Source organism: Paenibacillus sp. FSL F4-0100, assembly GCF_037993005.1.
Taxonomy (GTDB): Bacteria; Bacillota; Bacilli; order Paenibacillales; family Paenibacillaceae; genus Paenibacillus_AQ.
The window spans coordinates 6,335,526-6,450,868 of sequence record NZ_CP150303.1; the positions used below are offsets into that span (position 1 = coordinate 6,335,526).

Below are 115,343 nucleotides of genomic sequence, written 5' to 3' on the forward strand. Positions count from 1 at the left end.
CCGTGCGTACCGCCATGGCCGCCTTTACCTTGTTTGTTCGGGCTGCCATAACCAATGACGGTCTTCACTTCGATCAGCGTCGGACGGTTCGTATCGGCTTTCGCTTCCTCGATCGCTTTCTCGATCGCAGGCAAATCGTTGCCGTCTTCTACGCGCAGCACTTGCCAGCCATAAGCATCGAAGCGCTTCGCTACGTTCTCGGAGAATGCCAGGTTAAGCTCGCCGTCAAGGGAGATATCGTTGGAATCGTACAACATGATCAATTTGCCAAGCTTCAAATGACCTGCCAGGGAAGCTGCCTCGGAAGCCACGCCCTCCATCATGTCACCGTCGCCGCAAATCGCATACGTATAGTGATCAACCACATTGAAGCTGTCTTTATTGTAAGTCGCGCCCAAATGAGCTTCAGCCATTGCCATACCTACAGCCATAGCCACGCCTTGTCCAAGCGGACCTGTCGTTGCATCAACGCCGGCCGTGTGGCCGAATTCCGGGTGACCCGGGGTTTTGCTTCCCCATTGACGGAACTGCTTCAGATCCTCAATGGACAAGTCATAACCGCTCAGGTGAATCAGACTGTAGAGCAGCATGGAGCCATGTCCTGCAGACAAGACAAAACGGTCGCGGTTAATCCACGCCGGCTGGTCCGGGTTATGGTTCATCGTCTTCGCGAACAGTTGGTAGCCCATAGGTGCAGACCCCATCGGCATGCCCGGATGACCGGAATTGGCTTTTTCGATCGCGTCGATCGCCAATGTCCGGATCGTTGCGATGGACAGATTGTCGATCGTTTGGTTATGTTCAGTTGTCATGATTCGTCCTCCTCAAATCTTTTCCATAGTAAGCTTCGAAAATGAAGGCTTCTTACGTCCCTCCAACCCCAATCCATATGGTATCAGAGCAGTTAGGATTGTTGAGAATATCATTTTGACTCTTATTGTATCACCACACGTCTTTCATTTCCATAACGTAATTGTCAAAGTTGTGTAAAGACCGTCAGGGAGAGCGACATCCCCCTTGCATTATTTCCCTTAATAGTCCGGTTATAACCGGATTCGACATCCGTTAAACGATTTTATGGACTTCGGCGGTATGGAAAAAGTTACTTCACTCGACAAATGAAAAAGCTTCGGCCTAAGCTGTACATTAGACAGCTTAGGCCGAAGCTTGAGGCGGCACATCAGCGCGTGCCGCGTTTTTTGGCTTTGAGGAGGCGATCCATGGAGGAGCCTCCTTCCGGAGCCGGCCCGGTTCCCTCGGGACGGCCTTGGCCGTCCCCCTGCGCCTGCGGCGGCGGGGGAGGCGGCGGGGGCGCGCTTCCCTTGCGCGCGCCCTGGCTTGCGGCCGGCTTCGCCTGAGACGGCCGCTCTTCCCGCAGCGGGGCATCCGCCCGCTGCGAATCGCGCGCCTCCGGCGGGGCCTTGCGGCCCCCAGCCGGAGCTGCGCCGGGTGCCGGGGCGGGGTTCCCGCCCCCGGCACCGTGGCCCGCGGCGCTGCGCTCGCGCGCGGGCGGGGCCTGCGGCGGCGGCTTCGCGGAGCTGCCGCCGTAGAAATCGGCGGCGCGGGCTTTGCGCGCCGCCAGCCGCTCGAGGCCGGCGTCACGCGCGGCCTCGCCGGCAGGTTCCGGCCGCCTGCGGAGCAGGGCGGCCAGCCTTGCGCCGATGGCGCCCCATGGCAGAGCCAGGCGCCGCACGGCGATGTCCGCGACCCACAGCAGCAGGGCCGCCGCCAGCAGCGGATAGCTCCAATCATGGAGATTCATCCGCGAGGTTGCCTGCCGGTCAAACACTTCGGCCGGATTATCCCAGGATAACACGCGGCCTCCGGTCGCCTCGGCCAGCCGCTTCATGGCTTCCTCGCCGCTGCCGGAGGACAACCGGTATTCCGGAGAATACGGAACCACAAAACCGGTGCCTGGCGCCGCCTGCAGCGCTTCTTCCCCGCTGGCATCCTCAAGAGACAGGAGGAATGCCCCGGGCTTCGTGACATTGACGAGCCCGGTATAACGGCCGGGAGCCTCCTGGATAAGCTCCACCGTCTGCTCGCCGGCTTCATCGTCCCCGATCACCGCATTCAGCTTCTCCGGCGGATTCTCGCCCTCAGCCATAACCTGGAGCTTGACTTGGTTGCCGGCCGTTTCGGTAGTCACTTCATAGGGCGACGACGTAAACTGCGGGAACGTCCACTTCACGATTTCGGTCAACGTGTTGGCAAAGCCGGACCACGATACCCATTCCTTGGACCACTTTCCGCTTAAATCGCTCGTCCACGCCACCGTTCGCCCGGATCCGTATTGCCAGCGCGACAGGATCGGGTCCGGCTCCGGACTGGACAGAACCGTCTGGGCGGAAGACTTCGGCGTTGTCGCTACATAACCATATAGCCCCGGTACGCCCTGCTGGAATAGACTCGCCCAATCGCCCGCATTCTGAACGGCCGGGATAAAGGGTTTATCCACGATATAGGATTTGGCCAGCATCACGGCCTCCCGGCTGAATACCGCCGGCAGTGTCGTTTCATCCTCAACGAAGTAATAACGGCCTTTAGCCGCATCCGCCAAGGATTGAAGAAGGTTCGTATCGGCATCCATCCCGACCGCCACCGAAGACATCGTAATTTTGTTCTCCACCATCGTATCGGTCAGATCCTGATAACCGGAATTCATGGCCGATTGTCCGTCGGTCATCAGAATGATATGTCTGCGCTGGGCGTTAATCTTCAGCATTTCTTCAAGTGCGGAGGAAACGGCAGGATAGATGTTGGTTCCTCCGGCGCTCGGAATCGACTGGATGCTGCTGAGTACCTCTTCCTTGTCCCCGAGCTTCTGCGGCGGAACAACCCACCACGGCTGATCGTCAAAGGCGACGACGCCGACCGTATCCTTGGCTCTCAACAATTCCACCGTGCGCATCGCCGATTCTTTGGCCAATTCGATCTTATTGCCATCCATGCTCCCCGAACGGTCAATGACGAGGATGAGACCAAGCGATGGAATCTCCCGTTTGCCTTCCAGCTCCATCGAGACCGGCAGTGCTTTTTCAATTGGGGTTTTAAAATATCCGCCCATCCCAAAGCTGTCCTCGCCGCCCGCCATCATAAACCCGATGCCGAAGCTTCGGACCGCCTGCTCGATCAGCTCCATCTGCTTGCCGCCGACGTCACTGCCCGAGACGTTATTAAAGATGATGCTGTCGTACACGGCATACTTGGCCGCTTCCAGCGGAAGCAGCTCCGGCGGAATCACTTCGGTGCCGATCATTCCGGACTCCAGTGCTGCCGTGATATTACCTGACGTTCCCGGGGTTCCTTCAACGATCAGTACGTTCGGCGGACCTTCCACCCGGGTAAAATCAAACGCTGCATTATTGGCGGATGCCTCATCCCCATCCATGAAGATTTCGGCACGGTAACGGTGAAGTCCCGGGCTCTTAGCCAGGCCTTTTACGGCATACCGGTTCTCGCCCGGGGTTACGTCGACGCGTTCCCGGCCGATCTCACGGTTGTCCTCGTAAATGCGCAATTCACCGGAGGTCTTAAACGTGCTGCGGATCATAACCTCCACATAGAAAGACTCCGCTTGATACAGCTTATCCGGTACCTTTAGTTCCTCCACCGCAACGTCACGGATAGCCTGCTTCGGAGTTGGAAGCACATCAACCGCAATGCCCCGGTCCTTCAGCAGCCTTCCGGCCGCTGCCATGCTGCCCACATTCTCTTCCCCGTCCGAGATCAACACAATTCTGGAATCGCTGTTGCCCTCGAACAGGCTCCCTGCGAGCTGAAGACCGGACTCCAGCCCCGTAAACTGCTGCTCCAGCAGCGCATTTAAAGAGGCTCCTGCATTCTCCGTAGAGGATAATCGCCGTTCCACAGCGCCCTCAAGACCTGTAGAAACAACAGCGGTGCCATCCTTCTCGCCTTTTGCCCCAAGGGAATCGTTAATCCAATTCGTGATCCGGGCCGAATCCCCCATACTGTCGGAACGGTCCGCCAAGTACACCACCTGTTTATCTCGCAAGACGGTATAACCGTGCAGACCCGAAATCATAAGAATCAATAACAGAATGACGCAGGTTCTAAAGAATAAGGCCAATTTCTTGCGAAAACCGCTGAGCCGAAAATCCGATTTGTATGCGTAATAGAGAAAGACTCCTGCCGGGATCAACAGCAGCAACAACCATGGTTGGCTAAATTGAACGCCCACGCTGGTACACCCCCCATTCCGCTGCGATCACAGCCAGTGCCAAGGCCGCCAGCCATGGCATTAACGAACCGGCATCGCTTGCCGTCTCGCTGTGCCCAGACGTCCCGGCACGTTCACCAGCTGCCGTATCCGAGTTCGGTGACGTTTGACTCACGACCGGGCCCTGATCGTTGCTCCAATCTGCCTCGTACGGGTCTGCCGTTACGGCCAGCCAAAACTTAAGCTTCTCACCCGCTTCATTCTGCTGTTCAAAAGCGTACAGCCCTGGATATTCCGGCACGATCTGTACCAGTGATATCCCTTGCTCATTCCGGAGGGCCTCCGCTGCAGGGATGCCGTCAGCAAGAGCAAGACCGCTCTTAGGTACCCACTTTGCCGCTACCGTATCCGCTGCAATCGGAATATCTGCTTGCGCGCCGGCCATATAGCGGCCAAGGCCGCTTCCCTTGCCCGAGGTCATCCACTCTAGTGCATTGCTGACCATGACCGGGAATTCCGGCGATAACGGAAGATCGCTATCCTGAAGCAGGAAATTAAACGACAATCGCGGTCGCCCGTTTTCGCTTCCCGCATAGACGATGGGTTGATCCCCCAGCTTGACCACAGGTTCGCCCCAAGCAGGGGCCTGATCCACCAGCGTACCGAAATAGACGCCCGATAAGGTTACATAGGCGGTCACCGGATGCTTCGCAAGCACAGCGCGTCCTCCTTGGCTTCCGACTTTGGTGCCTTCTCCGCCGATCGTCCATAGCGGCGTTTTGGCGGCCAGCTCCGCCCACTTCCCTTGCTTGAACCCTTCCGGCATGCTCCCGTCTATGACGAGCAGATCAAATTCGCCATCAGGTAAGGGCGGTACATCCGATGCTGCGCCCTTATCCGTATTTTGATCCGTGCCTGGATCCTCACCCTTCTTGTCTTCGGAGCCATCCCAGGCAACCCGGGTGACTTCGGCTCCGCTTAGCTGCAAGGCCTTCTCCAGGAACAAATTGCCTGAAGTCAGCAGAAGTACGCGCGAGGATCCGTGACCCAAACCGAATGCAAAGGAATAATTGTCTGCCGCATACCCGTCATCCTGGGATAACTCAAGCCGATACACCTCCGCAAACGGGAGATCGACAAAGGATTCGGTTAATCTCTTCCCCGGCTCCAATTCAAGTACCTTGCTGGTCAGCAGTTGTTCATCTCCGTAAAGATTCACTTCGGCCGACATCGATTCCTTGGCATTCGTGCTGAGGACGGCGACCGCCGCATAGGATGAACCTGTTTCACCTTTGAGTGAAATGCCGAATTGGTCGATGGAAACGTTAAGAGGGTGCTCCCCCTGTACCTTTTCTACGGATACTGGAACCTGAAACGATATGGGAGCCGTATCCTGCTTCCAGTAGCTATCTGTAAAAATAACGACTTCTGCATCATGTTCTTCCCGTGTCAGAGCGGAGGCGAGCGATAAGGTTTCCCTGTAGGATGCCTGGCCGTAATAGGGCCGCAACCCATCCACGGCCTTATCGATGGCGGCGCGGTCGCTTTCATGGGAGACCAGCGTCATGGGACTTGCTCCCACGGACAGGAGGGTAATCTCGCTCCGTCTCCCTTGGTCCTTTACGTACTCTTTAATTCGCTCCTGCATCATTTGCAGCCTGGATGCGGCTTCGCCTTCTGCCGAAGGCTGAATCTGCGCGCTCATGCTGCCCGAGGTATCGGCAACGATGACCACATGGGCGCTGCCTCCGCCAGACACCTGCATAAAGGGCTGCATCAGCGCGAAGACCATCAGCGCAGCAGCAAACAGCTGGAGCCACAGCAGAAGCCGGTTCTGCAGCTTCTGCCACGGCCTGTTAGCCTCCAGGTTCCGAAGCACCCGCTCCCACAGCAAGTGGCTGGGAACGGTTGTATCCACATATTTTCGTTTGAACATATACATAAGCACGATAGCCGGCAGCGTTAAACCGAACCATAGGCTCAGCCAAGATTGAATCCCCAACGTGTCCCCTCCTTACTCCCGTGGACCCTTACTAACACGACTTGGATGTTTTCTCAAAGCATCGGATGAAGGCTCGTCCATCTTTTCCTATTTGAATGAGTTCTCTTCTTATTTGTTCTAAAGATCACAGACAGATGCTCGTGAAGCCTTCATTTCATAGCGTGTCTATTTACCGGTGTTACCCTGTCTACAAGCTTCCCAAAGCGTATGAAGTCCGGCAGATGCTTGGAACACTGCGTCCTGTATGAGGCTTGCCTTATCCAGTAACCAGACCTGCTCCTGCCAGTACCCCGAACATCGCGTCCGTAAGCGGCATGTCCGCCGGAATGAGCACGTAAGACATTCCCCGCTCCGCGCACACGCGGGACAGCATCGTCCGATACCGCTCCAGCTCCTCTTTGTAAGCATCGAGTACTTTACCCGTCAACGCCACTTCCTTGCCGCTCATCGTTTCGCTGTCGACCAATCGCAAATCGCCGGTCAATTTAGGCTCTAGTTCTTCCCTCGACAAAACATGCACCAGCACCACTTCCTGCCCGGTGCCGGACAAAAGGGATAGCGCCCTGAACAATTCCTCCTCGCCGCCCGCCAGCCAAAAATCCGAGAACACCCAGGTCATCCCCGGCTGCCGAGGGAGTGCGCCAGGAACCGCAAGCGCGGCGCCCAAACTTCCCTCACCTCCCGTTTCTGCCCCTTGCAGGAACGAAAACAGGCGATGGGCCGAGCCCTTTCCTCTCATGATCGGAAGACGAGCATTAATCGAACGGCTGTAACAGGCGACCTGCAGCCTGTCGTAGGAGGACAATGCCATGTAGCCGATGCTTGCGGCGAGTTGACGTGCGAGCAGCCATTTCGGGCTTCCCTTCGTTCCTGCCGGATCCGCAGCGGATAGTTCGGATGACGATGACATGACAGCCCCCATCGATGCCGAGCAATCCACGAATAGGCTGACCGTCAGCTCCTGCTCGTCCATGAATTGACGCACGAACGCTTTTCCCGTACGAGAATAGACGCCCCAGTCAAACCTGCGGACATCATCCCCGGGCGAATATACTCGGTAATCGGCGAACTCGAGGGATGAACCAAGCCTGCGGGATCGTCTCTTTCCCTGCAGCATTCCGGCAACCCGTCGCTTGGCATCGAGACTCAATCGCTCCAGGCGCGGAAGCCATTCCGGAGGAAGCAGGTGCCCGCCCCCGCTCACGCGGATGCCTCCAGCGCTTGCAGAACCTCCTGAATGACATGGTCTGTCGTAATGCCAAGCGCCTGACCTTCGAAATTCAGGAACAAACGGTGACGCAGCGCAGATAAAGCCACGGCGCGAATATCCCCTGTCGATACATGCATCCGCCCGCTGCACAATGCCCGGACCTTGCTCACTGATATGATGGACTGAATGCCCCGCGGTCCGGAACCGAACTGGACGTATTTTCGTACCGGCTCCGGGGCCGCAGCCTCTTGCGGATGCGTCATCATGAGAAGACGAACCGCATAATCCAAAATCTCCTCGGCAACCAGCACTTCCCGGGCTCCGCGCTGGATTTCCAGCAGCTCGTCTCCGGTCATTTGTCGTTCCACCTGGAATTCGTGGGAGGACGTCGTCCGCTTCACGATTTCCTTCAGTTCATCCGCGCTCGGATACGACACTTCGATCTTCAGCAGAAAGCGGTCAAGCTGCGCCTCCGGCAATGGATACGTTCCCTCGTTTTCCAGCGGGTTTTGCGTCGCGAGAACAAAGAAAGGTTTTGGCAGCTGATGGGTTACCCCACCCACCGTGACGGTCTTTTCCTGCATGGCCTCCAGCAAGGCGCTCTGGGTTTTGGGCGTAGCCCGGTTAATCTCATCAGCAAGCACAATGCTGCTGAACAGCGGACCCTTTTGAAAGGTCATTCCGGTGTCTCCATGCTGCCCGAACGACAAGATGTTGGTGCCCGTTATATCGCTCGGCATCAAATCCGGCGTGAACTGAATACGGGAAAAGGACAATTCCAACGCTTCCGACACCGTGCGAACGAGCATCGTTTTACCGAGACCCGGAATCCCCTCCAGGAGGGCGTGCCCTCCCGCAAAGATACACCAGAGCATCTGCTCCACAACATCCTGCTGCCCGACAATCACCTTGCCGATATGTTCCCGCAGGCCTGATATTTTCTCCATCCATTCCTGTGGTCTCACTGCAATATCCGACATGGACGAAACCTCCATCTTCTTGGTAAAGTTCAAGTTCTCATTCTATATAACGTGAACTAAAGATTCTTAGCCTGAGCATCACTACGAATGCGGATTATTCTTCCGATCGCTGTTGCCCCCAGATTTCTTCTTCTATTCATCCATATCATTGTTGAAATCCGGGGGCAAAGGCGACCTCTTCGTTTCTCCAGAATAATTCCGCCTTCTCCGTTGAAGTTCTTCTTTTTCTTTAGTCCAATCTATATAGCTTCCGTTATTTCTCTTCCATCCCCTACGGATTCGGATTGATCTGTATGAAATATTCCTCAACCAATCCTTGCATTTGGTCCGGCAGTTGATTGCGGTTTAATGATTTGCGCGCTTCGGTCTCATAATCGCGGTACACTTCCTCATAAGGCCTGGACATGCCCGGAACGGTCGGCGAAACGCCGCCCTTCTGAATATCACCGCCACTGCCCTTGATCTCGCCGGAATCGTTCTGCACATTGCCGCTGCCCTTGTAATCCCGAGGGATCGTCACAAGCTCGCGACCGCCAGAGCCAAAGCCGGCTCCGCTGCCGGTCCCGCTTCCCGATCCTCCGCTGCCACCTGAGCCGGAGCCTGCTCCTGATCCGGAGCCGCTCCCCGAACCGGACCCACTGCCGGCGCCTTGACCTTGACCGGCCCCGGAGCCGCCTTCCCCGGAGCTTCCCTCCGAGCCTTCGCCTTCTTCTCCCGAGTCTCCCCCGGATCCCGCCTGCGCCAACGCCTCGGCACTGCCGCCGTTACTCCAGGCATCGGATACCGACATCCCGGCAGCCGTCATCTGATCGGCCAAGCTCAGTCCTTGCGAAGCAAGGGAGGACGCCAGCGAAGCGGCGGATTGCGACTGACTATCCGACGCGGCTTTGGCTTGCGCCGCTTTAGCCAGCTCCTCGGCCAGCTGCTGGAGCGCTTCTTCCAGCTCCTTCGGCAGCTGGCCTTCCTTCAGCAAGTCGGCTGCTTTCTTGAGCTCTTGCTCCAGCTTCCCGTCCTCCAGCTGCTTGGCAGCTTCCTCAGCCAACTTTTTCAAAGCATCGGACAGCTCATTCTTCTCTTCTTGGGACATCTTTTTCACCTGCTCGGTGAGTTTCTTCATTTCCTGCTTGAGCTCATCGGCCATGCCTTCGGCAAGCTTTTTCCCCACCTGGGACAACGCCTTCTGCTGCTGCATTTTTTGGGCAAGCTCAGACAGTGCCTTCGCTTTTTCCTCCTGCTGTTTCGCCATTTTTTCAAGCTCTTTCATCGCTTCTTCCAGCTTCTCCAGCGCTTGCTCGGGATGTTTCTCACGGTCCAGCGCTTTCTTCAGGGCATCCAGCTTCTCCTGCAGCTTCTTCCTGTCGGCAGGATCGATCGTTTTTTTCTGGAGTTCCTCCGCAAGCTTTTCGGTTTTGGCTGCCTGCTCCTTCATCCAGCTCTGCACCTCTTTTGCCGCTTCCACCTTCTTGTCCATCGGGTTCGGAACAAAAACAAGGATGAGCACGGCAGCCAGCGAAGCACCACAGATCAAGAGATGTCTTTTACGACTAGGGTAAGGAAGACGCTCCGGCAATTGCTCCGCAAAACGTGCACCATAGCGTTCCGCCTGCTCACGCTGCCATTTAGCGGCCTGCGATTCCTGTTCTTTGAAGGATAGTGCCGTGACCATCATGTCGCTTCGCTCCGCTCCGTCCGGAACATGATCCATCGCTGAAGCGGCCTCTTCGATCGGAACCCGGTGCAGCCATCCCCATAACAAGCCTACGAAGCCTGCTCCGACAGGAACGGCCACGGATGCGACGGGAAGCCAGGCAATGGGTACGAATCTCCCCAGCACCAGGAGCAGCAGCAGCGCGGCAAACCCTGCCATCAGTCCGTATAAAACATACGTTATGACGCGAAATCGCTGCAGCCGCCGTCTGACAGCTTCGATAAAACGCATGATGTTGTCCATTGCTCTTCCTCCTTACCGTACTCTTATGCTTTAAGGTTACGCTTCATCCCGCGTCATTTCCGGTACTTGCGGGAGCTGTGCCTCGTCCTTATCCTTACGTTTCCGCCTTGCGATAGGACGTATTTTCCGTATGGCAACCCACAGGGCAAGAACAATCACAACCGAATACACGATGAAGAATTCCAGCCACAATTCAATGGGGGCCTTACTGTTCAAACTTCCGCCGTGCAGCAGGAACACTTCCTTGGAGAACGACGGGTTGAACAAACTCATCATCGCTCCGCCGGGATTCAGACCCAGCAAATACCCGACCCATGAATAACTGCCCGGTGTAGGCGTTATCCCGCTTTGATACATATTCCGCTGTTCAATCCCCATGAAGAACAGATACAGCAGGCCTGTGACAAGGAATATAATAAGTCCCGCACCGTAGGCGACAATAATCGCGACGATGGTTCTTTTGAATAAAGTCGAGAACATCACGCCAAGCGAACCGAGCAACAGCATCACGAATAAATAAAAAACAAAAACGGATATGAGCTGTTTCGGCGAAATCCCTCCATACAGGAAAACAATGCTGTATATCGGCAGGGTGGCCAGCACGATCAGTGTCATGAAGCTGAGTGCCGACACCAGCTTGCTCAGCACAATCGTGGCCGAGCTCTGCTGCGTCGTCAGCAGCATGCTCAGCGTTTGCTTCTCCCGCTCGCTGCTGATGACGCCGGCGGTAAGAGCAGGTGCCATGAACGCGATGAGGACAAGCTGAGCAAAACTCAGCACATAGAACATCATTTGGCTCATCTGCGGATCGAATCGCTGAGGTCCCCGCTGTCCCAAATATAAGAAGAGGTAAATGAAGCCCATCGCAACAGCTCCGAGCGCCAACACATAAAATAACACCGACAGCATAGAACGCGTAGAACGCATCCGCAGCCGAAATTCCTTGTCAATGACCGGATTAATTAACTTTCTGCTCCAATTCATTCGCGGGGTCCCCCTTTGGTAATTTCGAGGAATACATCCTCCAGATTGCTCTGTGCTTCCTGAAACGAGACAATCGGAATTTCCCAGGAGACCACCTGCCGCAGCAGAGCGCTTTGCTGCGCATCATCCCCGCCGTAATGAACATGGACACCGGTGTTATCCGTTAATACCGACGAGACAAAGGGTTCGTCCCGCAGCTTCTCGGCCAGTTCCTCTTCACGCTCGAGCGTGCGGATATGGATGACTTTTTTCACGCGGAGACGGCTCTGAATATCAGCCACCTTACCTTGGGCAACCATCTCGCCGTGTTCAATCACGCCGATTTCATCCACCATCTCCGCCAGCTCAGGCAAAATATGCGACGAAATGATGATCGTCTTGCCCATAAGCTTCAATTCCTTCAAGATTTCACGCATCTCGATCCGCGCCCGCGGATCCAGCCCCGAAGCCGGCTCATCCAGAATCAATACATCCGGATCATGCACCAGACACCGGGCAAGGCATAAACGCTGCTTCATGCCGCGCGAGAGACTGTCGACGTACGTATCCGCTTTGTCGCTCAGGTTGACGAGCTCCAGGAGCTGCGGAATGAGCTGCTCCCGCTCGGCGCGCGGAATGCCGTAACTTGCCCCGTAAAAATGCAAATATTCGGTAGATTTCAACTGGTCATACACGCCAAAGAAATCGGGCATGTAGCCGATCCGCTTGCGGACCTCTTTGGGATGCTGGGTCACGTCAAAGCCGCCGACTTTGGCAACGCCCGAGGTTGGCAGCATCAGGGTGGCCAATATGGACATCGTCGTGGATTTGCCTGCTCCGTTCGGGCCGACAAATCCAAATACCGTCCCTTTTTCGATATGAAGACTGATGTCCTTCAACGCATGGAACGTTCCGTATTTTTTACTCAGGTTTCTAATCTCGATCATGGAGTGGCCTCCCCCTTCACAGACAGCTCCGGCATCATAAAGTTGGTCTGATCCTTGGCGGTGATCATGAAACGGATCCGATTTCCCACGATATACTGCTCCGGATTTTTGGTAATGGTATGCACATTGTTCACGTCTGTAACAGGCTCCCATTCGCTCTTCTTCGAGTTCCAGATCTCCATCATAACGTTGTTGTTGAATTTGGTGCCTCTCATGGACAATTCCGAATACTTCACGTTGCCTTCCGATATTAATGGGAATTCGGCGATCAAGCTGCCCTGTCCCATTTCGACCCCATGAGGGTAAACCCCATACATCGGCGCATTCACCTGCGATATCTCGGGAGACAGGAACCCGTAAGGAATGTTGATCTCCCCGTTCAGTCCCCAATCCATCTCCACGGGCTGTATCCAGAAATTGAGCTGATCACTCTCCACCTCAGCGCCTTTCAGCGTATAATTCGTCAAATGATCCTTGCTCCATCCCAAAATGTAAGCATCTCTGTTGACCATTCTGTTGGAATATCCGTATTGGGACAAAATATCGCGCTCACGCTGTTTCGGATCATTCTGCGAATAAGGGTACAGCATCCCGGACAAGTCACCGCCCGTAAACTTGATGATTTGTTTCGGGTCCTGAGGAACGGCAGCCGTCTCTCCCTTCTTGATATCTCCCAGCTTATAAGCTTTGCCTCCAATAACCAGTGCAACCTCGGTCAAATCGTTAATCGTGTCATTGGTGACCTTACCGTTTAATTCTCCTTTGGCATCCAGCTTCAAATCCATGCCGAGGCGCCCCATCTCCTCGGTTCCTTGACGGTCCACCCATACCTTGGCTAATGACCATTGGGACATGTCGCGAAGCTCCAGCGTCGTGGACGCCTGCTCCATTCGGACAAAATTTTTATTCTCGCCCATTCCCCCAAACGTGTTCCGGGACTGCCCCGTTCTCAAATACGTATTCTCCGGAAATTCCAAGGCATAGTTCCCGCTTCGAGGCGTGAAGAATGCGGAAGCCGTCGATTTAACCGCATCCCCCTGACCGTTTAGTTCAATCAAGTTGATGGTGTGTGCGAGTTCCCGCGTCTTGTCCGATGAACCGGCCACGTAAACGGAACCGCTCGCGATGACGGCAATGATCGGGATCAAGAACCAAGCCCATTCCCGTTTGTCCGCCTTTTTCAAGATGTAGTAGAGCAGCGGCGCAACGACGACCGCATAAATAATGAGCATCCACAACAGCAGCGTGAAGGAAGGCATCTTCAGTGATGGAAAATACTCCAGAACGTAATTCAAATTGTCCATAAGCGAATTGTAATACATACCATTCTGCGCACCCATCATGGGAAGGTTATTACGCAGTATCGATGCCCAAGCATCCGGATGGCCTGCCCATGAGCTCACAGGTTCCATAGCCAGATCATAGGCCGCATATTGAACACTTCCTTGGCCATAGGTCTTCGAAGCAAACAAAGGTTGTCCATCCGCTTCAATCCCGATTTGGGCGCCTTCCACCGCTTTCGCTGTAGAAATGGTAAATGCCCCATCCAGTTTCAGCGGTTTCCCGCCAAGCTTCTCCAGCTCCGCCAGCGAGTTAACGGTGGTGGTGCCATTCGCAACAACCGGCGTTATGTCGGCAAACGGTGCCGCTGTTTTGGTATATCCCGCGCCTCCGGCCAGAATCAGGGTGCCGCCGCCATTTACCCAATCCGTAATCGCCTTGCGCTGAGGCTCTGACAGCGTATCAGAAGCAAAATTGTTAATAACGATAACGTCCAGTCCGTTCAGCAGCATTCCATCCGATGGAACGCTGGCGTTCTTAAGCGGGAACACGTTCACGCTGTTGCCTTTGCCGTTAAGGACATTCATGAAATTCATCGTATCCGGATCATCCGATAACACGGCAATAAGTGCGCCTTGATAAGGAGAAGCCTGCACGTAGTTTTTACCTGTGGCAAACGGAATCTGCTTCCCCTTGGTATAAGATCCTTCATAGAAGAGGATCTGGTTATTATCTTTATTCAGCATGGCCCCTGGAATGCCGATCACGACTTCCTTCGGCGTATCCTTCGGCAGGTCCACCTGCTGGACGTAGGAAGTTTGATACCCGAAGCCATTGTAGTTCTGAATCTGCACGACCACGTCACCGGATATATCCCGGTCACTGGTTAAGGTCAGTTTGAGCGGATTCCATTTATCATGTTTAATCTTGCCTTGATAACCCATTTCGGATTGAATGCCAATCTTCGCTCCGTCGGCGTACACGTTTCCGGCCGGAATCGACAAGGATAACGTGGCAACAATCAGCAGCGCCACCATCGGCAGCAACATCCACGTTTTTTTTGTATAAAACGACAACTGATGATTCCCCTCTCCACATATAAATTGCTTTCACATGAAAAATGACACATATGTTCTGAAGACGTATGTAAAGGTTCTCTTCACAAGTTCAACTATATTGACGAGTCGAATTCATGAAAAGTTTGACGTTTCCTTCCATAAAGAGATATATTGGCCTGTATTTTCAGCACCCCAGAGGGTTTTGGTGTTTTTTACCAAGTCGGCTATAAATAAAAATCCCACTCCAATAAGAGGAGCGGGATCAAGGGGTAATCCATTGCAGCGTTAAAGTGTTGGGCTGCTCCATTGTACTATCTATGATGAATCGTCCAAACACAGCCTCATATTCTTACTTGCACTCAGTACACAGACTGTCTTCCTGTCTGATTATACGTACACTTGCACACCGTTAGTTGAATACAACCGTTTTATTGTTATGCACCAGAATCCGATCCTCGACATGCCATTTGACGGCTCTTGCAAGCACCACGCGTTCGATGGTACGGCCAATACGCTTCAACTCGTTGACATCGTCCCGGTGGCTAACGCGCTGCACATCCTGCTCAATAATCGGTCCGCCATCCAGCTCTTCGGTTACATAATGGGCGGTTGCTCCGATAATTTTCACCCCGCGGTTATAAGCTTGCGCATAAGGCTTGCCGCCGACAAAGGCCGGAAGGAAGGAATGGTGAATGTTGATAATCCGGTTCCGGTAATGTTCGATAAAGGTTGGCGAAATAATCTGCATGTAACGCGCAAGGATAATCACGTCGATATCGTCGCCGATCACATCCAGCTGACGTTGCTCCGCTTGAGGCTTCGTATCCGCCGTAACCGGAATGTGGTGATACGGGATACCGAACGATTCTACGTACTCCTTCATATCCAGATGGTTGCTTACCACCAGTGCGATATCCGCATCCAGATCGCCAGCCTGCCATTGCCACAACAGCTCTACAAGACAGTGATCTTCTTTTGAAACAAAAATCGCCAGCCGTTTCTTACGGGCTGCATGGTAGATATTCCATTCCATACGGAATTGATCGGCAACATCCCGGAAGGACTCCTCCAGCTTGGGAAGCTTCGTATTCAAATCCTCCAGATCAAACTCAACCCGCATAAAAAACATGCCGCCGGCCGGATCCATTGTATATTGATCAGACTGGACAATGTTGGCGCCATGCTGGTACAGAAACTGGGAGACCGCCGCCACAATTCCCGGTCCATCCGGACAGGAGATCAGCATGCGGGCACGATTAGGGTACTGACCTGCCGCAGATGGCAGATCCTTCTTGATGTGAATTTCCATGAGACTCGGTGATCCTCCTTATAAATCTGCAATTAACGGCCTCTCAGGAAAACATGCCGCGACATGCGGACGTTATCCTGAGAATGCCATAAAATTCTGAACATAAAGCCATTTAATGAAGCTTATGAAGTCAGGGTAACACCGGACAACCAAGCAATCAGGCGCTGATTGATCTGCTCCTCCGAAAGGTCGGACAGCAGGCCTGCTGCCATGACCATATCATACAGGCGCTCCATCGGTTCGCGAGGATCCGCCTTTTTGGCTTTGGCATCATTCTTCAGAAGCGTCCAGGTATCCAGCACGAACGAACGGGATTCAATGCCTTCCTTCGCAAAGAAAGCACCCAGTTCTTCTACTTGCTGAGCAAAAGTTGGCCCGAAACGGCCTTCCACATCCCCACGCAGAAGCGCAATCTCGATCTCATACATCGGACGCTGCGTCTTCGGATCTTTACCGATCCACGGCGTCTCCAGAATGAACGGTCTGCCCTGGAGCTTCTCATGATGAACCACTCTTTGAATGGCTTCGTAACCGATCCATCCGGTTCCAATCGGCGTATGACGGTCTTTACCCGCTCCACGCGGATTCTTGCTGTCGTTCACGTGCACAACCGTTAACCGGTCGAGTCCGATCAGCTTGTCGAACTGCTCCAGCACGCCGTCCAGATCATTTACGATATCATAACCCGCATCATGAATATGACAGGTGTCGAGGCAGATGGCCAAACGGTCATTGTACTTCACCTTATCAATAATGGAAGCAATTTCTTCAAAACTGCGTCCCATCTCAGTGCCTTTGCCGGCCATCGTCTCCAGCGCAATCTTCACTTCGGTCTCATCCGTACCGCCGAGCACTTCATTGAGGCCTTCGGCAATTCGGTCGATGCCGTATTCCGCGTCCTTATCGGTATATGCACCCGGATGGAGAACGATATTCTTCACGCCGACCGCATGCGTGCGGCGAATCTCCTCTTGCAGAAAGCTCACCGCCAGCTCAAACGTGTTGGGCTTGTACGATCCAAGGTTGATAATGTATGGCGCATGGACCACAATCTCATCAATCCCACTTTCCTGCATAGCGGCTCTGCCTTCTTCGATAAACATGGAATCGATCGGCTTGCGGCGCGTGTTTTGCGGTGCGCCGGTATATATCATGAACGAGCTTGAGCCATATGATGTAGCTTCAGCCGTCGCAGTCAGCAATCCCTTGTCCGAAAACGACACGTGGGAACCAATTTTCAACATGCTGTATCCCCCTTTTTTAACACACAATTACACCTATTTTAGCTTGTATATCGAAATAAATCTAGAAATGCGTTATAATTCTCATGAAAGTGTCATGTGACAATAATCATTGAGGTGATATACAAATGAAGAGCACAGGGGCCGTCATGGGCTATTTGTCGTCCAGTGCGCCGCCGTCATGGTTCATGAACTCCATTGCCTTCTGGGGATGGGTCATGCTTGGGCTGATGGGCATCGGCGGATTTTTCATGTTCCGCAAGTTTCTGAAAGTGCTTCCCAAAGCCGACGGCAAATCGAAGCTCGATTGGCAAAATTACTGGGTAGAGCGAAGCCGCCCGCTGTGGACGGATGAATCCAAAGCATTTCTGGACGAACTGGTGCAGCCTGTTCCCGGACCGTTCCGGGATATCGCCAAACACTCCATTGCAGCCGAAATCGGTAAAATTGCCGTCGAATCCGGCGCAACCGAAGTAACCCGGGATCACTGCATCAAAGGTTACATCGTGGCAACGCCGAAGCGAGATTACAAATTCCTGATGAATTTCCTCCAGAAGAAGGAAATCGACTACAAGCCATATCAGCATTTAATCAATAAGTAATAACACAAACTTAAATGGAACGACGGTACCTGCCCCATTCAAATGCTCGGACAAACCGTTGGGTCCGGAAGATAATTCCCCCTAGTCCTCATACAAAGGATCAGGGGGATTCGTTTTTTAATTTCGTTAAATAGAAGGGATCCGAATGCACTTGGCCTGTTTTTCGCTTCAAGAAAATCATGGAAATAAATCATAGATCACGTATAATAGATTGTTATAAGAAATCTAATCCGATAGTCCTAGGAGGAAAGAATGGCGTGAAGTTGAAATTAGCAATTATTATAGTTTTACTATTTACATGTATCGTACCGACCGCAGGAGCGGCGCCAGCCAATATCGTCAATGTGGATGGCGTTAAAGTAGGGCTGCGACAAGCCCCTATTTTGCGAGACGGGGTGACCCTGGTACAATTCGCTCCGATATTCAAAAGCTTGGGCCTCTCTGTAAAGTGGGATCCCGCTAAACAGCAGATTACAGGGACTAAAAAAGGGATCAACCTTGTGCTGACTGTAGGCAACAAAAACGCCTATGTGAACGGCTCGCGAATGCTGCTCGAATCTCCTCCGGTATCCTTGAACGGAAACATTTTCGTTCCGCTTCGCTTCATCAGCGAGGCCACTGGAGCAACCCTCGCCGTAAATGGAAACACCATCAACATTACCAGTTACAAGGGGACAGAGCCCTTTGTTCCTAAGCCTACACCGATTCCACCGGTAAAAACAAAAGCCGTAAAAATCCAAGAGGAGTTGGAATCCAAATACTCGAATCTCTCTTTCGGAAAATTGCACCTAAATAACTTAACTTATGGCGTAACCGACGATTCGGATACACTTTCCATTGCCGTAGAAATTTCGGATGAACAAACGATGCAGAACATTATCGACACCTTTGACAGCAAACCTTCAACGGGGCATCAGCTGACCAAAAATATTGCCAATCATGTACATAAAAAATATGGCTACAAAAAAGTCAACATATTTATCATTACATTCTTTGCGAGTTCCTCTTATCCAAGCGGATATGATGCCCAATATAATATTTTCGTTCCCGAATACAATGTATATGTTACACGCTGGCCCTTATACGGAGGATCTTATAATTACTCAAAAAAGGTAGCTTACTGGTATTTTGACCCAACCGGCGATACGGAGTACATGATTTATTCAAGCTCGTTATAAAAAATTCGTACTCACACTTCAATAAAAATAAAAAAAGAACCCTGGGTATTATGTTAAGGCAGAACGCTGCCTTTCAAACCCGGGGTTCTTTATGTACTATAAAATATTATCCCTTACGCAAGGTAAACGACCATCCGGCAATAATAAAAACATCCCCCTCCATCAAAGGATGTTCTTTATAAGACACCATGGACTCCCCCTTCAACATCGTACCATTTCTCGAACCTAGACCCTTCAGGACGTAACCTCCGCCTTCACGCGGTAGTTCGACCCTTGAGGTCCCCTCGCCCTGGGATCTTAGCCAGTTAAATTAAATAGATACACCATTATCCCTACAAGCAAAGGTCCTATCACTAAAAACCCGAAAATCAGGGCAATAACTTTTAGAGTTCCTGATATTCCTTTTGACGAGTTCAAGGTGTCTAGTTTATTATTGATTTCTTTTAGCTCTTTCAATATTTCTCTATTTAGATCTTCAGACACATCAAAGTCCTCCTTATACACATGAAATCAAAAAACACAAGATGTTTTTTCAATTAATCGTTAACATATACAAACTTAGTTATATAGTTAATCGGTATATTTTACCATAATCATCATACCAGATGTTTCTATATATCTAGTAAAAATAAAAAAACCAAAAGCCCCTCAAAAAATTAGGGTACACCTTTGGTTTTCTGCAATAATCCGAATTTTCTCTAAGCTTCATAGAATAATAGCTTCGCAAATCCTACTTCTACAATAATTATCCCGTATTAATATAAACCCCTGCGCAAGGTAAACGACCATCCAGCAATAATAAAGACATCCCCTTCCATCAGAGGATATTCTTTATAAGGCACCATGGACTCCCCCTTCAACACCGTGCCATTTCTCGAACCCAGATCCTTCAAGACGTAACCTCCGCCTTCACGCGAAAGTTCGACATGCGCCCTTGAAGTCCCCACTCCCTGTGCAACGAATTGGGCTACGTCAGGGGACCGGCCGATAATGAAATGGGGCTGATGCAGTTCAATCCGCTGGGGGGCGGCTGCATTCGGTTCATTTAGCTCGAGGTAAGCACCTGCTGAATGTTGCACGCCTGGACGGGCTGCGGCATCCGGACTTAGCTGCACGGTAGCCCCCCCGCCTCCAGGGAACGAAAGCACCTCCGTCCGTTGGGACAACTGGGCATAATAATCCCCCTCCTCCCCATATGGATCCGCAGTCGCAGCTGCTGCCTCAGATGAACGCGAATAAGCATGGCCCTGCGGAGACTGTGCAGGATATCCCGCTGAATGGTGATCTCTCTCGGAGTTAACTGGAGATTTAGGGACCCGCCATCTCCAGTTCTCTTTTCCCTCCTCAAGCTCTGCTTCTGCTTTTCCAGCGTCTGTTTCCCGGCTATCCCCAAGAAGACCCGATAAAGGGTCCGCCTGAAAACGTGGGACAGACTTCCACTTGGAGTCCTGCGGACTAAGCTCTGTTGACTCGAACATGGGCAAGGAACCGGACCAATCGCCGGATCTCCCTGAGAGCAGCTTGAGTTTACCTGTCCAGCCAAGCCAGGTTACTGCAGCAAGCAGAATCGTAATCCCTATCGACAACCCCAGCATCAGTGAAGTAGGCTGATTCATGTAAAGTAATCTCCAAGCTCCCGCTGTAGCGAGCAAACATCCTAACAAAATATAGGTGCGAACCGGCGAGGCTTTGCCATTGTCCGAAGCTTCTGAATTTGTATCATCTGTATCAGGGAGCCACGCAGGATTAGAGCTCAAGGGGCTTCGATCCACGTGAGAATTCATTTCCTCGCTCTTGCCCCTCTTCCCAAACATCTCATTCGTACGTTCCGCCAGACCTCGGATTAAACTCTGTTTATCCGTGTGGGTGTCACTCTCCGTCTGCGGCACTGCTGTCCGCCCGCGAGCCGGTTCTGTAAATGCGAATGCAGGCTTGGAGCCCATGTTGCTTGATTGACTACAGGTATAGAGCGATCCTTGATTCAAACCTGAAGACACTGCTGCATTTGCTTGAGTTACAGCACGATGGTCTTCACCCTCTCCTGCTAACAGGTCGACCACAAGCTTCTTAAGTCCCGGCAGATTAAAGCTCTGTTCACTGCAGAACGACATCAGTGCCTGTATCCCTCCCCCTTTTAGCTCCGTCACCGATGCGAGCAACCTTGTCATTAGCTCCTTGAGCATAACCGGAAGACGAGTGCCGCTTGCTTCGGTAACTGCAACGGGAACATACGTTAAATATAAAGTGCCAAGATCCAGGGAACCTTCAATAAACAGATAATCCTCATGAAGTATGTAATTCTCCGGCTGAAGCATATACAGCTTGCTGTCCTCCAGAGCGGTGACGATTTGCAGCAGCAATCCAAAATATTCGGTCAGCGTCATTCGCTCGCTCTTTAACGCTTGAGACAGCATTTTTTTGCCGGTGATATCATACTCCAGCGTTACCTTATAATCGACTTCTTTCATATGCAGCTTCAAGAAATGAGGGATTCTCGAAGAACGGATCATTCCCAGCTGTACATGATTAAGTTCTGATGATTGGATTCCTTCAGCCCGGTCCAGCACCATAATGGTTCCACCATTCTGCATAAAATCCGCCTTTAATCCGAGCATAAGCTCCCCCCTCCTACAAGTGCAGTACCACATACGTGCTGATTACGCCAGGAAGGACAGCAATCATAAAGGGGAATCGCAAGTGTTCCTCCTGGCTATTGCGCCATGGCAACCAGCTCTTCATAACAAAAACGCCGGCGATACTGCCAACGACATTGCGTATTCGCTTCATCATTTCCCGCCGCCAGAGCAGGATGAGCAAACCGATGACACCGGCAAAAATTACAGAATACATGATGCCTTGCAAGGTAAACCATAAGCCGGTCCAGGCACCAATCCCCCCAAACAGCTTAACGTCACCCGCTCCCACAGCCCCTATAAAATACATGATCAACAAGATAAGAAACCCTGCTCCAAGACCCTGCAAAGAAAAGAACAGCCCCTCCCACCCGTCCAGAACGCCGTAATAGACAGGACCGGAGAGCATAGCAGAAACGGTTAAAACATTCGGTATTTTCATGGAACGAAGATCTGTAATGAATGCCGCGATCAGATAAACGGCACAAACACCAAAAGCAACGGCCATACTACATCAAAACTCCCTTGCTTAAACTATTCACTGGAATAGCCTTGATAAGATTTTAACTATGGATGAACAACGAATGCTTCTTTAGAATGACTCTCTTAAAAACTTATTTGAAACACTTCTCTGAAACGCTTCTTAGGGAACACTTCATTTCGGACTCTTGCTATCAAGCCTCAAGAACCTGACCGTGCCACCACCGTAAACGGAACCTCAATTCGCTGTCCGTCTGCTGTCTCAACGACAAACAGCCACGTTCCAGGCGTTGTATTAAAGCCTACGTTCCATTCCCACTCGATATAGCCGTTACCGTCCGCGGTCTCCCAGCCCAAATATTTAGCCGTGCTCTGACCGCTCTTATAATAGACTGACAGTTGGGCACTGCTTCCCGGCTCTACTTTTACTTTTACCTTAGCCTGCTTGCTAGCAACGGCCGGATTCGGCTTCTCCAACAGCTCGATAGCCCCGTTCGTCCCCGATCCATCCCCTGAACCCGTCCCTCCTTCGCCGGTGTCGCCAATCCATAATCTCTCCTGAGCCTTTGCCTGCAGCACGATGCGTTTGTTCAAGAAAGGAACCCGGATCGGAAGCGCGTAATTCACCTCAATGCCGAAATAGGGACTCGCCCCGCTCTTCAAATTCGGAATGTGAACATTGGACACATGGATTCGATCATAGTCCAGAAGATTATCAGGCATAAATGGCTTCAGCATCGGCTTGACCACGGGATCGAGTACGGCTTCCACGGTTTGGTTCTTAAGCTGCTGCAGCGGCTCCTCGCCTGACGCTACAGCTTGCGTTATCCATTCATTAACAGGAGAAGGAAGAGAGTCGCTGTAATTCGAAACCCAATCAGAAAGTGACAATTTGGGAATCTCCCAATGGGATGTGCTTGGTGAGCCTTCTCCTGTTCCACTACCATCGGCATTGGCCTGCACGGCTAGCGAGACGGGATACATATGAGCCGCTACGGTTTTGACCGAATCCGAAACGGTACTCTGGAGTGCTGTCGATATCAACGTCATTTGCACGATATAAATGAGAAAAATGACAAAAAACATAAACATCGGCAGCACAAGTGCAGCTTCCACCACCATGCTTCCTTGTTCCGATGACGCTTTACCTTTATGGAGAGGTTTCTGTATTACCGATAATCGTTTCATTCAAGTACCCCTAATCCTAATAGGAAAAATCCGCCTTGCGCTTTACCATGTAACGACTTCCCTGAACTTCGTCCCCATCGCTTCCAAATACAACGCCGATCGCTTTCGTCACCCCTGGAAGAAACCATAAACGCATGGCCGTCTTGACCTCTCCTGATGCGTAGGTAAATCGCTCCGCAGGATTAGTGCCGGTGTTCAATCGAATCAACGCCAACATGCGCGATAGCTTCTTCTCGTTATTGCTGTGAATAAACAGAAATATTCGCAAATGATCCCTGTAAGTCAGCTCAATGGGGACATACTTGGATAGCTGAACGCTCCCCTTCTGACACAACTGGATCATATCCTCAATGGCCTTCTCAATCCCATACAGAATGGCTGCCGCCAAAATCGCCAACGGATTTCCCAATTTACTATTCACAATAAATCCTTCCATCGTCCGGATCGCGAGTCTGGAACCAAAAATCTCTGCATAGGCCGCTGATATATTCCCGGCGGGGTTATGAAATCCGTATAGAATGTACTCCACTTCCTGGTTCCCAATGGCGAATTCCTGGATGACATCCCCGCCCGTGTTGGAACCATCAACCATTCCGGTTAATTTCCCAATATCAAAATGCTGATAATAATGAACGGCGTACTCATTTTGAAACAGTTCATCCCTGACACCGCCCAGCACGTTCCCCATAAATCCAAACATACCGTCCATATTATCCATTGCTTGTTTACCGGCATCATACGGATCATCGTCCATAGGCTTTCCCTTATTCATGTTGTCCGCTTCGGTATTAAATTGAAGGCTTTCGTCATAGTACTGCTGGAGTTCACGGAACTCATCCATAATAGCCTGATGTTGTCCATTCAACCCGTTAATCGCCTCAATGACCTTGGATGCCTGCTTCAGCTTCTGACTGGCCTGCTTCTCCATCGCCTTCCGTTCCTTATCGGATGTGCGGAACTGTTCCAATGACGCCTGCTGCCGATCTATAATATTCCCACTGCCTGATACTCCATAATTAGACATATAACTTTGTAATGTGCGACTGGCTTCAAGCACCGTCCCCTTCATTCCCTCTCCCCCCAGCGAAGACTGAAGAGTAGTGACCGCTCGTACAACCTGTTGGTATCGACTCTCCTGGCTATCAATCTCTTGCTGGAAGCCGTTCAAGAATTCATCGCTGTGAATTAATTTGTCAGCTTGCTTCCGTATGGATTGAATCATCTCCGCTTCTGCCCCGGATGAATCGTTAGACCCTGGTGTTACATCATTCGTGACCTGATCATATCCCCTATTAGATGAACGGTTCTCGGAATCCTTGATGACCTGCTTCATCTCTTCATTCAGATTCCTTGCTTCCTCCCATAATTGATGCGCATCCGAGAGCAGCTTGTCATTCTCCTTCTGAACTCGGCTGGCCACCCTCGAAATCTGTGAGCCAATGGAAGAAATTCCGCTCCGGTAAGCCATGAGCAGCAGCGTATACTGTTGTTCCTTAGGAGGCCTGTCCGCATCTTCCTGTTGTTTAGCCTTATAATCCTCGTATTGCGATGCCACATCAGCGGCGGTATACATACTGCCCCCCAGCGAAGTGTCGGAGATCGATTGTCCCGGCGGATCCATAACAAGCTTCGAAAGCCGGATTGCATGCTCCCCTGCTTTTCGCTGCTTTGCCAGCATTTCATCCAGCGCCGCTTCCCGCTTGTCATACAATTTGCGAAGCTTCTTAAGGACATCTACCGTATTGGAAGCTTCCTTCATGGACTGCGATAACGGTTTGAACTTGCCCACTAATTCCAAAGTGAAATCAATCGGCGCTTTATACTTCATATCCTCGATAATCTGCCGGTTGAATATGTCATAAGTCCCCAGCGGACGCTGCAGCTCAAGACCCGAACTATCGAGCTCCATTGCCATTAACCGGAATGCATCGCTACGTTCTCCCGGATTCATGCTGTCATTCAGCACATTGCCCATAATGAGATCGCCGCTGGTGTCTCCAAGGGCATATAATCCATATTCCTTCTGCAGCTGCGGATCATAGGAGGACATCACGGAGCGTACGGCTGCTCTTGTCAGCCTCTCACTTTGCACCTTCATGGCCGCGATACGCGAGAAATCAATGAATATGGCTACGAACATAAATACGGCTGCCAGGGCGATAATCAAAAAAACAGATACAGATCCATCGGACGATCGGCCCACCTCTCTCCTTTTCCGACTAGACCGTGCTTTCCCATGCTTCGTCATGACTATCGCGAACCTCCGAACTTTTGTAGAACTTCTCCTGCGGCAGCCTTATCCGTTCCATTTCTCCCGCCTTGAAACTTCGATCCGTAATATCGCATTAGATCCACCGTGCGAATAAATTCAACAGGATCCACCACTATCGATTGTGCGCTGACCTTGATCTGACCTCCATCGTCCAATATTCGACTCAATGGCGTCAGAGATACCTGCTCATTTAACGAAGTCGTCACCTTTCGAATGAGTAGCTGATTCGAATAACGCATCTCTCCCGCCATGCTAGCGGGCACAGCCGTACCGCCCTTGGACATTTTGAGTTCAGGCAGCTTCCCACTGCCTTCTTCGCCGTGCGGCAATTGTATCGACTTCGTGCCGTCTCCACCGGCCAAACCAAATAGAGTTCCTAGAACATGATCATCCGTTAACCGCCAATATAACGAATCATATTGTCCCTGCTCTACGGATCCCGTAGCTGCGAACTTGTGGCTGTTGTCCCAGCTATACGCGGTCCTTTCGGAAGCCGCGGCCGATGCCTGAACCAGCATCGACTTCTGGTAGATATACAAGCATAGGAACAGAAGCAATACCGTCACCATCAGTACGATGGGAAGAACCAGGGAAGCTTCCACCGTGAAGCTCCCTGTCTCGTCCTTCCATCTTCTCGGCAGCCGTTTATTCAAGGAACTCTTTACTCTTGTTATTCACATTTTTAAACAAGTTGTTCACCAAGGCCGTAATCTGATCTTTAAATATAAGCGCGATAATCAAAATAACGACTAGGATCAGGATCATCTCCAGCGTTCCGATCCCTTTCTCATCCTTCCAAAAAGCTTTCATCCCGTTCTTTGCCATGCTTAACATCATATTTCATACACCGGTCCCTTCTACATGTTCATCATCATAAATGCAGGCGCTCCGAGCAAAACAATCACGATCATGAAAATGACCACCATTGGCAGCACCAGCTTTGAGGAGGCCTGCTCGCCCCTTGTTCTTGCAATGGCCTTTCGCTTCTCCCACAGCACGCGGGACAAATCCCGCAGAGCCAGGACAAAGTCATTCCCGCCACGCCGAAAATTAAGCAGGACGGTTGTTGTAAATATCGATACCTCCTGAACGCCGCACCGTTTATTGAACTGCTCGAAGGCTTGCTGGAACGGATGGCCTCCCTCCCATTCAAGCACCATTCTCTTCAGCTCAGCATACAGGGGATGGTTCGCGTCCTTGTTCCGTTCCACGCAATGAATGATCGCCCGCTGCACCGTCTCGCCGGCGCCAACAAGCAGCACAATCTTGTTCAGAAGCTCCGGCAGCTCCATCACGATATCCTGCTCACGCAGCGTGACCTTTTTATGGAGGTCCTTTACCAAAGCGACGGGCAGCAATGCACCCAATCCCAATCCGGCCAGAAGTCCGATGACATCCCCCAACAGCAATGTCCACAGGCAGCCACCGATCAAAATAAGCCATGTATACGCAAGTGCCTCGGCCATAAACAATAATGTCATTTCTGTGCTGTGCCGCAAGCCATGGATCTTCTGAACGGAGCCCTGCATTCGATAAAATATAATCGGCAGGCGCATCGGAACCTTCCCTCGCTCGAGCAGAAACAACAGAGGCGGTGCTAACCGCTGCAGCCTAAGACCTTCCATTGGCACTTTGCCAAGACGATGGTACCGTTCGCCGCACGTTTGATTCAGCACCACCCAACCACCCACAAGCAGAACCATCAGCGCGCCGGATATCCATGTCAGCATGCCCGCCTCACCTCCTTACACCTTGATATTCATCATTTTGGTGATCCATAAGAAACAGCCTCCTAAAGCCGCCAGTGCAAAAGTAGAGATTATGATCCCCGATCCGCTATACATGGACTCCATATAATCGGGAGATGTCATATTCATGAACAGCAGCAGGAGGAAAGGAGCTGCAAGAAGCGCCTTGGATTCAAACCGCTTCTGGGCGATCATGACGGATATCTCCTGCTGAATATCCAGCTTTTCTCCGATGACAGAAGAGGTTCTGCGCACGACTTCAACCAGATCACCGCCTGTTCGTTTGCAAGTCGAGAAGACATCGGCAAAGTTCGTCAGATCCTCCATCCCCGCCCTACGTGCAAAATCCTGCAAAGCAGTTTCAATAGGCTCGCCGTACTCCAAACGGGACACAATGACTTTGAGTTCGAAGATCAGATCGCTGTTGCCCCCGGGATCCAGCAGCAGCAAGTCCTGAACGGCGTCCCTGAACCCATTCTCTACGGAGCGGCCAGCCGACAGAGATGAGGACAAGGAATACAGAGCTTGCTTGAAGTGAAGATTCAGCGTCTTGCGCCTGATTTCCAACATAAACCGTCGCCAAAATTTAGGGACCGTCAGACCTCCCGTTCCAAGCAGCAGCGACAAAATCAGATTGTGATAAAACAGATAACCGATGAAGAAAAACAAAAGGCCGCCAAGGATGACACATGCTGTTCTCTGTCTCAGCGAGAGATGATAGACGCCGTAATCCGGGAGAGTGTTGGTTCGAGTAGGCGCAGCATGCTCACGCTTTCCAGCCCCCTTACTCCTCTTGATCACCCGCTCACCTTGACCCTCTTCCGGAGTCAAGACCGAACCGCCAGATCGCTTCATGACGTCACCTCCATCATCTTCTGCAGCGGCCAAGCCGTAATCCCGGCCATATGAAGCTTGTCCGCCGATTGAAGCGGGTTACCGCAAGGTTCAAGACACCCAATCACCCGACCGCCTGATTCGCCCGTCTCGCGGAACCGGTACAGCGGATTCAGCAGCACCTCGCCGCCGCTCATTCCGATCACTTCGCTAATCTCCGTTACGCGCCGCGATCGATCTCTAAGCCGGGATAAATGAACGAAAATATCAATCGCCGAGCTAATCTGCTGACGGACTACGCTGATCGGAAGATTCGCGCCGCTCAGCACCATCGTTTCCAAACGGCTGATCATGTCCTGCGTGCTGTTGGCGTGCCCCGTCGACAGACTTCCGTCATGCCCGGTATTCATCGCCTGCAGCATATCCAGCGCCTCGCTTCCCCGTACCTCGCCCACCACGATCCGATTGGGGCGCATCCGCAGCGAGGAACGAATCAGATCGCGTATCGCGATTTCCCCCCGGCCTTCCGTGTTTGCATTCCGGGTCTCCAGCGACACGAGATTCGGAACCGTCACGATCTTCAATTCCGCCGAATCCTCGATCGTGATGACACGCTCATCAGGCGGAATATACTGCGATAATGCATTCAGGAAAGTCGTCTTCCCCGAACCCGTCCCTCCGCCTATAAAAATGTTGTATTTACCCTTGACCAGAATCCGAAGCTGCTCCGCTGCTTCCTCTGTTAGCGCGCCCCTTCCAACCAGGTCATCCATCGTCATCGGCGATTCCGGAAACTTACGGATCGTCATGGTCGGCCCTTTCAGCGCTATTGGAGGCAGTACGATATTTACCCGCGAGCCATCCTTCAATCTGGCGTCAACGATGGGCGTGGATTCATTCACTACCCGGTTTACCGTACCGACAATGCTCTGAATGATATCCTCCAGACGGCTCTGCGATTCGAATTGGAGCGGCAGCTTCTTCACATCGCCATCCTGCTCTATGAATATGTCCTGGTGGCTGTTAATCATAATTTCCGTAATTCGAGGATTATCCACTAATGGTTGAAGCACATCCAACCCGCGAAAAGAATCAAATACCCTGCGCACCAGCCTCCGCTTCTCGGCGGCTGTCAGCTCCATAAGCTCGCGTCTTCTCCATACCAGTTCCTCGATGCGGGCCATCAATTCCGAATTGTTAATGCTCGCACTCATATCAAGCTCGGAACGAACCTGGTCACGAACCGACTTGAACGGATCCTCCATCATCACTGCTCACCACCCGCTTGCACTGGTGTGATACTCGAGCCCTCCAGCAGCTGCTGGCAGAGCTTCAATACCTCTCTCTGATAGATGGGTGAGGACAACAGCAGTTCTTCCCGATGGAGCTGTTTCCATGAAGGAATATAAGGCAGTACGCTGTCTATGCTTATATCCTTGCGGGGGAATCCGTTAACAAGTTGTCCTGTGTATCGATTGACAATGAATCGGCTCCGCTTCTTCAAGTTTCCGAAAAGCGCGGAATCCTTGAGCTCCAATTGATCCATCCATATACCGCTCTTATACATACTCATTAGATCATCCAGTAAAATCCAGAATAGCACTCCGGCCTGTTCAAGAACCGCCTGCATTCGTTCCTCCATGTATCCCTCGGTATCCACGACAATTGCATCATATTGATTACACGATACGAGGGAAGCCAGCAGCAAAGCGGTGTCCTCCATGGTCATCTCCGTGACTTCCTTTACATTGAAGCTGGGCTCAAAGGAATCGCACTTCAGGCCATGATGTCTGATGATATAAGGGGTTATCGACAACTCTGTCCCCGAAGCCGATTCTTGTGAGGCCTTAATGTCATACAACAATCTTGAAAAGCTGCCCTCCATGCCCACCGAACCGGAAGGAAATAATGCACTGCTGTTCACCGTCTCCAAATTAAGATAGAACACCTTCAATCCCAGCACGCCCAGCTGCTTCGCCATGTTCATTGCTATCGTTGACTTCCCGCTCCCGCTCAGGGGAGATACGATGCCAATCACCGAGGTTGTTCCGACATTCAGTTTCTCCAGCGCCCCACCGCTTCGCTTACAGTGGGTGATTATGACTTCCATCAACTGAGGCAGCGGTTGATACTTGAATGTACTGTTGCCCCCCTCTACGAGAGAAGATGATGAATGGCCTTCACTTAGAAGCAGCCAAGGAACCGAAGTCTCCCCCCGGCTGAGCCAACTCTCCAGCATTTCCGTATCCCCCGCGACCAGATTCGGCACTTCCCCCACTTCCATATAATGTAGAAATGAATCGGTGCGGGTAAATGCGGTCACCTGAAGAACCGATCCGTAAGAACTTCCATGCAAATAACTCAGCAGCGGTTCAACATACCGGGAATCCTGCACTGCCAGCACAAGTCGGGCCGGTATCATAAAGCCAATCCCTCTTTTCTGTAACAACGCCAAAAAAGCACCGTCAAAGGCCGCAATATGCGGTCAATGAACGGTGCTTCCGTTGTCTGTTATAATTTGACATTAGAATATCACAGTTGCAGCAGAACGGCAAGATTTTATTTTTGATATACAGATAGCCCTTAATCACTATTGTCAAAACAAGGATAAATGTCCTACTATATAGGCTTAGAACGAGTGTTCTCTATATAGAAACTTCTTATATAGAATTAACATATATAAACTCCTAAACCATCTAAACCAATACTTCCAAGCTTGGAGAGTGACACCTATGAACAAACGTATATTAGCCGCGTTTCTAACCGCCCTGCTGTTATTATCCGGCTGCAGCCAGCCGCTGATGCCCCCTGCGACATCAAACAATGAAACCGCAACAACCGTTAAATCCGAAGCCAAGTCAAACACCAGCACGACGAATTCCAAACAAACGACCTATCCAACCGATGATCTGAATCTTCCACGGGTAGCCGTGGAGCTGGTTAAAGCCGTTGACGGAGACACCATCAGCGTCATGTTCGAAGGTAAAAAGGAGAACGTTCGGATGCTCCTGGTCGACACGCCCGAGACGAGTCATCCGAAGCTGGGCGTACAACCATTCGGGCCCGAGGCCAAGGCTTTTACGAAGGATCTGGTGGAACAAGCCGATCAACTTGAATTGGAATTTGATATCGGTCCGAACCGCGATAAATACTCCAGGCTTCTTGCGTATGTATATGCCGACGGAAAAATGGTCCAGGAATCGCTGCTTGAAGAAGGACTCGCCCGCATGGCCTATATCTACCCGCCCAACACCCGCTATGTAGACAAATTTGATGACTTGCAGCGGATCAGCCGGGACAAGGCGCTTGGCATATGGAGCGTAGAGAACTATGCCCAGGAAGACGGCTTCCATCCGGAGGAGCAGGACGACGCCAATAACAAGAACAACAGCAGCCGCAATGGCACAGCAGCAACCCAAGCCCCTAAAGAGAACAGCCAAAAGTCAAAGCAAGGCTGCGACATCAAAGGCAACATCAACTCGAAGGGTGAAAAAATCTACCACACACCGGAATCTCCATACTATGAGCGCACGAAGCAGGAGCAGTGGTTCTGCAGCGAGGCAGAAGCCGTCCAGGCCGGTTTCCGGGCCCCGAAGTAAACTCATCTGATATATGAAATGAACGCTCATGTTCATCTTATATAAATTTTAGCCGTAAATGAAAAGGAGCCACCAGCCATGGGGAAAAAGAAACCTCCAGCAAGCAAACCAAATGAAAGTCAACCGCCAAATCCAAGCTCTGCCGCATGGTACAAAATCGTATGGAGATGGCACTTCTATGCCGGCATCATCTTCGCTCCCTTTCTGATCATCCTGGCTATCACCGGCTCCGTTTACTTATTTAAGCCTCAGATTGAACAAGCGCTATATCGGGACTACTACACGGTAACCCCTCAGGTTGAACGGGTAACGCCCAGCAAGCTGGTCGGACAAGTTAAAGAGCTCTACCCTGACGCTACGATCACGAAATACCGCCCAGGCGAGTCGGACTCCCGCTCTACAGAGATTAGTTTGACCTCAGGGGGCGAATCCATGACCGTCTTCATGGACCCCTATACGGGAGAAAAGATTGGCGAGCTGAAAGACAAAGACCGCATCATGGACAAAATCGAGGAGTTCCACGGCGAGCTGATGGTCGGGACCGTGGGGGACCGGATCGTGGAGCTTGCCGCCTGCTGGGCGATCGTGCTGATCATGACCGGGGTGTATTTGTGGTTTCCGAAAAATAAAAACAAAAACAAAAGCAAAAAGAAAAGAAGCCTCGCGGGCATCCTGTACCCGCGTCTGGGCAAGGGGAAGCAGATTCTTCGTAGAGACCTGCATGCCGTTCCCGCATTCTGGATTGCCGCAGGCATGTTGTTTCTTATTATGACCGGATTGCCCTGGTCAGGCCTGTGGGGTAGCAATTTTCAAACCGTGGCGACCAATACCGGTGCCGGCTATCCGCCTTCCATCTGGTCGGGCAGTGCGCCATCCTCCCATGTCATGCAGACCAAGGAAGTGGCTGAAGTACCTTGGGCCGCCGAGAATCTAGCGGTTCCCAATTCGACCATCTCCGACTTTACCCCGCTTCCCATCGAAGATGTGATGTATGTGGCCCGAAGTGAGGGGATCCATCCAAGCTACACCATCAGCATCCCGCAGCAAGCGGACGGGGTGTACACATTGTCTGCCTATCCGCCCAAAGCACAAGACGAGGCTACCATGCATATCGACCAGTACAGCGGCGCGGTGTTGGCGGATTATCGCTATGATCATTACGGAATCGTCGGCAAAGCCGTTGCCCTTGGCATTACGCTGCATAAAGGAACGCAGCTGGGCATCGTCAACCAAATCTTCAGTTTGCTTATATGCATAGGAATCATTTTTATTGCGGTAAGCGGTTTGTACTTGTGGTGGAAGCGAAAACCGGAGCATGGACTGGGGGCACCAAAAGCGCCCGAGGTAGATGCCAAAAAAATGAGGCTGTTTCTTCTGCTGCTCATCGCTTTGGGGATCCTATTCCCGCTTGTGGGCTTGTCCCTCATCATCGTGTGGATCATTGATTATGTCATCGTTCGGAGGGTACCGGCGATCAAGACATTTCTGAATGCCTGATTCGGTTATATACTCAAACTACAATAAGGGGTGGCGGTTTCATGATCATGAAAAGCCGTTTTATATTATCCGTTCTGCTATCGGTCCTGCTGCTGAGCGCTTGCTCGGCCAGTCCCGATGCAGCCAACCGGTATGAAAAAGAAATCCCGCTGATCGCCGAGGTGAACATTCCGGATGCATTATCCGTACATCAACCGGAGACCATCGAGATTATCCTTACCCAGGATGGCAAAAGAGTACCCGGTGCGGATTTTGTCCACTATGAGCTGTGGAGCCATGACGGCTCCCTGCGGGATCCCATGACGGATGCGGTAGAGGTCGGTGACGGCATATATACGGTAACCAAAACCTTCGATAAAGAGGGGCTGTATTTCATCAAGCTGCACAGCGGCAACAACGGTTCCATCATCATTCCCCAGAAACCGTTCGCCGTCGGCAAACTGTCCGAGGAAGAGCTTGCCTATCTGCAAGCGGGTACCCCCACATTTCAAGAAGGTACGACAGAACATCATCATTAATACAAGATCGCATTAGGACAAAAACCGGCGCCGAATCTCCGGCGTCGGAACCATGCATTCAGTGGATTGTCCGAACCACCGGTAACGGTTCTTCGCCACCCAGCGGTACACCAGGTTCCGTAAAAAAGGGGGAATCAGAATCAGAATGTACGACAGCATCCAAGGAAAACGAAGACGTCGTGCAATCCGAAGAGCGCCAGTCGACCTTGTGTAATACTTCCCTTGTTCAATCAGAACCATCGTTTCCGTAGTATCTCCACTAAGCCCTCCCTGCCTCAACAGCTCCTGCCCAATCTCGGATTGTAGCGAAGCAAAGCGAAAGGCACCCCCAGGATCTCTCTTGATAATGAACTGCGTCAGACCCTGGCACAAATGGCACACACCATCAATCAGCACAATGGCATATTCCTCATGATTTTCCGTTGCACGATCCTTCATATACTCCTTCGCTCCCTTCCCATACCCATAAACAAGAAAAAACGCAGGAGCCCTCTCCTACGCTTGATCAAGTACGCTTATTGGTTTATTACTCAGCAGCTTTGTTCAGCCACTCGCCGTCTTTCATCTGCTGGTCGAATTCGTTTGAGAATTTCTCCATGCATTTGCATATGAAATCCTTACGACAAACCGGGCAAGGTACTTTCCCAAGTCGGCTAAGTGCAGTCAGTTTCCATTCCGGGAAGCGGTTATAGAATACGCGAATATCCGTTCCGTCAGCCGTGTGGATAATGAATTCGTAAAGCCCTTCTTTTTCATTGCTTCCAGCTGTGGTCACATTTGCAATCTGCGGTCTGTATGGCATGTTCATCACCCGTTTATTTTATTTAAATTCCCTATGACTGGTTTGTACTTTCTGGTACTTAGTCATATTAAAGAATTTTAGGGGTGATGTCAACCGAAGAACACATCCAGGATCGAGCCAAGCTGCCCCCTCTTTTTACCTTCTAATATATCCGGGTTGAACACTTCCACATATCCGCAGTTCGTGCAGGAAACAAATAGGAAATGATTGTGCTGAATATCAAACATCTTACTCAGCCCGGCCCCAGACATCGAGACCTCTTTCGTCTGGCAGTGATTTCCTCCGCATTTGCTGCATACAAACCGTTCCTCTATCATTTGTTCAATACGCATCTTAAGCGCCCCTTTCCATTTCATAGCTTTAACTGAAATACGGCGTATCATGTAAAAAGTTTCATATTCAGCATCATATGTCGACAAAAAAAGATGACCCTCCATTGTCAGAGAGCCACCCGAATTCCTTCCTTTATGGTCAGCTTACGCTTAACTCCACGTCGATGTTGCCCCGGGTTGCTTTGGAATACGGACAAAACGCGTGCGCTTTCTTCGCGAGATCCTCCGCCTGGCTTCGTTCGATACCCGGCATTTCGATCTTTAGCTTCACTGCAAGCTTAAAGCCGTCAGCGCCTTCGTCCTTTCCGATCATAACCTGGGAGTGTATCACAACGTCCTTGAGCTCGACGCCCTCTTTACGGGCGATATTAGCCAGAGCGCTTTCGTAACAGGCGCCATAGCCGGCCGCAAACAGCTGCTCCGGATTGGTTCCGTTACCGCCCGGTCCTCCAAGCTCCTTCGGCATGCTTAATTTGTGATTAAGAACCCCATCCGTAGATTCAACAGAGCCTTCACGCCCTCCAATGACTTTTACATCTGCTGTGTATAATGGTTTCATGCTCGTTCATCTCCTTCATGCCCTATTATGGTCTCTACATGTATTCTTTAAACTTGCAGCACAAATTGAAACGATAAATAGGGCAACTCGCAAAAGAAACAGCATATTCCCAGCTCGCAAAGGCAAACAAAAAAGCTGTTTATCAAAGGAAGAATTCCTCTTGATAAACAGCTTCTTCATAAAGTATGCGGTAGAGAGGACTCGAACCTCCACGGGTATACACCCACTACCCCCTCAAGATAGCGTGTCTGCCATTCCACCACTACCGCATGTTATAAGGGATGTTCTGTAGCGAACATTCCTTATTATACTGTTCCATCATACAAAAGTAAAGAGCCAAATTATGGGTCGTTGGCTTAGGCGCAAGAGCAGCTAGTTCTAGTCGTTTCGCTTTTCCTTCCGGTAGGCTGAAAACTCAATATATTCACGGATAAACTCCTTCTCATTCTCTGCCAATCCGGACATTAAGGGAAGATCGGAAGATTCCGAGTCCACTCCATACTCCCCACGCGCTTCCCTGACTCGGGTAGGGTTGCCCTTGCCAATAATCAACCAATCCAAGCTAACGGAAAAGAATGCTGCTATCTCAATTAATTTATTCGTGCTCGGCGTTGTTTTCCCCCTCTTCCAATCACCAAAATTTCCTGTGCTGATCCCGAGGGTTTCACAAAACGCCTTCTTGGTCATGCCTCGGCTTTCTATGAGATGTTCGATTCGTTGGTAAATAGACTGCATCAAACAACCGCCTTCCTAATTCTCTTTGAAAGAAAATTACTTATGTACGTATTTTTCTCTTGCAAAACCACTTAATTAAGTGTATAATCAACATATATTGCCTAAATTATACCATAGTACTCATGGAACGTTGTATCTTTTAGTCATGAGTCTATTTAGTATGAGGAGCGAGTCATTTGCCCTACGATACCATGATCACATCCTGGAATAATGCGGTTCATTCCTTGAATAAAGGACTGATGATCCTTACCCCGGATGGCATCATAGACAAAATTAACGATCCACTCATTACCATGGCCGAAAGATATGGTGTTTCCGCTGAGTTTGGGTGGGAGGGGGCATCTTTTTTTAATATCGCTTCCCAGCCCTTGAGTTTGGCTTCATTTGATCATTTTTTCCATGAGTTGGATGTGCCCTCCGTAAGAGATGTTATGCTGGGTAAGCTGTCTGATTATTCCTTTGAATATGCGGTGCAATGGAACGGCCAAGAGATTTGGGTTTTATGTGAGGTACTGCCGCTGCTTATCAACAAGAACAGCCGTATTCACGGAGCTATGATATTATTTACGGATATTACGAAGTTCAAACGCAAGGAACTGCTGCTGGAACAAGCGCTGGCTCACAGCTTTCCCCTTCCCGGGCATATTCCGATCTGCGCCGTATGCAAATACGTTCACCACGGGCAAGAGTGGGAACCTGTGGAGAGCTATTTGGAGAGCCGCCTCCCTATTGAATTCACCCACGATATCTGTCCGGGTTGCATTCGCAGATTATACCCGAAGTACTCTTCCATCCTTGACGATCCGGAATTACTGGATTAACTCTCTGCCTACATGCAACAACACTGAATAAGCAGCTTCATTATCCAGCTTTATCACTGGATATGAGGCTGCTTATTTATGCTTAAATCATCATTCTCATATTACGCGTTCACAAAACGAAGCAGAGGGCTTATCAGAGTAGGCAGCACCGAGACGTGCCCTTCTCCCTCAATTTCATGAAACGTAGTCTCCAGCACCTCATTATGCCCTTTGAGGAATGCATAGAGTTCCCTGGCGTCTTGCACCATAGACGGCTTCTCCTCGGCACCAACGTACAGACGCAGCTCTTTGCGCTGTCCACTCTGCTGTAAACGGATTTTTCCCTCTTCCCATCGCTTGTACAACACGTAGTTCTTCCACCACACCGAGGGACAGGCCGCAATATACCGCGAAAAGGCTTCCGGTCTGGTGAATAATGTATACAAGGTGAAAAAACCACCGAGCGAGTGCCCGAACAACGCCTGCTTCGAACGGTTCACCGCGTATTGACGCTCTACGGCCGGCTTCAGCTGAAACTCGATAAACGTAAGGAATGCTTCAACGCCGCCTGTTTTCGGCCAATCCAATCCGTTAGGACGGACCGGCAGTTCATGGTCTTCAGCATATTCAGTAAAGTTATAAAAACGCTCGCTGCTCACAATGGGACTGTCGCTGTCAAAGCCGATCCCGACAATAAGCGCCGAGGGAATGCCACGGGGCGTCCGGGATTGCACTCGGATTGCCTCCGCAAGCGATCCAAAGGTCGCATTGGCATCCAGCGAATATAACACAGGATACCCTCCTTCGGGTGGCGGTCCCATCGGTTCGGCAATATAAATACGGTATTCACGGCCTGTGACGTCGGATTGCATGGACCATGTCACCGTTCCCGGTATGCAAAACAAAGAATCCTTTTCGGGGTTATTGTTATGGTCATCGCGGTTATCGCACTCTTCATCCTTTTCGTGTTTTTCGTGATGATCCTTACCTTCATGCTGAGAACGCGCCATCTCGGATTCTTGGTCATCTTCTTCCTTGACGAACAACCACCGCAGCGCATCCGGAAATCTTCTGGCCATAAAAATGGGATCATGGGTTCCATCAGGATCTACCGCCAGCTGGATCCGCTCGGGGTTCACCCCTTGTTCGATCCAGAACCGATGGGCCTCGACGTTATTCGAAAACATATGTTTCTGCGCATTTTCCTTGTACGCACCTTCCAACTGTCCAACAGACATATACACCCTCAGTCCGGCAGGCAATTCTCCCTGCTGTCCGATGTAATCCATAACCCCCTCATACCATAACGAAGCCGACAGCATCCCGATCCGTCCAAAGGTCTCGGCACGCCAATATCCCGCGAACATCGAGATCAAACCGCCAAAGGAACCGCCAATGATTGCGGTATGCTCGGGTGCTGCGAGCGCACGGTAATGTCTGTCTATGTATGCCTTGATGACATCCGCAACCTCATCGACATAAGCTCTGCCCTCCCCGCCGAAAGGCGGATTGCCCTCCAGCAGCGGCTCAGCCGGCCAAGGCGTATACTCACGATTCCGGTTCGTAGACGATATGCCAACCAGGATGACCTCGACCAGTTGGCCTGCTGCAAACAGATGATGCAGATAGTTGAGGCAGTCCGTAAACATATCTCCTTGATCCTGTACATAGGCAACAGGATAGGAACGGTCCGACTCATGATAAGAAGGAGGTAAATACAGTGTGAGTTCCCTGTCCTCAACAACCAGCTGTTGATAACGATTCATGTGATCCTCCCGAAAGCTACTTTTATTTTCTCATGCGAATTAATAGATAGACAAAATACGGAACCCCGATCACGGACACCACAATGCCTGCAGCCAGCTCGGCCGGAGCGAATATCGTTCTGCCGATGAAATCGCCTATGACCACAATCGCCATACCTGCTATACCGCTGATCGGGATGATATGCCTGTGCCGCAGCCCAACCAGCTGCCTCGCCAGATGCGGAGCGATCAGACCGACAAACCCGATGCTGCCGGATACGGCAACGCTCGCACTGACCAAACCGATGCTGCATAGAAGCAATACCTTTTTCTCACGCTCGACGGATACCCCGACACTCTTCACGCTTTCCTCGCTCAGCTGGAATAAGTCGAGCACTTGAGAGCGGAGCCAAATGATAGGCGGCAGCATAATGAGCCAAGGAAGCATCGTGACCACGAACTTCCAGTTGGCGCTGTGAAGGCTGCCGGCCAGCCAAGCTACGGCCATCTCATAGTCCGATGGATTCATTTTCAGCGAGAGGAACATCGTAATAGCACCGAAGCCCGAGGCAATCGCAATCCCCACAAGAATTAGCCGCTGTGGATCCAGCTTTCCGTTTTCTCTCGCGAACATAAATATGGCCGTAGTCGCCGCCAAGCCGCCAGCGATACCGAACATCGGCATCATCATAACCCCGAGCCAGCCGGTCATCGTGATCTGTCCTTGCAGCAAGAACATAAACAACACAACTGCCATGCCTGCACCTGCATTGATGCCGAGTATGCCCGGATCCGCGAGTCCGTTGCGGGTAACCCCCTGGATAACGGCACCGGCCATACCCAGCGCAAACCCGACGAGAGCGCCAAGCACAATACGCGGTAACCTGAATTCAAACACGACGAGATCAAAATCGGAATTGGGACTCAGCCGCAGCAGTGTCTGAAATACTTCCTTGATGGACATATCAAACGTCCCGTTAGTCAGACTGAAATATACGGCAGTCAATACAACCAGGATTCCTCCAGTAAGAACAATCGGGAATCGATAGTAGGTGTTACGCACGCTGAGCCCCTCCCCTCGTCTTGATCAAATAGAGGAAGAAAGGAACGCCGATCAACGAAGTAATAACACCCACTGGCGTCTCAAACGGATCATTCACAAACCGTGCGAGAATATCGCATAATGCCAGAAACATGCCACCAAGCACGCCCGACACCGGTACGATCCATCGATAATCCGAGCCGGACAGGAAACGGGCAATATGAGGAATAATTAAACCTACAAAAGCAACCTTACCCGCCAGCGCAACAGATACGCCGGTCAGAATAACAACAGCCAGCATCGCAAGGGCTTTGATCAGCCATGTATTCACACCGAGCCCCTTGGCCGTTTCGTCCCCGAGCGACAGCAGCGTGATCGATTTGGACAAAACGACGGCAAGGCATAAACCAACGATAGCAAACGGAATGCTCAGTTTGATCAGTTCCGGGTCCATTGCGTGCAATCGGGCATTGTACCAGAAGCTGATATTTTGCGATATTTGAAAATAGGCCGCCAATGCCTCTGCGGTACCGCTAAGAAACGTCCCGATTACGGTTCCGAGTATAGCCAGTCGAACCGGACTGAGTCCGCCAGGAATAAGCCATGCCAAGCCGAACACGACGGCTGCTCCGATGGCGGAGCCGATCAACGAACTGACAATGTACATATTGGAGCTGGCGTTCGGGATAAATACCATGAACAGTGTCACCGCGAACACCGAACCGTCGGATACCCCCATGATGGATGGGGACGCCAAATAGTTCCTTGTCATTCCTTGCATTAACGCACCTGATACCGCGAGAAAAGCGCCGATGAGCATTGCGCCGACGACTCTCGGCAATCGAGAACTCACAATGATCTGATGATCGATGTTCTCCGAATCAAAAGCAAAGATGGAATCCCAAACGGTATCCATCGTAATATTCTTGGCTCCATACAGGATGGAGGCCGCTATGAGCAATAAACAGACTGCCGGGGCCATCACAAGGATGACAGCCGGCAGTGATTTTTTGAATCCCATGAACAACACGCCTTATAGGTTTATACTGAAATGTTTGATGTTACTTTGTCAGGCTTTCGACCGCAGCTTTCAGAAACTCGATTTTGCTGTACGCAGTTCCGCCTTGAGCGAGTGGATCTACCACGTTGACAAAAGCGGTGCCGTTCTTGAATGCATTCAAGTTCTTCATGATTGGATCATTCTGCAGTTCTTCCAAAGCATTCGGCGTATCTTTATTCTCATCTGGCGAGAATTGGACAAATACGTAATCCGGATTCATCTCTGCAATCTTCTCTTTCGAGATCAGTTCCTGTGCTTTGGCTGCGGCTACTTCAGCCGGTACTTCAATCCCCAAATCCTCATACAGTACCGGGTTAAAGAACACCCCTGCCGGATAGATGTACATCTCACCTGCACGAATCCGAAGCGCCAGAACTTTCTTGTCCTTCAGGCTATCTCCAATCGTCGCTTTGACTTTTTCCAAGTCCTCTTTATATTTCGCGATTTCCTGTTCCGCTTGTTCCTGTTTGCCGCTTAACTCGCCGAGCAATTTCAGGTTGCTCTCCCAGTTGGTCGAGATATGGGAGTACGGAATCGTGGGAGCAATTTTGTTCAACTGTTCAATGACTTCAGGCTTGGCTTTGGACGATGCCAAAATCACATCCGGCTTCAAAGACAGGATCGTTTCGAAATTCGGCTCCATTTTCTCACCAACCGACTGGGCGTCCTTCGTGATCGACTCAAACATCGGCGGGAATTTACCCGAGAAGGTGATCGCTCCAACCGGGTTCACTTCCAACACAATGGCATCCTCCATGGCTTCAACCGCACCCGTGATGACGATGCGCTCGGTTTTCGCCGGAAGCGTATATTCCTGATCGAGGTATTTCACCACTTTAGTATCGGACGATGTGGGGGTCGCTTCTTCCTTTGCAGCGTTATCCTCCCCGGCTGTATTCGTGCTTTCTGCTGCATTATTCGTGCTTGCTCCGTCTGTATCTTTAGCCTCGTTACCTCCACCGCAAGCGGACAGTACCAACGCAAATGCCAGCAATAACCCCAAAACCCATTTCATTCGTTTCATCTCTCTCCTAATACCCCTTCCATGATCTATGATCACTCGAATAATTGATAATGATTATCATTATTGATCATAGTATAGGATTTGCTCTCTTAGTACCATGGACAAATAACCGGATTCCTCATGGACAATTTCCGGAAAACAACCGGAAGGCCTCTTCCGCCATCTGCTCCATCGCAATGGGAGAGTATTCGCGCCAAGGGTAAGAGGATAATGGATGGAACGTTCCCTCTCGCACCGCGGGTATGGTCATCCACTCCGGCGTTGCCTGCAGTTTTCTCCAATTCGCCAACGTTTCGGAATCCTGACGGATCAAGAGCAGAATGTGGTCTGCGCGGCTCTCCTTGATCTGCTTAATCGTTAAACATCCTTCATCCTCCCAATCCATAGGCATCGCCGGCTGAAAATTGAAATAATCAAATAATAGTTCCTTCATGCCCGGATGGCTGTAAGCCATCAGGTCATCCTGATGCAGGCGTGCAGTCAAAAGCGTGCGTGCTTCCATCATTTCAGTGGGGAGCTTCTCACGGTAAGTCGATATTTTATGATGAAACGTTTCAATCCATCGCTCTGCTTCAGGCAGCTTGTTCAGCAATTTAGCGAGACCTAGCAGATTAAACTGCCACCCTTCCTGCTCTGCCGGCATTTCGTAGAGGGGGGCAATCAGCCGAAGCTGTTCCTTCTCCCAATCCTCCACCCCCTGTGCGCAGACGATGAGCTCCGGACGTGCCGAGGCCAGCTTATCCAGATTGGCATATTTGTTATGATTCTGGCGGTATGCATCCAGATGGACCGGGATATCCGGCCCAAGAATGTTATAGTAATGCTGTGACCACTTCGGATGGAGGGGAGCCGCATACGGCGTGAAATCCAGCGGCATGGCGTAACCCAGGAGGGCTGTGGAGCCGTACATCGCCAGTTTATTTTTCCTTGTCTTCATATACACCGAGGGGGAGATCCCGAATGCCTTCTTGAACTTGCGGCTAAAATAAAATTCATCCTTATACCCCACCATATGCGCCACTTCACGCAGCAAAGAATCCGTGCCCAGCATCAGCTGCTTCGCCTTGTTCAAACGGACATGGGCCAAATAATCCATTGCGCTGCACCCATACGTCTTCTTATATACTTCTACAAAATATTTAGGACTTAGCTCGGAGAGGTTCGCCAATTGTTCAATCGTTAAATCTTCATCATAATGTTCCTCGATATACTCCTTCACCCGCTCCAGCGCTTGCCGCTTATCATTCTTGGAGTATGGGCTGCATTCGGCAATCATCGTATATAGCAGCTCTTGAAAATCCAGCTGAACCCTCCACTGTTTCATGGGCTCCTTGCTGTGAAAATCCTTATACATCGACCGACAGACGAGATTCAAGCGGTCCGGAGAGCTAATGACAAAGATGCCATCATAGGGCATGAGAGTGGCGCCGTCCACCTCATGCAATCGACCGCAGCCTGAGACACCTTCCATGAAACTAAAATGAAGTATTGCAACCGAAGCTTGCTCGTGTTCCTCGGAACTCTTGAGATCGGCACTCGTAATTCCGAAAGTAGACCCTGCTGCACAAAAATAAACACATCCCTTATTCATACGGGTGATTTGCTCTGCCTGTTGTAAACAGGTTTCTCCGCTCAGCGGGATGATCAGGGCTGGCTGCACTGCCAACTGCTGCTCCAAGGAGAGCTCATGCCCATGAACAATATCCATATTCCATAAACCGGCCATAAGCCCGCTGTATTCACGTGAATCTTTTTTGCTACTGCTATTCGTCAATAGGTTTACCATATGTACAGACCCCAACCTTAAATGAGAATGGTTATCATTATCATATAATTATCACACACCGTCCCAAAAGTCCAGCACGATCTTCTCTTCTCCACCTTATCGCACGACGATGTAAGGCAAAAAGAAAACAGCCACGCGCTCCCTGTCAGGGAGTCGTAGCTGCTGCTTTTCAAATGGTGTGGATGAGGCGGATCTTTCTCATGTGAGCAATTCAGTCCCCTTCAAGGGAGGGAAACTTTATCTCAAATCCACCGGATTGTCATTAGTTCCCCCGTTGGCGCTGCCTAGCTCTCGCCTCGCCGCCTTTGCGGCCCGCTTCTTCACGGCTCATCTTGCCGTCCCCGTTGCTGTCGCTGCCGCTTCTGGCTTCGCCGCCCTGCTGCCCAATCTCTTGATAGAACTCACGTCCGTGGGAATCCGAGGTAGCCTCGCCGCCTTTGCGTCCGATGTCCTCATAGAATTCTCTGCCATGAGAATCGGAAGTCGCTTCCCCGCCCTTCTGGCCGATTTCCTGATAAAATTCCTTATCATGAGAGTTTGACGTGGATTCTCCGCCTTTTTTACCGATATCCTGATAAAAGTCTTTGTCATGGGAACGGGAAGTTGCTTCGCCGCCCTTCCGTCCGATTTCTTGGTAGAATTCTTTGTCATGTTTGTTCGCAGTTGCTTCTCCACCTAAACGTCCTGCTTCTTCACGGCTCATCTTTCCATTGTTGTTATTAGCCATTCTGAATCACTCCTTATAGGTAATTTGAAGTTGTTGCTCGTCCACGTTATGATATTAAACTTCTGACCAGAGATGAAACACCGGTTTTGCATAAACGCGCACTGAAAATCGATGAAAACCGTGATGAATCTTATGTAAACCTTGATATAAGAAAAACGTCTATCGACATACATTCTAGAGAAGACTGACCGCGTTTAGATGTTGTTTTTCTTGCGATATCAGGTAGGCCATGCTTCGAAGTTTATACTTTCTGATATCTTAAACGCAAAAAAAAGCCCCGCACAAAGTGCGGAGCCTTTTCTTAATGTTCGTATGCGGTAGAGAGGACTCGAACCTCCACGGGTATACACCCACTACCCCCTCAAGATAGCGTGTCTGCCATTCCACCACTACCGCATAATATAAGGGATACATCATTTCGTTACTTCATAAAAATGGTGAGCCATGAAGGGCTCGAACCTTCGACACCCTGATTAAAAGTCAGGTGCTCTACCAACTGAGCTAATGGCTCTCGATGACAATCGTGCGGCTGCCATATAAGAAAGTGGTGACCCGTAGGGGATTCGAACCCCTGTTACCTCCGTGAAAGGGAGGTGTCTTAACCCCTTGACCAACGGGCCACTTTAACCACGTCGCCGTGACGACAAGATTGAGTATAGCATAATTTCAAAAATACTGGCAAGCTTTTTTTTCGTGAATTTTAATATTTATTTTCGGGGCTTTTTCGGCTTATAAATCAGCCTAAAAAATCCGGCGTTAACTTCTCTTCTTGAACGCGATTTCCTTCGAGTCCCATATGGTATGCATGTGCATTTTTCCTTGAGCTTACGATCCTATGCAGCCATCCGTCCATAAAATGCAAAGCAACCCCATCATCAGCAGCATATCCTGCTTGTGCCTCACCTTGAAGCACAAGTTTATGATAGGCAGGTCTTCTTTTGCTCTCACCATCATAATGCGGGCAATGACTGCCTTGTAATATACCCAAACCCTCAAGCTTGTACAAAGGCGCGTTCAATGGGTCCGTCACCCCTTGCTCAAACCAGCAAATGGAACCAGCGCTTAACCCAGTTAAGATGACACCCTGTTCATACGCCTCCTGGAGTATCTGATCCAGGCCCCATTCCTTCCACAAGACCAGCATATTGCGGATATTGCCCCCGCCAACATAGATGATATCCTTCTCGAGTACAAAAGACCGAAGATCGGCAAAGTTCGGCTGGAACAGCGACAGATGAATGGGAGTACACGGCAGTGCCCGGAAAGCATGATAGAAACGTTCAATATAACCATCCGCATCCCCGCTTGCTGTCGGAACAAAACACACCTTAGGCATTTCTTTCGGTACTTGTGATTCTCATCCCTATGCAAAAAAAAGCTCCCGATCACTTGGTGATGGGAGCTTTCTTCGATGTAACGCTCAACGGAGAGAGAGGGATTCGAACCCTCGCACCGCTTACGCAGTCTAACCCCTTAGCAGAGGGTCCCCTTATAGCCACTTGGGTATCTCTCCATATGGCTCCCCGAACAGGACTCGAACCTGTGACAACTCGATTAACAGTCGAGTGCTCTACCAACTGAGCTATCAGGGAACATTAAGTTGGATATTAATAATTTATCATGACTTCATAGGGGAGTCAAGCTTCAGAAGCGTAAGGCGTCCGGCGCACTTTCCGCACCGATAACGAGCCGGATTCATCTTCCGTTTACGGAGGTATTCCGTCCCGCAGGCACTGCAGCGAAGTTTATATCGATAAGGTTCCGGTTGACGACGGCCCGCAGCCTTGCCCTTCGGCAAGGACTTGCAGAAACGGCTCCCTCCAACGGCTTGCAGCAGGTTTTTGAAATCAGCGTCCCGATGCCGATATCCCCTGCCCGCAATATGCAGATGATAATGGCACAGCTCATGCTTGATGATCTTCTCCACCTCTTCCCTGCCGTGCGTAGCCAGCTGATGCGGATTGATCTCGATATGATGGCTTTTCATGAAATAGCGGCCGCCTGTTGAGGACAATCGCCGGTTAAACGTCGCCTTGTGCCTGAACGGAACCCGGAAGCTCTCCAGCGAGACTTTCTCAACCCATGCCTGCAGTTCTTCATTGCTCATCTCGTTCATCGTCACCATGTCTATCCTTCCTTTTGCCTTATAAATGCTACTTGAATTTTAACTTCTCTCTGGGCTACACTGTCAAGTAGAAAGTATGGAGGGAGAACCTGCAATCATGCCGAACATGCGCTACGTTATTTTAAAAGGACAGGACGAGCTGTTATTTGTCGAAATGCCCAGTGACTATGCTTACCAGCTCAGTGCTTTAAATTTACGCCTCAATAAGGAAATCGATAAACTCACAGCCGCAGGCAAACCTCAGCTGCCACTTGCTGTAGCCGAATGCGACAATCTGGATTTGCTGCAGGAATCGCTGAGCATTCAAGGTGGTCTGGAATACATAAATGAGCTTGAGCAAGCCTTTGCTTCCCTTAAGGAAACGGAATATCCACTCATCTCGCTGCTTACCGAAATTCGGGCTCTCCAAGCGCAGCTTGAGCAATGGTACGAGGAAGAAGCGTTATAATCGAGGTAGACCTGCACGCTTTGGGCTTTTTCCCCATATGCTATCCATACAGATGGAATTAGCAAGAGGAGGAGATACCCTTGCCGCAATGGCTCTGCAATCAATTGACACGCGCTTTTCGCAAAAAGGACAGACGTCAGATCAAGCTGCTGAACGAATGCTGGTACTTTTACCGGAATTCCCCGGGCGAAGAAAATTCGAATGCCCGTTAGGGCACTGCAACCGATCCATAGGTATGACAATAAGCCGGACATCCTGTCCGGCTTATTTTTGCATTGTATTATGATGGCTGAATGGTGGGATTTTGCACTTATAGATCGCTGCGTTTAGCTGGCCAGGACCCCTGAAGCTTCCGGAGAAAAACAATTTGCCCCGTATGATATGCATCATGCATGATTAAGCTAAGTATTCGCTGCGGCGATTCGATGACCTCCGCCTCCGGCATCTCCTCAATCTTCTGTCTTAACGCAGCATGAACTTCCTGAAGCTGCTCCCGAGCCGTATTCCATGCGTCCTCACTTGTTTCGTGAATGAGAAACGTCTCGTCGTTACCAATCCCTTCATTATGGAGCGGTGTCCCTTCCAATCTTCCGAGCAGACGCTGTTTGTAATACAGCAAATGCTGCACGTTCTCCCATATGGAATTCGCCGCCTGCCCTTCCGGTTTCCACAAAGCCTGCTCAACCGTAACATCCTTCAAGGCAGGATGAATCGGCGGATACCAATCCTCTTGCCCCATCGCATAATCCCAGTTTTGGAGCAGCAATTCCTTCATGTTCATAACCATCGCCTCCGCCTCATGATTGTAACCATCATAAATAAAATAGAACGTTACATAAAAATTAACACACTTCAGACCCCATTACAAGTAACTAGCAACATGAATATTTACTTGTTACAATAATGAGACGAGAAAGGATGAGCTTCATGTTATGGGATGATTTTATAAACAGCGAATGGCATGATTGGAGAGGCAGCGGCCGATCCGAGGATCGGCTTGCCCGTGAGGATTGGCTCACCGATTTTATAAACGAGTACAATCTCCCAATCTCCGTTCCGCTGACCCCGGATGAACTGGGGCTGCTGAGGCTGCTTCGTTCCTTCCTGTTGGCGTGTGTTCAACACATCATCGCGGGAGAGTCTCCTTCCCCCATGGAGATAGAGGAATTAAACCGCTGGATGGCTGCCGGACCCGTTATTCGCCATCTGGAGATAGATGAGGATCAAAAATTTGTACTGGCCTATATCCTGCAAAAACCTGGCCTGCAAGAAGCGGCTGCCGAGATTGCCGGCTCCTTTGCGCAAGCCATCGAGCAAGGCGAGTTATCCCGGTTTCGCATCTGTACGAATCCCGATTGCCTCTGGGTATATTACGACGACACGCGAAACCGTTCCAAACGATATTGCGATGATAAAATGTGCGGCAATCTGATGAAGGTCAGACGGTTTCGGGCGAAGAAAAAGCAGCAATCTTCGGGCAGCGAGAGTTAAGCCGGGTGTTTATGCTGGGCGCAGTCTAACACAATATACATTTCGAACTAACTGAGGTGAGTAGTCATGAGCATCAGAAGGGTAACTCAAGCAGAATTGCCTTGGGTCAATCAACAATACGAACACATCGGCTTTCAGCCAAGTTCACTGGACAATGAAATTATTTCCATCGTAATGTCGCAATACGACTACGCAGGGATCGGCCGATTGGTTAAACTTAATGACCACGAGGCGGAACTCGGTGGTGTTTATATTCTGGACAAGTTTAGAGGACAGTCCCTGGCACACGAAATCGTCACGTTTCTTGTAGAGGAATCAAAAAGATTGGGCCTAGATACGGTATACTGCATTCCGTTTGAAGAGCTGCAGCATTTCTATAAGAGGTTGTTCAAAAAGTCCGCTTTTGATCACGAAGTAAATCAAGAAGTAACTCGGCATCGAATCTTGAATTCACCCGGGACTTCCGGTGCTCACGTACCTAAAACGTACGCTCCGCTCCTCGGTCCCTAGCTTCATCCAACCTTCTCGGTGCTGAAAACCGACCTTTTTGAACACGCACTATAAGAAGTTTGGTTTTCATGAATTCGATGTATCTGCTCCCACAGTCGAACCCAAAATTCTAACAAAATATCACTGGTGTCTCGAAAGTTACGATAAAAACGTCCTGCTGCTAAAGCTGAACCATCGCTAAACCCATCGCCAGGACATATCGCCATTAGCTATTAGTACAGGGCAGTTATGCAAAAAAGAGCCGTTTCTCCCCAAAGGAGATACGGCTCTTCTATTACGCTGCAGTACCTATCACTGATCTTTCGGCTTGCGCATCGTCAATCCGACGCGGCCTTTTTTCAAATCTACATTCAGCACCCACACGGTAACGTTATCCCCCACAGAGACAACATCCATCGGGTGTTTGACAAATCCATCGCTCAGCTGGGAAATATGCACCAGGCCGTCGCTCTTGATGCCGATATCCACAAAGGCGCCAAAATCGATGACATTGCGTACCGTTCCCTGCAGCTCCATTCCCGGCATAAGATCCTCGATCTTCAGCACGTCCTGGCGGAAAATCGGCAGCGGCAGCTCCTCCCGCGGATCGCGTCCCGGACGCTGCAAGCTGTCCAGAATATCGCGCAGGGTCGGTACACCAACCTCCAGCTTCACGGCAAGGTTCTCCGGCTGCTGGGCATCCAGCAGTTCAGCGAGCTCCTTGCTGCCGAGCTTGTCCAGACTTACCTGAAGCTCCTGGAACAAACGGTCAACCACCGCATAGGATTCCGGGTGAATCGGGGTGCGATCCAGTATGTTCTCGCCTTCCGATATCCGCATAAAGCCCACGCACTGCTCATAGGTCTTGGCACCGAGACGCGGAACCTTCTGCAGCTGCTTCCGGCTGACAAACTTCCCGTTCTCTTCCCGGTATTTCACGATATTTTTGGCAATGGTGGCATTGATGCCAGCCACATAGGAGAGTAGTGACGGCGATGCCGTATTCACATCCACCCCGACATGGTTAACCGCAGACTCTACGACGGCTTTCAGGCTCTCCTCCAGATGCTTCTGGGTGACGTCATGCTGATATTGGCCCACACCGATCGATTTCGGATCGATCTTCACCAGCTCGGCCAGCGGATCCTGCACACGGCGTGCGATCGAGGCCGCGCTGCGCTCGGCAACATCCAGATCAGGAAACTCTTCCTGAGCCAGCTTCGAGGCCGAGTACACGCTTGCTCCCGCTTCATTGACGATGAGGTAAGCCAGCTCAGGGTCAGCAAGTTCCGCAATGACTTCTTCGGCTACGAATTGCTCCGTTTCACGGGATGCCGTACCGTTTCCAATGACAATAAGCTTGATGCCGTATTTTGCAATCAGCTCTTTAATCTTCGCGGCCGCCTCCTGCTTCTTGTTGGCCGGCGGCGTCGGATAGGTTACAGCTACCTCAAGCAGCTTGCCTGTATCATCGACCACCGCAAGCTTACAACCGGTACGGTAAGCCGGGTCAACGCCCAGCACACAGCGACCTTTCACCGGCGGCTGCAGCAGCAGGCTGCGCAGGTTCCCCGCAAAGATGGAGATTGCCTGGTTCTCCCCTTTTTCCGTCAGCTCCCCCCGCACTTCCCGTTCAATTGATGGGGCAATAAGACGCTTGTATGAATCCTCGATCACCGCCGTAAGAAGATCCGAGACGGCAGATGGACCTTTAAGCACCTGCTTGCCGATATACGCGTGAATGGAATCGGAAGGAACATCAAGCCCCACCTTCAGAATATTCTCGCGCTCTCCCCGGTTAATGGCCAAAATCCGGTGCGGCGGCATTTTCTTCGCCAATTCCCGGTAATTGTAATAGTTCTCGTATACGGATTCCACTTCGGTATCCTTCGCCTCTGAGGTCAATATGCCGTGGTCCAGGCTGTATCTGCGTACCCAGGAACGAACGGTTGCGTCATCGGCAATGTTTTCGGCCAATATATCCATCGCGCCTTGCACAGCCTCTTCTGCCGAAGCCACACCCTTCTCCTCATTAACATACTTGGCTGCCTCAACCATCACATCAGCCTGCTTCGGCTGCGACCATATCCACTCCGACAGCGGCTCAAGCCCTTTTTCCTTGGCGACGCTGGCCCGGGTTTTACGTTTCTGCTTATACGGACGGTAGAGATCTTCTACCTCCTGCAGCTTAACGGCGGCCGTAATCGACGCCTTCAGATCTTCTGTTAGCTTGCCTTGCTCCTCTATGATGCGAATGACTTCCCGCTTACGGACCTCCAAATTGCGCAAATAACCTGTCCGCTCTTCAATATCACGTAATTGGTTCTCATCCAGTTCGCCTGTCATTTCCTTACGGTAACGCGCAATAAACGGTATGGTATTGCCCTCATCCAGAAGTTCAACGGTCGTGCGCACCTGTTTTTCGGACAATTGAAGCTCCTTCGCGATCTGCTTCACGATCCGTTTCGATTCTTCCTTGCGAATCTGTTCCTCATTTACTTCCACAACAGCTTCTAATTCAGACAATGATATCCCTCTTTCTTCAATGAAACTATATTTGCTATTATCCCAAACTTAAGCGCTCATTTCCACTACATCGCTCACTTCGTAAGGCTTTAAGCTGCTTTTAATGTCAATTTCATCTAATTTTAAGATTTAATTTATATTCTTATTGTACGAACATGCCGCTGCCGGATATCCACACCTCATTAAAATCAGGGGGGTCACCTTAAATGAATGACAAACATGCGATTGCCTGGTCCGTTGTCTGCCTTTTGTTTATCGCAGCGGCGGTCACTACGGCCTACATCCTCATACCTACAAACATGTAATCCACCAATCTCCAGTCCCATGCAGCAATTGCCGAGCCTTCAAACATACCATCCATATAAAAACCCTCAAGGAATTACTCCTTGAGGGTTTTTAGTCATAACATTCTATGTGGAAAACGTTAGTGCTTGAATGGAATCAAAAATCAATCAAGCCCAGACTTATTTGCAGGGAATCATCCACCTTACTCATCATTTCATCATCAAGATGGGTGATTTTGTCCGTTAGCCGCTGCTTATCAATCGTCCGGATCTGCTCTAGCAAAATGACGGAATCCCGGTCAAATCCATGCGACGCCGCGTCGATTTCGACGTGAGTCGGCAGCTTGGCTTTTTGAATCTGTGCCGTAATGGCTGCAACAATCACAGTCGGACTAAACCGGTTGCCGATATCATTCTGAATGACAAGGACCGGCCTTACGCCGCCCTGCTCAGAACCGACAACAGGTGATAAATCCGCAAAAAATACGTCGCCCCGTTTAACGATCACTGTCTACACCCCGCTTACTAAGCGGTCTAGAGTGTTGTCTGCATCTTCCTCCGCGTGAAACGCCTCAGAAGCCATGGTCAGGTTAATTTTGGCCATTTCCATATAACCCCGCTGCATGGATTCACGAATGTAACGTTTCTTCCGTTCATTCAGGTACAACTTCATGGCTTGCCTAATAAGCTCACTGCGGTTGGAATTTTCCAGCTGAGCGATCCCGTCCACTTCCTGCAAAAGATGATCCGGTAAACTGATCATGATTCGTTTGGTGTTCTGCATATTGGCCACCCTCTATTACACCCCCACAACCTTCTCGCCTGTGCACCAGTATTACATTATTCAAGGAAAATTATACAAAAGAATATATATGCCGAAGGTATATCAAGTATGCTGCATATCATTATAAACTACAATCGACACTTTCGTACAGACTTAAACGACATATTCCTAATTCGGGAAGGTCTGTACTTATTCCTTCTTTCCTGAATAAATTACTTAGGGTGACATGACTTGTTAAAGGTTGCTCCAGAGTGCGTTTACGGTCTTCACGGGTATATCATCACGTATATACTGACGTGGTACCCGGTGGGCAATCATGCAGACGACCTCGTAGTGGATCGTCCCCAGCTTGGACGCCAGCTCATCTGCCGTAATGCATTCGCCAGACTGCTGACCGATGAGTACAACCTCTTCACCAGCTTTAATTTGTTCCGCCTCATCGGCGAAAGGTTTGAGCGATACCATACATTGGTCCATACAGATAGTTCCGACTACAGGGACGCGGCGGCCGCGTATCAGTACTTCCACTTTACCGCTCAGCATACGAGAGAAGCCATCGGCGTAACCGATGGGAAGGGTTCCAATTTGCTCTTCCTCCCCCGTTACATACTTCGTCCCGTAGCTGATACCGGAATGCGGAGGTAAATTTTTGACGTAGACAAGCTTTGTCTTTAACGTCATGACAGGGCGGAGGCTCACTGTCTTTCGATTCACCTCATCCGAAGGATACAGTCCGTACAAGCCGATGCCGACACGAACCATATCATAGGATAATTCAGGTGTATCAATCGCAGCAGCACTGTTGCCCGTATGTATGATGGGGATATGGTAGTCCTTATCCCGAAGAGCGTCCGCTACGCCCTGAAAACGGCGGTACTGTCCCAACGTATAGTCTTTGTTCTCTTCATCCGCTCTTGCAAAATGGGTAAACATTCCTTCGACAACAACCTGCGGCAGCGAAAATACTTCTTCTATAAAAGAAATTGCATCTTCGCCTGGAAGCAGGCCCAAACGACCCATTCCGCTGTCAATCTTGATGTGTACCTTGAGTGGCTTCTCCGGCTGGACCGGCAGTGCCTTTATCGCTTGGAGCACTTCCGCACTGAACAGGGTTATGGTCACATCATGCTCATAAGCGATCTCTACAGCCTCCGGTGGTGTATAACCGAGCACCAGGATTGGGCAAGAGATGCCTCCTTGCCGAAGCTCGAGCGCTTCATCCAGGAAAGCTACGCTTAAGTAAGCCGCCCCCAGTTGCTGAAGTTCGCGAGCCACTTCTACAGCTCCGTGACCATAGGCGTTAGCCTTCACACAAGCAAGCAATTTCATGTGGCTTGGCAGCGCCTCACGAAAAGCGTTATAGTTGGCGCGCAGATGGTCTAGGTTGATCTCCGCCAGGGTAGGTCGATATATCGCTTGCAATTCCAGTCACCTTCTTACCATTTTGAAAAAAGCATTATGCTTTGCAATAGATTAATGGTAATGTTCCGGGGGGCAACTGTCAATTGAGACAAACTGCTTATTTATGAGGCTCGTGGTCCCCCCGGGGTGGCGAAACTTGGTGAAACATCGGAATATCTGCAAGAAATAGCGATAGGTCTACGGACGAAGTTCCGTTATTTGGAAAAGAGGCGAATGGCCCCATTGTCGGAATGTTGCCCTCCTTCAATGCTCGGTATCCGCCTACTTCGTATTATTTACCCGATTCTCCCTGCATGGAAGCAGCGACTTTCTTCATTTCTTCGACAGGCAGATTGGCGCTCGTAATTCGGTATTCCACGCCTTCCGAATTCCAGGTCAGCGTTCTTTGCTGATCGCCGGTGAGCAGACCTACCGTCGTGAAATCGATATACACCGCCTCGCCCGGTACGAGGGAGACCGCACGATCCACCGGTCTGGATTCCATAATCGTATATTGGTACACACCGTCATACTTCAGAATAACCGCATGATCCTTGTTCTCGGGAACTTCCATCGTGTCTTTGTTCGTGACCCCTGCAGGCACATATTCCGGATAGATGATGCCGAAGGATCCCATATCGCGACCGGAAGCCGCTTCTGTCAAACCTTCGGTTCCCTGAGTGCCATTACCTTCTGTACCGGAAGCCACCGGTACCCCGTTCTCGTCCACTTCCGCCATGGTCCCCTTCGCATCGTTCATCGCACTTAGATTCTTGTTCGTATCAAACGAATCCTTTGTCAGGTTCGTATCGAAGGTAAAGGTGTTGAATTTCACCTCAACAACCACTTTCGCTTCGGAGTCTGACACTTGTACCTGTTTCGGTGTGTAGTTGTCCTTGGCGAGCCAAATCTTCTGACGAATCAACGAATGGCTGTGGTAATTGGCAGCCACATCAAACACGTAACTTTCCTTATCCTCAGCAAACTGACGGGTGTTGTCGCTCAAAATGCTGCTAAGCAGCGTTTGGTACAGATATACCTGTCCCTGATTATCCGGCCAGTCGCTCTTGAAGCGGAAGCTCTTGTTCAAGCTAGGCGTCAGAACGAACACGCCATCATCGTTGCGAAGCACGATTTGCGTAATATCCTTTTGCCCATTGGTTAAGCTGATCCGATAGTAAGATGGAGACTGGTACCATACCTCAACCTGATACTCCTGCGGCGCCGAACCGGTATGTATGGTCATAACGCCCGCTCCCTGGTAAGCGCCCTTGGCACTTTCCAGCTTATCAGCCACCTTGCCCAGATCCTTCACAACGCTGTCTGCATTCTTCTTCCCGCATCCCGCCAGTATTGTTGTTAAGCATAATACTACCGCGAGCAGCACCCATGAAATCCGGCGCATGTCATCATCCCCTTCAACACTTGTTTTGACTTGATTGATACATGTCTATGAGGGACTTGGTCACATTATGCAGACTAGCCTGACAAGCACCGCTGCGGTGGGACGCGGCAGGCGTTTACACTTCGTCTAAGTGAAAAAAAGAACCGTGATGAATCCGTCTATCGCTGATTCATCCTCGGCTCGGTTATTTGAGAAATTTCCAGTACGGGCGATCTTCTTCAGCCCTCTGTATAAGCATGGAAGCTAATCGACGTTAGCCATCTCTAAGGGGCTGTATTCATAGAAATGGATTTTTCAGGTGTTGCATTCGTATAAGGCGCAAACCATTTCTCATCCACATTGTCAGGTGATGGAAGACTGCGGGTGGTCGAGTCAAAAATCCAGAAGATCCCTACGCAGAATACGGCGATTCCGCATCCTGCGATAACGGACGAGCTTGCTGCAACAACGCCAAGAGCACCTCCAATTAGGCTGCCAAGCGGCATGGCAATTCCGCTGAGTCCGCTAGCTGCCGCGAACACCGTGCCCAATCTTTTCTCGGGTATCGCTTTCTGAATGACCGAATTGATGATAACGTTCGTAATGCCTCCGGGAAACCATGCCAAGCCGTATACCAGGACGACAAGCCATGTCCATGGGGTAAATACGCTGAGACACCAGGCAGCGCCAGATAAACAAAATGCTCCGGCAAAAAGATATCCAAGCGGCAGGCGCTCCAGCTTCAAATACGGAGCCAGAATCGCGCCCAACAAACTTCCGCAAGCCTGGGCCATGAGCAGAACTCCGTATACACCCGCCCCGCCGAGGCTGTCCGCAAACGCAGGCATAACCGTAAAGGTAGCGCCGCCCGCTGCATTGATGACGATAATCCCCATCTGTACCCGTGCAAGCGGGGTTGCCAGGATGTAGCGAAGCCCCTCTTTCATGTCCGCCCAATAATTTTTAAGGGCATTTCGCATAGATTTTGAATTTGCGGTGTTATTCGTTGATGTTTTACTTACGTTGTTATCAGAAGTTTTGGTAGACTTTTTGATTTTCAGTTGCGAGAATAACAGCGCTCCGATGAAAAATCCGATCGAATTCCATAAGTAAAGGGATACTGCGCCCAGCACAATAATCAATACGCCGGATATTGCGTTGCAAGCGACATCGATGCCTTGATAGGCTAAGGAGAACAGCGAGTTTCCTTGCGTCAGCTGCTTCTTATCGAGAATTTTAGGAAGGGCCGACATTTGGGCCGGATATACCCACATATTCAGCGTGGATAGAACCGGTGTAATCGCCAGCACAACGCCTACTGTCAGAAAGTCGAAATAAAATGCAAGCGGAACGATCAACAGTAGAACCGCCTGAAATAACTGAGTATATACCAGAAGCCCACGTAAAGGAACGCGGTCAATCATCGGACCGGATAACAGTTGAATGATTCGGGGGAGAATCGAGAGGAATCCGGCAAGTCCCGTATACAGCGTCGAGCCTCCCAGATCGTACACCAGCCACATGGCCGCTACCGCGTACAAGCTATCGCCGATATTCGTAAGGATTCGGCCAACGAACAACAGCAGGAAATTGCGATTCTTTAATATTTCCACGAAAGAAACACTCCTTGATTTAAAGTTTAGTAGTTTTGGAGAGAAGGGGCTAAAGAAACCCCTTCCTATTCGGACGTTTCCGTCGAAACCACGTTGATCCCTACCGCATATTCCTTGCTGTCGTCTCCTTTTGTCGCGAGGGTCTTGGTCACCCATTTTTCGAGCAGTTCTCTGAATTCCTTCGTCATTTCTTCGTATTGCTCGGCGTTCAGCTGCATTCTCAGGCTTATCCTTGTACGGCTGGCCGCTGCATAATCTTCGGCAAGAACCGGATCTACCATTTGGGTTCCCTTGGTGTTAAACCACTTCGCTTTGGATTTATAATATTTCTCTACGATGCCGCCGACGGTCCGGGTCTCCACCAAATCTATTAATCCACCATCATATAACTTCTGAATATGATAGTGAATGCTTCCCGGCGAATCTCCCAATTCATCTGCTACTTGTTTGGCAGTTTTGGCCATATCCAGCATGGTTCCGAGAATCTTCACCCGCTGAGCGCTGCCGAGCAGCTTCGCTTGTTCCACCGATATTTCGATACTCTGATTATGATCTTGATCCATGACGCAAACACTCCATTCTAAATTAAAATAGACATTCTAATTGTGTGATTCATACGGTTATTTTCGTTCATTCCAATTTAATTTATCATTCTAATTTTCTAGATCGATATGACACAATAATAAACCACCTATTACCATTTGTAAATAGGCGGCTTATAAATTGTTTATTTTTTTCTAAACCGGTTTGACCATATGATAATAAACATGCCCGTTAATCAAGATGTCCTTATCTGTTTGATAACCTCTTCTTTCGTACAAAGAATGAGCGCGATGATTGTCCGTCACCACGGCAAGAGCAATTTTACGATACATCAGCTCCTTTGCCCGATTCTCCGCGTGATGTATAAGGGCCGAACCAATCCCCTTACCTCCAAACTGCGGAGAAACCGATAACGTATCGATATAGTACTCATCCTCGTCCGCTTCTTTATCCAGCGCTACGGAAGGGTCATTCTTGAGCTTACGCAAACGATCCAGAATCGGACGATCCAATTCGGCCGCTTGATCACCGCCGTAAGCAACGATAATGCCAGCCACCTCGCCGTCGATCTCTTTCACGGCAGCCTGTCGGTAACTGAGCCTGCCCTCGTCCGCCCGGAAATATTGCTCCAGCACTTCAAGCACTTTCTCTTCACTGTCTTCCCCTGTTAATTGATGCGCTACGTCGTGCAGTGCATCGTACAACAGTCTTATCGCTGCAGCTGCATCTTGTGGTTTTGCTGATCTGATGGTCATGCCTATTCATCCTCCATTACAATTCAATGCAATTTAGTAATTCAAGTATCCCAGTCCTCAACCTCATACAATAGCTCCATCTCGGACGATGCTGTAAAAGAACGCCGTTTAACTTCAGGATCCCCGATCTTTTCGTGCAGTCCAAACCCTCTTGATACCTTGAACGTAAAAGACAAACCATGAGGTACCATCGCACTTCCCCTATATAGGCCATCTCCGCAGTATGGAATCTCAAATCCGGCATAGATTGTGGGGGAAACCGGTGTGGAAGGCGGTACCTTCACTTGAATCGCGATTTTCACAAGCTCAGGCAGCTCTTCCACGATCGTAATCTCTTTATCTGCGCTCAAGCCTCCCATTTGCAGCGTAACCCGGGTGCTGCCAGGAATTCTAGGCTTCAGCGTTCCGTTCGGCAGCAGCGTTAGCCATTCCGGCTCCTCAACATGATAAATTCCGTTCATCAACGTTTGTACAAATCCACTGTCGTATGTAATGACCGGATTCAATTGTTTGACGGGCCCTTTCACCCCTACGACTCCATCACCATGCAGCTTAATCGAAGTTGGTTCTCCAATGTCGCCGAAAAAATACAGCAGCGGCGCTTGCGCTCTGCCTGCCCAGTCGCTTTGACTGTGAGCCGCTCCCGGATCAAGAAACAGCATGAGATCTTCTCCCGGCACAAAGCCGTCTTGGATCAAGCGAGCTGCTTCCTCCCGTGCGTATTTTTCCATGAAGACCCCTTCCGCGCCGCCCATATCAAGCCATACCTTAAGATTCGGATGCGTACCGTATCTTTCATAAAAAGGATATTCCTTTAGCTCTCCTTGAGCATCAAAATAGGCTTTGACGAAATAAGGCGACATGACCGCTATGCTTCCGAACACATCCGGCCTTCTAAAGCCGATATTGTAGGTGACAATCCCGCCCGCAGACGAACCCATCATGGCCGTGTGCTCCGGACCCTTCAACGTGCGAAAGTTCTCATTGATATATGGTAAAACCTCTTCGATAATAAATAACTCATACCGTTCGCCGGCAAACGGGGGATCGAACACCTGATGCATCCTTGGATTGTCATGGAAATATTCATTCAGTCTTTGATGAGGAACCGTTGCGATGCCAACGATGATAATCTCCTGCATCCGTCCTTCGGACACCAGCCGATCTGTGGTGACATGCATATCCCACGAGCCGCCTCGCTCATCTGCTGAAAATACATGCTGCCCGTCATGCATATAGAGTACGGCATAATGCTTCTCCGTATTCTCATGATAACTGGGTGGAAGGTATACATACAAACTTCGGGTATTGCTTAAGTTAACCGATGGAAAATCTGCAATTTCTACCATTCTTGAGGACATATTGACCATTCTAACCCCTCCTGACTATTTTTGCACCCTATGCACTTGCATTCGATGATTCACCCTTAGGCGATGCCAGATAACAAAAAAAGGCACAACCCGATAAAATCAGGTTGTACCTCTTAGGTAAGCATTGCCTTACTCCACATTATACTGGGGAAATTCCCCATTTTCAATATCAGGATTTGTCCACTGGCGGCTCTTTTGGCACATAATTAAAGATATCGCCATCCACAAAAGTATCAATCAAGCGTTCCAGCCATTTATAATAAGCAACGGCCTCACGCATCTTTGCCTGATCCTCTTGCAGCACCGCTGTCAGTTCTTCGTCATCTTCATGTGCTTTACGGAGCTTCTCCGTTTCGTCCAGCGCTTTGCGCAGGACCAGTATGTTGCTCTCCACCGATTTTCTCCATTTAATATCAAAGAAATCCACGAAGCTCTGGTACCAGTCATACTCCACTTCATACAAATCCTTGCGGGAACCCTTCTCCCACACCTTGTTTACCATTTTATAATCGAGCAGCGTCCGCACGCCTGTACTCATGCTGGTCTTGCTCATCTTCATTTCCTGTCCCATTTCATCGAGGTTCATCGGTTTATCCGCAAAATAAAGCAATCCGTATAAATGTCCCGTTGAGAGTGGAATGCCGTACAAATCCATATTCCGTCCAATATTTTCAATGACACGCTTACGAATCTTATGCACGGCTGCCTGCCGTTCATCATCTAAATGGTACAAGCCCATGCTTGCAGCCTCCTCTATCTGTAACCATCCAAGAAGTCATGTCAATATAACAAAACTAGGTGGACTCGAAGTGTAGTGTGAACGATCTCCATGAAATTTAAACAAGCTCTGATCCACACACATTCTCTGATCTATTGTAGGGAAAGCTATTTTAAAAGTAAAGAAGATCGCTCTAGAGGATATCGGAGCATATGGGAGCATTTCAAAGGATAACTTTGTACAGTTTTTACTGTACGTACTTTACGTACGGATATAACGTTTGATACTTTACGTATCGGTTGTTACAATGGGTGACATGGGTTTACGAGACGACAGGAATAAGAAGACTCGGTCAAATGGACGCGTCTCTATACAATAAAAAGGAGGAGTACTTTTGGCTATTCTGCAAGTTAACAAAGTCAGCAAATTGTTCGGCGCGAATCCGGAACAAGGGATTCAATTGCTTGAGCAAGGCTGGAGTAAAGCGCGAATTGCGAAAGAAAAAAATATAACGGTTGGCGTTAACCGTGTCAGCTTCGATATCCACGAGGGCGAGATTTTTGTCATCATGGGGTTGTCAGGCAGCGGTAAATCTACATTGGTCCGTTTGCTAAATCGGTTGATTGAACCAACATCGGGCGAAATATTGATTCACGGTAAGGATCTCCGAAAAATGAACAAGGAACAGCTGCGTGATGTACGTCGCAAAAAAATCAGCATGGTGTTCCAGAAATTCGCCTTGTTCCCTCATCGCTCGGTTGTAGAGAATGTGGAATACGGATTGGAAATTCAAAAGATAGACAAAAGCAAGCGGCACGAAGCGGCCATGAAGTCGCTCGAGCTTGTAGGTTTGAAAGGCTGGGAGGAAAAAATGCCCGATCAGCTTAGCGGCGGCATGCAGCAGCGTGTCGGGCTTGCCCGTGCACTCGCCAATGATCCGGAGATTCTGTTGATGGATGAGGCTTTCAGCGCACTGGATCCGCTCATCCGCCGAGACATGCAGGACGAATTGATCGAACTTCAGGACAAAATGAAAAAAACCATCGTGTTCATTACTCATGACCTGGACGAAGCTCTTCGGATCGGCGACCGCATTGCCTTGATGAAGGACGGTTCGATTGTACAGATCGGAACGCCGGAAGAAATCTTGACCCAGCCTGCCAACGATTATGTTGAGCGGTTCGTGGAAGATGTGGATCTGTCCAAGGTGCTTACCGCATCACGGGTTATGCGCCGTCCGGAGACCATTACGATGGATCGTGGACCTCGCGTGGCGCTTGAGCTGATGCGTGAACGGGGGATTTCGAATCTGTTCGTCATTGACCGTTCCAAGAAGCTGCTTGGCGTCATTACGGCCGAAGATGCATCCGATGCCATGAAGAATAACCGCAAGCTTGAGGATATTCTCATCACAGACGGTCCGAGTGTTGGACCCGATACATTGCTGAATGAATTGTTTGAAATTACGAGTATGGCTAAAGTGCCATTGGCCGTTGTGGATGAGACCGGCAGGTTGATGGGCGTTATCGTCCGCGGTGCTGTTCTTGGTGCCCTGGCCGGAGAAAGCAAGAGCGAGGAGGTGACGCAAGATGCCTAAGATCCCTCTCGCAAGCTGGGTTGATTCCTTGGTCGAATGGATGGGAGACGTCTTCTCCGGTTTCTTTGACGCCATCTCCTTCATTATCAAAAACGTTGTGCAGCTGTTTACGGATTTGTTCATGCTTCCTCATCCGTACCTGTTCATTGTCATCCTGGCTGTCATTGCCTACCTATTAGGCCGTCTGCCGTTGACTTTGTTTACAGCCATCGGTTTTCTGCTCATCGATAACTTGGGCTATTGGTCACAGACCATGAGCACGCTCAGTCTGGTTATCACGGCAGCCTTGATCTCCGTTATACTGGGTGTTCCTCTGGGTATATGGGCGGCCTACAGCAAGTCGGCATCCCGCGTGATCATACCGGTTCTCGACTTTATGCAAACCATGCCGGCGTTTGTATACTTGCTCCCTGCCGTCACATTCTTCAGCTTGGGCGTAGTTCCAGGGGTTATCGCTTCGGTTATCTTCGCCATTCCGCCAACGATTCGCCTGACCCGCCTTGGCATTATGCAAGTATCAGGTGAACTGACGGAGGCTGCAGATGCATTCGGTTCGACTTCCGGGCAGAAATTGTTCAAGGTTCAGCTTCCGCTGGCCATGCCGACCTTGATGGCCGGCATTAACCAGACCATCATGCTGTCCTTGTCAATGGTCGTTATTGCTTCGATGATCGGTGCCCAAGGTATCGGTGCCGAGGTCTACCGGGCCGTAACTCAGCTGCAAATTGGTAAAGGGTTTGAAGCTGGCTTGGCTGTCGTCATTTTGGCGATTGTCCTCGACCGCTTTACACAAAATATATTTAAAACGAAAAAAAGGGGTGCTTAATTTTGAAGAAACAAAAGTTTTGGTTGCTGCTAAGCTTGGCTGCTATTCTGGTTCTGTCTGCTTGCGGACAGGGCGGAAACGGCGGCACGGATGGAACAACGGACAAAGGGACTGACGGCGGTGCTACTGCTTCCCTCGGCGACCAAGTGAAACATGAAATCATCGGTATTGATCCAGGTGCAGGTATTATGAAAGCTGCGGCTGCAGCGATTGATGAATATGGATTGACCGACTGGAAACTGATCGAAGGCTCCGGTGCTGCCATGACCGCAACCCTTAACAAAGCCATCAAGAACGAAGATCCCATCATTATTACCGGTTGGACACCGCACTGGATGTTTGCCAAATATGACCTGAAGTATCTGGAAGATCCGAAGAAAGTATTCGGTGAAGCGGAAGAGATCCACACCGTTGTCCGTCTTGGACTGAAAGAAGATCATCCGGAAGCTTACAAGTTCCTGAGCAATTTCAAGTGGACATCCGACGATATGGGTCAGATTATGACGGCAATCCAAGAAGGCCAAGACCCTGAGGCTGCCGCTAAAGAATGGGCAGACAGCAACGCAGAGAAAGTGGATGCCTGGCTTGAAGGCGTTCAGCCGGTTGACGGTAAAAGCTTCAAGTTCAGTTATGTAGCCTGGGATTCGGAGATTGCCAGCACCAACCTGCTGAAAGTGATCATGGAAGAGAAGCTCGGATACAAAGTTGACGCGCTTCAAGTAGAAGCAGGCCCAATGTGGACCGGCGTTGCCAATGGCGACGTGGATGCAACCGTAGCAGCATGGCTTCCATTGACGCATGCCGACTATTGGGATAAGTTCAAGGACCAAGTCGAAGACCTTGGCGCTAACATGGAAGGCGTAAAAACCGGCCTGGTGGTTCCATCTTACGTGGAGGCAAATTCGATCGAAGATTTGAAATAAAATGGTTAAAGCCATCCTATGGTATATGGGGTGGCTTTTCTTTTTTGGTGATCAAGATTGTCGGCCTCTGTTCTGAGGAGGATGTATCCGCTCCGGTCGCTGTTGAAACCAGGAAAACAGGATGATATTCTTGCGGTATTTTCCCGGTTTCAAAGGCGAACGCCAGGTCTCCTCCACCGATACATCCTCTATTCTGTGCTGGCCTCCAATCTTTCCACCCACCAAAAGATAGCCATCCCTTTCATCAGGGATGGCCTTTTGGGGGCTGGGCGGGGGAGGGGCTAAGCTGACCCGTTCAACACGGTCAGCTAGCTTATAACACCACACCCGGATTGCCGGTCCTGCTGTGAATCCCCTTGGGGACTCACAGGCTTGCCGGCGCAGCTTGTAGGGGTTGCTGGTGCCCAGTGCAATCCCTCTTAATCAAGCAAGCCTGTCGGCTTGCTTTCCTCACCGATACATCCTCTACTCTTGGCTGGCTCCAATCTTTCCACACCCGGATTGCCGGACATGCTGTGACTCCCCTTGGGACTCACAGGCTTGCCGGCGCAGCTTGTAGGGGCTACTGGTGCCCGGTGCAGTCCCTCTTAATCAAGCAAGCCTGTCGGCTTGCTTTCCTCACTGATACATCCTCTACTCTTGGCTGGCTCCGATCTTTCCACACCCGGATTGCCGGGCATGCTGTGAATTCTTGGAACTCACAGGCTTGTCGGCCTAGCTTCCTTGGCCTTTCGGGGGCTTGCAGCCTTCCCTGATACGGCCTCGTAACATTGCACGAGCACTACTGCAGCTCGTCCTTCTCTCACAAAAAAAAGATCATGCCCACATCAATGAGCATGACCGTCTTAATTCTACTATATAAGTGCTACTCTTTTATCGTAACCGTTACGGGAGAGTATTCGGCAATGACGGTTTGTCCATGCACGGATACGCTGCCCTGCGGCGTAAGGTCTTTTTCGGTCATGATGCCAAGCGCGATAGTGAATTTGTTGAACTTGATCGGGATGTTCTTCTCCCGGCGGATCTCTTCACCGTTCACATAGAAGATCGCTTCGTCCTCGGCACGGTTATACGTGATTTTATATGTGTTGAATTCCCGCGGCGTGAAGTGTGTATCTTCCTCTTTAAAAATGCAGAAGTAACGGGTCTTGTCCGATTCCGGCACCTGCACACCCGGGAACGGCAGAACGGCATACACGCTGGCATACTTGTCATTCGAAGCAAAAAAGTCCAGTGCTGCGCCCGTGCTGAAATCAAGCAGATTCAAAGATACGTAGCCGTCATACAAGTCGCCGGGAACCGTACCTTGGGTGCGCGCCCGAATTTGCAGCTCGAACGTGACCTCGCCGGATTCCGGCACTTCCACCTCTTCGTTGGAATAATACATATGCTTGGCATTATCGAGAATTTGGATCTGATCATTCTGGCGGCTCAGCGGCGCGCGCACGTACAGGATGCCGTTGCGGACGATCACGACCGCATTCGGCTCGCGATATTCCCAGAATGAACCGTCCGGCAGCGGGAAACCGCCGATCTTCCAAGTCCCGGTCTCGGACAGGATAGATTGAAAATCACCAAAAACGCGTTGTTGTTCCATCTAATTCCCCTTCTTCCTTACAAAGTCTGAATGATTCCCTGGATGAGCAATGACAGGATCAGCACGCCGCCGCAGCGCATGGTCGTCATCGTTGAGGCGCCCATCAGCGGTAAATACGCTTCGGAACGGTTGCTGTCCTTCAGTCTTCCATAGACAAGATACAACGGAATCATCGTAAGCAGTGCAATTAATGCGTAAGGCGGAAGCCCCCCGGCCAATACGCAGGCGATCAAAGACAAGCAGGCCAGCAGCAGCAGAACTCTCGAGAAGCTCAGCGCTCTTTTTTCACCCCATACCACAACCAGGCTCTTCTTTCCGGCCTGACGGTCCGCCTGCCAATGCAAAAAGTGATGATTAAACAAAATCAGCGTTGTCAGCAGCCCGATGGGCAGTGACAGCAGCAGCGCCCGGACATCCATATGTGAGGTTTGAACGTAGTATGCGCCCATCACCGGCAAAATACCAAAGGATAGCAGAATCGCAATCTCGCTGAAACCCTTGCCGCGATATCCGAATTGAATTGGCGGTGCGACATAGAAATAAGCGATCAGCCCGCCAAGTCCGCCGAAGATGAAGGCCCACCAGCCGCTGATCAAACTGAGGATAATGCCGCTCAGCGCCGCAATCCCGAATAACGTCCAGGTAACGATTTCGAATTTACGGAGCGACCAGACGCCCTTCGTAAGAAATCCGGAGTTCGTGGAGATCGCATCCACATGCTCCTGCGCTTCCGTATCCGTTCCGTTCTTATAGTCCCACAAATCGTTCACCATATTGGAGAACAGATGGGCAGCGCCGCTCCCGATCAAGGTCAATAAAAAGAGGCCTAAATGAACTTCACCTGTCCATACATAAGCCCCGAGTGCTCCCAAAGCAACCGGAATCAGCATAACAGGAATTACTTTGATTCGGGAAGCTTTTTTAAACTGTTCAAGGGCATCCACTTGGTTATGCTCCTTTCCTTCTATAATACAGAATAGAACGCCTGCAGACAGCTGCAGACGTTAACGTTGTGAAACATGGAACTTGCATAAATAAGAATATCATAATTGTCGAACTTTGTAATCCGTTTGTTAGAACTTGGCTATGCAGCCATTATACCGATGAACGTTCGATCAGCTCGAAGGCAAGCTCCTTGCGAATCGGCTCTTCCTGCTCCCCTTGAATATGCGCATACAGCATCTTGAAGGCCTCGGAGCCCATATCAAACAGTCGGTTATCAATCGTGGTGAGACCCAGCATTTTACCGATCGGCTGGTTGTCGAATCCGATGACAGCGAGCTCTTGCGGAATGGACAGTCCTCTCTTCTCGGCTTCATAGATCAATCCGGCGGCCACATGGTCACCCGTTACCAGCAAACTACTTGGACGTTCCTCCATAGCGGACAGCCGATCCATGATCGCCGCACCGTCTTCCAGATCGATACAGCCATCCAATATCCATTCCTGTCGGTAAGGCTCTCCGATCTCCTTAAGCACTTCTTCATACGCCACTTGGCGCGCTCTCGTGCTCGGACTGTCCAGTCTTCCCACCGTGAAGCCGATGCGTCGATGTCCCCGCTTTATCAAATATTGCATGGCACTGCGAAATGCCTCCGCATGGTTTATATATATAGAAGAAAATAATCGTTCGCCCGCATCCTGACAGCATACGATCGGTCCGTAAGCGCAGTAGGCTTCGATCTGTTTTGGAGTCACGGCCGACGATAAAATAATGATGCCGTCAATCTCGCGGTTACGCAGCATCTCCAGCACTTCCACTTCCTTATCCGGCGCATACCCGGTTTGGCACAGGATCAGGCGATAGCTAGCGGCAAGCGCTTCTTGTCCAGCTCCCTCCATCAGCAAGGAGAAGTAGGCATGATTAATAAACGGCAGCATGATAGCAATATTCATCGTTTTCCCTGTAATCAGATGGACCGCATTCATATTCCGGGCGTATTTCAGCTGTTTCATGGTCTCCAACACGCGTGTCCGCTTATCTTCTCTGACATAGGGATGATTGTTCAGCACCCGGGATACCGTTGACACCGAAACGCCTGCCAGCTTGGCAATCTCTTTAATATTAGCCACTCTTCAAGCCCCCTTCATCCACTGGTTCCTTCCTGATACTATCATGATTGCTTTCCCTATTCAAAGGGAGGCAACCCGGTAGCAAAAGGCAGTTGTATTAACAATCAGAAACCGTCCCTTGGAAATTCCAGAGCTAATCTCAGCGCGCTGAAGGATTACAAGATGAATAAAAGATGAACAACGATAAAAAGAAGACTTGATCTGGTATGCTTTTCATACTTTACACTGAGGTTGGGTGGAAACCTTCATTCATTGTCAGCGTGACCGCAAGGGCGTGATGGCAAGGGCAAGGCTTCTGCCTTTTTATCATGATTCGTGAAACTTAGACCTTGTCCATAACGTCATCCTTGTCAAAAGGAGCTGATGGATGATGGAGACGTTCGGCAGAGGCTGCCTGTACTTGATCATTGGCATGGTGGTATTATTGCTGCTTGCCCTGTTATTGGGGACGACAATTACGATCCCTTGGTTTATCTTCATTCCAATAATTATTATTGCCTTTGCTATAGCTGCATCCAAGAGCAAGCACAAGGATGATGATTAAGCGAAACCGCAGGTCACGTCGCCGGATGCTAAATGGGTTGTTTACGCCTCGTTTTCGGAACCACATGCAAGTTTAGCCCGATCAGTCCAATTACCTTCCCACCGTACACCAAAAAAGACTCCCTTCCCGGGAGTCCTTTTCATTCCATATGATTCCGATCATTCTGTATCAGGCTACCTATTTATTTCGAGATATTCTTGAATGCCTCTGTCTGCTGCTTAATGCCGACCTCGGTGGCAAAACGCTCGATGCTGGAAGCTCCGAAGAATCCCTCGACTCCCTTGGTTCTGGACAATACATACGCCGCATCCTCAGGTTCTGCAATCGGACCACCATGGCACAGAATCATAATGTCCGGGTTAATGGCTTTACCGGCATCACAGATCGCTTGAATCTTTTCAACGCAATCGTCGAGTGTCAATGCTGTTTTCGCACCTATGGTTCCTTTGGTGGTAAGGCCCATATGGGCAACCAGGACATCAGCTCCGGCTTCAGCCATCTTCTTCGCTTGATCGACATCAAACACATACGGAGTAGTCAGCATATCCAGCTCATGCGCCTTCCGGATCATCTCAACCTCCAGATCATATCCCATACCCGTCTCTTCCAGATTCGCCCGGAATACGCCGTCAATCAAGCCAACCGTGGGAAAGTTCTGCACACCGGCAAATCCTTGCTCCTTAAGCTGCTTGAGGAAAATATCCATGATCCGGAACGGATCCGTGCCACAAACACCCGCCAATACTGGCGTATGCTTCACGACCGGCAGCACCTCGTTTCCCATGTCCACCACAATCTGGTTCGCATCTCCGTAAGCCATCAGTCCGGCGAGCGAGCCGCGCCCAGCCATCCGGTAACGCCCCGAATTGTATATAATAATCAAGTCCACACCACCGGCTTCGGCACTCTTGGCCGAGATGCCTGTCCCTGCTCCCGCTCCCAATAATACTTTACCCGCTGCTACTTCCGCTTTTAATTTTGCTAACACTTCTGCTCTTGCTGTCATTGCCATGATCATGTCCTCCTTCAGTGTGAATAGTGTGGGTGTGTAACCTGCGCCAAACTTATTGCCGTTTCATCAATTCCATCAGCTTATCGGCCGCAGCCACCGCAAAAGCTTGATCATTGATGTCGGTATTCATCTCGATCAATTCAACGGTTTTACGGTCTATGCGTTGTCTTAACGTGTCAAACAGCATCTTATCCTCTTCCGGTCCATGGAATGATTCGCCTTCCACGTCGAGCATCGATACGCCCTGCAAAGGAAGCATCAGTACGGTAGGTCCTTGCGACATATTCAATTTGTCTGCAATCAACTCCCCAAGCTGCCGGTTCTCCTCAACCGTGGTCCGCATCAGCGTAACCGAGGGGTTATGCTTGTACAGATTCCGTTCCCGGAATGCCTCCGGCACGGTATCATGTGGACCGAAATTGACCATATCCAGCGCTCCGGTTGATACGACCTGCGGTACTTTGCAGCGACCGGCGGCTTCCAGGCGATGCGGACCAGCCGCCAAAACGCCTCCCACCAGCTCATCGCACCATTCCGTTGTCGTCAAATCCAGCACACCGTCTATATATCCGGCCTCAATTAGGCTTTCCATCGTTTGTCCGCCCGTACCTGTTGCGTGAAATACTAGCACTTCATAACCATGCAACTCCAGATGCGCCCTGGCATAATCGATGCACGGGGTCGTAACCCCAAACATCGTCGCTGCAATCAGCGGCTTTTTATCCATCGGGGGCGCCGATTCGAACTGAACCATACCGGCAATCGCATGTGCCGCGTTCGTGAATATTTTGGTGGAAAACGAATTCAGTCCGGATACATCCACGATGGACGGGAACATGATAATGTCACTTGTCCCCACATAAGGTGCCGTATTGCCGGATGCGACCGTGGACACCATCAGTTTCGGAACGCCGATCGGCAATGCCCTCATGCCCGCCGTGACGATCGAAGTACCTCCAGTGCCGCCAAATGACAGCATGGCGTCAAATTTGCCCTCTGCATACAGCTTCGGTACGATTTTTTCCATTCCTTGAGCCAATGCTTCAGTCCCTGCGGAACGGTCCTTTCGAGCCGCAATCTCACGTATATCCACACCAGCTGCCGCTGCAACTTCGATGTTGGATACTTCCGGCGTGAACATCGGCTCGAACACACCGCTGTGGATCATAAACGTCTTTAGCCCCAAGCTCTCGATAACGGATTTAACGTATGAAAACTCGGCACCCTTCGAATCGAATGTCCCCGCAATAGCTACCGTCTTCACCGTGCAGACCTCCTCCATATCTCATCTCAGGATCGCTTGCACCCGTCCTGACAGGTCCGGTATAGGATCCCTACAAGACCATAATACAGCGCTTTCAAATAAAAAGGATCGTATCGATGTACGATCTTTATGTATATTTGTCTTTCAGATGCTGACGGTAGGATTGGGGAGAAGTTCCCGCGTATTTTTTGAAGGTTTTGCTGAAATGAACATAGTCAGGGTAGCCCACGAGCTCGGCTATTCTGCCCAGGGACAGTTTGCTGTGCTTCATGATCTCCTGTGATTTGTGAATCCTGTATTTAGCTATATATTCCGGAAAGCTGCATCCCACTTCCCTGTTAAAAAGCGCGCTCAGATGCGTTCGAGAAACATGAATACGCTCTGCCAGCTCGTTCATTGAAATGGGGTCCGCGTAATTCTCGGCAACATATTCCTTCACATAGGAAACATAATCCATCGGCTCTTCGAGCCCCGAGAGCTTCTCCATCAGCTGCCGATCCTGCTTCAGATGGCCCGTGGCCTTAAAACGATGCGTGGCATCCACGATGGCCTCTTCCGTCGGTGTTCGTTCAAAGCTCGAACCGCCCACGTAACCCATGGCTGACGTATTGTCATACATATACTGAACATCGATCGGCGTATGGACGGGGCCGCCATATACCAGCTTGATCGGCCGCCTGCCCGAAGCGTCACTTACTTCAAATATGTTTCTGGCGATTTCCGCCCCCTTCTCCAGCGACCATGCTTTCGTGGTGCCCATCAACCCGCCTGCCGTGACGCCTAAATGGGCGCAGATAATATCGGCCCCAGCCTCCAGCATCCACTTCGTCTGCTCCGGAGTAAAAACAAAGGCCATCGTAAACATATCCTGCTCATGGGCAGCCCGAATGGCCTCCACCTCTTGCAAATAGGTGATGCCTTCTTCCTCCAGGGCTTCACCGAACTGTCCATCAATCATTCCCACAGTCGGATAGTTGATTATGCCGGCAAAACCGCTGCCGCGGATGGATGCCAAGTAATCGGGAAGCTGAATGGTTGGATCTGTCCCGCATAGACCGAAGATCACCGGTATGTCACCGACCACCGAAAGAATCTCCCGCGAACCGAATTCCATCACCATTTCATTGCCGTTCGCGTAGGGCATGAAACCCGCCAGGGAGCCAAGCCCCATCTGCCGAAAACGGCCCGAATTCAGGGCCAGTATCAAATCTGCCCCGCCCTTAACCGCATATTTTGCTGAGATCCCTGCCCCTGCCGCAACGCCAATCAGTCGCTCCTGCGTCTGTATTCCTTTATGTAATCGGTCTACAATTTGTTCTCTGGTCGTTATCAAAGCTATTGGTCCCCTTATCTTCAATCTGACCGTCATTTATATCGTTTCCCTATGTCGCTACACCTATTATAAATGAATATCAATAGAGACGCTTGTCGTAGCTGTCCCGTAATCCTTGAGTAACTGATTCCTCCGTCACACGATCTTGATTCACATGATCCGCAATGATCCGGGACGGATTCGGCAGCTGCTCGCCTGATATCCAGGAATCAGGATTCCATGTTTGGGACCGTATGAAGGCTTTTGCGCAGTGCATATAACATTCCTCAACCCGTACTCCGATGCCAAGCCATGGCCGTTTGCCTTGTACGCTGAGCTGCTCCAAAATGTTTTCGTCCCTGATCAGAACGGCACTGCCGTTGACACGTAGGGTCTCCTTCAATCCCGGTATGACAAACACGATGCCGACCCTAGGGTTGGACAAAATATTTCGCAGTGAATCAAAGCGGCGATTGCCCGGCCGTTCCGGAATAACCAACCAGGATTCATCCATCACATGCACAAACCCCGGCGCATCTCCCCTCGGCGAAGCATCGCAGTAACCGGATGCGTCCGAAGTAGACATAAATAGCAATGGACTCTTGGCAATAAAATCTTTACAGTGATGATCCAATCGATCAATCACTTTATGTTTGACCACATGATTGGACTCGCCGAACAGGTCCCGAAGCTCCTCCTCCGATGTAATGATGGACCGAAAAGGACATTTTGTCATCATAATCACTCTCCTACGTATGTAAAGAAGCCCCCAAAGTTCAAAGAACTTATGGGAGCCCTTCTCCATTCTTATAAGAAGACAAGCAGCAAAATACCGACAACAAAGCAATAATAAGCGAAATATTTCAGATTCCCGCGCGCCATGATATTCATGAACCATTTCATCGCAAAATAGGTACAGATCAATGTAGCAATGAACGCAATCAGATAAGGGATTAGCAACGAAGAAAAGTTGGGATCCGATGTGATATCCGACACGCCCAGCACCATGCCGCCGAGACTTATCGGGATATACAGCATAAAGGAAAACCGAAGCGCTGTCTCCTGCTTCATCCCCACAGCGATCGACGTAATGACGGTCGAACCGGATCGGCTAATACCCGGGATCAGCGCAACCGCCTGGGCCAAACCTACGATAAGCGCATCCTTGAATGACAGGTCATTGTCCAGCTTGCGGCCACGAAGATTCCGAATCAGCCAAAGAGCGACCCCCGTGAACAGCAGCGCAACGCCTACCGTACGTACAGAGGCAAATATTTCTTCAATCTGATCCTTGAACAACAGACCGATAATGACGGCCGGAATCGTACCTACAATAATATACAGAATAAACATGAAATCGGATTTATACTCCGGTTTTCGTGTGCGCAAATAACTCAGGCCATTCACGATCAATCTCTGCAAATCTTTGCGAAAGATAAATACAATCGCAATTAATGATGCCGTATTGGTCAGAATTTCAAACGACAGCCCGTTCTGCTCCATGCCCATGAGTCTCTGGGCGACAATCAAATGACCGCTGGAGGATACCGGAATCGGCTCCGTAACCCCCTGCACAATACCCAACAGCAAGTACTTCAACCACAAGATGAAATCTTCCATAACTCTCCTACTCTCTTTACAACATTTGTATGGCTATAAAAAATACTAGTCTATCATAGCCCAAAAAAATAGCAATAATCAAACCACGAATGGGCAAAAAAGGTATGTAAACAAGAGAAGCCCCTCTAACCACGGAATTAGAGGGGCTCCTAATCTATTGTTAAGAGGTGATTCCATCATAAGATATGCAGCTTAATGAAACCTTAAAGCTTCATTAGGAGGACATAAAAAGTTGTGAGTACCCCATCGATCACTATGGTGAGACATGGGAAAGGCTATTCTGCATAAGAAATAGTTCATATTCCCCACTAATCTCTATCATTCTACAAAATCCGTACACTTTTTCATTAAATATAGAAAAATATACCTAGTTCTGATAGACTATTCTATAATATTCCTGTTTTAACAGGTTCACAACAAGCGGCGGAAAATTTCCGTGCAAGCAAATCCCCTAGCCGATAGGGACTCAAGAAAAGAGAAAAAGAAATGAAACGCTTGGCAAAATCAGCTCTGTTCATCCTGTTGTTATTGGTCATGTTGACTGCATGCAGTTCAGGGAAAGACGCAGCCGAAACTTCGTCCCCCCCTTCAACCCCGGAAAATGAAGCGGCAAAAAACACCGCCTCAGACAATAAGGAAAAGAATGAAGAACCTAACAAGACTCAATCATTTAAAGGGGAGAATTTTTCCTTTTCCTACCCTTCGACTTGGAAGGATGCAGAGCTTAACATCCCTCAAGTCATTGCGGCATTCGTAAATCCTAACCCGCAAGGAGCTTTTGTTGATAATTTAAATGTCGTTATCGAGGAATCGTCAGCTACTCCAGAGGAAGCAGCTAACGCTGCCGTTCAAGGTTTAACCAATGGAGATGGGGGACCATTAATCCAAGATTTCAAAAAACTGAACTACATCGACGTTCCCAAGAAGGCAGCGGGGATTCTGGAATCTGAATACACTCATGGAGAGACCAACGCCCAGGTCATTTTGACTCAATATTTTGCCTCAAACGGCAATGAGCTTTACACGCTCTCCATTTCCTATTCCAAGACAGCCTACGATAATGGAGGAAAAGCGAGTGTCCAAAACATAATGGACTCGTTCGAAATCGTTAAAGTTAGTAATCAGGTGGAAGATGCGAATGCTAACGCTGGCAGTAATGTCGAAGGATTAACGGAAAAAAACCTTTTCGCTGAAATCATGGCTTATGTTATCCCAATTGAAATTGAAGACGGAGCTCTAGACGAGGTCACCTATAACTATTTTGTTCAGCATTATGAGTTGTTTCCAGCGCTTACACCTAAAGCTCAAAAGAAAGCGAAGGCAGAAGTCGATCCAAATATTACGTCCCGCCACCTCAACAAAAATCTGAGTCCCTATTTGGATCAGATGATCGAGGTAAGTGGATACGTTGTTGATATCATTGAAGATGAAGTCGAAGAGGGTATTACCCTTGCCGAAATACACATCATAGATGATAACGATAACTCCATTATCGGTTTTTATGCCCACTCTACCGGTGATATTCTGCAAGACGATTATGTCACGATGCGAGGAGTGCCGGCAACATTTTATTCATTTGAGAATGTAAGTGGCGGAACCACGAATTCTGTTCTTATCGGTGTGTCCACGCTTGAGAAGACGGAATAGTTTGTTTCTAATAGATGCTCTATTATCTTATCCTAAGCCCATTTTTGGGCTTTTCTTTTTGCATGAGGCCCCTCGAAGACATAGTTCTTATCAATCTTTGCCATGCATTCGGGTTGGTTACTTTTTTCTAACCTATTTGAACGAGTTGCATAAAGCTCTCTACTGCAAATATTGAGATGTTTTCAATTCCGAAAAAATATTTTGTTTGTTTTCGCTTTCATCATACACATCATCTGGATCAGTCCCATCCAAATTGAATTTACCAGCTTGCAAATTAATTACGCTATATTGTCCATAAGTATTTTTTTTCATAAATATTATATAACTGCTGCCGCTCTTCATTTCAGTATAATCCCAATTGCTAATTTTTCTTTACCTGATAGCGTTTGCTTCAGAGCAATGGGTTCTATTACTTTCAGGTTACTCGCGTCTTCCTCAGAGCCTTTCAAAACCTTTTCAACCTCAATCTCGGTTAACGTATAAAAATCCACAGGTATATCATTCTCAAGTGTTCTAATCGTCATTTCACGATCTTCAAAGTCCTTAATGGGCCTTCCGATAACAATCAACTGGGCATCAGAAAATAGTGCTTCTCCCGTTTGAGTACCCCTTATAATCTGGGTGAGTTCTTACATCGCGAACAGAATTATAAATGGCAAAATAATAATAACAAGCTGCTGCAAGGATAATAACCAAAGCCAGTGAAAGAATTATGCTTTTCTTTTTTAGCAACATCTTCATTTCATAATCCTCCTATTTTTTAATTTCCACATTTGTACTTTAATTCACCTTTATCATAGGTTGAAGGAGAAGTAATATTACGATTTTTAAATGTGTCGGTTCCTGCAGTCATGACTGAGGAAGCTCTTTCAGTTGAGTTAGAGATATTGGTATGAGCCAAAGCAAGTGAATGCCCTACTTCGTGTAAGGCACTATTCTTTATATTGGTGTCATTTTTCAAGCCATCTGAAGCCAGATTATTGTCGTATAATATGACAACAGAATAATCCCAATTACCTACATTGGGGTCAACAGTATTGGAGCCGCCGTTCTTATAGTTAATTACTTGACCATATACTCCACTTGTTGCAATGTTATCAACAAAATACATATCTGTGGTTTTATCTTGTTTACTGGACTTTCCAATCGATTCTTTTGAAGAGATTCCAGACCATTGTGAGCGTGCCCAATCGAACTGCGAAGTATAACCATATTGAGCAACAGAATAGTCATAATAGGCATTAAAAATACCAGTTGTTCTCTTGTAACTAAACACAGTTGCATTAGCATTAGGCCCTAATAAGGTAACTGTTTCATTCTTTTGATTCAAAATGTAAAAAAGTGCGCCGATTGAGTATCGGCACACGCTCTCTCGTAAGAAAATTCTTACGGTAATGTATGTAACTGAGTTATAAGTAAAAAATTCCTGTTTACTTTTTTACTGTTTTTTTGCTTGTTACATATCCTATAAAAGAACCAGTCAAACTGACAGCATACATTACACAAATGTATCCAAATGCTTCGTATGAAACCGAGGGTAAGAAGTATCTTAGCAAGCAGGTCCTAAGATGATTATTCCTACCGGTATTGAAAGAAGTATGGAATCAGTGAGATACATTACAAAAACACTGCAAAATCGTCAAGCGGAATTCACTTTAAGGTGTCTGACTGCACACTCTCATTCGGAACGGATGAACGGACCACCAGCACGTTGGCCGAAGTGATGCTTCCCTTATACTGGGCATAGATCTGGGTTTTTCCCGGCTTATGTCCGATCAGGTTTCCTTCCTTATCCACCTCGGCTATATCCGGATGATCACTGATGAATGTTGTTTGCCTTGTGATGTCGATTTCGTTTTGGTTAATATAGTTACGCAATATGACCTTCAAGTCGAGCATCGTGCCTTCCGCAAGCGAATACTCGTCAGAATCCAGCTTGATATAGCCAGAGACAGGTTCGAATTCATCCGAGTCTTCCGGGAACACGGTAATGCTCAATCTGGCTGTGAAACCTTCGTAAGCTGCTTCGACATAGCTGTTCCCCGGCTCGTGCCCTGTAATCCGGCCCAATGCGTCGATTTCCACGATGGCGCTGTCCGCCGATACATAATCCGCCGCGCTGGACAAATCGCTCTTTGTGCCGTCGGAATAAACCGCTTGAAGCACGGTAAAGACGCTTGTACCTGCTTTCAATTTCTTTTCCTTTTCCGTAAACGAGATACCCGTCAGCGTACGTTCGACTGGCCTGTCCGCTGAAGGCGACAGCTTCATAAGCTGGAACTTCTTCACGTCCCCCCGAACAACGGTTCCCGGAAAAATAAATCCGCCGTCAGGTGTTACCGCTGCACTTCCACCGAGGTAGATGGGAGGGCCCTTAAACAATTCCCTGCTAATAAACTGGCCGTTCCCATCGACGCTCAGCACATCGTATTGCCTTTTGTAATCCAGACTGTTGTGAGAAATATGTTCTCCCAGCATGGCGTAGCCGTCTTTTGTGTGGACAAGACGTTTAAAAAATTCGGAATTCATCCCGTCGCGATACGTTTTTTCCCATTGTACCTGTCCGTTCAGGTCCAACTTGGTAAGTGCATTCACACGATTGCGGTCGATACGTTTTTCACTGCCAATGACATAACCCCCATCTTCCGAAGCAGTGATGGAAAATGCAGTCCAGCGGCTATCCGGGTCCTTGAATTGTTTCGACCAGACTTCTTTGCCTTGATCATCAATTTTGACCATCAGCATCGCATCCAGGTCTCCCGTTTCATATTCCGCCCGGCCTACGCCGCCAACGGCAATGTACCCTCCATCATTTGCCGGAATAAGGTCGTTAAACTCTACGCTGTCTGTATAATTGTATTTGTTATACCACAACGTCTCACCGTTTATATCGATCTTTAAAATATAGGCTTTTTCATAGGCAACCCAGCCTACGGACCCACTCCCGGCTATAAAAAAATCGCCGTCCTCCGTTTCGACAATTGCAGTCGGGGTACTATGAATTGTATCATTCTGTACCTTCTCCCATAATACATTGCCCGATGAATCCAGTCTGATTATATACAGCTGACCAACAATCGGTACGTCTTCTGAATTCGTGTTACCGGCTACGAGATATCCGCCGTCCTTCGTCTCAATGACCCGGTATGCCATACTATTCGTAGTAGGATACATAGGCTTCTGTTCCCATTCAACCTGGCCCTCTGCATCAAGCTTTAAAATGTAAGCCTTTTGATACTTTCCAGCCTCGAAGATACCTCCAACGGCTATATAGCCGCCATCAGAAGTCGGGATCACATCATTCCCTGCGGAGTTACTCCCGTAATCCCTGGACCATTCGACAGTTGACTGCGCCGTATCGGTAGCCGCGTGGCTTAATCCGGGCATTAATCCGAACATCAGCAGCAATCCGGCAAAACACGCCATCAATAATCGTGAATATTTTCTAAACACAATCCTACCTCCATTAGCAAATGATATTTGTGAGATTGTCAATTTCTTCAATTCCTTTTCATTATTCATTGGATTCCCTGGAATTGATATCCAACAAATCTCATAATTTTCTGATGCAATGGAACTGGTTTCCAATTTGCTTTGACATTTAAGCCAAGTCGATATGAGCAATGCGCACCTTGACGATCACCATACTAAAAGAACCCCGTTAGCCTTAGCCAACAGAGTTATTTGCCGATGCGATCATATTACTTATATTGCGATAACTTGATCACAATCGTGGGCAAATTGTTAGTTTAACTGCTATAAATTTTCACCCAGATTTTGCCGTAATAAGTGTTATACTTGACAAAAAAAGGAGTTGTATCACTTGAAGAAATCGTTTGTTAAAACTATGACCACTCTAGCACTTGGCATGATGATTGGATCGGCAACAATTGCAGCTGCAGCACCCGGTACAATTCAAGCTGTTTTATCAAAATTCACGATTATCGTAGATGGGCAAAAGCAAAATCTCAAATCTGATCCAATTATATACAAAGGTACAACCTACCTTCCGGTTCGTGAGGTTGCTGAAATGTTAAACGCTGAGTTATCTTCTTTCGATAACAAGGCTAAGAGAATAGAATTGAAGACTGGATCACAAACACCAGCAAATCCCCAAGTAAATTCCAATCAAACCAATGCACCACAGACACCACTAACACTCAAACTTAATGAAACCGCTACTCGAGGTGATATGACACTAAAAGTTAACAGTGTAAGCTATACAAACTTCATCCCATCTGGACCTGGATCGACATCTGGTATGATTGCTGATAAAGGAAACAAGTTCGCTGTTATTGAATTTGAAGCAACGCTAAACGAAGAGCCGACAAACCAATTTGCATGGAGTGCATTAGATTTTTTTGATAGCGCTACTATTGGTGGCAAGAAGATCAGTTCAGCTACTTCTTATGACCATACCAATCTACTAAAAGGTGAGACAAAAACTATTCAAGTTACGCTCAACCTTCCAGAAAATATGGATATTAGTTCTATCACCTTTAGAGATCCAAGTAAAAATTTGATTTTCGGAACGATCAATCTTAAATAAACGATGCCAACGGCGGCTCCCCGGATACCGATATTCGGGCCGCCCATGCCAGAAACGCGACCTTCTGTGCTTCTATATATAGAAAAGAGACCCCTCAGGGTCTCTTTTTCATTTTTTAAACTTGCGAATAAACTGAACCGCCTTGGAAATATCATGTTCCGGATTTGATAACCGGTACTTTCAGGACAGTTTACTTGTAAAGTCAATGGTCAAGTTAACGAAATCTTACCTTTGAACAGCTGATGCAAAACCATCGTGGTTACGCCGATTACATAATTTCTTTTGCCTAAACTCGCCGGGGTAACCCAATTCGAGTCATATAAACCATCCACCGCAAATTTAGCTAGATGATCGTGAATCTTCTGAATGCATTTCGGTGATGTCATGAACCACCCATCCAAAATGGTCTTTTGTGGGCCAAACAGATTCATCATGACCGCAACCGCCCTGCTCAAAAACAGCAGGCTTCGATTCATCATCGTCTCGATCCAAATTTCCCCGCGTTCATACGCTTGTACAACTTCTTCAATGGTTTGAGGTACAGGGCAGCCATGCTTGGCTGCCCTTTTCCGCGCCTGCTCCAGCACATAGGTACTGTTAAACCAATTATCATGCAGCAGGGCGACCTCGCCTGCTCTTCCTTTGTACCCAGAATAGACCTGGCCATTCACGATAAACCGGGCTCCGACACCTTCATATATCCATACATATAACACGTTCTTAACGCTAGGACTCGTCTCCAGATAATATTCCGCAAATGCAGCGGCATTGGTGTCGTTCATGACGTAAATAGGCAGATTATAATAACGGGTCTGAAGCAGCCTGATGATCTCAAAATCCTTCAGGTTCAGATAACGTGCGTACGATATTGTCCCGCTACCCTCATCAACAATACCCGGAGAAGCAATGCCGATTCCTTTGATTTGGGAGAAGTCACTGATTCCCGCAATTCGGACAATCTCGCTGATACAGTGAAATATCGCCTGCAGAACCTGGTCATTTCCTTTTACGGCCGGAACTGTAAGTTCAGCGACGATTTCACTGTGGAAATTGGATAGCGTGCAGTAAAAGGTGTTGTTTCCCAAACCGACCGAAATGACAAACCCTTTATCTTTGCTAATCTCCAGCGATATGGCCTTGCGCCCCGCACCAACCGATGACTTTTCGCCTGATTCGACAATGAATCCTTCGGCAATCAGCTCATCCACCAGAGAGGACACGGTCGTAGCGCTCAGTTGCGTAACCTTTGCCATATCCGCACGCGACATCGCTTTTTCCCTATGAAGCAAGCTTAAGATGGTCGCTCGGTTGATTTCTTTCATTAGATATACGTTACCTCTAATATGTTTCATGTATGTACCTTTCTCCAGGGTAATGTGTTCTCTAGAAAAAGAAACCCCCTAGTTTCCATTGTTCTTATCCATTACTTCATTAATTCTTTATTCGCCTCATACGCTTTGTTCTGGATCGCTTCCAATTCATCAAAACGCATGGATCTCACTTTCTCAACGAATGCATCAAATTGGGATAACGGCTCCTGCCCGATAATAAACTTGCTGATCATCTCATTCACATAGGTATCGATCTGCGTTTTGATCTCCGTGCTCGTCTCAAAATCATCTTCAGTATACTTCAAGGCAGGCACCGGATCCCGGAAATAGTTTTGTTCGACGTAATAGAACAGTTGCTTGGCCGCATCCTCGCTCACCGCAGCCGCTTTCTCATAACGTGCATCTTGACGGAAACCGATCCATGGCTGCGCTCCGATTCTACTTAATGCCTTCGCGGCCCCGTCCGGATTTTTCATAATCTTGTCGGTATATTTGAGCGTTCCATCGGCTTCCTTCGTATATGTGTCGCCCTCAACCCCGAAGTTGAATAGCAGTTGACCTTCGTCACTGTAAGCATACTCGAAAATTTCCATCGTTTTATCGACGTGCTCGTTCTGGCCGCTGATGGCCCAAGCAACAGGCACCACGATTTGCTGCTGCCTGCTCGTAAGCGGTTTGTCGCCTTTGTTCATGACTGGAGGTGGCGTAACCTGAAAATTAAATCCTTTAATATTCTCAACCTCAGGTCTTGCATTGAAACTTGCCACATATCCAACCCAATGATTGGTTGCACCGACTTTATCATTGAAAACCATCGAAGTATAGTCTTTATCTTGTCTGGACAGTATCTCTTGATCAAACAATCCTTCACTGTACCATTGGTTCATCGTAGTTAGAAATTCCTTGGCACGCGGATCAATTGGCGTATAGATCATCTTGCCGTTTTCCTCCATCCAGCGGCCATCCTCGTTCAGGTCAATGCCCCAAGCATCGGCAAAGTTCAAATAAAAAGTGCCGGCAGTAGAAAACGGTACTTCATCCTTCGGATCACCGTTTCCGTTGGCATCCTTCTCTTTGAACGCTTTCAAAGTATTATACCAATCATCCATCGTTTCCGGTACTGGCAGGTTCAAGCGATCCAACCAGTCTTGACGAATCAAGGGGCCTTCGGATGTACGAACCGCAGACAACATCGGAACTCCGTAAATATTGCCGTCTGCATTAACAATCTGGGATTTGGCAATTTTGTCGTCTACTAAATATTTTTGCAGATTGGGCTTATCTTTAATCAGATCGTTCAGCGGGATGAACACGCCCTGCGGACCGTACTTGTTAAAGTTGCTAGGTGCATCCGCGACGATATCCGGATACTCATTGGAAGAAATCATAAGCGGAAATTTGTCACGCATCGTTTTGGCATCACCTGTAATAAAGTCAAATTCCACGTTAAATTTTTTGCCGATTTCCTTCCATACCAATGTTTCGTTGGTGTACATTTCATCCGTTGCCCGGCTCGCAATAAAGATCGATAATTTCACCGGTTCATCACCGCTCGTATTATCTGACGGCGACGATTCTCCCTTTGACGCTCCGCCTCCGCATGCCGATGTCAGAAGAGCCATAATGATTACAATGACCAATAAGGATATCCCATTCTTTCTCCATTGTCTGTTCATTCTTACGACCTCCACTTTGGATTATTGATTTTAACCACATCTCTATTTCAAATTTACTAACTCTTAACGGCGCCGATCATCACCCCTTTCACGAAATACTTTTGCAGAAACGGATAGGCCATAATAATCGGCAGAGCCGTAATCACGATAGCCGCATATTGAATGGTGATCGGCAGAACTCCGGAACTTTGCACTAGCGCCTTCTCCATTTCCTTATCGAATGAGCTGTCGCGGATTATTCGGACCAATAACACCTGAACCGGCATAAATTGCTCCTTGCTGAGTAATATCAATTCCCAGAAAAAGGAGTTCCATTTGCCGACCGCATAATACAAGCCGATGGCTGCAAGAACCGGTTTGGACAGAGGTAGCGCCATTTGTAGGAATATTCTGATATCGCTGGCACCGTCGATTTTGGCCGATTCCTCGATCTCTTTGGGAAGACTCTCAAAATAGGTGCGTACAATGATGATATAGAACGTAGAAATAGCTGCGTAAAGCAAGATACCCATTCGGGAATTAAGCAAATGAAGATCTCTCATGACCATATAAAATGGAATCATTCCGCCACCGAACCATAATGGAATCGCCAAAAAGATGGCGGCAAAATTGCGCAGCTTCCAATTTTTCCGTGACAGTGGATAGGCCGCCAGCGTCGTAAGCAGTAAGCTAAGAAATGTTCCCACCACCGTGTAGTAAATCGTATTTCCATAGGCGACGATCATTCCCTTGTAATTCAAAACTGTCTCATAAGCCGACAAATTGATTCCTTTTGGCCAGAGAAGCACTTCATTTCGCATCACACTGTCCGTATCGCTGATAGAAACGGATAAAATATAAATGAATGGGTAGAGCATCACGATACAAGTGACGATAATAAACAGATAGATGAATACAAAATAAATGGCGTCACTGGCGTCCACTCTTTTTTTGGTCTTAAGCATGTTCTCTCCCCCTTTTACCAAAGCGAAGTCTGGTTTGCCTTTTTGCTCAAGTAATTGGCCCCGTATACCAGAATGAAACCAATTACAGCCTGGAATAGGCCAACCGCTGTGGCATAGCTGTAGTTATTGTCGATGAGTCCTTTTCTGTACACGTAAGTATTCAGGACATCCGCGGTGTCATAAATCGTTGGATTGTACAACAGCAGGATTTTGCCGAAATCCGCCGTTAAAATCGTGCCCAGGTTTAACAGCAGCATAATAATAATGGTCGGGACCAGACTTGGGAATGTAATGTAACGGAGCTGGCTCCACCGGCCCGCCCCATCGATCTTGGCTGCTTCGTACAGATCTGGACTAATGCCCGAAAGAGCGGCGATATAAATAATGGCGGAAAACCCAGCTCCCTGCCAAATTCCCAGCAGCACATAAATCGTTCTGAAGTAATCCGGATCTTGAAAGAAGAAAATACTCTCAATCCCAAATTTATTTAAAAGGATATTGACGATACCCGTACTCGGCGAAAGGAAGGTAAGAGCCATCCCGCATACAACAACCGTAGAAATAAAATACGGTAAATAGCTAATCGTCTGTGCAATTTTTTTGAACAGGAGATTCCGTATTTCATTGAAGCAAAGAGCTAAAACAATCGGCACAGGGAATCCGAAAATCAAGCTGTAAATATTAAGGAGCAGCGTGTTTTTGATCAGTCTAAAAAAATGGGGGTCATCCAAAAATTGTTGGAAATATTTGAACCCGACCCAGCTGCTTCCGGATATCCCTTTGACCACGTTGTACTTCTGAAATGCCATTAACAAGCCATGCATCGGCCAATAGGCAAATATGAAATACCATATAAAAACAGGTAGAAACATAATGTAAAGCCATTTGTTGTATACAAGCTCCTTAGCCATTAACTGAAGTTTGGAGCCCTTCTTCTTTTTCATATCGATCTGAATTATCGGTTCTAAACCAGCCATGTTTAAACTCCTTTCAACGCACTCATTCTTTGCTGCCAAACGCCCCTTTGTTGGATCCATCCATGTACTCCAAAGTCCATGAATCGCCTATTAAACAACCCCTTCCACGAGTTTTATATCACTTCCTGATTTGAAACCGCATTCATTAAGCGCTTTCAAATCCATCGATAAAATGATATTTCAACCCCATTTATCAGCCATTTTTTATCAAGCTTTTATCACATTATAACTGATTCAATTAATTTGTACAGTGTCTTTATTAATTATTCATTAAAAACAATTCGACTAAAAGCTACTCCTTTAATGCTATCGTCTGCTCCGCTACCTTTCTATGAACAGGAAACTTTTGCGGAAAATGTGACTGTAATATAAAAAAGCTCCCTCTCGGGAGCCTTTTCATAGTCGCAATGACATGTTATTTTTCATTAATTCAGAAACCATGTGTTGTTCCTATGCAACTTTTACTAATTTAAATATCATGGTCGCTCACTACTCCAGACTCCTTACGGTTAGCCAAACTGCCTTCGGAAGGTAAAGTAAGCGTAAATTTAAATATGTTATTTATATGATTGAGAGTTAAGGTTCCTCCGTGCAATTCAATAATGTTTCTTGCAATAGAAAGACCAAGACCGGCTCCTGTTTGAATGCCTTCGCTACTTCGTGAATGATCGACTTTATAAAAACGTTCGAAGAGTTTATTCTCTTGTTCTTGTGTAAGGGGGTTCCCTTTATTTTCAACCTCAATTTTAATTTGCTGATGATCCGATCTCATTAAAACACGGACGGTTCCTGGCTTTACAGAGTACTTAAGAGCGTTCATCAATAGATTGTCCATCGCTCTGGCAATTTTCTCACTGTCAATGAGGGTTACAATCGGAGCGTTCCCTATCTCTTTTACGAAAGTGATCCCCTTCTCTTGGGCAATCGGTTCAAATTCAAATAGCAATTGATCCAAAAGTTGAAATAAATCAATTCTCTTTATATCCAAGTGGATGTCGAACGAGGTGAGTCTGGTATATTCAAACAAATCATCAAGCAACTTCTTCAAGTGAATCGCTTTGTTATAGGTGTTTTGAACAAATCGTGTATATTCTTCTTTATCTTGAAATGAGTCTGTTCTTAAAAGCTCAATATAGCCGATAATACTTGTAAGCGGTGTGCGCAAGTCATGTGAAATGCCTGTGATCATATCCATCTTGGATTTCTCCGTTTCACGCTCCTTAACAATCTGCCGTTGCAACCGTTCAGTCATTCGATTAATGTTAAATGCGACCCGCCCGAGTTCATCTTGTCGATCAACAGATACCCGATAATTTAAATCACCCTCAGAAATAATTTGAAGTCCACGTTCCAAATGAATAAGATCTTTAACAATTCTTCGTGTTAAAACTAAAAAAGTAATAATAAAGATAGCCATATACATAGGTGTAACAAGATAGGGAAGGAAATTGAGAAGCCACTTCCATTCCATTTCATTTCCGACCTTTGAGAAAAATAAAATGAGCAAATCATTTATAGCAATTGCGATTATTAAACTTAGCACCATTCTGATTAAGATGTTGACCTGGATTTTTTTTCTTTTTGGCTTTTGTCCATGTTCAGTCAATTTTATAGCCCACTCCCCAAACCGTTTTAATATATTGGGGCTCTCTTGGAGATGCTTCTATTTTTTCTCGTAAATTCCGAATATGAACCATTACCGTATTATCTGAATTTCCGTACGGCTCTCTCCATACGCTTTCATAAATCTTGTTAGAGCTAAATACTTGCCCTGGGCGGCTTGCAAGCAATTCTAAAATTGAAAACTCCAGCGGGGTTAGCGAAATGTTATTTCCTTTCAATGTAACGGTATGTTTAGCCTTATCAATAACAAGATCTTTGATGAGGATTAGTGAATTAAGCTCTTCTTTTCCTATTAATGATTGTCGCCGCAATTGAGCTTTTACTCGGGCGACCAATTCCAAGGGATTAAAGGGCTTTGTCATATAATCGTCCGCTCCGGTAGTGAGACCTGTAATTTTATCAATATCTTCTTCTTTAGCTGATAACATGATAATAGGAGCGTCCGATATTCCCCTAATTTTAATGCAGGCACTAATACCATCCATTCGAGGCATCATAACATCCAGGATGACCAACTGGACCGAGGTTGTTTTTATTATATCCAGCGCTTCCAGACCATCTGCAGCTTCAATTACACGGTATCCTTCATTTCGCAAATATACGTGAATGACATCTCTAATTTCGGAATCGTCATCTACGACAAGTACTGTATTCATTAAATGTTCCTCCTTTTTCAGAGATTTGAAGCTACTATGATCGCTAAATAAATGCAGCCCGGATGTAGATTCAGTAAACATATCAAGTGAATTGTAGTTTCATGTTCAAAGCGTCTCCCTTTTACGACAGGTATATACGAAGGCTGGAGGGAAATTGAATGGCACGAACTCGATCTTTTCAATTATCAATTCTTCAGCAAATTTTTTTTTCATTTGAAGGGAGTATTGAAAAGCGACAAACCTCCCTCCTGGTTTTAGTGCCTCAATAATCTGATTTAATAAAGTTTCCCGCATTTCACTCGTGAAATTAAAAAATGGTAGTCCGCTTATAATACAGTCAAGCTGACCTATCCCATCTTGATTCATTTTTTTAACTAATTGGCATGCATTGGAATGACAGACGAAATCCGGGTATTCTGTTTTTAAATTATTTCTCATTTTCTTATCCCTTTCAAATAATAGCACTTTTGTTGATTCGTTTAACTGCGCCTTCATCAAACGTGTGATAGCACCTGTACCTGACCCGAGCTCCGCGACTGCCTTTACCTCATTCCATGGTACAGACTGAATCATTTTAGCTGCTAAAAATCGAGAACTAGGTATTATGCTTCCTACTCGTTGTGGATTTTTGAAAAATCCTTGCAAAAAAAGTAATGATTCATTGATATTCATCTGTTCTCCCCCATTATATAATTCCCCGAGTCAGCTTAGTGAATCTAAAATACAATCCCGCCCAAATATCTCCCAGCAGTAAAAAACGTCACCGTCCAAAACAAAACACTAAAATATGATATCAGGGCAAATTTTTTGAATGTAACCCCGCTTAATCCAACAATGAAAGGTAGAATATACCGAATTAGAGGAATGAATACTCCAAAACACATTGCCAGATCTCCTCGTTGCTTAAAAAGCTTATCTGCATTCTGAAAGTAGCGATTATTTTGAAGTCTTATGCTTATATTTCCGCCTAAAATTCTGCCTGCAAAATAAGCTATTGTGTATGCTGTTAACAGGCCAACGGAGATGTAGAAATATGTTATCCAGGGATCTAACACACCCGTGTTGCTTAGTATCCCGCCAGTTAATATAGTTACTTCATTTGGAACTGGAATTCCAAATGGACCTAGGGAGAAGGCTAAGAAAAACGCCAGATAGCCGTATTGCTCAACTAGTTGTATGATGATATTACTAAACATGAATTAGCTCCTCATTTTGTTTTCGACATGAAAATAATAACGAAAAAATCTAAGGATTTTACGAGGAAATATCTAAAGAAAATCTGAAGATTTCGTTGAATGTAAATTTGCTTCGACTTTTCCATCTCACGAGCAGAATTTCGTTGCCACCCTACTCCCCTCCGGTTATTCGAATTCAATACAAAAAGCACCCTAACCGGTGCTTTTCGATATGACATAATATTTTCTTTATGTAAAGATTGGCTAGGATTTCGCTCGCATTATTTACCTTCAGAATACGAATATAAATCACATAATGAGAATTATTGGTCTTCCTGTAAAATAACGATCTTAATGTATTCTAAAATTAGTAAGAAATAGACCCTGCCAGCATTAGCCAGTAGGGTCTTTGTCATGCAGGGAATATTATACAAAGGCACTAGTAATGATTACCAACAATATAAAGAGAACAAGAATCGCCGCGACTGAGTTTTTACCGCCGTATCCTCCAACACTTTCGTAACCAACTTCACCCATGAGGTCTCCTCCTTTTCTACGATCTCAATACAAAGTATTCAAAATCTCATACAATGCCAGGGCCAATATGCTTTAACAAAAAAGAACCTCACCAGCCTAAGCCAGTGAGGTCTCTTACCGATGATATCGGAGCATTACCTATAATGCGAAGTATTTTTACAGTTAACCTCTACTTGTTTTCAAATGAATTGTAGTAAATTTTACCCACCTTTGATATACTGACATTATTACTTTAGTCATGGGTGCGTGATCAATCAAATGTGGGATAAAGAACTGAAAATAGCCATACAGAAGAAGCAAAACGTAACGATATGCCTTATTGATGGCGCAGTATTACAAGGTATACCTGATGCTTGTACAGATCGCTTAGAGATGCGGAGTGTTTATGGGCCAGTCTGGGTACCATTAGAGGAAATAAAGCATGTGAGTCGATTGATACGACTAGACGCAAAAAAGAACCTACTGGCATATAGCTAGTAGGTTCTTTTTGCTATCTAAAAATGAAATGTACTTGGGTACCGTCCGGGTATCCCTCCAAATAGTTACCTACCCAGCTTCCCGCTCCTCGATTGTCAGATGGATCTATGTATTCGACACTTGCACCGTCCCCGCCTTCGGCACACATGGCCATCGGCCACTCATCCCGATCATATCCTTTTTTTGTAGGGATTCCTTTTAGCGAAGAACTCCGGTTATCATCTGCACCAGTTCGATCAATGGTACAAACTTCGGAATGGCCGGATTCAATGGCCTTTTGTATGTGATCCGCTGTCTCAGGATATCTATCCGCTGGAAACTCCAATTCGACAACGGTACCCGGTATTGGTTGGTTTACATCAATGTCATCTAACTCCGGAAAATAATTAAGGACCAACCAAACCAATAACAAGGATAAGACCGCTGTTCCAAATTTCAAGAATAACTTTTTCATACCAATTGCTCCCCCCCTTTCAAACAAAAAAATCCCTGCCAGCATAGGCCAGCAGGGATTTTCTTACCGATGCCTTCAGTTTACTTTTTTAAGTATAATCAAGTTGGCATATATTTGTAAATCACTTCTCTGTAATTGTCGCTGTCATACATTTGTGACCTTATACAAGAAAAGAGACCCCTAGAGGTCTCTTTTTCATTGATATGACAGGCTTTAAGGGCCTTTTGTTACATCATGCCACCCATTCCACCCATGCCGCCCATGTCAGGCATAGCTGGTTTTTCTGGTTCTGGCTTATCAGCGATAACCGCTTCAGTTGTCAGGAACATAGCCGCAACGGAAGCTGCGTTTTGAAGAGCGGAACGCGTTACTTTCGCAGGGTCAACGATACCTGCTTCGAACATGTTCACCCAAGTATCTGTAGCGGCGTTGTAGCCGATACCGATCTCTTCTTTTTTCAGACGCTCAACGATAACGGAACCTTCTTTGCCAGCGTTTGCTGCAATCGTGCGGATTGGCTCTTCCAGAGCGCGCAGAACGATGTTCACGCCTGTTTTCTCGTCGCCTTCTACTTGAACAGCAGCAACAGCGTTGTATACGTTAACGAGCGCTGTACCACCACCGGATACCATACCTTCTTCAACCGCAGCGCGGGTTGCGTTGAGGGCATCTTCGATGCGCAGTTTGCGTTCTTTCAGTTCTGTTTCAGTAGCCGCACCGACTTTGACCACAGCTACGCCACCAGCCAATTTAGCCAGACGCTCTTGCAATTTTTCTTTGTCGAAATCGGAAGTGGTTTCTTCCAATTGGTTGCGGATTTGCTTCACGCGAGCATCGATGTCTTCTTTGTTGCCGGCGCCATCCACGATGATGGTGTTCTCTTTGGTTACGCGCACTTGACGAGCGGTACCCAATTGATCGATGGAAGCTGTTTTCAGGTCGAGACCGAGCTCTTCCGTAATCACTTGGCCGCCAGTCAATGCAGCGATGTCTTGCAGCATGGCTTTACGACGGTCACCGAAGCCAGGAGCTTTAACAGCAACAGCGTTAAACGTACCGCGCAGTTTGTTCACGATCAGCATCGCTTGCGCTTCGCCTTCGATGTCTTCCGCGATCAGAACGAGCGGTTTGCCTTGCTGCACGATTTTTTCAAGGATCGGCAGGATCTCTTGCGTGTTGGTTACTTTTTTATCGGTGATCAGGATGTATGGATTCTCAAGAACAGCTTCCATTTTATCCGTATCAGTAATCATGTATGGAGAGATGTAGCCGCGGTCGAATTGCATACCTTCTACAACTTCCAGCTCCGTCAAGAAGCCGCGGGATTCTTCAACGGTGATGACGCCGTCTTTGCCCACTTTATCCATAGCTTCTGCAATTAGTTGACCTACTTCTTCGTCAGCTGCAGATACGGAAGCGACTTGAGCGATTTCCTGGTGGTTTTTAACTTCTTTCGCGATGTTTTGAAGTTCAGCCACAGCTGCTCTAACCGCTTTGTCGATACCCTTACGGATGATCATTGGGTTTGCGCCAGCTGTTACGTTCTTCAGACCTTCACGGATCATAGCTTGAGCCAGAACCGTTGCCGTTGTTGTACCGTCACCGGCAACATCGTTGGTTTTGGTAGCTACTTCTTTAACAAGCTGAGCACCCATGTTCTCGAATGCATCTTCCAGCTCGATTTCTTTAGCGATGGTTACACCGTCATTCGTGATGAGCGGACTTCCGAATTTCTTCTCAAGAACCACGTTACGGCCTTTCGGTCCGAGTGTTACTTTAACTGCATTTGCCAAAGCGTCTACACCGCGAAGCATTGCGCGACGGGCGTCTTCACTGAACTTAATGTCTTTTGCCATGGTATTACATACCTCCCTAGTGGATTATGAAATCGTGAAACAAAGATATATTCAGGCGTTCATTAGCCTAAGATCGCGTGGATGTCGCTTTCTTTCATAATCAAATATTCTTTACCTTCGTATTTGATTTCTGTTCCAGCGTATTTGGAGAAAATGACGCGGTCGCCTTCTTTAACTTCCAAAGGTACACGTGCGCCGTCTTTCAGGGAGCCACTGCCTACAGCAATAACTTTACCTTCTTGCGGCTTTTCTTTAGCAGAGTCAGGAAGTACAATCCCGAATGCCGTAGTTTCTTCTTGTTCGATCGGTTCTACCAATACGCGTTCACCTAAAGGTCTGATCATGAAAAAATAGCCTCCTTTAAATATGTTGTGATGCTTTTTTCAAAGCTTTATGTATTAGCACTCGACAACCCTCAGTGCTAACAACCAATTTTATGATACTCAAGTTGTCTTAAAATTTCAAGTCCTTTGCATGATTTTTTGATCATTTTTTTTGCAAATCGGACTCTGCTCAGGGTTGTCCCTAAACCCCCTACTCCATTGTATCCATGACCAGCCAAAATATGCCTGAGTCTTAAGGAACACTGTACGGCTGAATACCAAATGACGCTCCCCTTTCGTCAAACTGTGAATGACCGCGGTCCGCCGGTTCCCCATCCTTCAACCAGCGCGTTCCGAAACAAAGCATCCAGCCTTTGATCCAGATTCGTGTCTTGGTGCTTCTTATCCTTGACTAGCTGATCATATTCGTTCAATTTCTCTTCGATGAATGCGTTAATGATGGGAAGTTTCGGTTTATCATCCATCTCTTCGCCCGAACGTTTGCGAAGAAGCAACTGATTGATCTCCTGTTTCAGTGCACTTCCCTGATCTAATAGGCGATCCGTAAGCAGCTCGAATTCCATGGGAGGCATCTCGTTGTAGGTCTGAATCCAGTCGCATGCCAGGATCGGACGCAGTACATAGAAATACTTTTTGATCTTTACGTCTCCCCCTTGCAAATACATCCGGTAATTGCCTTTGGCCATGTTCAGGTAGTGGTGCATGCAAGATTTAGTTGAGAAGGCAAGCGGAGATATGCTGCGGATTTGCTGGGCGATGCCAAGCGTCTCCTTATACTTGATGGGGGACTCCAACCACTCGAGCAGGGGTGGATTCGACTTGCGAAAAAGCCCCAGTGCTTTTTTCAAATCCCAACCGCTCATATCCAGCCTGTCGCTGATCGGCCGCTCAATCACATCTCGCTTGTCGAAGATGGACAAATACCACTCCACGGGTCTGATATAGATAAACCTTACGTCATAATCGCTGTCTGTCGACGGGAAGCCCCAGGCCCTGCTGCCTGATTCGCATGCATACAGGATAAGAATCCCTTCCTCCCGCTCAATCCGCTCAAGTTCTTGCTGTATCATCAATTTCATTTCTTCCGTTATATTCATATCCGGAATCTCTCCTTCTGTATTGGCCGTGTGATGTCCAATATCCTTATTGTCTTCCAAGCGTTCATATTTCAACAGGGCGAAAGTAAGGCGCTGGCGAGATATGCTCAAGATGAAAGTTAGGACGTTATGAAATGATTCCCATGCGACCGGGAGCTAATGCACTTATGAAATTGATTTTTAACCATTCGATTCTTGAACAAAAAAACAACCCGCAAACCATGCTCCCGTGGAGTGAGGTTATGCGGGTTGTTCTTTTTCTCATGCGCTCGTATGTTGCAAAACAATTGTCATCACTATCAATCCTCTTCATCTACCTGTAAGTACCGCTTGTCCTGTTCCATGTCCGCCTCTAATTGCTTGCGGTAGACTACGGAAGACAGAAATAAGCTGAATTCGTACAGCAGCAGCAGCGGAATCGTAACCAGGATATCCGATATGAAGTCGGGCGGCGTAATGAAAGCCGCAATGAACGCAAGCGCGAAATAAGACACTTTGCGCATTTTCTTAAGCCGCAGCGGATTCAGAATGCGAATTCTCGTTAAGAACATCACCACAAGCGGCAGCTCAAACAGCAAGGCCAGCGGCAATACAAGATTAAACATGAAATTTAAGTAATTGGTAATTCCGTAGGTTTCCTCGAGCCCCATGCTCTGGGTAATCGTTGTAGTAAACGACAACGTCATCGGAAACACGACGTAATATCCGAACGTTATCCCCACGATGAACAGAAGAAACGCATACGGTACGTAACGAATGGCCGCTTTCTGCTCTTCTTTGCGAAGTCCCGGCTTGACAAACGCCCACAGCTGATAGAAGATCAGCGGAACGGAAATGACAAGCGAGAAAATGGCAGCGATTTTCATGTAAATCCCGATACCATCCCAGAAGGAGAACGCATGCAGTTCAAAGTTCTTGGCTTCTTCCGCTGCCGTCAAATAATGATAGATCGGCTCCGCAACAAAAAGCCCCCCGATCAGCCCCGCTACGAATACCACGAGCACGACTATAATTCGTTTGCGAAGCTCGCCCAAATGCTCTACAAGCGCCATATCTTTCACTTGCTCCGACATGTTAACCACCACCCTATATGTGACCCTGACAAAACAAAATCCCTCCCGAAGGAAGGGACTTCAAACCTTGCATTATTCCGGAAGACGCTTATCCTCAACCTTGGTTGGCTCAGCGGCAACGGCTTGCTGGGGAGCCTCTTCTTTCTTCTTCGCCGGTGCATCGTCAGCAATAATCTCGCGCGCACCATCCTTAAACTCACGGAATGTTCTTCCGACCGCACGTCCCAGTTCAGGAAGCTTGTTCGGTCCGAACAAGAGTAGCGCCAAAATGACGAGCAAAATAATACCCGGCACTCCAATTGTACTCATATCTATTCTCCTCCTTGTCCTGCTTAATGCCTTTAAAGGACCTCAGGATGATCTAAATCCGTCACGCCTTGCACTACAACAGGTGTTAACTAAAGACCATAATCCGACTACAGCAGTTGAAACAAGCTCATATACCGTCATCATACCATAATGTAAATCACATATACAGTCTAGAATCGTGACAGATTATTTACATAATTATCTAATAGGGTGGCCTTTAGAGCTGCTCCCGATACTGGCCCGTTACCATTAGCAGTGCCTCCGGAAGCTGATCCATGACCGCCGCCAGATTCTCGTGCACGCCTTTGGGCGAGCCCGGAAGATTGACAATCAAGGTACGGCCGCGGACGCCGCATACGCCCCGGAACAGCATCGCGCTCCGATTCTTCTGCATGACGGTAGCACGCATCGCTTCTACGATGCCGGGCACTTCCCGTTCGATGACCCGCTTGGTTGCCTCCGGGGTAACATCGCGGACCGCCAGCTCCGTTCCGCCTGTCGTGAGCACGAGATCCACTTGATAATAATCCGTCAGTTCGATCAATGCCGCGATAATTTCATCCGGCTCGTCCGGTACGATCCGGTATTCAATAATTTCTCCGCTCAGCTCTTCCTCCACCAATTCCCGGATCACTTGAGCGCTCGTATCCTCGCGTTCCCCCCGCGAACCTTTATCGCTCGCCGTTAGGATCGCCGTTTTCCACACCATCTGCCCTCTCTCCCTTCCACTCGTTCGAATCTCCTGTCTCTATGCAATGCTATGTTGTTTCTTGTATGTAATCCCCGCTCTTCCCACCGGTTTTGCTTACCAGGTAGGTCGGGCCGATGACCATGTCTTTTTGCAAGGCTTTGCACATGTCATAGACCGTCAGCGCAGCCGCTGAAGCTGCTGTCAAAGCTTCCATTTCAACGCCGGTTTTGCCTGTGGTCTTCACGGTCGTTTCTATATATAACTCATCTCTAGCATTATCGCTGAACTCCACATTCACGCCGGTCAACGGCAGCGGATGACACATCGGAATCCAGTTTGACGTGTTCTTGGCCGCCATAATAGCCGCAACCTGTGCTACAGCAAGCACATCTCCCTTGCCGATCTTCCCCTCATGGATGCGAATCAGCGTATCTGGGTGCATACGAACCGTAGTCTTTGCTACCGCTGTCCGGGCCGTTACATCCTTATCGCTGACATCCACCATTCGTGCTCTGCCTTGGCCATTAAAATGACTCAATTCCATCTCTTATCCCTCCGCTGCAGGTCTGGCCTTCACAGTATGTCCCCGTTCCGTAACCAAACCGTCCAATACCTTATCATGCTCTTCCATGGGAACATGCTCCAAGACCTGAACCTCGTAGCCGATTCCCACCCACAAAGGCTCACCGATCTGACGAGAGGTGTCTTGTGCTCCTTGACTAAGCCTGTCCGACAGCCGGTCATAATAACCGCCTCCGTATCCAAGTCTTCCGCCCTTCCTGTCAAACGCAAGCCCAGGCACCCAGATGATATCAGGCCTATGATCCATCCATTTCTGTGATCGCTGCGGATCAGGCTCCAGAATACCATAAGCTCCGGGAATCAGCTCATTCCATCCCTGAAGCTTATACAATTCCAGCGAACGGTCTTGGGGCAAACTCCGGGGAACGATAACCTGAATCCCCTGCTTCCATGCCCATTCAACCAGCGGCCGGGAATCCAGTTCGGAGCGAAAGGGGACATAAATCATCATGCTCTGAAGTCGGAGCCGCTTCATGACCTCCGAAGCAAACTCGCAGGCTTGCTGTGATCGCTTCGCCCGCTCCTCCTCAGATAATTCATCCCTGCGTGATAGCATCAATTTGCGCAGGGCATCTTTTGCGGATACCCGCTTCAATTCTTCCTCAGGGTTCAACACGTGATCTTTCCTCTCACGCTTATAATTAAGTTTAGTTTACCACTGTTCCTTCCTTTAGCCAAGAATGCAGGAAGTCGCCAATCATGGTCGATTGTTCGGTCATTTTCATGTACACTTACTTTAAGATATCAAATCGTATAGACTTCAAAGCATGACCATCCTGATATCGCAAGAAAAATAGCTTCTAAAAACGGTCTGTCTTCTGTGAGTGTACGTCGGTAGACGTTTTTCTTATAATGAAGAATTAATCGAACAAACATATAGAATGATGGAGGTTTCACATAACATGCTGCTGCAAGCCAATGGCATTACGAAATTATACGGAGTTACGCCCGTGCTGGACGGGATCAGTCTACAGGTGCTTGAACGCGAAAGAATCGGCCTTGTCGGAGTCAATGGAGCCGGGAAATCGACCCTGCTCAAAATTTTGGCAGGCGAGATGTCTTATGATGGGGGGCAAATCTTCAAGGCTAAGGAAACCACCGTCGGTTATCTTGCCCAGAACAGCGGGCTTCAGTCGGATTCGTCGATATGGAACGAAATGCTGGATGTCTTCACTCCCCTTCTGGAGATGGAGCGCGAGCTGCGTCAGATGGAGGAACAAATTGCCGACCCGAAGTCAAGCGAGGATCCGAAGAAATACCAGGAGCTTCTGGATCGTTATGCGATCCGTTCGGACTGGTTCAAGGATCAGGGCGGTTATGAGATCGAAACACGTATCCGCAGCGTCCTTCACGGCATGGGATTTGGCAGCTTTTCGCCGGACACCTCCATTGCCACATTAAGCGGCGGGCAGAAGACAAGGCTGGCCCTTGCAAAAATATTGCTGCAGGCACCCGACCTGCTCATGCTGGATGAACCGACGAACCATCTGGATATCGCAACGCTCACCTGGCTGGAGGATTATCTACGAGGCTATTCCGGTTCATTGCTTGTCGTTTCCCACGACCGCTATTTCCTGGATCGTCTCGTGACGACCATCGTTGAAATCGAACGCCGTCACTCCAAAAAATATACGGGCAACTACAGCCGGTATATTGAGCTGAAGGCAGCGGAATACGAATCCCAGCTGAAGCAATACGAGAAGCAGCAGGATGAGATCTCTCGCATGGAGACCTTCATTCAGCGAAATCTGGTCCGGGCCTCTACGACCAAGCGGGCGCAGAGCCGTCGCAAAGCGCTGGATAAAATGGAACGGATGGACAAACCGCTGGGGGATATGAAGAAAGCACATTTTTGTTTTGAAGCCGAGTATATGTCAGGCAAGGATGTGCTTCATGTGCGGGATCTGGCGCTTGCGTTCGAGCAGGACAAACCATTGTTTAGGCAGGTTTCCTTTGATCTCAGCCGCGGAGAAACCGTAGCTTTGATCGGTCCCAACGGGGTTGGCAAATCGACGCTCCTTAAATGCCTGATCGGTACATTGAAGCCAACGGCGGGATCGCTGCAATGGGGAACAAAAGTGAAAATCGGCTACTACGATCAAGAGCAATCCGAGCTGAATCCGAGCAATACCGTTCTGGAAGAGCTATGGGGCACCTATCCGCATATGGAGGAAGCCCGCATCCGCACCGTTCTGGGCAACTTCCTCTTCAGCGGCGAAGATGTGCTCAAGAAGATCAGTTCCTTAAGCGGTGGGGAAAAAGCACGCGTCTCGCTTGCCAAGCTGATGCTCCTGGAAGCCAACATGCTCATCTTGGACGAGCCGACGAACCATCTCGACTTATTTGCAAAAGAGGTTCTGGAATCCGCACTAATGGATTACGAAGGCACTTTATTGTTCATATCCCATGACCGTTACTTCCTCAACAAAATGGCCGAACGCATCATCGAGCTTCATCCGGACGGCATTCAACATTTCCTGGGTAATTATGACGACTATACGGAGAAAAAGCAGGAAATTCTCGATATGAATGACGAACCTTCCGAGCCGTTTGCTCGTCACACGCTGAAGGTGGAAGGGAAAGCCGAAGCTACCGTCGAGAAACAGGGAGCCGTTTCCTTTGAAGCCGAGAAGCAAGCAAAGCGGGAGGAACGAAACCGTCAGCGCAAGCTCATAAGTCTGGAAGAGCAAATTCACGCTTTGGAATCGGACATCTCCCAGCTAGAGACCGAGATGACGCTGCCGGAGATCTATCAGGATTATATGGCACTCCAAGAACGCCAGCAGTCGTTAGAGGAGAAAAAGAGTCAGCTTGAGCATATTTTTGCCGAATGGGAGTCATTGCTGGAAACTTAAAAAAAATTCACAAAAGTGTTTCAAATGGAGTTTTGCATTTATACACAAACTTATCCCCAATAATGGTGCATAAGTTTACCATGGAAATGGCCGAAATGGCCATTTTTTTGTTGTTATTCGCGCATCTTCGGTCCTATATCCAACTTTATCCACTAAGTTATTCACATTATCCACAGTTTCCACCGAAGAAATTGAAAATCCTGTCCCCTCTTTTCAGCGTCTTGCAAAAGACCGATTTATCGACATTTTTCTCGCTTATGCACATTTTTCGGCGAATATGTGGATAACGTTGTTCACAACTTGACAGAATTACATGTCTTATATAATAGCCTTCTATATAGACTTACCACTTGTTATTAGCCAGTTATATTAAGCTAGATTTTGAAAAAAGCGACCTTCCTCAGTGCAGTTCGGAAGGTCGCTTGTGCCAACAATTATCGAAGTGGAGACGCTAAGGTTCCCTGTTCAGCTTCCTCGCCTCTAGACCGACATCAACGCCGAGTTGCATGCAGCAACGTATGCCAGGCCTGCGGACATAACGATATCCTGATGCACGGCCGTGCCGCGGAAGATCTTGCCGGCCTTCTCAACCGTTACCGCCGCTTCGGCATGCGCATCTTCGCCGCTGCTTAAGGAATGAAGTTCCAGATCGCCAAAGCGGATGTCGCTGCTAATTCCTTGGCTGATTGCCGAAATAACGGCTTGCACCGGACCGTCTGCAACGCTAGAGTAGGTGGCTTCCATTTGCTCGCTCAGATGTCGCAGCGTGACAGCCGCAACCCGGCTGCTGCCCGTTCCCGAAATGACCTGCGCCTCGGTAAGCTCATATACTTGGGCCGGTTTTCCCAAAGTGCTGCTCACCATCTGCAGCAGCTGATCATCGCTGACCACCTTCTGGCGGTCAGCCGTCTCCTTGAAGGTATCGTACAAGGACTCCATCTCGGCTCCATCGAGCTGGACACCGTATCGGGCAAGACGATCTTTCAGCGCATGACGACCGGAATGCTTGCCCAGCACGATCATGCTCCGCGGGATGCCCAGCTTTTCCGGGTCCATAATCTCGTAGGTGCTTCGATCCTTCAGCAGACCGTCCTGGTGGATGCCGGACTCATGCTGGAAGGCGTTCCGGCCGACCACAGGCTTATTGAAGGCAATCGGAAAATGCATCGCGCCGCTAACGAGACGAGATACTTCATACAGCTTCTCGGCCGTAATGCCCGTCTCTGCCCGCAGCATGTCACCCCGAGTAGATAGAGCCATGACCAGCTCCTCCAGTGCGCAATTGCCTGTACGCTCGCCCACCCCATTCACGGTAACCTCGATTTGGCTTGCGCCATTCTCAATCGCGGCCAGGCTGTTGGCCACAGCCAAGCCGAGATCATTGTGGCAGTGGGCGCTATAAGCGACCGTCTTTCCGCCACGGGCGCCTTCCCGCACACGTCGAAACATCTCGCCGTATTCATTCGGAAGCGCATATCCAACCGTATCGGGCAGATTGATCATCGTTGCACCCTCTTCAATGACAGCCTCCACCATCTCAATCAAGTCGTCAATACCGGTACGCGAGGCATCCATCGCCGTAAATTCCACCACGTCGCTGAACTGCTTCGCATATGCTGTCATCTCACGTGCCCTAGCCACCACATCCTGACGGCTCATGCGCAGCTGGTGGCGAAGATGGATGTCGGAAGACGAAATAAACAGATGAATCCGCCTTCTGGCCGCGTCTTGGGTGGCCTTGACGGCAGCATCAATATCCCCTCTCACAGCACGCGCGAATCCGCATATCTCCACCTGTTGCAGCTGTCTCGAGATGGCCTGCACAGCTGCAAACTCCCCGGGGCTGGACACCGGGAACCCAGGCTCCATCACATCAACGCCCAGCTCCGCCAGCTTTCCGGCCAGCACAATTTTCTGCTCAGGCTGCAGGCTTGCCCCCGGTGCCTGTTCCCCGTCCCGCAATGTGGTATCGAATATTTGGATGGTTCTCATGGATTCACTCATTTTTGTATACTCCTCCTTGGTTATGGTATGACCCGATTTCCTACGGGCTTGTTGTCCCATCTGCTCGATATGTTCGCTTTACGTCCGCACGTCGACTTGCGTCCGCATCCCACCCTGCTGCTGCCGGCAGCAAAAAAGCCCGCCATCTCTTCATATAAGAGACGACGGGCTAACACCCTCCGTGGTACCACTCTAATTGACGCGCCTCGTTCGCAGCTGTCTGCCGCGACATGTACACGCCCACTCACTGTCCATAAACTCCTCATACCGGCCGGACATGAAGAGAATGGACATCCTGATGACGGAGGAAACTCCGTAAGAGAGTACGGCCGCATTCATCGTCATTGGTCTGTCTTGCTCCATCAGCCGATGTGTGCTGTTCCCCTCTTCCGCTCCCGGGCGAGATTCAAAGCTTGCTGCCGCTGCGTTACACCAAAACCGCAGCTCTCTGTAGACAGCCCTCTTTTACTGCTCCCGTTCATCGCGTTTATACGATATGCTGTTATGCAGAATCTCATGATATCCGGCACTTCACCGAGTATCTTGCCTCTTTGTACTGTTTCGTTGTCATATGCCTACTTCTGCTTGATCAAAGCATTAGCTGCCTAATAAGTATGCAAAAAAGCCTGCCATCTCTTATTCAAGAGACGACAGGCTATCCTATCGCGGTACCACTCTTGTTGACTCTAAGCTCCCGGGTTCATACTGCTGTCTCCCGGACCTTAAAGCCCCCTCCATCGCCAAATCACAAATGATTTGTGCGCAGCCGTTCTCACGGAGGCCATCCCGTAGCAAGGTCAAACTCCGCAATCCAATCCATGCCTGTTCGGCATTTCATTGCGCAAGGTTCCCCCGCTCCGCTCCCAGGTGAGTTCAGGTTCCTCTCGTCTGCGTTGCACCGTCCCGCAGCTCTCTTCATCCAAGGTTCACCTTACTGGTCCTGTTCTTCGCGTTTCAACATTCTGAAATTTGATCAAGATTATACATCCTATATAGAGGCGTGTCAAGACGCTTTAGCTTAGTGACTGCGCCCAAAGTTCCAGCGACATTTGGGGGTCGGCCTTCATATCGAGCGGTGTAAAGTTCCCCTGCTTCCATTTCAGATGCGCCGCGGCGGCAATCATCGCTCCGTTATCGGTACAATACTGGAATGGCGGGATCGTAAGCATAATCCCTTCCTGCTCGCAACGTTCAGCCAATGTTTTACGGAGCCCGCGATTAGCGGCAACACCACCGCACAACAGCAACTGCTTGGCATCATATGCTCTGACCGCGCGAACCGCCTTTTCCACGAGCACTTCAACCACCGATTCCTGGAAACCCCGGGCTATCGCTTCCGTCCGGACTTCTTCTCCACGCATTTTGCTCTGATTGACGACATTTAATACAGCCGATTTCAGACCGCTGAAGCTGAAGTCGTAGGAATCCGGCTCCAGCCATACACGGGGAAGCTCCACAACCTCTTCGGCCTCCAATGCCATACGGTCGACATGCGGGCCCCCGGGATACGGGAAGCCAAGCGCTCTGGCCACTTTGTCGTACGCTTCGCCAACTGCATCATCGCGCGTCCTGCCGATCAACTCAAAGCTGCCTTCGTCTTTCATGTAAACCAGCTCGGTGTGACCGCCGGAAACAACCAGTGCCATACAAGGGTAAGCGATATCGCCCACAAAGCGGTTGGCATAAATATGACCCGCAATATGATGCGTACCGATTAGCGGCTTGTCAAGCGCAAACGCCAGGCTTTTAGCAGCCATAACGCCAACGAGTAGCGCTCCGACCAGACCAGGCCCCTGCGTTACGGCGATCGCCGACAAATCCTTCATTTCAATGCCGGCCTCAGCTACGGCTTGTTCAATAATTAGCGTGATGCTCTCCACATGCTTGCGGGAAGCCACCTCGGGGACCACCCCGCCAAAAGCTTTATGCGTTTCAATCTGGCTGGCAATGACGCTGGACAAAACCTCGTAGCCATCCTTTACTACGGCAACCGAGGTTTCATCGCAGCTCGTTTCTATCGCCAATATGCAGCTGTGCTGCCGGTCCACTCTTTCTTCATTCATGATAGCCTTTGACTTCCTTCCTCGCCATCGTCCTCCAGATAAGGGGGCAGATCTGCCCACATGATGAGTGCGTCTTCCTGGTTATCGGAATAATACCCCTTCCGGACACCGGCTGGTTTAAACCCTTTTTTGGTATATAAGTGCTGGGCAACGTGATTGGATACCCGAACTTCCAGCGTCATTTTCTCCATTCCCATATAGGCAGCGGTCTTCATCAGTTCCGTAAGCAGTCGATCGCCCCACTTGCGTCCGCGGTACTGCTCCAGCAGCGCAATATTCGTAACGTGTGCTTCGTCAACGATCGTCCACATGCCCGCATATCCAACCGTCTTGCCTTCGTACTCCATAATCATATAACGTGCAAAATGATTCAGTTTCAGCTCATTGTGAAAAGCTTCCTCGGTCCAAGGCACGGTGAACGCTTCACGCTCCACCACGAGGACCTCCGGAATATCCTCCAGGGTCATCAACCGAAAGGACAAACCGTCTTCACCATTTACCGGCTTCTTCTGCTGATCCATGACGAATCCTACGCTCCCTTCACCGCTTACGCAGCAGGTTCGCTTCCGCTTCGGAAAGCTGTGTATAATTGGGCACCAGTGTATGCACATCATCCGCTTCCCCAGCGAGCAACCTCGCTGCTCCCAAGTACCCCATCCAGCGGCCTTCAAGCGAATACGGATGAATATGCAGCCCGTCTCCAAACCCAGGCTCAAGCCCGCGAGCGGTTTCGGCATGAAGCTCCACTTCCCCAGTAAACCAAAGGCAAACCGGGCGCTCCTCTTCAGGCAGCTTGCTGATCCGTTCCTGTATGGCCTCCACCCAGGATTGCATCAGGCGAATACCGTCTGCCTCCATACGTATCGGCGCATCCTCTTGGCTCTCTGAATCGACAGCGAATAATGCCGTGTACACTTGTCCCCGTCTTGCATCCAGCAGCGGAATGACCCAGTGGACTCCCTTCTTCGGCTCGGCTTGATGCCATCCGGAGTTCAAGCCCCCCCATGCCAAGGCATGCAGGCTGGATACCCCGACAACCGGGATGTGATTAGCCCATGCCAATGTTTTGGCAGCCGTTACCGCAATCCGGATCCCCGTATAAGAACCCGGACCTACTCCTACGGCAATGCCGTCCATCTGGTCCATGCCGAGGCCTGCTTCCGCAAGCGTCTGTGCCATCACCGGGTGTAGATGCACCGAGTGGTTACGGTCCGCATTCGTGTTCACTTCCGACAGCAGCTTGTCCTGCTCCATCACGGATACCGTCAGCGATGCCGTAGACGTATCCAGCGCCAAAAACCGCTGCTGCGGCTTCGTGTCATTGTTGTTCATTCCAGCTACCCCATTTTTCATTCAAATCCCGGCACCACTCGCCATAGGGCTCGCCCTGGCTTGAAAGTGTGATGATCCGGTTAGTTTCGCCTGTCGTTTCAAGCTGGATATGCAGATAACGCTCCGGCAAAAGTTCGGTGATCAGGCTGCTCCACTCCACGAGACAAACCCCTTCTCCAAAAAAGTACTCATCCAGCCCGAGCTCATCCGCTTCATCGATCGACAAACGGTACACATCCATATGGTAGAGCGGCAGACGCCCCTCATATTCTTTAATAATCGTAAATGTCGGGCTATTCACAACCCCGTTCACACCAAGGTGCCGTGCAAATTGTTTGGAGAATGCCGTTTTTCCTGCTCCAAGATCTCCGTCCAGGCCGATGACAGTCCCTGGCTCCGCCCTCGCGGCCAGCCAGGCAGCAAGCTGCTCCGTCTCCTCCAGACTGCTTGAAATCATTCGAAACTGGCCCTCCGTACGGCCATTGTTCACTGATAACCCACCCTTTGCTTAGTTTGCCCATATCTTAAAATACTTGATCTTCATTATATCGGTCCTCCCAAGCCGCTGCAAGAACATGGGTTTTGCTTTTAAGTTTGGGATGAGAAAAGAAACGTCAACCCAGGTATCAAACACTGACACGATGTAGTCAAAGATCAAGCCTTATAGTTAAACCAGAACAAAGATAAACCATGATAAAAACCTTGAGGAGGATGACAATGAATATAACAAACATACCGAACACAGCCCCTTTTTCCGAAACAACTATAACTCCCTTTCACATTGAAATTCCGGATTCGGACCTGATTGATCTTAAGGAACGTTTGGCCCGTACTCGCTGGCCTGATGATCTGGAGGATAACCACTGGGATTATGGCACGCCGCTGTCTTACCTAAAGAAGCTATCAACTTATTGGAAGAATTCATATGACTGGCGTAAATATGAAGCCATGCTGAATGAATTCCCTCAATTCACGACCACCATCGATGGCCAAAATATCCACTTCCTGCATGTTCGCTCCCCTGAGCCTGATGCACTGCCTCTAATCGTTACCCATGGCTGGCCAGGATCGATTGTAGAGTTTAAACATATGATTGAACCGCTCACCAACCCAGGCAAGTACGGTGGAAATCCGTCCGATGCATTTCATCTCGTGATCCCCTCCCTTCCAGGTTTCGGCTTCTCCGGGCATACAACGGAACGGGGATGGAACATCGAGCGTGTAGCTAGAGCGTGGGATGAATTAATGCGTCGCTTGGGCTATGAACGCTATGGAGCTCAAGGTGGAGATACCGGGTGTTTGGTTTCGGCTGAACTTGGCCGGATCGCTGCAGAGCGTATCATTGGCGTTCACTGTAATGGTTTGTCGGTGTTCCCAACCGGAGATCCTGCTGAAACCGAGAACCTTACGGCTGCAGAGCAGCTGCGCTATGGTGAATTAGCCGGTGGCGGATTTGACGGGTCCGGATATGCCGTCCTTCAAGCAACCAGACCGCAGACACTATCCTATGGCTTAACAGATTCCCCGGTTGGTCAGCTTGCATGGATTGTGGAGAAGTTTAAGGCATGGACAGATCCAACGGCAGATCTCCCTGAGGATGCGGTTGATCTCGATCTGCTTCTTACAAATGTCTCAATCTATTGGCTCACAGCTACAGCAGGCTCATCTGCAAGAATCTATAAAGAAAGCTCCAGTAATTGGGGAGCGCCAGCACCCTATTCCTCGGTGCCCATGGGCGTGGCGGTCTTCCCCAAGGACCTTTCCATTCGGAGCATGGCTCAGCGCCAGTACAACATACTGCATTGGTCAGAATTCGACCGAGGCGGCCATTTCGCCGCATTGGAAGCTCCTGATTTGTTGGCTGATGATATCCGATTATTTTTCAGAGGGATTCGTTAACGACGTAGTCAACACAAACACACCTTATCCGGTTTCCAACGATATGGGACCCGTACAAGGTGTGTTTTTCGTGTTTATTAACCGATTAGACGGAGCTAAAGAGCCCCTACAATAAGCTATTCGCCTTCTTTCAGCCGGTCTACGTTCACAGTCAGTGTATTGGTCGGACGGGAACCAACCTGAACGGTGGCCATCCCGTTCTGCTGATCCACATGCTCGATCCACACGGACTCCCCTCCCAGGTTGACCTTGTAAGTATCCTTGGAGTTGAAAATCTCCACGGCTCTCTGTATCTCCATACGTTTAGTCCTCCTTCTCCATATTTCTTGGCGATTCGTCCACGACGTCCATCGTATCGGTTGTGGAAGGGCCGATCAGCCCGTTATCCAGGGTGACATTGCCTCCGCCAAGGCCTTCGTTGATCATCCGGTCAATATCGAACATTGTAGATTCCCGAGAGATCTCGCTCTCCTCCGAGGTCAGGCTGTTCCAATCCACCGTTTCATCGTTCACCGGTTCTGCAGCGGAATGATCCGAGGCTCTGTCCTTCTGTATCTCTTCCGACGTTTCGGTTTCTCTAGGCTCCATCATGATGAAAATTACCTCCTTATACAGGCAGAGTTCATCGTCAATATGCCACAAACGGGTTCTAATTATGCAATCCTGAGCTATAACTCATACTAGAGTCTTTTTTTGGGCACACTAATAGAGGTAGTACAAAAAGTCCGCTTTTGATCACGAAGCAAATCAGGAAGCAGCTCGGCATCGAATCTTGAATTCAGCCGGGCCTTCCGGTGCTCACGTACCCAAAACGTACGCTCCGCTCCTCAGTCCCTAGCTTCATCCAACCTTCTTGGTGCTGAAAACCGACCTTTTTGAACACGCACTGATAGAGGTAGTACAAAAATTTATAGCAGTCGTTTATTGCGTTTACTACACGGTCATACCCAAACATATTAAAATTTGATAGGAGGTTTCATAGAATGCATACGGTATGGAAGGGCGCGATCAGCTTTGGTCTGGTGCACGTGCCCGTCAAGATGTTCTCGGCTACGGAAGATAAGGATATTTCGATGCGCTACATTCACAAAGAGTGCGGCAGCCCGCTCTCTTACATCCGCAAATGTCCGGTATGTGAAGAGGAAGTGGCCTGGGAGGAAATTACGAAGGGGTACGAATATGAGAAGGGGAAATTCGTGCTGTTCGAAAAAGAGGAGCTGGAGCAGCTCGTGGAACAGAACAGCAAAAACATTACCATTCTGGACTTTGTGGATCTGACCGAAATTGACCCGATTTATTTTCAAAAGACGTACTATCTCTCGCCGGATCAAGCAGGTGCAAACGCATACCGGCTCCTGCTGGAAGCGATGAAGCAGTCAGGCAAAATCGGCATCGCCAAAATCGCTATTCGCTCGAAGAGCAGTCTGGCCGCAATCCGGGTGCTCGATGAATGCTTGTCGATCGAGACGATTTTCTACCCGGATGAGATCCGGCCGATCTCCCAGGTCCCGAATTTGCCTGAAAGAACCGAGGTCAACTCCAAGGAACTTGATATGGCCAAACTGCTGATTGACCAGCTGTCAACTCCCTTTGACCCTGAGAAATATACGGATGATTATCGCGAACGTCTGCTGGATCTGATCAACAGCAAAGTGTCCGGTGAAGAGATCAAGATTGCCCCTGCTCGTCAGGAGACCAACGTTGTCGATCTGATGGCTGCCCTCCAGGCAAGCATCGAAGCCGTAAAGCCAATCGGAACGGATCCAGGCACCAAACCGAAGCCGCGTAAACCAACCCGGAAGACAGCTGCCAAAGAACCGGCTGCCAAGGTCAGCGGCGGGGAAGGCGAGCTTGACGCACCGAAGCCGAAGCGCCGAACAACCAAATCCAAGAAATCCGACTCCACATCCTGATCCGTATGGGACAAATGCAGAATCTGCTGCCCAAAGAGCCGATGGCACCGATCTCGACGGATCAAATCACGACAGGCGAGGATTGGGGTTATCAGCTGAAATGGGACGGCGTGCGCATTCTGGCCGGACTTGACCAGAACCGCGTATCGTTATATTCCCGCAAGCTGCTCGATAAAACGTCTCTGTATCCCGAAGTCGTTCAGGCATTATCCGGCCTGCAGGATCGGCGTCTTCTTTTGGATGGCGAGGTTGTCTATTTTCATCCGGAGCTGGGTCGTCCCGTGTTTCAGAAGGTTCTTCAGCGGGAGCGTTCGCGTGCGATCAGCACGAACGCTCCTCTGTTTACTTATGTTCTCTTCGACATTCTGGTGGACGGCGACCAAGACTTGCGTAAGCTGCCCTATCTTGAACGTCACCACCGCCTGAAGGAGATCGTTTCCGACACACCGGGCCTGCTGACCGCGGATCTGTTTCTTGAAGGCGAGCATTTATGGAGTTGGGCCGAAGAACGGGGATGGGAGGGCATTGTGATGAAGCGCCTCTCCTCTCCTTATCGTGAAGGCAAGAAACATCGGGATTGGTACAAGAAAAAGATCGCCGTGAACATGACAGCCTCCGCCGTCGCCATGATTATCAGGGAAGGCCGTGTCGCCAGCCTCGTCATTGCCGATGACGACGGTAACTACATTGGCCGGGCTTCCCTGGGGCTTAATGAGCAGACGAAGAAGCGGCTGCTGCAATATGCCGAAAGCCATCGTGCTGATGCGATATGGAGTACGCTCCATACCGACCTGAAGAAAGAACAGCTGGCCTGGCTTAGCCAGCCGCTTTCCGTTCAGGTCACATTTCTTGAATGGAGTCAGGATGGCATGATGCGCCATCCCAAACTCGTATCGATTGAGGGGGTGTAAACCATATGGCTCGTACCGTCAAAGGGACCCTAATGATCGAGGGACAGGAGATTCAAATTACGAATCCCGACAAACCACTATGGCCGGAAGTCGGCATTACTAAAGCGATGTATCTGCAAAAGCTTGCAGCCATCTCCCCGTTCCTGCTCCGGTACTGCCGGGGCAGACTGCTCACGACCATCCGGTATCCGCACGGGGCCGAGGGCGAATCCTTCTATCAGAAAAATGCGCCGGAGCCGCTGCCGCCTTTTGTGCAGACCTATGTGCACGAAAATATTAACTACGTGCTGCTCAACGGACTGCCGGAGCTGCTCTGGCTGGGGAACCTGGCAGCGCTTGAGTTTCACCCTTCACTACACCTTGCAGGCAGCAATCTGCCCTGCGAATGGATGATTGATCTGGATCCAACGCTGCCGGAGGAGCCGCGGATCATGGAGGCGACTGCGATTGTAGGGGACGTCCTGAGCTCCTTGGGCCTGTCCTCCGTCCCGAAAACCTCAGGAGCAACCGGGGTGCAGATCATCGTGCCGATTCCGGAAGGCATTACGTTCGATGAACTTCGCACTGTCGGCCAATTCGTGGGGCAGTATGTAACCGAGAAGTTCCCCAAGCTGTTCACCATCGAACGACTTAAGAAGAATCGCGGCGATAAAATCTATTTCGATTATCTTCAACACTACAGCGGAAGGACGCTCGCCGCTCCGTATACCCCACGGGCCCGACGGCTGGGGACCGTCTCCACGCCGCTCACTTGGGATGAGGTCCGTCAGGATGTTTCTCCCACGGATTTTCATCTGCTGAACATTGAAGAACGGCTAAGAGAGAAGGGCGACCTGCTTCAGACCTTGCCTCCGCAACCGATCGAGAACGTCATCCGACATCTGAAGCCCCAAGGTAAGGGAGCCTCAAAAAGGAAAGGATAGCTGTTCAATATCCGGCATTAGCTCCTCCCCGGAGACCGGCGCTGCCGGTTGTGGCAGCTTCCTTGGCTGTGCAGGAGCAACCAAGTCCCCCACTGAAAGAAGGTGATCGCGAGCGCCTTCCACCTGCGTCCCGTTCTGTTGAGAAGTCACGCTTTCGATCACCCCAGCCTTGCTCACGGCAGCAGCCGATGCCTCCGAGGTCAGTCCATTCAGCTCATATTCATTCAGCAGCCTGGCTGCCATCGATTTGAAGGAATGTACGTAATGCTCTTCGGCATATGCGCCCTGTCCATATAACTCGCGGTAAGGCTGAACCACTTTGGGAAACTGGTGTTTAAGTGTTTCGATATACCATTTCTTCACGTCGCGCGAGAGTCTCAGTAACGAGATCATGGCAAAGGAAACGCCCCTTACCTTCGCCTGCGACAGGAGATCCTTCAGTTCCGACTCATTATCCGTCAAAAAGGGCAGCACAGGCGCCACAAACAAGCCCGTTCTTATGCCTGCGGCCGATAATCGGTGAATCGTATCGAGCCTGCCCTCCGGATGAGGCGATGCCGGCTCCAGCTTCCGGATGATGTCCCCATTCAGCGTGTTGAGACTTATGTTAACGGACACATTCTCCATTCGGGTCAATATGTCCATATCTCTGAGCACGAGCGGAGAGCGCGTTGTAATGCTTGTGGAGATGCGGTATTTAGCAAGCAGCTTCAAACACTCCCGCGTAATGCCCTCCTTGCTCTCGATTGGCTGGTACGGATCGGTTGCCGTACCGATCGTAACCTGTCCAATAAATCTGCGCATCGCTTCAATATCATGATCAAACTTCCTCGCTGCACTCGATAACTGCTTCTCCAGCGCTTCGGCTGCATTCGACTTCATAAAGATATGATGCTGAAACTCATCCTCCGCCCCCATGCCGATAAAGGATTGGAACGCACGGGCATAACAAAAGCTGCAGCCATGCCCGCATCCGCGGTACGGATTGATGGACCAATCGAAGGGCATCCTCTCTTCCTTCACTCTGTTTAAAGTCTGTTTGGTAGTTATCCGTTCATATAACGTACGAGCCACTCCGCTTCCTCCCCTCTGATCCTTTACTGCTGTATGTTGAACTATTTCATATCTTAACAAACATATGTTCTTATTATAAGTGGATTTTACTGGATTTACAAATAAACCTCCAGCAACCCCTTATACGAAAAGGTTGAACCCGGTCCAATTGCTATTTATAATTAATATATATCATGTGATATGTATCGACTGTTTCACATATAAATAATCTAAGGAGTGGCAGACAGCAATGGCACCAAAAACGAAGTTCACCAAACAAGATATCGTGCTAGCCGCATTTGACATTGCTCAGACGGATGGAATCGAGTCCATTACGATTCGAAAAGTAGCCGAACGACTGGGCAGCTCCATCGCGCCAATCTATGTCAATTTCAACGATGCTGAAGAATTGGTTCAACAGGTCGTCGAAAAGGCCTTTCAGGTGGCCAGAGGATTGATTGCAAAGCAGCAATCCGGTCAGCCGTTCCGGGATATCGGCATGGCAAGTCTGCGATTCGCGAAGGAATACCCTGTACTCTACCGGGATTTGATCATGAAGAACAATCCCCATATGAAGAATACCCCGGAACAAATTCGTGAGGTTATCGGGTTAATGAAGTTGGACCCGGAGCTTGCGGGATTTTCTGATCAGGAGCTGCAATCGATTTTATTGAAAATGCAAACCTTTCAGACAGGTCTCTGTGTCATGCTAGCCAATGATTTGTTCACCGAGAGCGTGGATGACGACAGGATGATCCATATGATGGACGAAGCCGCTGAGGATTTCATTCGTGCCGCTCGTTTGCGGAAACAGCAAGAGACATGAATCTGCATAAGGTATCGATAAATTAGGATCCATGGGAGGTATATGGAGAATGGGAAGAGCCCTGGAGCAGTCGCTTCTGGATAAATGGTTGGCTCAGATCGCCAATAAAAGAAATGTGTTTAGCACGGTTTTGTGCGTCGAGGACCAGAAGCAATCACTCTCCCTTGTCAGCAGCGGCGGGGAGATGCAGACTGAGGACCGCTATTTCATTGCCAGCGTGACTAAATTGTATGTGACAGCCGTAATCTTGCAGTTACGAGCAGAGCAGCGGCTTCAACTCGATGATCCCATCAGCGAGTACCTTTCAAAAGAGATCATCGCGGGACTCCATATGATGGAGAACAGGGATTACACCGAAGAAATCACCGTCAAACAGTTAATGTCCAATACGTCAGGCATCCCGGACTATTTTTCCGGAGACGTCTTCTCGGAGCTCATCGCCGGGCATGATCAGGCTTGGAGTCTGGACAAAACATTGAGTGCAGCGAGACGGCGAAAGCCTAAATTCATACCGGGACAGCAGAAAAAAGCCCAATATTCCGACACCAACTATCGGCTGCTTGGGCTGATCATCGAGAATATCAAGGGTGACTCCATTCAGAGCGTATTCAAGGAATACATCTTCGACAAGTTGAATCTGACACAGACGTATTTCTATCATAACCCGGAGGATACGACTCCCGTTCCATTCTATTATAAGAAGAAGCGTTTGGACCTTCCGCAGTACATGGCGTCAATCGGAGCGGAAGGCGGCATCGTCTCAACGGCAAGGGAAACGATGATTTTCCTGCGGGCCTTTTTTAATGGGGAGTTGTTTCCGATAGGTGATTTGGAGGAACTCCAAAGGGAATGGAATTTTCTCTGGGCACCTGGTCCCTTCTTCTATGGCACCGGCATTTCAAGACAGCCGCTTTCTCCATTTGGCTTGAGACGAGGACTCATCGGTCACTGGGGTCAATCCGGCGCCTTTGCCTTCCATCACCCTGAATCAGGACTTTATTTCACCGGAACCGTTAACCAGGCTGTCGGTCAATCTGCGGCTGTGCAGGCGATGGCAAGAATCATTCGTCAATATGGACGGGAAAAAAAGGCACTTCGCTTACACGCAGATGTCCCTTAAACAAAAAAATGTTCCACCCGTGTTAACTCTCAACATGGGTGGAACATCGGAATATTGGTGCATTAATGAATGGCCTTCTTCTTAAAGCGGCCGCCCTTCACATCATGGATATTCCCGATGGCAACAAAAGCCTGGGAATCCCAATCTTCTACGATGGATTTGAGCTTCGCTTCTTCCAGACGAGTAATGACAACAAAGATAACTTTCTTGCTGTCGCCGGAATAAGCGCCCTCTCCCTCCAGATAGGTTACACCGCGCCCAAGACGTTGGGTCAGCGCATCACCGATCTCCTTATGCTTATCACTGATAATCCAAACCGATTTGGATTGATCAATGCCTTCAATTGTAATATCAATCAGTTTAAACGCCAGGTAATAAGCAATCAGCGAGTACATGGCATGATCCCAACCGAAAATAAATCCTGCGCTGCCAAGAATAAATACGTTAATGAACATCACGATTTCACCGACAGAAAACGGCGTCTTTTTGTTGATCAGAATAGCCACGATTTCCGTTCCGTCCAAGGAGCCGCCGGACCGGATAACAAGACCAACCCCGATTCCGAGTAGAACGCCGCCGAACACGGCCGCAAGCAGCGGATCAATGGTGATCGGATCCACGGGATGTAGAAAATAAGTTCCAATGGACATGATCACGACGGCGAACAGCGTGGATAATGCAAAGGTTTTCCCGATTTGTTTATATCCCATAAATAAAAATGGAAGGTTGAACAAGGTCAGGAATACACCTAGTGGAACATTGGTGATATGGGAAACCATAATGGATACACCGGTAATGCCTCCGTCAATAATTCTGTTGGGTACCAGAAAGATCTCCAGCCCTACTGCCATCAATACCGCACCGAAAGTTAAGAACACCAGACGACGGAGAAGCTTCAAGGTGGTTGAGCCTGCCTTGGGATTCTCCGGCTTCTGCTGCTCCGCTTTCACTTGCGCAAGAATCTTCACATCACTTGACATAAATCTCCCCCGTTCAACTTATGAAAAATAAGCTAATTTATATTTATAAGTGAAACCCTTATAAATATTCTATCATATAATAAATGCTGGACATAGAACTTTCAGGTTTCTTCCTGAATTTCACTTGCCCTTTCAACACTCTTACATCTGATGTAAGATGTTACACTTATAGTAAGGGTGACAGCATCCTGCATAAAATTTCGGCTGATTTCTGCCATCTTCCGCGCTGACGAAACCTCTCCGCATCAATCTGCCTGCTCTGTTTGAGATCCTCCTTAAAATCCGCAACCAACTGCTCTATCGGCAGTTGATCAAACAGTACGGCTGTCAGCTCAAAATTACAGAAGAAACTCCGCATATCCATATTCGCCGTACCGACCGAACCGAGAAGTTCGTCCACAATGAGCACCTTGGCATGGATGAATCCTTTTTCATACTCGTAGAAGGTAACTCCAGCTGCCAGTAACTCTTCTACGTAGGACAAGCTTGCCATCTTCACAAAACGGGAATCGGCACGATCCGGAATAATGATCCGTACATCCACACCGCTCACCGCTGCCGTCTTCAGCGCCTCATATATCCCTTCATCGGGAATGAAATACGGCGTTGTGATCCATATCCGTTCCTTGGCTACGGAAATCGCCCCGAAGCACATCTCCTGAATGGCATTCCAGCTCAGATCCGGTCCGCTGCTCAAAATTTGTATTTGCTCATCCCCGGTGCATTGATGCTCCGGGAACAGCCCGAAATCCGCAATACGCTCCCCGGAAGCAAGCTTCCAGTCGTGCAGAAACACATTTTGCAGGAAATAGACTGCATCCCCCTTTACTTCCAGATGCGTATCGCGCCAGTAGCCCATTTTCGGATATTCGCCCAGATAGTCGTCCCCGACGTTAATCCCGCCAAGAAAACCGATCGTGCCATCCACTACAACGATTTTACGGTGATTCCGGTAATTGATTCTGCGGCTGAACATCGAAACCATGGCGGGCAGGAAGAAATAGAACTCCACTCCCGATTCCTTAAACCGCTGAATGAACGTTTTCTTGAGTTTGTAACTGCCAAGCCCGTCACAAACCAGACGTACCTTGACGCCTTCCTGGGCCTTTCGAATCATGACATCCTGAAACTTCGTGCCGATCCGGTCATGACGAAAGATATAGAACTCCACATGAATATGATCTTTGGCCTGCTCCATCGCGCTCAGCATGGCAGCGTAAGTCTCTTTCCCATCCGTCAACACTCGGCTCTGATTACACCCTGTAATCGGACTCTCCGACAAGTGATTAAGCAGATTGAATAAACGATCATTGTGATGAAATCCGGCATTGTTCATATCTTCCTTGTGCCGAACAACGGCGGCCCGATCCCACAGATGCCCCCTGAGTTCCTGAAACAGTCTGGAGCCCCGCTTGCGAATCTTCAACCGCTTCTGATAGTCCCTCGCCACAAAGAAATAGAGTACAAACCCGATCAATGGGAGGCAAAATAAAATAAACAGCCAGGCCACGGCCTTGGACGGATTCCGAAACTCCAGCAACAGCACTGCAACCATCTGCAAAATAAAAGTAATAAGTGCAACCAGAAGCCATACCATATCGACAGCCTCCTCAGCATGAATAATAGTCGTATTTAGAACCGAATAACTACACTACATCATTGACCAATTCCATATGTATTTATTCAATTACCCAATGACGCACCATACTGAATAAGTTCTCTTATCTAATAATTTTTGACATGTTCTTCGAGAGAATAGAATACATACTAGATAAGGAGCTGGCCGAGTCTAGCGGGTACCATGATTCATAAATGATGTATGGAAGGGAGATGCCATGAAAACCACACACCGTAAACAACGCTTAACCCTGCTGGTGCTTCGGGATGCCCAGCATTCAGTCAAACAGATCCATCTGTCCAAGCCTCTAATGATAGCGGTGCCCGCGGCCGCTATTTTGTCCATCGCCGGACTGATCGTTTCCCTGCAGATCCAGTCGGCCCAAACGATCTCAGGGCTGGAACAGCAACTGATGCTCAGAAGCCTTGAGGCCTTAAAGATGGAAGTGACGGTCACCGACAAGGAGGAAGCCATAGAACGCTTAAACAAAGCCATCATTCAGCTGTCGGGTGAAGCAGAGCAAACGAAGGTCCAGATGGAGCGCGTTCAGCAGCTGGAGCAGGAGCTTCAGCAGTTTATTCAGAAGCACGGCAGCTTGTCAGGACAGACCTCCTCCATCACAGCTGAGGATAAGCAGCATGTCGGAGGGGAATTCATTGCCGTTCATGAGAATGAAATGTTAAGTCTCGCAAGGGAGACCCATGATGATTTTGAGGAGATTCAGCAGTTGATTTCTAGCATGGAGCAACATATTCCGCGTACGCTGGATCAAGCCCAGGAAACCCAAGAGAAACGTGAAGGCACACCCTCTCTATGGCCGACCACATCTAAACGGCTGACATCGAATTTCGGTTATCGGGGCG

The 115,343-nt window shown here is 49.1% G+C and carries 112 protein-coding genes, 6 tRNA genes and 1 other annotated feature (2 of these 119 cut by a window edge); of the genes, 24 read left to right on the plus strand and 94 right to left on the minus strand.

Going from position 1 to position 115,343, the window contains the following annotated elements; genetic code table 11:
* From tkt to MHH48_RS28770, 11 genes are all read right to left on the minus strand, one after another.
* Nucleotides 1–812, minus strand: the 5' end (the start) of a protein-coding gene (tkt, locus tag MHH48_RS28720; RefSeq protein ID WP_076324633.1) for a transketolase. 1,210 nt of this gene lie to the left of the window's left edge; 812 of the gene's 2,022 nt are visible here — the first part of the coding sequence; its start codon is at nucleotides 810–812; its stop codon lies beyond the left edge, outside the window.
* A gap of 368 nt (nucleotides 813–1,180) precedes the next feature.
* On the minus strand, nucleotides 1,181–4,204 hold the full coding sequence (locus MHH48_RS28725; RefSeq protein WP_076324634.1) for a VWA domain-containing protein: 3,024 nt from the start codon (nucleotides 4,202–4,204) through the stop codon (nucleotides 1,181–1,183).
* Nucleotides 4,188–6,185 (minus strand): BatA and WFA domain-containing protein, encoded by a 1,998-nt coding sequence (locus tag MHH48_RS28730; protein WP_076324635.1) that lies wholly within the window; start codon nucleotides 6,183–6,185, stop codon nucleotides 4,188–4,190. Before MHH48_RS28730 ends, MHH48_RS28725 begins: the two co-directional genes overlap by 17 nt.
* A 256-nt stretch (nucleotides 6,186–6,441) precedes the next feature.
* On the minus strand, nucleotides 6,442–7,389 hold the full coding sequence (locus tag MHH48_RS28735) for a DUF58 domain-containing protein (protein WP_076324636.1): 948 nt from the start codon (nucleotides 7,387–7,389) through the stop codon (nucleotides 6,442–6,444).
* Nucleotides 7,386–8,375: a MoxR family ATPase gene (locus MHH48_RS28740; RefSeq protein ID WP_076324637.1), complete on the minus strand. Its 990-nt coding sequence runs from the start codon at nucleotides 8,373–8,375 to the stop codon at nucleotides 7,386–7,388. Before MHH48_RS28740 ends, MHH48_RS28735 begins: the two co-directional genes overlap by 4 nt.
* 271 nt (nucleotides 8,376–8,646) lie before the next feature.
* The gene (locus MHH48_RS28745) at nucleotides 8,647–10,326 is read right to left on the minus strand and encodes a phage tail tape measure protein (RefSeq protein WP_076324638.1); all 1,680 of its coding nucleotides are present in this window, start codon (nucleotides 10,324–10,326) and stop codon (nucleotides 8,647–8,649) included.
* Between the two features lie 36 nt (nucleotides 10,327–10,362).
* Nucleotides 10,363–11,310: an ABC transporter permease gene (locus tag MHH48_RS28750; protein ID WP_076324639.1), complete on the minus strand. Its 948-nt coding sequence runs from the start codon at nucleotides 11,308–11,310 to the stop codon at nucleotides 10,363–10,365.
* Entirely contained in the window at nucleotides 11,307–12,236 is a 930-nt protein-coding gene (locus tag MHH48_RS28755) for an ABC transporter ATP-binding protein (protein ID WP_076324640.1), read from the minus strand. The genes MHH48_RS28750 and MHH48_RS28755 overlap by 4 nt, the downstream gene beginning before the upstream one ends.
* A complete protein-coding gene (locus MHH48_RS28760) occupies nucleotides 12,233–14,593 on the minus strand; it encodes a hypothetical protein (RefSeq protein ID WP_076324641.1) in 2,361 nt (786 codons plus the stop codon). The genes MHH48_RS28755 and MHH48_RS28760 overlap by 4 nt, the downstream gene beginning before the upstream one ends.
* Nucleotides 14,594–14,984: 391 nt before the next feature.
* The gene (gene purU / locus MHH48_RS28765; RefSeq protein WP_076324642.1) at nucleotides 14,985–15,884 is read right to left on the minus strand and encodes a formyltetrahydrofolate deformylase; all 900 of its coding nucleotides are present in this window, start codon (nucleotides 15,882–15,884) and stop codon (nucleotides 14,985–14,987) included.
* Nucleotides 15,885–16,006: 122 nt separating this feature from the next.
* A complete protein-coding gene (locus tag MHH48_RS28770; protein ID WP_076324643.1) occupies nucleotides 16,007–17,128 on the minus strand; it encodes a deoxyribonuclease IV in 1,122 nt (373 codons plus the stop codon).
* Nucleotides 17,129–17,253: 125 nt separating this feature from the next.
* On the opposite strand from MHH48_RS28770, the gene MHH48_RS28775 reads away from it, so the two are divergent.
* Together MHH48_RS28775 and MHH48_RS28780 are read left to right on the plus strand one after the other, a co-directional pair.
* Nucleotides 17,254–17,727 carry a DUF2621 domain-containing protein gene (locus MHH48_RS28775; RefSeq protein WP_009594427.1) on the plus strand — a complete coding sequence of 158 codons (474 nt, stop codon included), beginning with the start codon at nucleotides 17,254–17,256 and terminating at the stop codon, nucleotides 17,725–17,727.
* Between the two features lie 257 nt (nucleotides 17,728–17,984).
* Nucleotides 17,985–18,905 (plus strand): copper amine oxidase N-terminal domain-containing protein, encoded by a 921-nt coding sequence (locus tag MHH48_RS28780; protein WP_076324644.1) that lies wholly within the window; start codon nucleotides 17,985–17,987, stop codon nucleotides 18,903–18,905.
* A 106-nt stretch (nucleotides 18,906–19,011) separates the two neighbouring features.
* Here MHH48_RS28780 and MHH48_RS28785 read toward each other — a convergent pair whose 3' ends face one another.
* From MHH48_RS28785 to MHH48_RS28840, 12 genes are all read right to left on the minus strand, one after another.
* Complete coding sequence (locus MHH48_RS28785) at nucleotides 19,012–19,113, minus strand: hypothetical protein (RefSeq protein ID WP_340388522.1); 102 nt, start codon at nucleotides 19,111–19,113, stop codon at nucleotides 19,012–19,014.
* A gap of 89 nt (nucleotides 19,114–19,202) precedes the next feature.
* Complete coding sequence (locus MHH48_RS28790; protein ID WP_076324645.1) at nucleotides 19,203–19,388, minus strand: hypothetical protein; 186 nt, start codon at nucleotides 19,386–19,388, stop codon at nucleotides 19,203–19,205.
* A 272-nt stretch (nucleotides 19,389–19,660) separates the two neighbouring features.
* Entirely contained in the window at nucleotides 19,661–21,520 is a 1,860-nt protein-coding gene (locus MHH48_RS28795) for a DUF6382 domain-containing protein (RefSeq protein ID WP_076324646.1), read from the minus strand.
* Nucleotides 21,521–21,533: 13 nt separating this feature from the next.
* On the minus strand, nucleotides 21,534–22,046 hold the full coding sequence (locus tag MHH48_RS28800) for an A24 family peptidase (protein ID WP_076324647.1): 513 nt from the start codon (nucleotides 22,044–22,046) through the stop codon (nucleotides 21,534–21,536).
* A 173-nt stretch (nucleotides 22,047–22,219) separates the two neighbouring features.
* On the minus strand, nucleotides 22,220–23,206 hold the full coding sequence (locus tag MHH48_RS28805; RefSeq protein WP_076324648.1) for a TadE family protein: 987 nt from the start codon (nucleotides 23,204–23,206) through the stop codon (nucleotides 22,220–22,222).
* 16 nt (nucleotides 23,207–23,222) lie between these two features.
* Nucleotides 23,223–25,454, minus strand: coding sequence for a hypothetical protein (locus MHH48_RS28810; RefSeq protein ID WP_076324649.1), 2,232 nt, complete (start codon nucleotides 25,452–25,454; stop codon nucleotides 23,223–23,225).
* 2 nt (nucleotides 25,455–25,456) lie between these two features.
* Entirely contained in the window at nucleotides 25,457–26,131 is a 675-nt protein-coding gene (locus MHH48_RS28815) for a TadE family protein (protein WP_076324650.1), read from the minus strand.
* Nucleotides 26,124–26,315, minus strand: coding sequence for a Flp1 family type IVb pilin (locus tag MHH48_RS28820; protein WP_076324651.1), 192 nt, complete (start codon nucleotides 26,313–26,315; stop codon nucleotides 26,124–26,126). The genes MHH48_RS28815 and MHH48_RS28820 overlap by 8 nt, the downstream gene beginning before the upstream one ends.
* A gap of 20 nt (nucleotides 26,316–26,335) precedes the next feature.
* Nucleotides 26,336–27,208, minus strand: coding sequence for a type II secretion system F family protein (locus MHH48_RS28825; protein WP_076324652.1), 873 nt, complete (start codon nucleotides 27,206–27,208; stop codon nucleotides 26,336–26,338).
* Nucleotides 27,209–27,223: 15 nt separating this feature from the next.
* Entirely contained in the window at nucleotides 27,224–28,081 is an 858-nt protein-coding gene (locus MHH48_RS28830; RefSeq protein WP_076324653.1) for a type II secretion system F family protein, read from the minus strand.
* Nucleotides 28,078–29,328: an ATPase, T2SS/T4P/T4SS family gene (locus MHH48_RS28835; protein ID WP_076324654.1), complete on the minus strand. Its 1,251-nt coding sequence runs from the start codon at nucleotides 29,326–29,328 to the stop codon at nucleotides 28,078–28,080. The genes MHH48_RS28830 and MHH48_RS28835 overlap by 4 nt, the downstream gene beginning before the upstream one ends.
* A complete protein-coding gene (locus tag MHH48_RS28840) occupies nucleotides 29,328–30,482 on the minus strand; it encodes a hypothetical protein (RefSeq protein ID WP_076324655.1) in 1,155 nt (384 codons plus the stop codon). Before MHH48_RS28840 ends, MHH48_RS28835 begins: the two co-directional genes overlap by 1 nt.
* 310 nt (nucleotides 30,483–30,792) lie before the next feature.
* Here MHH48_RS28840 and MHH48_RS28845 point away from each other — a divergent pair, with 310 nt between their 5' ends.
* From MHH48_RS28845 to MHH48_RS28855, 3 genes are all read left to right on the plus strand, one after another.
* On the plus strand, nucleotides 30,793–31,659 hold the full coding sequence (locus MHH48_RS28845; RefSeq protein WP_076324656.1) for a thermonuclease family protein: 867 nt from the start codon (nucleotides 30,793–30,795) through the stop codon (nucleotides 31,657–31,659).
* Nucleotides 31,660–31,737: 78 nt separating this feature from the next.
* Nucleotides 31,738–33,156 (plus strand): PepSY domain-containing protein, encoded by a 1,419-nt coding sequence (locus MHH48_RS28850; protein ID WP_076324657.1) that lies wholly within the window; start codon nucleotides 31,738–31,740, stop codon nucleotides 33,154–33,156.
* A 41-nt stretch (nucleotides 33,157–33,197) separates the two neighbouring features.
* Complete coding sequence (locus MHH48_RS28855) at nucleotides 33,198–33,674, plus strand: FixH family protein (RefSeq protein WP_076324658.1); 477 nt, start codon at nucleotides 33,198–33,200, stop codon at nucleotides 33,672–33,674.
* 12 nt (nucleotides 33,675–33,686) lie between these two features.
* On the opposite strand, the gene MHH48_RS28860 is transcribed toward MHH48_RS28855, so the two are convergent.
* The 6 genes from MHH48_RS28860 to MHH48_RS28885 form a co-directional block, all read right to left on the minus strand.
* Nucleotides 33,687–34,112 (minus strand): thiol-disulfide oxidoreductase DCC family protein, encoded by a 426-nt coding sequence (locus tag MHH48_RS28860; protein ID WP_076324659.1) that lies wholly within the window; start codon nucleotides 34,110–34,112, stop codon nucleotides 33,687–33,689.
* Between the two features lie 88 nt (nucleotides 34,113–34,200).
* Nucleotides 34,201–34,476, minus strand: coding sequence for a hypothetical protein (locus MHH48_RS28865; protein ID WP_076324660.1), 276 nt, complete (start codon nucleotides 34,474–34,476; stop codon nucleotides 34,201–34,203).
* 89 nt (nucleotides 34,477–34,565) lie between these two features.
* Complete coding sequence (locus tag MHH48_RS28870; protein WP_006212369.1) at nucleotides 34,566–34,808, minus strand: zinc ribbon domain-containing protein; 243 nt, start codon at nucleotides 34,806–34,808, stop codon at nucleotides 34,566–34,568.
* A 139-nt stretch (nucleotides 34,809–34,947) separates the two neighbouring features.
* Nucleotides 34,948–35,367: an Ohr family peroxiredoxin gene (locus MHH48_RS28875; RefSeq protein WP_076324661.1), complete on the minus strand. Its 420-nt coding sequence runs from the start codon at nucleotides 35,365–35,367 to the stop codon at nucleotides 34,948–34,950.
* Nucleotides 35,368–35,553: 186 nt separating this feature from the next.
* Nucleotides 35,554–35,636: transfer RNA gene (locus tag MHH48_RS28880), tRNA-Leu, on the minus strand.
* Nucleotides 35,637–35,745: 109 nt separating this feature from the next.
* Complete coding sequence (locus tag MHH48_RS28885; protein WP_076324662.1) at nucleotides 35,746–36,102, minus strand: helix-turn-helix transcriptional regulator; 357 nt, start codon at nucleotides 36,100–36,102, stop codon at nucleotides 35,746–35,748.
* A gap of 176 nt (nucleotides 36,103–36,278) precedes the next feature.
* Between MHH48_RS28885 and MHH48_RS28890 the strand changes: the two genes are divergently transcribed.
* Complete coding sequence (locus tag MHH48_RS28890) at nucleotides 36,279–36,923, plus strand: PAS domain-containing protein (RefSeq protein WP_076324663.1); 645 nt, start codon at nucleotides 36,279–36,281, stop codon at nucleotides 36,921–36,923.
* Between the two features lie 101 nt (nucleotides 36,924–37,024).
* Here MHH48_RS28890 and MHH48_RS28895 read toward each other — a convergent pair whose 3' ends face one another.
* From MHH48_RS28895 to MHH48_RS28955, 13 genes are all read right to left on the minus strand, one after another.
* A complete protein-coding gene (locus MHH48_RS28895; RefSeq protein ID WP_076324664.1) occupies nucleotides 37,025–38,668 on the minus strand; it encodes an alpha/beta hydrolase-fold protein in 1,644 nt (547 codons plus the stop codon).
* Between the two features lie 22 nt (nucleotides 38,669–38,690).
* A complete protein-coding gene (locus MHH48_RS28900; RefSeq protein WP_076324665.1) occupies nucleotides 38,691–39,710 on the minus strand; it encodes an iron ABC transporter permease in 1,020 nt (339 codons plus the stop codon).
* Nucleotides 39,703–40,710: an iron ABC transporter permease gene (locus MHH48_RS28905; RefSeq protein WP_076324666.1), complete on the minus strand. Its 1,008-nt coding sequence runs from the start codon at nucleotides 40,708–40,710 to the stop codon at nucleotides 39,703–39,705. The genes MHH48_RS28900 and MHH48_RS28905 overlap by 8 nt, the downstream gene beginning before the upstream one ends.
* 40 nt (nucleotides 40,711–40,750) lie before the next feature.
* The gene (locus MHH48_RS28910) at nucleotides 40,751–41,773 is read right to left on the minus strand and encodes an ABC transporter substrate-binding protein (RefSeq protein WP_076324667.1); all 1,023 of its coding nucleotides are present in this window, start codon (nucleotides 41,771–41,773) and stop codon (nucleotides 40,751–40,753) included.
* A gap of 118 nt (nucleotides 41,774–41,891) precedes the next feature.
* Complete coding sequence (locus MHH48_RS28915; protein ID WP_076324668.1) at nucleotides 41,892–43,559, minus strand: AraC family transcriptional regulator; 1,668 nt, start codon at nucleotides 43,557–43,559, stop codon at nucleotides 41,892–41,894.
* 262 nt (nucleotides 43,560–43,821) lie between these two features.
* Nucleotides 43,822–44,286 carry a general stress protein gene (locus MHH48_RS28920; protein ID WP_076324669.1) on the minus strand — a complete coding sequence of 155 codons (465 nt, stop codon included), beginning with the start codon at nucleotides 44,284–44,286 and terminating at the stop codon, nucleotides 43,822–43,824.
* A gap of 313 nt (nucleotides 44,287–44,599) precedes the next feature.
* Nucleotides 44,600–44,682: transfer RNA gene (locus MHH48_RS28925), tRNA-Leu, on the minus strand.
* Nucleotides 44,683–44,721: 39 nt separating this feature from the next.
* A tRNA-Lys gene (locus tag MHH48_RS28930) sits at nucleotides 44,722–44,797 on the minus strand.
* A 34-nt stretch (nucleotides 44,798–44,831) separates the two neighbouring features.
* Nucleotides 44,832–44,906, minus strand: a tRNA-Glu gene (locus MHH48_RS28935).
* A 116-nt stretch (nucleotides 44,907–45,022) separates the two neighbouring features.
* Nucleotides 45,023–45,622 (minus strand): peptidase E, encoded by a 600-nt coding sequence (locus MHH48_RS28940; RefSeq protein ID WP_076324670.1) that lies wholly within the window; start codon nucleotides 45,620–45,622, stop codon nucleotides 45,023–45,025.
* An 88-nt stretch (nucleotides 45,623–45,710) separates the two neighbouring features.
* A tRNA-Ser gene (locus MHH48_RS28945) sits at nucleotides 45,711–45,799 on the minus strand.
* A gap of 3 nt (nucleotides 45,800–45,802) precedes the next feature.
* Nucleotides 45,803–45,878, minus strand: a tRNA-Asn gene (locus MHH48_RS28950).
* Nucleotides 45,879–45,904: 26 nt separating this feature from the next.
* On the minus strand, nucleotides 45,905–46,411 hold the full coding sequence (locus MHH48_RS28955) for a SprT family protein (protein ID WP_256720723.1): 507 nt from the start codon (nucleotides 46,409–46,411) through the stop codon (nucleotides 45,905–45,907).
* A gap of 97 nt (nucleotides 46,412–46,508) precedes the next feature.
* Between MHH48_RS28955 and MHH48_RS28960 the strand changes: the two genes are divergently transcribed.
* The gene (locus MHH48_RS28960; protein ID WP_071222576.1) at nucleotides 46,509–46,859 is read left to right on the plus strand and encodes a hydrolase/acyltransferase; all 351 of its coding nucleotides are present in this window, start codon (nucleotides 46,509–46,511) and stop codon (nucleotides 46,857–46,859) included.
* 80 nt (nucleotides 46,860–46,939) lie between these two features.
* Complete coding sequence (cmpA, locus tag MHH48_RS28965) at nucleotides 46,940–47,071, plus strand: cortex morphogenetic protein CmpA (RefSeq protein ID WP_015737250.1); 132 nt, start codon at nucleotides 46,940–46,942, stop codon at nucleotides 47,069–47,071.
* Nucleotides 47,072–47,169: 98 nt separating this feature from the next.
* Here cmpA and MHH48_RS28970 read toward each other — a convergent pair whose 3' ends face one another.
* Complete coding sequence (locus tag MHH48_RS28970; protein ID WP_076324671.1) at nucleotides 47,170–47,640, minus strand: DinB family protein; 471 nt, start codon at nucleotides 47,638–47,640, stop codon at nucleotides 47,170–47,172.
* Between the two features lie 146 nt (nucleotides 47,641–47,786).
* On the opposite strand from MHH48_RS28970, the gene MHH48_RS28975 reads away from it, so the two are divergent.
* A complete protein-coding gene (locus tag MHH48_RS28975; protein ID WP_076324672.1) occupies nucleotides 47,787–48,350 on the plus strand; it encodes a CGNR zinc finger domain-containing protein in 564 nt (187 codons plus the stop codon).
* 66 nt (nucleotides 48,351–48,416) lie between these two features.
* The gene (locus MHH48_RS28980) at nucleotides 48,417–48,860 is read left to right on the plus strand and encodes a GNAT family N-acetyltransferase (RefSeq protein WP_083659773.1); all 444 of its coding nucleotides are present in this window, start codon (nucleotides 48,417–48,419) and stop codon (nucleotides 48,858–48,860) included.
* A gap of 291 nt (nucleotides 48,861–49,151) precedes the next feature.
* Here the strand turns inward: MHH48_RS28980 and MHH48_RS28985 are convergent, their stop codons facing one another.
* The 10 genes from MHH48_RS28985 to MHH48_RS29030 all read right to left on the minus strand — a co-directional run bounded on the left by MHH48_RS28985 (nucleotide 49,152) and on the right by MHH48_RS29030 (nucleotide 60,238).
* On the minus strand, nucleotides 49,152–51,365 hold the full coding sequence (locus MHH48_RS28985; RefSeq protein WP_076324673.1) for a Tex family protein: 2,214 nt from the start codon (nucleotides 51,363–51,365) through the stop codon (nucleotides 49,152–49,154).
* Nucleotides 51,366–51,806: 441 nt separating this feature from the next.
* Nucleotides 51,807–52,157: a type II toxin-antitoxin system PemK/MazF family toxin gene (locus MHH48_RS28990; protein WP_006212388.1), complete on the minus strand. Its 351-nt coding sequence runs from the start codon at nucleotides 52,155–52,157 to the stop codon at nucleotides 51,807–51,809.
* A 3-nt stretch (nucleotides 52,158–52,160) separates the two neighbouring features.
* The gene (locus MHH48_RS28995) at nucleotides 52,161–52,442 is read right to left on the minus strand and encodes a ribbon-helix-helix protein, CopG family (RefSeq protein WP_028406492.1); all 282 of its coding nucleotides are present in this window, start codon (nucleotides 52,440–52,442) and stop codon (nucleotides 52,161–52,163) included.
* 225 nt (nucleotides 52,443–52,667) lie between these two features.
* Nucleotides 52,668–53,855: an alanine racemase gene (gene alr / locus MHH48_RS29000; RefSeq protein ID WP_076324674.1), complete on the minus strand. Its 1,188-nt coding sequence runs from the start codon at nucleotides 53,853–53,855 to the stop codon at nucleotides 52,668–52,670.
* A 271-nt stretch (nucleotides 53,856–54,126) separates the two neighbouring features.
* Complete coding sequence (locus MHH48_RS29005) at nucleotides 54,127–55,239, minus strand: outer membrane lipoprotein-sorting protein (RefSeq protein WP_076324675.1); 1,113 nt, start codon at nucleotides 55,237–55,239, stop codon at nucleotides 54,127–54,129.
* 263 nt (nucleotides 55,240–55,502) lie between these two features.
* On the minus strand, nucleotides 55,503–56,831 hold the full coding sequence (locus MHH48_RS29010) for an MFS transporter (RefSeq protein ID WP_076324676.1): 1,329 nt from the start codon (nucleotides 56,829–56,831) through the stop codon (nucleotides 55,503–55,505).
* A gap of 65 nt (nucleotides 56,832–56,896) precedes the next feature.
* On the minus strand, nucleotides 56,897–57,394 hold the full coding sequence (locus MHH48_RS29015) for a winged helix-turn-helix domain-containing protein (RefSeq protein WP_076324677.1): 498 nt from the start codon (nucleotides 57,392–57,394) through the stop codon (nucleotides 56,897–56,899).
* A gap of 174 nt (nucleotides 57,395–57,568) precedes the next feature.
* Nucleotides 57,569–58,129, minus strand: coding sequence for a GNAT family N-acetyltransferase (locus MHH48_RS29020; RefSeq protein WP_076324678.1), 561 nt, complete (start codon nucleotides 58,127–58,129; stop codon nucleotides 57,569–57,571).
* A gap of 41 nt (nucleotides 58,130–58,170) precedes the next feature.
* Complete coding sequence (locus MHH48_RS29025; protein ID WP_076324679.1) at nucleotides 58,171–59,499, minus strand: alpha/beta hydrolase-fold protein; 1,329 nt, start codon at nucleotides 59,497–59,499, stop codon at nucleotides 58,171–58,173.
* Between the two features lie 169 nt (nucleotides 59,500–59,668).
* Complete coding sequence (locus tag MHH48_RS29030) at nucleotides 59,669–60,238, minus strand: GbsR/MarR family transcriptional regulator (RefSeq protein ID WP_076324680.1); 570 nt, start codon at nucleotides 60,236–60,238, stop codon at nucleotides 59,669–59,671.
* Nucleotides 60,239–60,611: 373 nt separating this feature from the next.
* Here MHH48_RS29030 and MHH48_RS29035 point away from each other — a divergent pair, with 373 nt between their 5' ends.
* Genes MHH48_RS29035 through MHH48_RS29045 form a run of 3 tightly spaced genes read left to right on the plus strand, consistent with a single transcriptional unit; the run spans nucleotide 60,612 to nucleotide 63,563 of the window.
* A complete protein-coding gene (locus tag MHH48_RS29035; protein ID WP_076324681.1) occupies nucleotides 60,612–61,814 on the plus strand; it encodes a glycine betaine/L-proline ABC transporter ATP-binding protein in 1,203 nt (400 codons plus the stop codon).
* A complete protein-coding gene (locus MHH48_RS29040) occupies nucleotides 61,807–62,640 on the plus strand; it encodes a proline/glycine betaine ABC transporter permease (RefSeq protein WP_076324682.1) in 834 nt (277 codons plus the stop codon). The genes MHH48_RS29035 and MHH48_RS29040 overlap by 8 nt, the downstream gene beginning before the upstream one ends.
* Before the next feature lie 2 nt (nucleotides 62,641–62,642).
* Nucleotides 62,643–63,563, plus strand: a complete 921-nt coding sequence (locus tag MHH48_RS29045) for a glycine betaine ABC transporter substrate-binding protein (RefSeq protein ID WP_076324683.1) — start codon at nucleotides 62,643–62,645, stop codon at nucleotides 63,561–63,563.
* A gap of 865 nt (nucleotides 63,564–64,428) precedes the next feature.
* Here the strand turns inward: MHH48_RS29045 and MHH48_RS29050 are convergent.
* The 3 genes from MHH48_RS29050 to MHH48_RS29060 form a co-directional block, all read right to left on the minus strand.
* Entirely contained in the window at nucleotides 64,429–65,160 is a 732-nt protein-coding gene (locus tag MHH48_RS29050) for a DUF6081 family protein (RefSeq protein ID WP_076324685.1), read from the minus strand.
* A gap of 17 nt (nucleotides 65,161–65,177) precedes the next feature.
* Complete coding sequence (locus MHH48_RS29055) at nucleotides 65,178–66,104, minus strand: prenyltransferase (RefSeq protein WP_076324686.1); 927 nt, start codon at nucleotides 66,102–66,104, stop codon at nucleotides 65,178–65,180.
* Between the two features lie 151 nt (nucleotides 66,105–66,255).
* Nucleotides 66,256–67,233, minus strand: coding sequence for a LacI family DNA-binding transcriptional regulator (locus MHH48_RS29060; RefSeq protein ID WP_076324687.1), 978 nt, complete (start codon nucleotides 67,231–67,233; stop codon nucleotides 66,256–66,258).
* 367 nt (nucleotides 67,234–67,600) lie between these two features.
* Here MHH48_RS29060 and MHH48_RS29065 point away from each other — a divergent pair, with 367 nt between their 5' ends.
* Complete coding sequence (locus MHH48_RS29065) at nucleotides 67,601–67,777, plus strand: hypothetical protein (RefSeq protein ID WP_179090683.1); 177 nt, start codon at nucleotides 67,601–67,603, stop codon at nucleotides 67,775–67,777.
* Nucleotides 67,778–67,958: 181 nt separating this feature from the next.
* On the opposite strand, the gene MHH48_RS29070 is transcribed toward MHH48_RS29065, so the two are convergent.
* The 5 genes from MHH48_RS29070 to MHH48_RS29090 form a co-directional block, all read right to left on the minus strand.
* Nucleotides 67,959–68,789, minus strand: a complete 831-nt coding sequence (locus MHH48_RS29070; RefSeq protein ID WP_076324688.1) for a phosphoenolpyruvate hydrolase family protein — start codon at nucleotides 68,787–68,789, stop codon at nucleotides 67,959–67,961.
* A gap of 52 nt (nucleotides 68,790–68,841) precedes the next feature.
* Entirely contained in the window at nucleotides 68,842–70,053 is a 1,212-nt protein-coding gene (locus tag MHH48_RS29075; RefSeq protein WP_076324689.1) for a Tm-1-like ATP-binding domain-containing protein, read from the minus strand.
* Between the two features lie 127 nt (nucleotides 70,054–70,180).
* On the minus strand, nucleotides 70,181–71,386 hold the full coding sequence (locus MHH48_RS29080) for a phosphoenolpyruvate hydrolase family protein (RefSeq protein WP_256720726.1): 1,206 nt from the start codon (nucleotides 71,384–71,386) through the stop codon (nucleotides 70,181–70,183).
* A gap of 79 nt (nucleotides 71,387–71,465) precedes the next feature.
* Nucleotides 71,466–72,101: a pyridoxamine 5'-phosphate oxidase family protein gene (locus MHH48_RS29085; protein ID WP_083659780.1), complete on the minus strand. Its 636-nt coding sequence runs from the start codon at nucleotides 72,099–72,101 to the stop codon at nucleotides 71,466–71,468.
* A gap of 71 nt (nucleotides 72,102–72,172) precedes the next feature.
* The gene (locus MHH48_RS29090) at nucleotides 72,173–72,985 is read right to left on the minus strand and encodes an undecaprenyl-diphosphate phosphatase (RefSeq protein WP_076324692.1); all 813 of its coding nucleotides are present in this window, start codon (nucleotides 72,983–72,985) and stop codon (nucleotides 72,173–72,175) included.
* 486 nt (nucleotides 72,986–73,471) lie between these two features.
* Here MHH48_RS29090 and MHH48_RS29095 point away from each other — a divergent pair, with 486 nt between their 5' ends.
* Nucleotides 73,472–74,632: a PsbP-related protein gene (locus MHH48_RS29095; RefSeq protein WP_076324693.1), complete on the plus strand. Its 1,161-nt coding sequence runs from the start codon at nucleotides 73,472–73,474 to the stop codon at nucleotides 74,630–74,632.
* Between the two features lie 159 nt (nucleotides 74,633–74,791).
* On the opposite strand, the gene MHH48_RS29100 is transcribed toward MHH48_RS29095, so the two are convergent.
* From MHH48_RS29100 to MHH48_RS29120, 5 genes are all read right to left on the minus strand, one after another.
* Nucleotides 74,792–74,974: a hypothetical protein gene (locus MHH48_RS29100; protein WP_076324694.1), complete on the minus strand. Its 183-nt coding sequence runs from the start codon at nucleotides 74,972–74,974 to the stop codon at nucleotides 74,792–74,794.
* A complete protein-coding gene (locus tag MHH48_RS29105; RefSeq protein WP_144023496.1) occupies nucleotides 74,971–75,156 on the minus strand; it encodes a hypothetical protein in 186 nt (61 codons plus the stop codon). The genes MHH48_RS29100 and MHH48_RS29105 overlap by 4 nt, the downstream gene beginning before the upstream one ends.
* Before the next feature lie 52 nt (nucleotides 75,157–75,208).
* A complete protein-coding gene (locus tag MHH48_RS29110) occupies nucleotides 75,209–75,373 on the minus strand; it encodes a hypothetical protein (RefSeq protein ID WP_179090688.1) in 165 nt (54 codons plus the stop codon).
* Nucleotides 75,374–75,392: 19 nt separating this feature from the next.
* On the minus strand, nucleotides 75,393–75,962 hold the full coding sequence (locus MHH48_RS29115) for a hypothetical protein (protein ID WP_144023497.1): 570 nt from the start codon (nucleotides 75,960–75,962) through the stop codon (nucleotides 75,393–75,395).
* A gap of 320 nt (nucleotides 75,963–76,282) precedes the next feature.
* Nucleotides 76,283–78,085: a hypothetical protein gene (locus MHH48_RS29120; RefSeq protein ID WP_144023498.1), complete on the minus strand. Its 1,803-nt coding sequence runs from the start codon at nucleotides 78,083–78,085 to the stop codon at nucleotides 76,283–76,285.
* 370 nt (nucleotides 78,086–78,455) lie between these two features.
* On the opposite strand from MHH48_RS29120, the gene MHH48_RS29125 reads away from it, so the two are divergent.
* Nucleotides 78,456–79,181, plus strand: a complete 726-nt coding sequence (locus tag MHH48_RS29125) for a stalk domain-containing protein (RefSeq protein ID WP_076324697.1) — start codon at nucleotides 78,456–78,458, stop codon at nucleotides 79,179–79,181.
* 209 nt (nucleotides 79,182–79,390) lie between these two features.
* Here the strand turns inward: MHH48_RS29125 and MHH48_RS29130 are convergent, their stop codons facing one another.
* From MHH48_RS29130 to MHH48_RS29215, 18 genes are all read right to left on the minus strand, one after another.
* Entirely contained in the window at nucleotides 79,391–80,533 is a 1,143-nt protein-coding gene (locus MHH48_RS29130; protein WP_076324698.1) for an ROK family transcriptional regulator, read from the minus strand.
* Nucleotides 80,534–80,604: 71 nt separating this feature from the next.
* Nucleotides 80,605–82,188, minus strand: coding sequence for an extracellular solute-binding protein (locus MHH48_RS29135; protein WP_076324699.1), 1,584 nt, complete (start codon nucleotides 82,186–82,188; stop codon nucleotides 80,605–80,607).
* Between the two features lie 56 nt (nucleotides 82,189–82,244).
* Nucleotides 82,245–83,132: a carbohydrate ABC transporter permease gene (locus MHH48_RS29140; RefSeq protein ID WP_076324700.1), complete on the minus strand. Its 888-nt coding sequence runs from the start codon at nucleotides 83,130–83,132 to the stop codon at nucleotides 82,245–82,247.
* 14 nt (nucleotides 83,133–83,146) lie between these two features.
* Complete coding sequence (locus tag MHH48_RS29145; protein WP_076324701.1) at nucleotides 83,147–84,109, minus strand: ABC transporter permease subunit; 963 nt, start codon at nucleotides 84,107–84,109, stop codon at nucleotides 83,147–83,149.
* Nucleotides 84,110–84,578: 469 nt separating this feature from the next.
* The gene (locus MHH48_RS29150) at nucleotides 84,579–85,715 is read right to left on the minus strand and encodes a HAMP domain-containing sensor histidine kinase (RefSeq protein WP_076324702.1); all 1,137 of its coding nucleotides are present in this window, start codon (nucleotides 85,713–85,715) and stop codon (nucleotides 84,579–84,581) included.
* Entirely contained in the window at nucleotides 85,708–86,388 is a 681-nt protein-coding gene (locus tag MHH48_RS29155; RefSeq protein WP_076324703.1) for a response regulator transcription factor, read from the minus strand. Before MHH48_RS29155 ends, MHH48_RS29150 begins: the two co-directional genes overlap by 8 nt.
* Nucleotides 86,389–86,493: 105 nt before the next feature.
* Nucleotides 86,494–87,060 carry a methyltransferase domain-containing protein gene (locus MHH48_RS29160; RefSeq protein WP_076324704.1) on the minus strand — a complete coding sequence of 189 codons (567 nt, stop codon included), beginning with the start codon at nucleotides 87,058–87,060 and terminating at the stop codon, nucleotides 86,494–86,496.
* 44 nt (nucleotides 87,061–87,104) lie between these two features.
* Complete coding sequence (locus MHH48_RS29165) at nucleotides 87,105–87,584, minus strand: DedA family protein (protein ID WP_076324705.1); 480 nt, start codon at nucleotides 87,582–87,584, stop codon at nucleotides 87,105–87,107.
* Between the two features lie 405 nt (nucleotides 87,585–87,989).
* Nucleotides 87,990–88,100: a sporulation protein YjcZ gene (gene yjcZ, locus MHH48_RS29170; protein WP_083659774.1), complete on the minus strand. Its 111-nt coding sequence runs from the start codon at nucleotides 88,098–88,100 to the stop codon at nucleotides 87,990–87,992.
* Nucleotides 88,101–88,590: 490 nt separating this feature from the next.
* Nucleotides 88,591–89,031 carry a NucA/NucB deoxyribonuclease domain-containing protein gene (locus tag MHH48_RS29175; protein ID WP_076324707.1) on the minus strand — a complete coding sequence of 147 codons (441 nt, stop codon included), beginning with the start codon at nucleotides 89,029–89,031 and terminating at the stop codon, nucleotides 88,591–88,593.
* 227 nt (nucleotides 89,032–89,258) lie between these two features.
* Nucleotides 89,259–90,887 carry a chaperonin GroEL gene (groL, locus tag MHH48_RS29180; protein ID WP_076324708.1) on the minus strand — a complete coding sequence of 543 codons (1,629 nt, stop codon included), beginning with the start codon at nucleotides 90,885–90,887 and terminating at the stop codon, nucleotides 89,259–89,261.
* Between the two features lie 62 nt (nucleotides 90,888–90,949).
* Nucleotides 90,950–91,231: a co-chaperone GroES gene (groES, locus tag MHH48_RS29185; RefSeq protein ID WP_006212454.1), complete on the minus strand. Its 282-nt coding sequence runs from the start codon at nucleotides 91,229–91,231 to the stop codon at nucleotides 90,950–90,952.
* A 278-nt stretch (nucleotides 91,232–91,509) separates the two neighbouring features.
* Nucleotides 91,510–92,328, minus strand: a complete 819-nt coding sequence (locus MHH48_RS29190) for a nucleotidyltransferase domain-containing protein (protein WP_076324709.1) — start codon at nucleotides 92,326–92,328, stop codon at nucleotides 91,510–91,512.
* Nucleotides 92,329–92,627: 299 nt separating this feature from the next.
* Entirely contained in the window at nucleotides 92,628–93,401 is a 774-nt protein-coding gene (tatC, locus tag MHH48_RS29195) for a twin-arginine translocase subunit TatC (protein ID WP_076324710.1), read from the minus strand.
* Between the two features lie 72 nt (nucleotides 93,402–93,473).
* Nucleotides 93,474–93,710 carry a twin-arginine translocase TatA/TatE family subunit gene (locus MHH48_RS29200; RefSeq protein WP_076324711.1) on the minus strand — a complete coding sequence of 79 codons (237 nt, stop codon included), beginning with the start codon at nucleotides 93,708–93,710 and terminating at the stop codon, nucleotides 93,474–93,476.
* A 217-nt stretch (nucleotides 93,711–93,927) separates the two neighbouring features.
* Nucleotides 93,928–94,419, minus strand: coding sequence for a MogA/MoaB family molybdenum cofactor biosynthesis protein (locus MHH48_RS29205; protein WP_076324712.1), 492 nt, complete (start codon nucleotides 94,417–94,419; stop codon nucleotides 93,928–93,930).
* A 49-nt stretch (nucleotides 94,420–94,468) separates the two neighbouring features.
* A complete protein-coding gene (gene moaC, locus MHH48_RS29210; protein ID WP_076324713.1) occupies nucleotides 94,469–94,945 on the minus strand; it encodes a cyclic pyranopterin monophosphate synthase MoaC in 477 nt (158 codons plus the stop codon).
* 3 nt (nucleotides 94,946–94,948) lie between these two features.
* Nucleotides 94,949–95,599: a 5-formyltetrahydrofolate cyclo-ligase gene (locus MHH48_RS29215; protein ID WP_256720729.1), complete on the minus strand. Its 651-nt coding sequence runs from the start codon at nucleotides 95,597–95,599 to the stop codon at nucleotides 94,949–94,951.
* 286 nt (nucleotides 95,600–95,885) lie between these two features.
* On the opposite strand from MHH48_RS29215, the gene MHH48_RS29220 reads away from it, so the two are divergent.
* Nucleotides 95,886–97,838, plus strand: a complete 1,953-nt coding sequence (locus tag MHH48_RS29220; protein WP_076324714.1) for an ABC-F family ATP-binding cassette domain-containing protein — start codon at nucleotides 95,886–95,888, stop codon at nucleotides 97,836–97,838.
* Between the two features lie 480 nt (nucleotides 97,839–98,318).
* Here MHH48_RS29220 and MHH48_RS29225 read toward each other — a convergent pair whose 3' ends face one another.
* The 5 genes from MHH48_RS29225 to tsaE form a co-directional block, all read right to left on the minus strand.
* On the minus strand, nucleotides 98,319–99,842 hold the full coding sequence (locus MHH48_RS29225) for a 2-isopropylmalate synthase (RefSeq protein WP_076324715.1): 1,524 nt from the start codon (nucleotides 99,840–99,842) through the stop codon (nucleotides 98,319–98,321).
* A gap of 154 nt (nucleotides 99,843–99,996) precedes the next feature.
* Nucleotides 99,997–100,333: a binding site (T-box leader), on the minus strand.
* Between the two features lie 522 nt (nucleotides 100,334–100,855).
* Complete coding sequence (gene tsaD, locus MHH48_RS29230; protein ID WP_076324716.1) at nucleotides 100,856–101,905, minus strand: tRNA (adenosine(37)-N6)-threonylcarbamoyltransferase complex transferase subunit TsaD; 1,050 nt, start codon at nucleotides 101,903–101,905, stop codon at nucleotides 100,856–100,858.
* The gene (gene rimI, locus MHH48_RS29235; protein WP_076324717.1) at nucleotides 101,902–102,426 is read right to left on the minus strand and encodes a ribosomal protein S18-alanine N-acetyltransferase; all 525 of its coding nucleotides are present in this window, start codon (nucleotides 102,424–102,426) and stop codon (nucleotides 101,902–101,904) included. Before rimI ends, tsaD begins: the two co-directional genes overlap by 4 nt.
* 19 nt (nucleotides 102,427–102,445) lie before the next feature.
* Nucleotides 102,446–103,237 (minus strand): tRNA (adenosine(37)-N6)-threonylcarbamoyltransferase complex dimerization subunit type 1 TsaB, encoded by a 792-nt coding sequence (gene tsaB, locus MHH48_RS29240; RefSeq protein ID WP_076324718.1) that lies wholly within the window; start codon nucleotides 103,235–103,237, stop codon nucleotides 102,446–102,448.
* Nucleotides 103,224–103,694: a tRNA (adenosine(37)-N6)-threonylcarbamoyltransferase complex ATPase subunit type 1 TsaE gene (tsaE, locus tag MHH48_RS29245; RefSeq protein WP_076324719.1), complete on the minus strand. Its 471-nt coding sequence runs from the start codon at nucleotides 103,692–103,694 to the stop codon at nucleotides 103,224–103,226. Before tsaE ends, tsaB begins: the two co-directional genes overlap by 14 nt.
* 260 nt (nucleotides 103,695–103,954) lie before the next feature.
* Between tsaE and MHH48_RS29250 the strand changes: the two genes are divergently transcribed.
* Nucleotides 103,955–105,136, plus strand: a complete 1,182-nt coding sequence (locus MHH48_RS29250; protein ID WP_076324720.1) for an epoxide hydrolase family protein — start codon at nucleotides 103,955–103,957, stop codon at nucleotides 105,134–105,136.
* Between the two features lie 116 nt (nucleotides 105,137–105,252).
* Here the strand turns inward: MHH48_RS29250 and MHH48_RS29255 are convergent, their stop codons facing one another.
* Both MHH48_RS29255 and MHH48_RS29260 read right to left on the minus strand, forming a co-directional pair.
* Complete coding sequence (locus MHH48_RS29255; RefSeq protein WP_076324721.1) at nucleotides 105,253–105,435, minus strand: H-type small acid-soluble spore protein; 183 nt, start codon at nucleotides 105,433–105,435, stop codon at nucleotides 105,253–105,255.
* 4 nt (nucleotides 105,436–105,439) lie between these two features.
* The gene (locus tag MHH48_RS29260; protein WP_144023500.1) at nucleotides 105,440–105,727 is read right to left on the minus strand and encodes a hypothetical protein; all 288 of its coding nucleotides are present in this window, start codon (nucleotides 105,725–105,727) and stop codon (nucleotides 105,440–105,442) included.
* A 392-nt stretch (nucleotides 105,728–106,119) separates the two neighbouring features.
* On the opposite strand from MHH48_RS29260, the gene MHH48_RS29265 reads away from it, so the two are divergent.
* From MHH48_RS29265 to ligD, 3 genes are read left to right on the plus strand one after another with little or no spacing between them, the layout of a single operon-like run.
* Nucleotides 106,120–107,049, plus strand: a complete 930-nt coding sequence (locus MHH48_RS29265) for a Ku protein (protein WP_076324722.1) — start codon at nucleotides 106,120–106,122, stop codon at nucleotides 107,047–107,049.
* 14 nt (nucleotides 107,050–107,063) lie between these two features.
* Complete coding sequence (locus MHH48_RS29270; protein WP_237566597.1) at nucleotides 107,064–107,960, plus strand: DNA ligase; 897 nt, start codon at nucleotides 107,064–107,066, stop codon at nucleotides 107,958–107,960.
* Nucleotides 107,961–107,965: 5 nt separating this feature from the next.
* Nucleotides 107,966–108,883, plus strand: a complete 918-nt coding sequence (gene ligD / locus MHH48_RS29275; protein WP_076324724.1) for a non-homologous end-joining DNA ligase — start codon at nucleotides 107,966–107,968, stop codon at nucleotides 108,881–108,883.
* On the opposite strand, the gene MHH48_RS29280 is transcribed toward ligD, so the two are convergent.
* Nucleotides 108,866–109,957: a radical SAM protein gene (locus tag MHH48_RS29280; RefSeq protein ID WP_076324725.1), complete on the minus strand. Its 1,092-nt coding sequence runs from the start codon at nucleotides 109,955–109,957 to the stop codon at nucleotides 108,866–108,868. The genes ligD and MHH48_RS29280 overlap by 18 nt on opposite strands.
* A 229-nt stretch (nucleotides 109,958–110,186) precedes the next feature.
* Between MHH48_RS29280 and MHH48_RS29285 the strand changes: the two genes are divergently transcribed.
* Both MHH48_RS29285 and MHH48_RS29290 read left to right on the plus strand, forming a co-directional pair.
* A complete protein-coding gene (locus MHH48_RS29285) occupies nucleotides 110,187–110,762 on the plus strand; it encodes a TetR/AcrR family transcriptional regulator (protein ID WP_076324726.1) in 576 nt (191 codons plus the stop codon).
* A gap of 49 nt (nucleotides 110,763–110,811) precedes the next feature.
* Nucleotides 110,812–111,882, plus strand: a complete 1,071-nt coding sequence (locus tag MHH48_RS29290) for a serine hydrolase domain-containing protein (protein WP_076324727.1) — start codon at nucleotides 110,812–110,814, stop codon at nucleotides 111,880–111,882.
* Between the two features lie 62 nt (nucleotides 111,883–111,944).
* Here the strand turns inward: MHH48_RS29290 and MHH48_RS29295 are convergent, their stop codons facing one another.
* Nucleotides 111,945–112,862, minus strand: coding sequence for a YitT family protein (locus MHH48_RS29295; RefSeq protein WP_076324728.1), 918 nt, complete (start codon nucleotides 112,860–112,862; stop codon nucleotides 111,945–111,947).
* A gap of 166 nt (nucleotides 112,863–113,028) precedes the next feature.
* Nucleotides 113,029–114,459 (minus strand): cardiolipin synthase, encoded by a 1,431-nt coding sequence (cls, locus tag MHH48_RS29300; RefSeq protein ID WP_076324729.1) that lies wholly within the window; start codon nucleotides 114,457–114,459, stop codon nucleotides 113,029–113,031.
* Nucleotides 114,460–114,697: 238 nt separating this feature from the next.
* Between cls and MHH48_RS29305 the strand changes: the two genes are divergently transcribed.
* On the plus strand, nucleotides 114,698–115,343 hold the 5' portion of the coding sequence (locus MHH48_RS29305) for a M23 family metallopeptidase (protein ID WP_076324730.1). The gene runs 326 nt beyond the window's last position; only the first 646 of its 972 coding nucleotides appear in the window; its start codon is at nucleotides 114,698–114,700; the stop codon falls past the right edge of the window.

What these genes read in the sequence shown, in the direction of transcription:
- MHH48_RS29260 (WP_144023500.1), bottom strand. Translation starts at nt 105,727, where the DNA reads ATGATGGAGCCTAGAGAAACCGAAACGTCGGAAGAGATACAGAAGGAC.
- MHH48_RS28975 (WP_076324672.1), top strand. Translation starts at nt 47,787, where the DNA reads ATGTTATGGGATGATTTTATAAACAGCGAATGGCATGATTGGAGAGGC.
- MHH48_RS29015 (WP_076324677.1), bottom strand. Translation starts at nt 57,394, where the DNA reads ATGGATCAAGATCATAATCAGAGTATCGAAATATCGGTGGAACAAGCG.
- MHH48_RS29050 (WP_076324685.1), bottom strand. Translation starts at nt 65,160, where the DNA reads ATGGAACAACAACGCGTTTTTGGTGATTTTCAATCTATCCTGTCCGAG.
- MHH48_RS29005 (WP_076324675.1), bottom strand. Translation starts at nt 55,239, where the DNA reads ATGCGCCGGATTTCATGGGTGCTGCTCGCGGTAGTATTATGCTTAACA.
- MHH48_RS28980 (WP_083659773.1), top strand. Translation starts at nt 48,417, where the DNA reads ATGAGCATCAGAAGGGTAACTCAAGCAGAATTGCCTTGGGTCAATCAA.
- MHH48_RS28955 (WP_256720723.1), bottom strand. Translation starts at nt 46,411, where the DNA reads ATGGTGACGATGAACGAGATGAGCAATGAAGAACTGCAGGCATGGGTT.
- MHH48_RS28870 (WP_006212369.1), bottom strand. Translation starts at nt 34,808, where the DNA reads ATGCGTATTGAACAAATGATAGAGGAACGGTTTGTATGCAGCAAATGC.
- MHH48_RS28795 (WP_076324646.1), bottom strand. Translation starts at nt 21,520, where the DNA reads ATGCTCGGATTAAAGGCGGATTTTATGCAGAATGGTGGAACCATTATG.
- MHH48_RS28865 (WP_076324660.1), bottom strand. Translation starts at nt 34,476, where the DNA reads ATGCCATACAGACCGCAGATTGCAAATGTGACCACAGCTGGAAGCAAT.
- groL (WP_076324708.1), bottom strand. Translation starts at nt 90,887, where the DNA reads ATGGCAAAAGACATTAAGTTCAGTGAAGACGCCCGTCGCGCAATGCTT.
- MHH48_RS28810 (WP_076324649.1), bottom strand. Translation starts at nt 25,454, where the DNA reads ATGACGAAGCATGGGAAAGCACGGTCTAGTCGGAAAAGGAGAGAGGTG.
- MHH48_RS29220 (WP_076324714.1), top strand. Translation starts at nt 95,886, where the DNA reads ATGCTGCTGCAAGCCAATGGCATTACGAAATTATACGGAGTTACGCCC.
- tsaD (WP_076324716.1), bottom strand. Translation starts at nt 101,905, where the DNA reads ATGAATGAAGAAAGAGTGGACCGGCAGCACAGCTGCATATTGGCGATA.
- MHH48_RS28825 (WP_076324652.1), bottom strand. Translation starts at nt 27,208, where the DNA reads ATGCTGACATGGATATCCGGCGCGCTGATGGTTCTGCTTGTGGGTGGT.
- MHH48_RS29255 (WP_076324721.1), bottom strand. Translation starts at nt 105,435, where the DNA reads ATGGAGATACAGAGAGCCGTGGAGATTTTCAACTCCAAGGATACTTAC.
- MHH48_RS28750 (WP_076324639.1), bottom strand. Translation starts at nt 11,310, where the DNA reads ATGAATTGGAGCAGAAAGTTAATTAATCCGGTCATTGACAAGGAATTT.
- MHH48_RS28820 (WP_076324651.1), bottom strand. Translation starts at nt 26,315, where the DNA reads ATGATGTTAAGCATGGCAAAGAACGGGATGAAAGCTTTTTGGAAGGAT.
- MHH48_RS28915 (WP_076324668.1), bottom strand. Translation starts at nt 43,559, where the DNA reads ATGGTAAACCTATTGACGAATAGCAGTAGCAAAAAAGATTCACGTGAA.
- MHH48_RS29040 (WP_076324682.1), top strand. Translation starts at nt 61,807, where the DNA reads ATGCCTAAGATCCCTCTCGCAAGCTGGGTTGATTCCTTGGTCGAATGG.
- MHH48_RS28895 (WP_076324664.1), bottom strand. Translation starts at nt 38,668, where the DNA reads ATGAATCGTTATCAACAGCTGGTTGTTGAGGACAGGGAACTCACACTG.
- MHH48_RS28860 (WP_076324659.1), bottom strand. Translation starts at nt 34,112, where the DNA reads ATGAAGGATCGTGCAACGGAAAATCATGAGGAATATGCCATTGTGCTG.
- MHH48_RS29200 (WP_076324711.1), bottom strand. Translation starts at nt 93,710, where the DNA reads ATGAGTACAATTGGAGTGCCGGGTATTATTTTGCTCGTCATTTTGGCG.
- tsaE (WP_076324719.1), bottom strand. Translation starts at nt 103,694, where the DNA reads ATGATTTCAAGCAGTCTGGAGGAGACGGAGCAGCTTGCTGCCTGGCTG.
- MHH48_RS28740 (WP_076324637.1), bottom strand. Translation starts at nt 8,375, where the DNA reads ATGTCGGATATTGCAGTGAGACCACAGGAATGGATGGAGAAAATATCA.
- MHH48_RS28835 (WP_076324654.1), bottom strand. Translation starts at nt 29,328, where the DNA reads ATGATGGAGGATCCGTTCAAGTCGGTTCGTGACCAGGTTCGTTCCGAG.
- MHH48_RS29070 (WP_076324688.1), bottom strand. Translation starts at nt 68,789, where the DNA reads ATGGCAATGACAGCAAGAGCAGAAGTGTTAGCAAAATTAAAAGCGGAA.
- MHH48_RS28970 (WP_076324671.1), bottom strand. Translation starts at nt 47,640, where the DNA reads ATGAACATGAAGGAATTGCTGCTCCAAAACTGGGATTATGCGATGGGG.
- MHH48_RS29140 (WP_076324700.1), bottom strand. Translation starts at nt 83,132, where the DNA reads ATGCTTAAGACCAAAAAAAGAGTGGACGCCAGTGACGCCATTTATTTT.
- MHH48_RS29105 (WP_144023496.1), bottom strand. Translation starts at nt 75,156, where the DNA reads ATGACGATTAGAACACTTGAGAATGATATACCTGTGGATTTTTATACG.
- MHH48_RS29205 (WP_076324712.1), bottom strand. Translation starts at nt 94,419, where the DNA reads ATGGTGTGGAAAACGGCGATCCTAACGGCGAGCGATAAAGGTTCGCGG.
- purU (WP_076324642.1), bottom strand. Translation starts at nt 15,884, where the DNA reads ATGGAAATTCACATCAAGAAGGATCTGCCATCTGCGGCAGGTCAGTAC.
- MHH48_RS28775 (WP_009594427.1), top strand. Translation starts at nt 17,254, where the DNA reads ATGAAGAGCACAGGGGCCGTCATGGGCTATTTGTCGTCCAGTGCGCCG.
- MHH48_RS28875 (WP_076324661.1), bottom strand. Translation starts at nt 35,367, where the DNA reads ATGAAACCATTATACACAGCAGATGTAAAAGTCATTGGAGGGCGTGAA.
- moaC (WP_076324713.1), bottom strand. Translation starts at nt 94,945, where the DNA reads ATGGAATTGAGTCATTTTAATGGCCAAGGCAGAGCACGAATGGTGGAT.
- MHH48_RS28840 (WP_076324655.1), bottom strand. Translation starts at nt 30,482, where the DNA reads ATGATACCGGCCCGACTTGTGCTGGCAGTGCAGGATTCCCGGTATGTT.
- MHH48_RS29175 (WP_076324707.1), bottom strand. Translation starts at nt 89,031, where the DNA reads ATGAAAAAGTTATTCTTGAAATTTGGAACAGCGGTCTTATCCTTGTTA.
- MHH48_RS28805 (WP_076324648.1), bottom strand. Translation starts at nt 23,206, where the DNA reads ATGAAACGATTATCGGTAATACAGAAACCTCTCCATAAAGGTAAAGCG.
- MHH48_RS28785 (WP_340388522.1), bottom strand. Translation starts at nt 19,113, where the DNA reads ATGTTGAAGGGGGAGTCCATGGTGTCTTATAAAGAACATCCTTTGATG.
- MHH48_RS28770 (WP_076324643.1), bottom strand. Translation starts at nt 17,128, where the DNA reads ATGTTGAAAATTGGTTCCCACGTGTCGTTTTCGGACAAGGGATTGCTG.
- MHH48_RS29030 (WP_076324680.1), bottom strand. Translation starts at nt 60,238, where the DNA reads ATGGGCTTGTACCATTTAGATGATGAACGGCAGGCAGCCGTGCATAAG.
- ligD (WP_076324724.1), top strand. Translation starts at nt 107,966, where the DNA reads ATGGCTCGTACCGTCAAAGGGACCCTAATGATCGAGGGACAGGAGATT.
- MHH48_RS28745 (WP_076324638.1), bottom strand. Translation starts at nt 10,326, where the DNA reads ATGGACAACATCATGCGTTTTATCGAAGCTGTCAGACGGCGGCTGCAG.
- MHH48_RS29095 (WP_076324693.1), top strand. Translation starts at nt 73,472, where the DNA reads ATGAAACGCTTGGCAAAATCAGCTCTGTTCATCCTGTTGTTATTGGTC.
- MHH48_RS29265 (WP_076324722.1), top strand. Translation starts at nt 106,120, where the DNA reads ATGCATACGGTATGGAAGGGCGCGATCAGCTTTGGTCTGGTGCACGTG.
- MHH48_RS29100 (WP_076324694.1), bottom strand. Translation starts at nt 74,974, where the DNA reads ATGAAGAGCGGCAGCAGTTATATAATATTTATGAAAAAAAATACTTAT.
- MHH48_RS28755 (WP_076324640.1), bottom strand. Translation starts at nt 12,236, where the DNA reads ATGATCGAGATTAGAAACCTGAGTAAAAAATACGGAACGTTCCATGCG.
- MHH48_RS29145 (WP_076324701.1), bottom strand. Translation starts at nt 84,109, where the DNA reads ATGGCTGGTTTAGAACCGATAATTCAGATCGATATGAAAAAGAAGAAG.
- MHH48_RS29165 (WP_076324705.1), bottom strand. Translation starts at nt 87,584, where the DNA reads ATGTTTAGTAATATCATCATACAACTAGTTGAGCAATACGGCTATCTG.
- MHH48_RS28850 (WP_076324657.1), top strand. Translation starts at nt 31,738, where the DNA reads ATGGGGAAAAAGAAACCTCCAGCAAGCAAACCAAATGAAAGTCAACCG.
- MHH48_RS29160 (WP_076324704.1), bottom strand. Translation starts at nt 87,060, where the DNA reads ATGAATATCAATGAATCATTACTTTTTTTGCAAGGATTTTTCAAAAAT.
- MHH48_RS29085 (WP_083659780.1), bottom strand. Translation starts at nt 72,101, where the DNA reads ATGACAAAATGTCCTTTTCGGTCCATCATTACATCGGAGGAGGAGCTT.
- cls (WP_076324729.1), bottom strand. Translation starts at nt 114,459, where the DNA reads ATGGTATGGCTTCTGGTTGCACTTATTACTTTTATTTTGCAGATGGTT.
- MHH48_RS29190 (WP_076324709.1), bottom strand. Translation starts at nt 92,328, where the DNA reads ATGAATATAACGGAAGAAATGAAATTGATGATACAGCAAGAACTTGAG.
- MHH48_RS28885 (WP_076324662.1), bottom strand. Translation starts at nt 36,102, where the DNA reads ATGCAGTCTATTTACCAACGAATCGAACATCTCATAGAAAGCCGAGGC.
- MHH48_RS29270 (WP_237566597.1), top strand. Translation starts at nt 107,064, where the DNA reads ATGCAGAATCTGCTGCCCAAAGAGCCGATGGCACCGATCTCGACGGAT.
- MHH48_RS28830 (WP_076324653.1), bottom strand. Translation starts at nt 28,081, where the DNA reads ATGAAGCGATCTGGCGGTTCGGTCTTGACTCCGGAAGAGGGTCAAGGT.
- MHH48_RS28910 (WP_076324667.1), bottom strand. Translation starts at nt 41,773, where the DNA reads ATGAAACGAATGAAATGGGTTTTGGGGTTATTGCTGGCATTTGCGTTG.
- MHH48_RS29130 (WP_076324698.1), bottom strand. Translation starts at nt 80,533, where the DNA reads ATGAAACATATTAGAGGTAACGTATATCTAATGAAAGAAATCAACCGA.
- tatC (WP_076324710.1), bottom strand. Translation starts at nt 93,401, where the DNA reads ATGTCGGAGCAAGTGAAAGATATGGCGCTTGTAGAGCATTTGGGCGAG.
- rimI (WP_076324717.1), bottom strand. Translation starts at nt 102,426, where the DNA reads ATGGATCAGCAGAAGAAGCCGGTAAATGGTGAAGACGGTTTGTCCTTT.
- MHH48_RS28960 (WP_071222576.1), top strand. Translation starts at nt 46,509, where the DNA reads ATGCCGAACATGCGCTACGTTATTTTAAAAGGACAGGACGAGCTGTTA.
- yjcZ (WP_083659774.1), bottom strand. Translation starts at nt 88,100, where the DNA reads ATGGGTGAAGTTGGTTACGAAAGTGTTGGAGGATACGGCGGTAAAAAC.
- MHH48_RS29285 (WP_076324726.1), top strand. Translation starts at nt 110,187, where the DNA reads ATGGCACCAAAAACGAAGTTCACCAAACAAGATATCGTGCTAGCCGCA.
- MHH48_RS29065 (WP_179090683.1), top strand. Translation starts at nt 67,601, where the DNA reads ATGATGGAGACGTTCGGCAGAGGCTGCCTGTACTTGATCATTGGCATG.
- MHH48_RS28855 (WP_076324658.1), top strand. Translation starts at nt 33,198, where the DNA reads ATGATCATGAAAAGCCGTTTTATATTATCCGTTCTGCTATCGGTCCTG.
- MHH48_RS29020 (WP_076324678.1), bottom strand. Translation starts at nt 58,129, where the DNA reads ATGACCATCAGATCAGCAAAACCACAAGATGCAGCTGCAGCGATAAGA.
- MHH48_RS29090 (WP_076324692.1), bottom strand. Translation starts at nt 72,985, where the DNA reads ATGGAAGATTTCATCTTGTGGTTGAAGTACTTGCTGTTGGGTATTGTG.
- MHH48_RS29110 (WP_179090688.1), bottom strand. Translation starts at nt 75,373, where the DNA reads ATGAAGATGTTGCTAAAAAAGAAAAGCATAATTCTTTCACTGGCTTTG.
- MHH48_RS29250 (WP_076324720.1), top strand. Translation starts at nt 103,955, where the DNA reads ATGAATATAACAAACATACCGAACACAGCCCCTTTTTCCGAAACAACT.
- MHH48_RS29225 (WP_076324715.1), bottom strand. Translation starts at nt 99,842, where the DNA reads ATGAGTGAATCCATGAGAACCATCCAAATATTCGATACCACATTGCGG.
- MHH48_RS28845 (WP_076324656.1), top strand. Translation starts at nt 30,793, where the DNA reads ATGAACAAACGTATATTAGCCGCGTTTCTAACCGCCCTGCTGTTATTA.
- MHH48_RS29295 (WP_076324728.1), bottom strand. Translation starts at nt 112,862, where the DNA reads ATGTCAAGTGATGTGAAGATTCTTGCGCAAGTGAAAGCGGAGCAGCAG.
- groES (WP_006212454.1), bottom strand. Translation starts at nt 91,231, where the DNA reads ATGATCAGACCTTTAGGTGAACGCGTATTGGTAGAACCGATCGAACAA.
- MHH48_RS29290 (WP_076324727.1), top strand. Translation starts at nt 110,812, where the DNA reads ATGGGAAGAGCCCTGGAGCAGTCGCTTCTGGATAAATGGTTGGCTCAG.
- MHH48_RS28800 (WP_076324647.1), bottom strand. Translation starts at nt 22,046, where the DNA reads ATGGCCGTTGCTTTTGGTGTTTGTGCCGTTTATCTGATCGCGGCATTC.
- MHH48_RS29135 (WP_076324699.1), bottom strand. Translation starts at nt 82,188, where the DNA reads ATGAACAGACAATGGAGAAAGAATGGGATATCCTTATTGGTCATTGTA.
- MHH48_RS28905 (WP_076324666.1), bottom strand. Translation starts at nt 40,710, where the DNA reads ATGGGATTCAAAAAATCACTGCCGGCTGTCATCCTTGTGATGGCCCCG.
- MHH48_RS29025 (WP_076324679.1), bottom strand. Translation starts at nt 59,499, where the DNA reads ATGGTCAATATGTCCTCAAGAATGGTAGAAATTGCAGATTTTCCATCG.
- MHH48_RS28920 (WP_076324669.1), bottom strand. Translation starts at nt 44,286, where the DNA reads ATGGCTAATAACAACAATGGAAAGATGAGCCGTGAAGAAGCAGGACGT.
- tsaB (WP_076324718.1), bottom strand. Translation starts at nt 103,237, where the DNA reads ATGAACAACAATGACACGAAGCCGCAGCAGCGGTTTTTGGCGCTGGAT.
- MHH48_RS29155 (WP_076324703.1), bottom strand. Translation starts at nt 86,388, where the DNA reads ATGAATACAGTACTTGTCGTAGATGACGATTCCGAAATTAGAGATGTC.
- MHH48_RS28940 (WP_076324670.1), bottom strand. Translation starts at nt 45,622, where the DNA reads ATGCCTAAGGTGTGTTTTGTTCCGACAGCAAGCGGGGATGCGGATGGT.